The sequence below is a fragment of the Vibrio sp. 10N.286.45.E10 genome, assembly GCF_002874195.2.
In the GTDB taxonomy this organism is placed as follows: Bacteria; Pseudomonadota; Gammaproteobacteria; order Enterobacterales; family Vibrionaceae; genus Vibrio; species Vibrio crassostreae.
The window spans coordinates 230,686-346,028 of record NZ_MCWD02000003.1 but is presented as its reverse complement, the minus strand read 5'-3'; the positions used below and the strand labels follow the sequence as shown (position 1 = coordinate 346,028).

Sequence of the window (115,343 nt, the reverse complement as noted above, 5' to 3'; positions counted from 1 at the left end):
TCACCGTATGGCAGTATCTCAAGCACAACTGGGTGCGGATTTTGCTCAGAAGCAGATCATTGTTCCTCGTAAAGGTGTGCAAGAGCTAGTGAAGCTATTGGATGCACCTGAACAGCCAGTAACACTACAAATCGGTAACTCTAACGTGCGTGCGGAAGTGAACAACTATGTCTTCACTTCTAAGTTAGTAGATGGTCGTTTCCCTGATTATCGCCGCGTAATGCCGCAAAATACCACCAAGACACTTGAAGCTGGCTGTGATGAATTACGTTCAGCATTTTCTCGTGCTGCGATTCTATCGAATGAAAAATTCCGTGGTGTTCGCGTTAATCTTGCGGATAGCGAGATGCGTATTACCGCGAACAACCCAGAGCAAGAAGAAGCAGAAGAAGTACTCGATGTTAACTTCGACGGTGATGCTCTAGAGATTGGCTTTAACGTAAGCTACGTATTGGATGTTCTGAACACACTGCGTTGTGAACAGGTTCGTATCTCAATGTCAGACGCCAATGCGAGTGCTCTTATTGAGAACGCACAAGATGACAGCGCGATGTACGTTGTTATGCCAATTCGCTTATAAGCTGCCCCATGTTGACCTACCGAGTCGTGATTGAAGATTAATATGAAGACGTTATGCCTTTATCGCGCTTAATCGTTAAGCAGTTTAGAAATATTGAAGCCTGTGACATTCAACCGTCATCAGGCTTTAACTTTCTTATAGGGGCTAACGGAAGCGGCAAAACCAGCGTCCTTGAAGCGGTGTATCTGCTCGGACACGGTCGCTCATTCAAGAGTTCACTTACCGGTCGTATCATACAAAACGAGTGTAGTGAGCTGTTTGTACACGGCCGTTTTATGACCTCGGATCAATTTGAGCTGCCAATTGGCATTAATAAGCAGCGCGATGGCACGACAGAGGTTAAAATAAGCGGTCAAACTGGGCAAAAGTTGGCTCAGTTAGCTCAAGTCTTACCTTTGCAGTTGATTCACCCCGAAGGGTTTGATTTACTGACAGATGGACCTAAGCATCGCCGAGCATTCATTGATTGGGGAGTCTTCCACAGTGAGTCGGGCTTTTATGATGCGTGGGGTAGGGTAAAGCGCCTCAATAAGCAGCGAAACGCCTTATTGAAAACGGCAACCCACTATCGAGAGCTGAGCTATTGGGACCAAGAACTGGCCCGTTTAGCTGAAAGCATCAGTCAGTGGCGTGCCACCTACGTTGATCAGCTCAAAGAAGTCGCCGAAGAGATCTGTGCGACCTTCCTTCCTGAGTTTGAGATAAAGATTAACTATTATCGTGGCTGGGACAAAGACACCCCATACGCCGAGATATTAGAAAAGAATTTTGAAAGGGATCAGCAACTTGGTTACACCTTTAGTGGACCCAACAAAGCGGATCTGAAGATAAAAGTGAACGGCACTCCAGTGGAAGATGTCTTGTCACGAGGTCAATTGAAGTTGATGGTGTGCGCGCTACGAGTAGCACAAGGGCAACACCTCACTCAAATGACAGGTAAGCAGTGCATCTATTTAATAGATGACTTCGCTTCCGAATTAGATAGCCAACGCCGAGCACGTCTTGCTGAGTGTTTGAAGGCGACCCAGGCTCAAGTTTTTGTAAGCTCTATTACCGCTGATCAGATTGCAGATATGCATGACGAAAATAGCAGGATGTTTCATGTGGAACATGGCAAAATAGAGCAAGGATAATTAGTCAGAGAGTAACTATGTCAGATAATTACGATTCATCGAGTATTAAAGTACTGAAGGGTCTGGATGCGGTACGTAAGCGTCCTGGAATGTACATTGGCGACACGGATGATGGTACCGGTCTGCACCACATGGTTTTTGAGGTGGTAGATAACTCTATTGATGAAGCGCTAGCTGGTCACTGTAATGACATCATTGTAACTATCCATGAAGATAGTTCTGTGTCTGTAAGCGATGACGGCCGTGGTATTCCAACAGAATTGCATCCAGAAGAAAACGTATCAGCAGCAGAAGTAATCATGACGGTTCTTCACGCTGGTGGTAAGTTCGATGATAACTCGTACAAGGTATCTGGTGGTCTGCACGGTGTTGGTGTTTCAGTAGTTAACGCACTTTCTAAGCAAGTTACTCTTACTATCCACCGTGGTGGCAAAATCCACACTCAAACCTACAGCCACGGTGAGCCTCAAGCGCCACTAGCGGTTATCGGTGACACGGATAAAACAGGTACAGAGATTCGTTTCTGGCCGAGTGAAGAAACCTTCACTAACATCGAGTTCCATTACGACATTTTAGCTAAGCGTCTACGTGAGCTATCATTCTTGAACTCAGGTGTATCAATTAAGCTAATTGATGAGCGCGAAGAAGACAAAATGGATCACTTCGAATACGAAGGCGGTATCCAAGCGTTTGTTGAACACCTTAATACCAACAAAACGCCAATCATCCAAAAAATCTTCCACTTCAACTCTGAGCGTGAAGACGGTATTACCGTTGAAGTTGCGATGCAGTGGAATGACGGCTACCAAGAAAATATCTACTGTTTCACTAACAACATCCCTCAACGCGATGGTGGTGCTCACTTAGCTGGTTTCCGTGCGGCGCTAACGCGTACTCTGAACAGCTTCATGGACAAGGAAGGTTTCTCTAAGAAAGCGAAGACTGCGACCTCTGGTGATGATGCTCGTGAAGGTTTGACAGCGATTGTTTCTGTTAAAGTGCCTGATCCTAAGTTCTCAAGCCAAACTAAAGATAAGCTGGTTTCTTCAGAAGTGAAGTCTGCCGTTGAATCTACAATGGGTGAGAAGTTGTCTGAGTTCCTGATTGAGAACCCAGGTGAAGCGAAAACAGTTTGTTCTAAAATTATTGATGCAGCACGTGCTCGTGATGCAGCGCGTAAAGCTCGTGAAATGACTCGTCGTAAAGGCGCATTAGATTTAGCGGGTCTTCCAGGTAAGCTTGCTGACTGTCAGGAAAAAGATCCTGCACTGTCTGAACTATATATTGTGGAAGGAGACTCTGCTGGCGGTTCAGCTAAGCAGGGTCGTAACCGTAAGAACCAAGCAATCCTACCGCTGAAAGGTAAAATCCTTAACGTAGAGAAAGCACGTTTCGATAAAATGCTGTCTTCTCAAGAAGTAGCAACGCTAATCACAGCTCTTGGTTGTGGTATTGGCCGTGACGAATACAACCCAGATAAACTGCGTTACCACAACATCATCATCATGACCGATGCCGATGTCGATGGTTCTCACATCCGTACTCTGCTACTGACGTTCTTCTACCGTCAAATGCCAGAGCTGATTGAACGTGGCTACATCTACATTGCTCAACCGCCACTTTACAAGGTGAAGAAGGGTAAGCAAGAGCAGTATATTAAAGATGAAGATGCAATGAACCAGTATCAAGTATCTTTGGCTCTAGACAATGCAGAACTGCACGTTAACCCTGAAGCGCCAGCATTTGCAGGTGAAGGTTTAGAGAAGCTTGTTCAGCAATACAATGCAGGCATCAAGCTTGTTGATCGTATGAGCCGCCGTTACCCACGTGCATTGGTTCACGAACTGATTTACGTTCCTCGTCTAACGGCTGAGCAGTGTCATGATGATGCGGCAGTTGAAGCTTGGGGTAAGCAGCTTGTTGAGCAGCTAAACGCGAAAGAAGTAGGTGCGAGCCAATACAGCCTTGAAGTTGAAAAACACGAAGAGCTAGGCTTAAGCGTTCCTAAGATTGTGGTTCGTACTCATGGTGTGACTCATGAACACCTACTGAGCATCGATCTTATTAACTCTAAAGAGTTTGGTAAGCTAGCGGATCTTTCTGAAGCACTTGATGGCTTGATTGAAGAAGGCGCTTACATTAAGCGTGGTGAGCGTACTCAAGAAGTTTCTAGCTTCGTTGATGCTCTGAACTGGTTAGTGAAAGAGTCTCGTCGTGGTCTAAGCCTACAGCGATACAAAGGTCTAGGTGAGATGAACCCGGATCAGCTTTGGGAAACGACAATGGATCCTGAAACTCGTCGTATGATGCAAGTAACGATTGAAGATGCTGTTGGTGCTGATCTGTTGTTTACAACGTTGATGGGCGACCAAGTAGAACCGCGTCGTAACTTCATCGAAGAGAATGCGCTTAAAGTTGCCAATTTGGATGTGTAGTCCAAATCTAAATGATTAAAATTATGAAAAGCACTGCCTATTGGCGGTGCTTTTTTGTGTCTGTAAGGTATTGAAAAGTATTAAATTGGAAAAATTATTGAAAATAATCCCTTGAAACTATTTTGTTCAATCCATATATCTATTTATGAAGAGGATGACTGTCTTGCTCAAAAGAGAAGAAACAGAACCTTCATTACCGCTGACGAAGTATCGCTCAACAGAGGATAACTTTAGCAGCACACAACTTAAAAATTGATTCATTGTCATGTCCCAGCGTTGTTGCCAATAGAGGTGAAACCCGAGGAATGCGAATTGAATCTCTTAGCTGTTTACTGGGTCACACAGAGGTTCGATCTCAGTAAAATTCGCAGCTAAGACTATTGCTTACTAAAAGGATAGCATTATGAGAACTGTAGATTTCACTCCACTTTACCGCAACGCAATCGGCTTCGATCGTCTATTCAACATGATGGAAGCGAACACATCGAAGAACTCTTCTGGCGGTTACCCTCCATACAACATCGAGCAAAAAGACGAGAACAACTACCGTATTACTATGGCCGTTGCTGGTTTTGCTGATGATCAATTAGATCTGACTCAGAAAGAGAACATGCTAATTGTGAAAGGTGAGCGTAAAGCAGAAGCAGAGAAAACCTTCGTATATCAAGGTATTGCAGAGCGCGATTTTGAGCGTAAATTCCAACTGGCTGACTACGTAAAAGTGGTAGGTGCAAGCATGGAAAATGGTCTTCTTCACATCGACCTAGAACGCGAAATCCCAGAAGCGATGCAACCACGTAAGATTGCTATTAATGGTAATAGCCTACTAGAAGGTTAATTACTGTTAGCTCCTTAGAGCTAAAAAATATCGGGAAGTAAAAGTGAAAGAGCACCTCATGAGGTGCTCTTTTTGTATTTGGCCTACAGTAAGCTAAAAGCTCTTATTACTGCTCTGAGTAAGCCTTTTTCACTTCTTCAGCAATGATCGCAATACCTTTCTGCATCGCTTCATCATCTTGTACGTAGTTCATGCGTAAGCACTGGTGAGCATGATCCCACTCATCTTCTTGGCCGATAAAGAAGTATTCGCCCGGAACAATCAATACGCCGCGAGCTTTAAGGCGGTCGTACAGTTCCATTGTGGTGATTGGTAGCTCATCAAACCATAACCATAAGAAGATAGCGCCTTCAGGTTTATGGATACGGAAGCGTGGGTCATCGATAGCGTCTTGTAGTAGTTTTACTGCACGTAAAGATTTCTCTTTATAGAAAGGCTTAATCACTTCACTGCTCAAGCGCAGCAGGTCACCGTTCTCAATCATGTGGTTGGCGATAGCGGGCCCAACACTGCTTGGTGCTAAGCTGATGATGCCATTCATGTTGGTTAGTGCTTGGGTTACTTCTTCACTCGCAATCACGATACCGCAACGCACACCCGGCAAACCAAGCTTAGATAAACTCATGCACAGAATCGTATTTTCATTCCAGAACGGTTCGACATCTTCAAAGATGATGTTTGGAAACGGCAGGCCGTAAGCATTGTCGATCAGTAGCGGGATATTGTTTTCACGCGCGAGCTTATCCAGTTTACGTACTTCATCGTCGGTCAGTACGTTGCCTGTTGGATTGGTTGGACGAGATGCACAGATAGCCGCGACTGAGTCATCAACCTTTAGTTGTTCAAAATCGACGTGGTATTTGAACTGCCGGTTTTCTAGCAGCTCGATCTCTGGGTGGTAAGAGATAAATATATCGTCATCAATACCCGCGTCGCCGTAGCCGATGTATTCCGGTGCGATCGGCAGTAGGATTTTCTTATGTGAGCCGTCAGGCTGTTGACCTGCTAAAAGGTTGAATAGGTAAAAGAAGCCACTTTGACTGCCGTTAGTCAGGCTGATGTTCTTTTCGCTGATGTCCCAACCATAGGTCTCTTTCAGCATTGCCGCTAACGACTTGATGAAGCTGTCTTTGCCCTGCGGACCATCGTAGTTGGCGAGGGCGGCGATGAGTTCTCCATTGGCGAGCATGTCGGCACTGGCTTGGTTAAAGTAATCGAGCATGGCTGGGATAGCGGCTGGGTTACCACCACCGAGCATTATTGCGCCTGGAGTGCGCAGGCCATCATTCAAATCATCCATTAAACGAGTGATTCCAGAGTATCGATTAAACTTTTCACCAAACTTAGAGAACTGCATTACTTATTTTACCTAATTCATTGTGATTGCTTGTTATGTGTCAGTAAGGCAGACCTTATGCCTGCCATCAGTGTATTCCTTGAACATACCGCAATGTTTTTGCGACGCATAGCGCCAAATGCTCTAACACGAAAAAAACTTCTATAAAGTTTGGCTAATGAGTGACAGCTTGCTTATTGAACGCGCTTTTAGTGATCAAAAAAGGGAAGCCGAAGTTTCCCTTTGATTAAATTCGTTTGAGAACCGTGCGTGTTTACTTCGAACCTGTATACACAACCAACACCTTGTCATCTTGGTATTGGCGTTCGAAGGCGTAATAACCCTTGCTGTTACGGATGATGTGCTTACCTTGCGCGACAGCTGGGTGGCGTTGGCGGAATTGGCCAAGCGCTTGCCAATGTTCTAGCAACTCTGCACGTTCGCCGGAGATTTGATCCCAAGGCATGTCTGAACGGGTGCCTTGCATTGGATCGGAACCTGTTGGGCCAAAGTCACGGGCTATCTCATCACCGTAATAGATCTGTACCGCGCCCGGAGCAAGCATCAGTGCATTCGCGGCTTTGGTCTGCTTGGCAAAGTCGCTGCCGTGCTGTGTCCAGAATAGTGAGGTGTCGTGAGACGAGAGATAACTCAACACATTGAACTCGCTGTCACTGTTGATCTTGTCTGCGTAGCGAAGGTAATCAGCATCAAGATCGGATAGACACTTCAGCGCCTTAGGGGCGATGTCGCTCTGGAATTCAAAGTTGATGATCGAATCAAAGCCGTTAGCAAAGTAATCTGATTTGACTACACTGTGTGCCCACACTTCGCCAGTCATCCAGAAAGGTAAATCATCTAAGGCTTTGTCTGGGTTGTTCTGTTTCCACTCAGCTAGTGCTTGGTTAGTGCTCTCTTTAAGCTCTGCCCAGGCGTCCAGTTCAACGTGCTTGGCAGTATCGACCCTAAATCCATCAACACCATATTCGCGCACCCAGTCAGACAACCAAGTGATCAGATGTTCACGAGGTGTTTTGAGTTCATCAGTCGCGCTGGTGGGTTTATTGCGATAGAAGTTAGGCAGCCCGGTTGTCTCTGTCGATTCTGTTTTGAAATCGGGCAGGTGCGCCAAAGACATGGTGAGGTTGTTGTAACCTGGAGAGTCATAAGCGCCAATATCGCTGCGCAGCCAAGCTTTGCCCCACCACTTTTCCCACGCTTCTTTGTCGCTGTAAGATATGTAGTTGTTGAAGTAGTGCCAGTTCTGGCCAGCTTCTGGTTGCCAGTCCGTCCAGTTTTCGCCAAGCGTTTGTTTGGCTTCTTCATCAGTTAGGTTGAGTTTGCCAAAGTCGAACTCTTGCATGTCGGCAAGCGTCGCGTATCCCGTGTGGTTCATTACCACGTCCCAAACAACACGAATGCCTTTGCTGTGCGCGGTATCGATGAAGGTTTTCAGCTCGTCTTCGGTACCCATGTTGTCATCAAGCTTGGTCCAATCTTGGTGGTAGTAACCATGGTAGCCATAGTGTTTGAAATCACCGCGATCACCGCCGCCAACCCAGCCGTGAATTTGCTCTAACGGAGACGTTATCCAGATAGCATTAGCACCGAGTGATTCTATGTAATCGAGTTTTTCGGTTAAGCCTGCCAAGTCACCACCGTGGAAGGTGCCGATTTCGTCTTGTCCGTCTTGGCTGCGACCATAGCTGTTGTCGTTATCAGGGTTGCCGTTGTGGAAACGGTCGGTCATGACGAAGTAGACCGTAGCGTTGTCCCAACTAAAGTCAGCCTTGGTTTCTGGTTCTACTCTCTCCAGCAGCAGAACACCTTGGCTGTTTTCTGCAGGTTGCATGGTGACGCTGCCATTAGTCACTGTGACTTGTTTGCCTGAAAGAGCGTCTCTTACCACGGTGCCATCATCAAAGGTTTGAGTAACATCTATGGTGGTTGGTTGGTCACTGGGTACTGGACAGGCAAAGCTTTGTACTTGCTTCTGCTTTGGCTTTACCTGAACCGTGAGTTCATTGGTCTGTGGGTTGAGCGTAAATTGATAGGTGTTAGCGCGAAAGACTTTAATAGCGATTTCAGATTTATCGGTGCAGTCGTCTAGGCGAAGGGGTTTATTGAACTTGATACGACTCTCTTCGGCCAGCGCATAGTTAGTGCCACAGGTATTTTGAGTATCGCTGATAGAGAAGGTATAGCTACCTTTAGCGAGTTCCTGTTCAGCGATAACAGTGCCTTTTCCTGTCGATTCAAATACGACAGTGTTGTTATCGATCGTCAGCAATAAGCTGTCATCACTGGTTTGGCTGCATGCGCTGAGTGCGAGTATTGAAAGCGCGAGTACTGTTTTTTTCATTGTTCCCTTCCCCTGAATAAACAGGTCAGTTATAGCAAACAATGCCCTCTACAGTCTGAGCGCTGATTCATTCAGATAATCAATAACACCTCTACAAACAAATGCTTGGTTCACAAAAACAAAAAGGGAAGCTTTCGCTTCCCTTTGGGTATTTACCTTTGGTTGCTCAGAGTATGACTGAGAGCAACTGTCTCACTCGTGCTTATTTTTGCAGTAGAGAGATGTCAGCAATCTGTAGGAACAGGTTACGTAGGTTGTTCAGTAGCGTTAGACGGTTCTTCTTAAGCGCTTCGTCATCAGCCATAACCATTACGTTATCGAAGAATGCATCAACCGGTTCACGTAGATCAGCAAGCTTACTTAGGGCTTCTTGGTAGTTGCCTGTCGCGAATGCTGGTTCTAGTGCTTCCGTCATTACTTCAACGTTTTCAGCCAGTGCTTTCTCTGCGTCTTCTTGAAGAAGCGTTAGGTCGATTTCAGCTGGTAGCTCGCCATCGAATTTCGCAAGGATGTTACCTACACGCTTGTTCGCTGCTGCTAGTGCTTCTGCTGCTTCCAGTTCACGGAAGTGAGAAACCGCTTTAACACGTTGGTCAAAGTCAGCTGGCTTAGTTGGACGACGTGCTAGTACCGCTTGGATGATATCAACGCTGAAACCAGCATCTTGGTACCATGCGCGGAAACGACCTAGCATGAAGTCGATAACGTCAGCTTCTACGTTTTCGTTAGTAAGCTTGTCGCCTAGTAATTCTTTCGCTTTACCGATCAGATCCGTTAGGTCTAGGTTGTAGCCGTTTTCAACGATGATACGTAGCACACCTAGTGATGCACGACGTAGAGCGAATGGGTCAGAACCTTTTGGTGCTTGGCCAATACCGAAGATACCTACGATAGTGTCTAGCTTGTCTGCCATTGCAACTGCTGAAGAGATACCCGTGCTTGGTAGGTCGTCACCAGCGAAACGAGGCATGTACTGCTCGTAAAGTGCTAGTGCAACTTGCTCGTCTTCACCATCGTGAGTCGCGTAGTGCATACCCATTACACCTTGTGTATCCGTGAATTCGAATACCATAGATGTCATTAGGTCACACTTAGCCAGTAGGCCTGCGCGCTTAGATTTCTCAACGTCAGCATCGATTTGCTCAGCGATGTAGCCAGCAAGTTCTGTGATGCGGTCTGTTTTGTCTTTGATAGTACCAAGCTGCTTCTGGAAGATAGCTTGGTCTAACTCAGCAAGACGGTCGATAAGCGGACGCTTACGGTCTGTGTTGAAGAAGAATTCAGCATCAGCAAGACGTGGACGTACAACTTTTTCGTTACCTTCGATAACGTGGCGAGGCTCTTTAGACTCGATGTTTGATACGAAGATAAAGTTAGGAAGTAGCTTCTTGTTTTCGTCGTAAACAGGGAAGTACTTTTGGTCACCCTTCATGGTGTAAACCAAAGCTTCAGAAGGTACTTTTAGGAACTCTTCTTCAAACTTCGCTGTAAGTACTACTGGCCATTCAACCAGAGACGTTACTTCTTCAACAAGGTCATCTTCTAGGTCAGCTGTACCGCCAACCGCAGCTGCCGCTTTTTGCGAATCAGCAAGGATGATCGCTTTACGCGCTTCGTAATCTGCCATTACTTTACCGCGCTCTTCTAGGATCGCAGGGTATTGGTCAGCAGAGTCAATTGTGAATTCTTGTTCGCCCATGAAACGGTGGCCACGGATAGTACGAGCAGATGCTACGCCTAGGATTTCGCCTTCAACAAGCTCATCACCTAGTAGTACTGTCAATGTTTTTACTGGACGGATAAATTGAATGTCTGAGTTACCCCAGCGCATTGCTTTAGGGATTGGTAGGCCAGCCAGTGCTTTCGCAGCAATGTCCATCACCAATTCTTGAACAGGTTTGCCAGCCACTTCTTGTTTGAAAAGAAGCCACTCGCCTTTGTCTGTTTTCAGGCGGTCAGCTTGCTCAACAGTAATACCGTTACCACGAGCCCAGCCTTGTGCCGCTTTGGTCGCGTTGCCTTCAGCATCGAATGCCACAGAAACAGCAGGACCACGTTTCTCAACCACTTTGTCCGCTTGGCCTTCAGCCAGTGCAGTTACTTTAAGTGCTAGACGACGAGGCGCTGCGTACCACTTGATGCCTTCGTGAGAAAGCTCAGCCGTTTTAAGACCTGCTTCAAAGTTAGAAGCAAAGGCTTCTGCTAGAGAACGAAGTGCTGTTGGTGGAAGCTCTTCCGTACCCAGTTCAATTAGAAAATTCTTCGCCATGATTATTTGTCCTTCTTACACATTGGGAAGCCAAGCGCTTCACGTGACGCGTAGTACGCCTCAGCAACTGATTTAGTCAGGTTGCGGATACGAAGGATGTAACGTTGACGCTCTGTTACAGAGATAGCTTTGCGCGCATCAAGGATGTTGAATGCGTGACCTGCTTTTAGAATGCGCTCGTAAGCTGGAAGCGGAAGTGGCTTCTCAAGCTCAAGTAGCTCTTTACACTCTTTCTCGCACTGATCGAAGAAAGTGAATAAGAAATCTACGTCTGCGTGCTCGAAGTTGTATGTTGATTGCTCAACTTCGTTTTGGTGGAAGATGTCACCGTAAGTCACGTTAGAACCGTCTGGTGCTACGTTCCATACTAGGTCGTAAACAGAATCTACTTCCTGGATGTACATTGCTAGACGCTCGATACCGTAAGTGATCTCACCTGTTACAGGCTTACACTCAAGGCCGCCAACCTGTTGGAAGTAAGTAAACTGTGTTACTTCCATGCCGTTTAGCCATACTTCCCAACCAAGGCCCCATGCGCCTAGTGTTGGGTTTTCCCAGTTATCTTCAACGAAGCGAATGTCGTGAACAAGTGGGTCAACACCAAGAACCTCTAGGGAGCCTAGGTACAACTCTTGGATATTGTCTGGCGATGGTTTTAGCGCTACTTGGAATTGGTAGTAGTGCTGCAGACGGTTAGGGTTTTCACCGTAACGGCCATCGGTCGGACGACGAGAAGGTTGAACGTAAGCTGTAGACATTGGCTCTGGGCCAAGTGCTCGTAGACATGTCATTGGGTGAGAGGTGCCTGCACCTACCTCCATATCTAGAGGTTGAACAATGGTACAACCGTTTTGAGCCCAGTAATCCTGCAGCGCGAGGATCATTCCCTGGAAGGTTTTGATATCGTATTTTTGCATAGTCAGGTTCGCGCGATTCTTTTAAATGAATGAGAAAAATAACCTCTGAGTATACCGAGATATTCGTAAAGCGAGTAGGGGTAATCTTGTTTAATTAGTGGTCTAAAATGTCGTTTAGTGGATTTTTTTGCCTTTAATGTTTGTTTTTCGGCACAAGTGGATATTTTGATAAGTTTGACACTTGTGTTTGAAAGCGTGGGTGATTAAAATCTCGCGGTCTTTGGGGAGTAGCTTACTTATTCATATCCTATTGAATGAGTTCGTCCGTCAACATAATTGATGCAAAATCATCATGGCGTTCGAGGCAACCACCACCTTGGTGGCGCTTAGCAAGACCTTAGACAAGCATCGTGAACCGGGATGGGGCGCGAGGTTTGTCTATGGTTAAATATAATAATCTCCATCCCAAATGAGCATGTCGTGAGCGTTTTAGCAATTTCAATTACAACTGTCGCCTTAGCCGAGATCGGTGATAAGACTCAGTTGCTATCTCTTTTATTAGCCAGTCGATATCGCAAGCCGATACCTATCATCGCGGCTATCTTCTTTGCCACCATTGCCAATCATGCCCTTGCAGCATGGCTCGGGGTTGTGGTCGCAGATTACTTATCTCCTGAAGTCTTAAAGTGGGTGCTGGTGGTCAGTTTCATTGCGATGGCGGGGTGGATTCTGATTCCGGATAAGTTAGATGACGATGAACAGATCTCAAACCGAGGCCCGTTTGTCGCCAGTTTTATCGCTTTCTTTATTGCAGAGATCGGTGATAAAACCCAGATTGCGACCTCTATCCTAGGGGCTCAATATGCGGATGCATTAGCGTGGGTGATTTTGGGTACTACCATTGGTATGTTATTGGCGAATGTGCCTGTGGTGATCATCGGTAAATTGTCGGCAGACAAGATGCCGCTTGACCTGATTCGTAAGATCACGGCCTTGTTGTTCGTTGGTTTGGCTATTGCTGCGGCTTTCTATTAATAGGTGGTATTGAGGCTAATCATACTCAATTAGTAGAGTAATGTGTTGTAGGTCATACTCTTACAGTATTGTGGGGTTTATCGAGCGAACGGACATATAACTGTCATACTTGTCATGATATTTTAATCTTGTGAGTTAAGAACACGAGGGCATGATTATGTTGACGCGTTATATGGGTATTACTCCACAAAGCCAAAGTTATCTATTTACCTTTGGTCTTGCACTTACACTATTAGGCATGGTGTTGACGGACATGTGGCTACCAATGGTCGCGGGTGCCATCATCATGACTGCGCTTGCGGTAGAGGCTTGGATTCGGGTCGCGCATATTATTCCGATGCGCAAAGATATCCGAGAAATTCAGCATCAGCTGGAGCATCTGCAAAACAAGTCTAGAAGCGAATAAACAAAAAGCCGCTGGTACTCTGAGTTCTATTTAAGAACATAAGGTACCAGCGGCTTTTTTGATACTTGATAGTCGGTGGGGCGCTACGCCTCCAATCCCTTTCTGATCAAATACTGGTAAGGCAACGTTTCTGTTGCTTGGCCTACCAACTGGTGATCCATGAATCGGCAAAAGCTCGGAATATCTCGAGTTGTCGAAGGATCGTCAGCTTTTACCAGTAACACATCGCCATCCTGCATGTTTCTAATTGTCTTCCTGACCATCATTACTGGTTCTGGGCAACGCAGGCCTTCAGCTTCTAAAGTATGGGTTGCCAGTTCAGGTTTGAATGTCATGGTTTGTATCTCTATATCTATCTAACGAGTGAATAATACGTCTGCAGAAAAAATATGCAATAAGTGCTTGGCAAACAGAATCATTTCCTATAACTTAGTTAACAAGTTGATAACAACTCGAAACAAAGGCAACTAGCTAAGGAGTGGCGATGTTGACAGGATTAGATAGATTAACAATTTATTCGGTTCTCTGTTTTATTTCTTTTTGTGCGTTAGTACTACGTTCATCGACAGAGACCTCACTGATGCCTATTTTTGGCATAGTAGCAACGATTATTGGTATTTGGGTGGAGATGCGCCGTTGGCAAGGTATAGCCGAAGAGCGAGAGCACTAACCCGAATACAACAAGCAAATTCCGATACGACAACATTCCGACACTATCCCCAGATTTTCTTGGGCTTCCCCGCGTAATTGCGGGATTTTTTTTATCTAAAGCATGCTATAAACAACTTAGTGATCAATGACAATCGTATACAGCTAGGTAAGTGGTGTGGAATTAGAAGATATCTATCGTAGAGACCTGAATTTATTGGTCGCTTTAAAGGTATTGATTGAAGAGGGCAGTGTTAGCCAGGCCGCGATTCGTCTTAACTTAAGTCAGTCGGCAACCAGCCGAGTATTAGGGCGCTTAAGAGAGTTACTCAACGATCCCTTGTTTACGCGACAAGGTCAGCACCTTATCCCCACCAAAAAAGCACTTGAGATCAGCCAACGCATTGATCAGCCTTTAGAATCATTCCGCCAATTACTTAGCCCGAGTGATTTTGACCCCTACTACTGCAGTGAGCGCTTCCTGATTGCGACCACTGACTACGCGATGCAAACCATCTTACCTTATGCACTACCGAAGATTTATGAGCAAGCGCCGAACATCTCTTTGGAGTTTGCACCGCTGCAGCATGAACATTTGTTTAAGCAACTCAGCACCGAACGCGTTGATATGGCGATCTGTCGTCCGAGTGGCAGCATTGCACCACTTCATCAAGAGGTCTTGGGGCCGGTTGGTGTGTCGTGTCTGTTATCTAAAAACCACCCATTGGCGGACCAGCCTTTAAGCCTTGAAGACTATGTATCACTCCCGCATGCGATGATTGCGATCAGTGATGGTGTTAAGGCTTTATTAGACAACGCGTTAGCTAATCAACAGCCTCGAAAAATGGTGTTGCGTGCTTATCATCTTGAAGCCGCATTGGCGATTGTTGATAGAATGCCGTTGGTGATCACTGTACCTGCTGATTTGGCTTATTTGGTCGCTGAGCGTTATGACTTAGTCGTCAAGCCGCTGCCATTCGAGTTTATGCCGTTTGATTACTCACTGATCTGGCACTCGCGCTGCGATTCCTCTGCTTCACAACAATGGTTGAGAAGAGTGGTCAAAGAGGAATGTGGTGAGTTGATTCAAAAACGGATTGCGGATGTCGGCTTGGGTTAACTAGGACTGAGTCTGGGTTTACTCGACCCTAATGACAAAAAAGCAAAAGGGCTGATACAAATCAGCCCTTTGTTGTTTTGGGTTATCCAAGCCTAAAGCTGGCGTTTAAGGTTTGATAACTTTGTGATTGAGAATCTATAGTTTAATGACTACGCGACCAGTGATTTGACCGTTAGTGATGTCTTCTGCAGCTTGAATAGCACCGTCTAAAGACACTTCTTTGGTTGCTTGAGCGTAGAAAGATTCTGGTAGTAGCTCAGCCAGTTGCTCCCACGCTTTAATACGTTTTTCACGAGGGCACATTACTGAATCCACACCTTGTAGGCGAACGTTACGCAGAATGAATGGCATTACCGTTGTTGGTAAGTCAAAACCGCCTGCTAGACCACACATCGCAACTGCACCGTTGTAATCAATTTGCGCCAATACTTTCGCAAGCACTTTGCTGCCTACGGTATCAATAGCGCCAGCCCACAGTTGTTTCTCTAGTGGTTTCGCTGGTTCTTCTAGTTCAGCACGCTCTACAATACGTGTCGCGCCTAATGATTTAAGTAGTTCACCGTTTACAGAAGCACGGCCAGTAACTGCTGCGACTTTGTAACCCAGTTGGTTTAGTAGAGTGATAGATACACTGCCTACACCGCCACTTGCACCTGTTACTAGGATTTCACCGTCTTCAGGTTTGATACCTGCATCTACGATAGCTTGCACACAAAGCATCGCAGTGAAGCCAGCTGTGCCAATCGCCATTACTTTCTTAGTGTCAAGACCTGCAGGCATTGGTACTAACCAATCACCGTTTAGGCTTGCTTTCTCAGCCATGCCGCCCCAGTGACCTTCACCAACACCCCAACCAGTTAGAACAACTTCGTCGCCCGCTTTGTAGCGTGGGTCATCAGATTGTGAAACCACACCAGAAAGGTCGATACCAGGAACCATAGGGAAGTTGCGAACAATGCGCCCTTTACCTGTAATCGCCAAACCATCTTTGTAGTTCAAAGAAGAGTAGCTAACATCAATCTTCACGTTACCTTCTGGTAATTGAGACTCTTCAATTTGAGAAACTGACGCGATAGTTTTTTTGTCTTCTTGGTTTAGTACAAGTGCTTTAAACATGATCTGCTCCGTGGAGGAATATTAGGAAACTGAAGTAACTTTAGTTGAATCATCCGAGAAAAAATAATGAAACATCAACATTGAATCTATGCGTTTTGCGCATAGATGTAAGTAGTGATTTTCTTTCGCTAAGTTCGCTGAACGAATCTATGTATTATTGGATGTCGAGTAATAAAAAGTGCAGCTATATAAATATAGCTGCACAAAAGATTACCCTTCAAGTATTACCGTCAGTGATCGCTATGGGCGTTCAAATACCGTTGCAATACCTTGGCCTAAACCAATACACATGGTCGCTAAGCCGTATTTCACATCTTGTGCTTCCATCAGGTTGATTAGGGTCGTCGAGATACGAGAACCAGAACAGCCTAGTGGGTGACCAAGAGCAATCGCACCGCCGTTAAGGTTTACTTTCTCATCAACCACATCCAGTAGACCTAGGTCTTTCGCACATGGAAGAGATTGAGCGGCAAACGCTTCGTTTAGCTCAATTACACCCATATCTTCAATGGTTAGGCCCGCACGTTTTAGTGCTTTTTGGGTTGCTGGTACTGGGCCGTAACCCATGATTGAAGGATCGCAGCCTGCGATAGCCATCGACTTCACGCGAGCACGAATCTTAAGGCCAAGTGCGTTGGCTTTCTCTTCGCTCATGATAAGCATTGCAGAAGCACCATCAGACAGTGCTGATGAAGTACCTGCTGTTACTGTACCGTTTGCTGGGTCAAATACCGGGCGAAGCTGAGATAAGCCTTCAACCGTAGTTTCTGGGCGAATGACTTCATCGTAATCCAGAGTGAACAGTGAACCGTCTGCTGCGTGAGCTTCGGTTGGCAGGATTTCATTTTTGAAACGACCTTCAACTGTTGCTGCTTGAGCGCGAGCATGTGAGCGTGCTGCGAATGCATCTTGGTCTTCACGGCTAATACCGTGCATTTTACCTAGCATCTCAGCGGTTAGGCCCATCATACCGGCAGCTTTCGCTACGTGTTTCGACATGCCAGGGTGAAAATCAACACCGTGGTTCATTGGTACGTGGCCCATGTGCTCCACACCACCGATCAGGCAGATTTCAGCATCACCAACCATGATAGAGCGAGTTGCATCATGCAGAGCTTGCATAGATGAACCACATAAACGGTTGACCGTCACCGCACCAATCTCAATCGGTAGACCAGCAAGCAAGGCAGCGTTACGTGCAACGTTGAAGCCTTGCTCTAGCGTTTGTTGTACACAACCCCAGTAAATATCTTCAATTTCGACAGGGTTTACTTCTGGGTTGCGCTCTAAAATGCCTTTCATCAAATGTGCCGACAGATCTTCAGCACGAGTGTGACGGAAAGCTCCACCTTTGGAACGTCCCATTGGGGTACGAAGGCAATCAACAACAACTACATTTTTCATTTTGCTATTCCTTTTCCAAATGTGGGTTACAGAGAACTGGCTTGTTGGCTGTCGTAAAAGCTTTCGCCCTTCGCTGCCATATCAAGCAATAGCTGAGGAACTTGGTACATTGCACCTAAGTCTTGGTAGCCTTTCGCCATTTCAACGAAGTTACCAATGCCCACACTGTCTAAGTAGCGGAATACGCCGCCTCTGAATGGAGGGAAGCCTAAACCGTAAACCAGTGCCATATCCGCTTCTTGCGGTGTCGCGATAATGCCTTCTTCTAGACAAAGCACCACTTCGTTGATCATTGGAATCATCACGCGCTGGATAATTGTTTGGTCATCAAAGTCTTGCGGCTGTTGGCATACGTCAGCCAAGATAGGAAGAATGTCTTCAGAGAAGGTCTTCTTAGGACGACCGCGTTTGTCTACGCTGTATGTGTAGAAACCGCTGCCGTTCTTCTGACCGTATTTTTCAGCAACGTAAAGTGCGTCGATCGCATCACGACCTTCTTTACCCATACGCTCAGGGAAACCTTGTGCCATTACAGCTTGTGCGTGGTGTGCTGTGTCTAGACCCACAACGTCTAGCAAGTAAGCTGGGCCCATTGGCCAACCGAACTTACGCTCCATCACTTTATCGATCTTAGTGAAATCAGCACCGTCACGTAGCAACATGCTGAAACCGCCAAAGTAAGGGAAAAGTACACGGTTTACGAAGAAGCCTGGGCAGTCGTTAACAACTATAGGGGATTTGCCCATCTTCGCTGCGTAAGCGACTACGCGATTAATGGTTTCTTCTGAAGTATGCTCGCCACGGATGATCTCAACCAAAGGCATGCGATGCACTGGGTTAAAGAAGTGCATGCCACAGAAGTTTTCTGGGCGCTTCAAAGATTTCGCTAACAGGTTGATCGGAATCGTTGAGGTGTTTGATGTAAGAACGGTGTCTTCACCCACGAGACCTTCAACTTCACTCAGCACTGCTGCTTTTACTTTAGGATTTTCTACAACCGCTTCCACAATCACATCTGATTGTTCAACACCTGCATAATGCAGACTTGGAGTAATAGAAGACAGAATGTCTGCCATCTTGAATCCATCTAGGCGACCGCGTGATAAGCGTTTATTCAACAGCTTAGAAGCTTCGTTCATACCAAGGTCAAGAGACGCCTGTGCGATGTCTTTCATCATCACTGGCACGCCTTTTAACGCTGATTGGTAAGCAATACCGCCGCCCATGATGCCTGCGCCAAGTACCGCAGCACGTTCAGTTGCTTTGTTTGCTGACTTACCCGCTTGCTTCGCTAGGCCTTTGATGTATTGGTCATTTAGGAATAAGCCGACTAGTGCTTTAGCTTCTTCTGATTTCGCTAGCTTGACGAAGTGCTTACGTTCGATATCGAGTGCAGCATCACGATCGCTTCGTGCCGCTTCTTCAATTGCAATCACAGAAGTGATTGGCGCTGGATAATGAGGTCCGGCTTTTTGAGCGACTAAGCCCTTAGCCATGGTAAAGCTCATCATCGCTTCTAGTTTGCTAAGCGACAATGCTGATGTTTTCTGTTTACGGCGTAACTGCCAGTCTAGTTTTTCATTGGCAGCCAGAGATACGGTGTTGATTGCCGACTCTAGCAGCTGGTCTGTTTCTACAATCGCATCTAACAAGCCAACTTTTAGTGCTTCATCAGCACGGCATGCTTTGCCTTGAGTGATAATTTCCATTGCGCTGTCAGCACCGATAACACGAGGCAGGCGTACACAACCACCAAAGCCAGGCATAATGCCAAGTTTGGTTTCAGGTAGACCTATGCTGGTGGTCTTGTCACCGATACGGAAGTCGGTAGCGAGTACACATTCACAGCCGCCGCCAAGGGCATGGCCACGCATCATTGAAAGAGTTGGGACAGGAAGGTCTTCTAGCTTGCTGAAGATTGAATTAGCGAATCTTAACCATTCATCAAGTTCTGCTTCTGGCTTAGCAAATAAGCCAAGGAATTCCGTGATGTCTGCGCCTACAATGAACGCGTCTTTGTTTGAAGTTAAGATTAAACCACGTAATCCTGCGTGAGCATTAAGAGCATCTAACGCTTTGTCTAGTGATTCTAAAGTAGCAAGGTCGAGTTTGTTTACAGAGGCTGGAGCACAGAAGCTTAATTCCGCAATACCATCTTGTAATTCCTTTACCTGTAGGGTGTTAGCTTGGTAAATCATTGTCTATCTCCATGACATACAATCCACGATTGTTTGAGAGAATCTTGTTATCTTTCTATTATTGTAGAATACCTGGTAAGACCAGTTATCTTAGTCTGTACCTCTGCTAGATTAATTTCAATACATTTTTTAAACAATTGTTTAACATTGTGCGATGGCACAGATCCTCTAACCCTTATTATTCACGCGTGATACACTTCTCCGCTCTTATTTACTAAGTTAACGATATGAATGAACAGCCCTATTTAATACCGTCAGCGTCAGCTCTGTTTGAAGAAGAGATAAAAAAGAGCGTCTTTATTACGCATCTTGCTCATACTCCAAGTGTAGAAACTGCTAAACAGTTCGTAGAGCAGGTAAAAAAAGAGCATTCTTCAGCACGACATAACTGTTGGGGTTTTGTGGCTGGGCGACCTGAAGATTCAATGCGATGGGGCTTTAGTGACGATGGTGAACCCTCTGGGACTGCTGGTAAGCCCATATTGGCACAACTGTCTGGGTCTGGTGTTGGAGAGTTAACGGCTGTCGTCACTCGTTATTCTGGTGGAATCAAGCTTGGTACCGGTGGTTTAGTCAAGGCTTACGGTGGTGGAGTGCAACAAGCTCTCAAGCTGCTTCAAACTATCGAGAAAAAAATAACCACAAAATTACGGCTAGAGTTAGACTATGGCTTTGTGCCAATAGCACAATCCATCATGGCTCAGCATCAGGCTGTTGAAGTCCAAGCGGATTATGGTGTTCAAGTTGAGCTTATTATTGAAATAGAGCTCCTGCAGGTAGATTCGTTTACCCAAACCATGATCAATAAAAGCGGTGCTAAGGCACTGGTAACGAAAGTCAAAGACAACTAGGAAGTGTGAAGCATTTCGCTTCGTTCAATAGCTCATGCAATTTCGCTCAATTATTCGAATCGTCGGATTATTATTAGCACTTTTTAGTGTATCAATGCTTGCTCCTGCGCTCGTCGCACTGATCTATCGAGACGGTGCGGGTGTGCCATTTGTGACGACTTTCTTCGTTCTCTTATTCTGTGGAGCAACTTGCTGGTTTCCCAACCGACGTTATAAGCATGAATTGAAAGCGCGTGATGGCTTTTTGATTGTTGTTTTGTTCTGGACGGTAATCGGCAGTGCGGGTGCTTTACCGTTTTTGATCGCTGATAACCCGAGCGTTTCGGTAACAGACGCTTTCTTCGAATCTTTCTCTGCATTAACCACTACAGGTGCGACGGTGATCGTTGGCCTTGATGATTTACCTAAAGCGATCTTGTTTTATCGCCAGTTTCTGCAGTGGTTTGGTGGTATGGGTATCATCGTATTGGCAGTAGCCATTCTTCCTGTACTGGGCATCGGTGGCATGCAGCTGTACCGTGCTGAAATTCCAGGTCCAGTAAAAGACAGTAAGATGACTCCGCGTATTGCTGAAACGGCAAAAGCACTGTGGTACATCTATTTGAGTCTAACGATTGCTTGTGCAGTGGCGTTCTGGCTAGCAGGGATGAGTTTCTTTGATGCGATCAGCCATAGCTTCTCTACTATTGCGATTGGTGGTTTCTCGACTCACGATGCGAGTATGGGTTATTTCAATAGCCCGGCGATCAACATGATTACCGTCGTGTTCCTGCTTATATCAGCATGTAACTTCTCTCTTCACTTTGCCGCTTTTGCTTCAGGTGGTGTGCACCCTAAATACTATTGGAAAGATCCTGAGTTCCGCGCCTTTATCTTTATTCAAGCGCTACTGTTTTTAGTATGCTTCTTATTGCTGCTTAACCATCACTCTTATGACTCGTATTACGATGCCTTTGACCAAGCATTGTTCCAAACTGTATCTATATCTACGACAGCAGGCTTCACTACTACTGGTTTCTCCGAGTGGCCGCTATTTTTACCTGTTCTGCTTTTGTTCTCTTCTTTTATAGGGGGATGTGCAGGTTCAACCGGTGGCGGTATGAAAGTCATCCGAATATTACTCCTTACGCTGCAAGGTGCTCGTGAAATGAAGCGTCTTGTTCACCCGCGCGCTGTCTATACCATTAAGGTTGGCGGTTCTGCATTACCACAACGTGTCGTGGATGCGGTTTGGGGATTCTTTTCTGCATACGCATTGGTGTTTGTGGTTTGTATGTTGGCGCTTATTGCAACCGGTATGGATGAGCTGAGCGCCTTCTCTGCCGTAGCCGCAACATTGAATAACCTTGGCCCGGGCTTAGGTGAAGTGGCAATGCACTTCGGCGATGTGAATGACAAGGCTAAGTGGGTGTTGATCGTATCTATGCTGTTTGGTCGTTTAGAGATATTCACCTTATTAATTTTATTGACCCCTACGTTTTGGCGTAGCTAAGGACAACATTGTGGCAAAAGCTCTATTTTTGTATTCAAGCCGTGAAGGGCAGACCAAGAAAATCTTGAACTATATAAAAGAAGAAATGAATGAGTTCGAATGTGAGCTTCAAGATCTGCACACTATTACTAGTGTCGATTTTGCTCAATACGACAGAGTATTGATTGGCGCATCTATTCGCTATGGCCACCTTAATAAGAAGCTATATCAGTTCATTGATGCCAACCTTACTCAGTTACAATCAAACAAGGTCGCTTTCTTCTGCGTTAACTTAACGGCTCGTAAAGAAGACCAAGGTAAAGATACCCCTGAAGGTAGCGCTTATATTAAGAAGTTTCTTCTTAAGTCACCGTGGCAGCCAACTTTGATCGGTGTATTCGCGGGTGCCCTCTATTACCCACGTTATAACTGGTTCGATAGAACAATGATTCGCTTCATTATGAATATGACAGGCGGAGAAACGGATACAACCAAGGAAGTTGAGTACACAAACTGGGAAAAAGTCTCTTTATTCTCTAAGAAACTGCAAGAGATGTAAGAGAAAAGCCTACTTTTGAGGCGTTTTGAGTTCTTTTTAATCGAACGAATAAAAAAACGAGAAAAACTTCAAAAAGGGCTTGCCAGTGTGATCGAAATCTCTATAATGCGACCTCGTTGAAACGGGAAGGCTTCGTAAGAAACCAAAACGAATCAGCAGGTCAAATTAGCCAAGCTAAGCGCTTGAAAAAAGTTTTGAAAATAGTGGTTGACACTAAAACTTAAATCGCTAAAATGGCCGTCCGATTTGAGCGAAGCTCAAAAAGGAAAAGCTCTTTAACAATTTAAACCTATCAATCTGTGTGGGCACTCGTTGATGAATATCAAAACGTTATTACTTAGGTAATAGCAGTTACTTCGGTAACAAAATTGATTTCAATGAACTGAGTGACCAATACAAATAACCTCGGTTATTTGGCACAGTCAATTCATTATCATTCTGTTGGAATGGTAATAGCTTTAAAATTACATAGTAGTTTTGAAGTCAGTATTCGTTGAGTCACAAAATATTAAATTGAAGAGTTTGATCATGGCTCAGATTGAACGCTGGCGGCAGGCCTAACACATGCAAGTCGAGCGGAAACGACACTAACAATCCTTCGGGTGCGTTAATGGGCGTCGAGCGGCGGACGGGTGAGTAATGCCTAGGAAATTGCCTTGATGTGGGGGATAACCATTGGAAACGATGGCTAATACCGCATAATGCCTACGGGCCAAAGAGGGGGACCTTCGGGCCTCTCGCGTCAAGATATGCCTAGGTGGGATTAGCTAGTTGGTGAGGTAATGGCTCACCAAGGCGACGATCCCTAGCTGGTCTGAGAGGATGATCAGCCACACTGGAACTGAGACACGGTCCAGACTCCTACGGGAGGCAGCAGTGGGGAATATTGCACAATGGGCGAAAGCCTGATGCAGCCATGCCGCGTGTATGAAGAAGGCCTTCGGGTTGTAAAGTACTTTCAGTTGTGAGGAAGGGGGTAGTGTTAATAGCGCTATCTCTTGACGTTAGCAACAGAAGAAGCACCGGCTAACTCCGTGCCAGCAGCCGCGGTAATACGGAGGGTGCGAGCGTTAATCGGAATTACTGGGCGTAAAGCGCATGCAGGTGGTTCATTAAGTCAGATGTGAAAGCCCGGGGCTCAACCTCGGAACTGCATTTGAAACTGGTGAACTAGAGTACTGTAGAGGGGGGTAGAATTTCAGGTGTAGCGGTGAAATGCGTAGAGATCTGAAGGAATACCAGTGGCGAAGGCGGCCCCCTGGACAGATACTGACACTCAGATGCGAAAGCGTGGGGAGCAAACAGGATTAGATACCCTGGTAGTCCACGCCGTAAACGATGTCTACTTGGAGGTTGTGGCCTTGAGCCGTGGCTTTCGGAGCTAACGCGTTAAGTAGACCGCCTGGGGAGTACGGTCGCAAGATTAAAACTCAAATGAATTGACGGGGGCCCGCACAAGCGGTGGAGCATGTGGTTTAATTCGATGCAACGCGAAGAACCTTACCTACTCTTGACATCCAGAGAAGCCAGCGGAGACGCAGGTGTGCCTTCGGGAGCTCTGAGACAGGTGCTGCATGGCTGTCGTCAGCTCGTGTTGTGAAATGTTGGGTTAAGTCCCGCAACGAGCGCAACCCTTATCCTTGTTTGCCAGCGAGTAATGTCGGGAACTCCAGGGAGACTGCCGGTGATAAACCGGAGGAAGGTGGGGACGACGTCAAGTCATCATGGCCCTTACGAGTAGGGCTACACACGTGCTACAATGGCGCATACAGAGGGCAGCAAGCTAGCGATAGTGAGCGAATCCCAAAAAGTGCGTCGTAGTCCGGATTGGAGTCTGCAACTCGACTCCATGAAGTCGGAATCGCTAGTAATCGTAGATCAGAATGCTACGGTGAATACGTTCCCGGGCCTTGTACACACCGCCCGTCACACCATGGGAGTGGGCTGCAAAAGAAGTGGGTAGTTTAACCTTTCGGGGAGGACGCTCACCACTTTGTGGTTCATGACTGGGGTGAAGTCGTAACAAGGTAGCCCTAGGGGAACCTGGGGCTGGATCACCTCCTTATACGAAGATATTCACGATAAGTGTCCACACAGATTGATTAGGTTTAGAAAGTAAAAGAGACGAAGAACTCCCAAGTTCTTCAATCCAGTGTCCCGTTCGTCTAGAGGCCTAGGACACCGCCCTTTCACGGCGGTAACAGGGGTTCGACTCCCCTACGGGATACCATTGGGTCGTTAGCTCAGTTGGTAGAGCAGTTGACTTTTAATCAATTGGTCGCAGGTTCGAATCCTGCACGACCCACCATTTCCTCCCAAGGAAATAAAATATGGGGCTATAGCTCAGCTGGGAGAGCGCCTGCCTTGCACGCAGGAGGTCTGCGGTTCGATCCCGCATAGCTCCACCATTCCTTCCATAAGAATGGCTTTTATTTTCACTTTTAAAAAGTGAAGACAAAAGGAAACTTTATGGGCGATTAGCTCAGTTGGGAGAGCACCTGCCTTACAAGCAGGGGGTCACTGGTTCGAGCCCGGTATCGCCCACCATCTTTAAGCATTCTCGTAAGAGAGTATTTAAAAATGGTTTTGAAAGTTTAAAACTTGAAAAACTCTTGCTCTTTAACAATTTGGAAAGCTGACTGATTGATTTACTTACGAGTAATTCAATCAAATTTAAAAGTTCTCAATGTTTATCTTTCATTAGATAAACACAACAAACACATTCAAGTGTCTTGTATTCGAATCAAACTTAGTTTGATTCACAATTGAGTCCGGCAAACAGTCATTGAGAATTAACCCTTCTTAATGACAACCAAAAACCTTGGTTAGTTGCCATACGCTAAGACCCTTTCGGGTTGTATGGTTAAGTGACTAAGCGTACACGGTGGATGCCTTGGCAGTCAGAGGCGATGAAAGGCGTAATAACTTGCGATAAGCCCAGATTAGGTAGTAATAACCTTTTGAGTCTGGGATTCCTGAATGGGGAAACCCACTTACATAAGTAAGTATCCTGTTGTGAATACATAGCAGCAGGAGGCAAACCGGGGGAACTGAAACATCTAAGTACCCCGAGGAAGAGAAATCAACCGAGATTCCGAAAGTAGCGGCGAGCGAAATTGGATTAGCCCTTAAGCTTTTAATGATGCAGGTGAAGAGTCTGGAAAGTCTCGCAATAAAGGGTGATAGCCCCGTAACCGACACATCATAATCAGTGAAAACGAGTAGGGCGGGACACGTGATATCCTGTCTGAATATGGGGGGACCATCCTCCAAGGCTAAATACTACTGACTGACCGATAGTGAACCAGTACCGTGAGGGAAAGGCGAAAAGAACCCCTGTGAGGGGAGTGAAATAGAACCTGAAACCGTGTACGTACAAGCAGTAGGAGCACCTTCGTGGTGTGACTGCGTACCTTTTGTATAATGGGTCAGCGACTTAATTTTAGTAGCAAGGTTAACCGTTTAGGGGAGCCGTAGGGAAACCGAGTCTTAACTGGGCGTACAGTTGCTAGGATTAGACCCGAAACCAGGTGATCTAGCCATGGGCAGGTTGAAGGTTGAGTAACATCAACTGGAGGACCGAACCGACTAATGTTGAAAAATTAGCGGATGACTTGTGGCTAGGGGTGAAAGGCCAATCAAACCTGGAGATAGCTGGTTCTCCCCGAAAGCTATTTAGGTAGCGCCTCGGACGAATACTACTGGGGGTAGAGCACTGTTAAGGCTAGGGGGTCATCCCGACTTACCAACCCTTTGCAAACTCCGAATACCAGTAAGTACTATCCGGGAGACACACGGCGGGTGCTAACGTCCGTCGTGGAGAGGGAAACAACCCAGACCGCCAGCTAAGGTCCCAAAGTATAGCTAAGTGGGAAACGATGTGGGAAGGCTCAGACAGCCAGGATGTTGGCTTAGAAGCAGCCATCATTTAAAGAAAGCGTAATAGCTCACTGGTCGAGTCGGCCTGCGCGGAAGATGTAACGGGGCTAAGCTATACACCGAAGTTGCGGCTACGTACCTTAGGGTATGTGGGGTAGGGGAGCGTTCTGTAAGCCGTTGAAGGTGGTCTGTAAGGGCTGCTGGAGGTATCAGAAGTGCGAATGCTGACATGAGTAACGATAAAGGGAGTGAAAAACTCCCTCGCCGGAAGACCAAGGGTTCCTGTCCAACGTTAATCGGGGCAGGGTAAGTCGACTCCTAAGGCGAGGCCGAAAGGCGTAGTCGATGGGAAACAGGTTAATATTCCTGTACTTCTTACAATTGCGATGGGGGGACGGAGAAGGCTAGGTGGGCCTGGCGACGGTTGTCCAGGTTCAAGTACGTAGGCGGGTGGTTTAGGTAAATCCGGACCGCTACTAACGCTGAGATACGATGTCGAGCTACTACGGTAGTGAAGTCATTGATGCCATGCTTCCAGGAAAAGCCTCTAAGCTTCAGATTGTAAGGAATCGTACCCCAAACCGACACAGGTGGTCGGGTAGAGAATACCAAGGCGCTTGAGAGAACTCGGGTGAAGGAACTAGGCAAAATGGTACCGTAACTTCGGGAGAAGGTACGCTCTTATCAGTGAAGTCCCTTGCGGATGGAGCAGACGAGAGTCGCAGATACCAGGTGGCTGCAACTGTTTATTAAAAACACAGCACTGTGCAAAATCGTAAGATGACGTATACGGTGTGACGCCTGCCCGGTGCCGGAAGGTTAATTGATGGGGTTAGACTTCGGTCGAAGCTCTTGATCGAAGCCCCGGTAAACGGCGGCCGTAACTATAACGGTCCTAAGGTAGCGAAATTCCTTGTCGGGTAAGTTCCGACCTGCACGAATGGCGTAATGATGGCCACGCTGTCTCCACCCGAGACTCAGTGAAATTGAAATCGCTGTGAAGATGCAGTGTACCCGCGGCTAGACGGAAAGACCCCGTGAACCTTTACTACAGCTTGGCACTGAACATTGAACCTACATGTGTAGGATAGGTGGGAGACTTTGAAACCGCGTCGCTAGATGTGGTGGAGTCGTCCTTGAAATACCACCCTTGTAGTTTTGATGTTCTAACGTTGGTCCCTGAATCGGGATTACGGACAGTGCCTGGTGGGTAGTTTGACTGGGGCGGTCTCCTCCCAAAGAGTAACGGAGGAGCACGAAGGTGGGCTAAACACGGTTGGACATCGTGTGGTTAGTGCAATGGCATAAGCCCGCTTGACTGCGAGAATGACAATTCGAGCAGGTGCGAAAGCAGGTCATAGTGATCCGGTGGTTCTGAATGGAAGGGCCATCGCTCAACGGATAAAAGGTACTCCGGGGATAACAGGCTGATACCGCCCAAGAGTTCATATCGACGGCGGTGTTTGGCACCTCGATGTCGGCTCATCACATCCTGGGGCTGAAGTCGGTCCCAAGGGTATGGCTGTTCGCCATTTAAAGTGGTACGCGAGCTGGGTTTAGAACGTCGTGAGACAGTTCGGTCCCTATCTGCCGTGGGCGTTGGAAAATTGAAAGGGGCTGCTCCTAGTACGAGAGGACCGGAGTGGACGAACCTCTGGTGTTCGGGTTGTCATGCCAATGGCATTGCCCGGTAGCTAAGTTCGGAATCGATAACCGCTGAAAGCATCTAAGCGGGAAGCGAGCCTTGAGATGAGTTTTCCCTGGCGCTATAAGCGTCCTAAAGGGTTGTCGTAGACTACGACGTTGATAGGCAGGGTGTGTAAGTGCTGCGAGGCATTGAGCTAACCTGTACTAATTGCCCGTGAGGCTTAACCATACAACACCCAAGGGGTTTTGTGGACTCAAAGAAATACCAAACGCTTGAATGAGTTTGAAGAGAAACTTTTAAAGCTCTATTAAATAGAGAAGCAGCTTTCCGAATTTTAAAATTTGCTTGGCGACCATAGCATTGTGGACCCACCTGATTCCATGCCGAACTCAGAAGTGAAACACAATAGCGCCGATGGTAGTGTGGGGCTTCCCCATGTGAGAGTAGGACATCGCCAGGCTTTAATTTCGTTATTTGCATAGCAAGTAACAACCTCAACAGTGCACAAATCTGTTGATGACAATTTGTTGGAGGGATGGCTGAGTGGTCGAAAGCACCGGTCTTGAAAACCGGCAACCGTTAATAGCGGTTCTAGGGTTCAAATCCCTATCCCTCCACCACCATTGAAAAGCCCGCTGAGAAATCAGCGGGCTTTTTTCATATCTGTCGTTTAGAAAAACAAAAAGAGCACTAACGTGCTCTTTATCTGTGACTCTATCCCCGTTTGTTACCACTTATATATTCTTTAGTCTTGCAGATATTTTCCTTCGGCGACCTGCCAAAATGCTCTAATTAATGGGTTTTCTAACTGTGCTCTCTTGCAGCAAACACCCAACTCAAAGGGTTTGATGGGTTCTATCTTTAAGCGGTCGACTTTATCTCTTACAGGGCTATTGTTAATCACCACGTCAGGTGCAATTCCTACCCCACAACCTAGCGCCACCATACTCACTATCGCCTCATGGCCTGAAACTTGCGCGTATATGTTGGGTTTTATCTTCATCTTTTTGAACCATGCATTGGCACGTTCACGCGCCGTACCTGCTTCAGGGATGATAAAGGGCACTTCATTCCAGTTTGGCTTGTCAGACTGAAGTTGCTGGCTAAAGCTGCTGACACCTGATGGAATTATGACGGATAGTGGAATATCGCTGATGGTCTCGAATTCTAATCTTGAAGGAAGAATGTCTGGCTTTGCTGAAATCGCGATATCCGCCTCATCGTTTAAAATCTTGTCGATGGATTGAGCTGGATCGCCAGTAGAGAGCTTAAATTCAATATACGGATGAATAGCCCTAAATTCGGTTATGAGTTCAGGTAAGTGACTGTAGCTAGCTGTTACTGAACAAAATATACGGATCTCACCTTTAAGCTCTTGCTCTCCACCTTTCAAATGAAGATTGTATTGCTGCCACTCTCCAACGATGCTTAGTGCTACAGGCAATAGGTGTTTTCCTGCTGGGGTGAGATCAACACTGCGGTTGTCTCTGATAAGCAGTTCTTGTCCTGTTTCCTCTTCAAGCTTTTGTATCTGACGGCTCAGCGCTGAAGGACTGACATGCATAGCAGCAGCGGTTTTGCTGAAACTCTTGCTATTACATAAATGTATAAATAATTGTAGAGATTTTATGTTCATGTTCTGCGATCGTTTCCATGTTGCATTTATTGCAATAACTAATTGTGAATATATCACTTTCAGCAACGGAGTGTCTGTTTTAGTATGAAGTCATTCGATAGAGAGATATCGACCTTACGGACTTATTTTTAAAGGAGTGCCCTAGAATGGCTAACTATTTCAATACATTAAACCTTCGTGAACAACTAGACCAACTAGGTCGTTGCCGCTTTATGGATCGTGAGGAATTCGCGACAGAAGCTGAATTTCTTGAAGGTAAGAAAATCGTAATTGTTGGTTGTGGTGCTCAAGGCCTAAACCAAGGTCTAAACATGCGTGATTCTGGTCTAGACGTATCTTACGCTCTACGCCAAGCAGCAATTGATGAAAAGCGTCAATCATTCAAAAATGCTGATGAAAATGGCTTTGTTGTGGGTAGCTACGAAACACTAATCCCTCAAGCAGACCTAGTAATCAACCTTACTCCAGATAAGCAACACACAAATGTTGTTGAAACTGTAATGCCTCTAATGAAAGAAGGTGCTGCACTTGGTTACTCTCACGGCTTTAACGTTGTTGAAGAAGGCATGCAGTTACGTTCTGACCTTACGGTTGTAATGGTTGCTCCTAAGTGTCCTGGTTCTGAAGTTCGCGAAGAGTACAAGCGTGGTTTCGGTGTACCAACACTGATTGCTGTTCACCCAGAGAATGACCCTAAAGGTGATGGCTGGGATATCGCTAAAGCTTGGGCTGCAGGTACTGGTGGTCACCGTGCAGGTTGCCTAGAGTCTTCTTTCGTAGCGGAAGTTAAGTCTGACCTTATGGGTGAGCAAACTATCCTTTGTGGCATGCTACAAGCGGGTTCTATCGTATCTTACGAGAAGATGATTGCTGACGGTATCGAACCTGGCTACGCAGGCAAACTTCTACAATACGGTTGGGAAACGATCACTGAAGCACTTAAGTTTGGTGGCGTAACTCACATGATGGATCGTTTATCTAACCCAGCTAAAGTTAAAGCGTTTGAGCTTTCTGAAGAGCTTAAAGACCTAATGCGTCCGCTTTACAACAAGCACATGGATGACATCATCTCTGGGCACTTCTCTAGCACAATGATGGCTGACTGGGCGAACGATGACGTGAACCTACTAGGCTGGCGTGAAGAGACAGGCGAAACGGCATTCGAAAACTACCCAGCTTCTGACGTAGAAATCTCAGAGCAAGAGTACTTCGACAACGGTATCCTAATGGTTGCTATGGTTCGTGCAGGTGTTGAGCTAGCATTCGAAGCTATGACTGCATCAGGCATCATCGACGAGTCTGCTTACTACGAATCTCTACATGAGCTTCCACTAATCGCAAACACAGTTGCTCGTAAGCGTCTTTACGAAATGAACGTTGTAATCTCAGATACTGCTGAGTACGGTAACTACCTATTCGCTAACGTAGCAACACCGTTACTACGTGAGAAGTTCATGCCTTCAGTAGCAACTGACGTAATCGGCCGCGGTCTAGGTGAAGCATCTAACCAAGTTGATAACGCTAAGCTAATTGAAGTAAACGAAGCTATCCGTAACCACCCTGTAGAGTACATTGGTGAAGAGCTACGTAGCTACATGAGTGACATGAAGCGTATCGCTGTAGGCGGTTAATTAGTCGCTTAGATACTGATAAATTTGCAGAAAAAGCGAAGCAGTATCACTAACTCCTTACAGGTTGGAGTTATAAGTAAGCAACACAACATCTAATAAAAAGGCTTGGTCGCCGTTGACCAAGCCTTTTTGCTTTTAGTAACAAAGTCTTAAAAATCAATCAAATGAACATTGCTTGATCAGTCTTCGTCGACTTTCAGGTCTTGATTGATCCTCAGAAATACAAAAGGGTTGGCGTTTTCACACCAACCCTTTCAGTTTTCTTGCTTTGCGCTTACTTATCGGCAATCTTTGCTTCTAAGTCAGCTAGCTTTTGTTCCATTTCAGTTAGCTTTTGGCGAGTGCGAAGCAGTACTTGTGTTTGAACATCAAACTCTTCACGGCTCACAACGTCTAGCTTGTTTAGTTGGCCTTGGATAACTTGGCGAACTTTTTGATCTACGTCTGAACCAAGCTCTTTTACTGGTTGAGGCATAGAATCGTGGATCTGCTTAGCAATCTGCTCTAGTTTTTTTGGATCAAACATATCAATTAAAACTCCTGAATATTTACCACTATTCTATTTAATCACACTTGAGATGTCGCCTATGGCGTATAAAAAAAGGCCACCGAAGTAGCCTTTTTATTGTTAATACGACTTAGCGATTACTTATTATCAGCTAATTCTCTGTGTGCCGCTTTTGCTTCATCGATGCGAGCTAGCTTTTCTAGGTCTTTGTCTTCTACAAATACAGGTAGAGGTTTGTGTTTTTCAGCCAAGTAGCTGTAAATCACTGGCAGTACAAATAGCGTGAAGATAGTACCAATCGCTAGACCAGCAACGATTACGATACCAATACTAAAGCGCTGAGCTGCACCCGCACCACTTGCGTACATCAGTGGGATTAGACCCGCGATCATCGCAGCTGTTGTCATCAGGATTGGACGAAGACGAACCTTCGCAGCTTCCATTACCGCTTCGATACGAGTCTTGTGATGATGCAACTGTTCTTCTTTTGCAACTTCACAGATCAAGATACCGTGCTTGGTAATTAGGCCGACTAAGGTGATCAAACCTACTTGCGAGTAGATGTTCATTGTTGCCGCACCCCAAGCCAGAGCTATTAGGGCACCACAGATCGCCAGTGGTACAGATACCATGATAACCAATGGATCTTTCAGAGATTCGAATTGAATCGCTAGTACCAAGAAGATGATAGCCAGTGCTAGACCAAAGGTCGCGTAAAGTGCGCTACCTTCAGTTACGTATTGACGTGCTTCACCCATGTAATCGTGGTTGTAGCCACTTGGAAGCTTATTCGCCGCCGTGTCTTCAAACCATGCAATTGCATCACCCATTGCAGCGCCTGGAGCAGGTACTGCACCAATCGTAGCTGAGTTCAATTGGTTGAAGTGAGGAAGAGAGCGAGGCTCTGCCACAACATCAATCGTAATCAAACTGCCTAATGGGACAGCATTACCGTCCGCAGCACGTACGTAGTAGTTATTCATCGATTCTGGGTTCAAACGGAATTTACGTTCAACCTGAGGGATAACCTCGTAAGAACGACCATTCAAGTCGATACGGTTTACGTAGCCATCTGACATCATGGTACCTAGCGTGATACCGATATCTTGCATGGTTACGCCGTATGCGCCCGCTTTATCCTTGTCGATGTGTACTTTCATCGTTGCTGAGTCGTAGTTCAGATCGAGATCCGAGTATACGAATAGTGGGTTTGTCGCTACATCAGTCAAAATGTCAGTGGTGATTTGGAACAAGCTTTCAAAACTGTTTGGCGTTGTAATAACAAACTGAATTGGAAGGCCAGAACCTGCACCTGGTAGTTCTGGCATTTGGAAGGCTGTTACTGCCATTCCTGGAACATCTTTCACCAAACCACCAACGCGGTTTGCTACCTCAGATTGGCTTGCTTCACGCTCACTCCAAGGAACCATAGATGCAATACCAAACGCTTGGTTTGCATTAGGAACTCCTGTGAACACCTGCGCGTAAGCGACTTCTGGCTGGTCAGACAGAATCTTGTTTACGTCGTTCATGGTATTTTGCATGAAGTCTAAGTTCGCATTAGATGGTGCAGTACCCATTAGCATGATTACACCTTTATCTTCTGAAGGTGCTAATTCACTAGGGATGAACTTGAACAACATCGGCAAACTTGCAAATACGATGATAGCAAAGCCAATAAATACTGGACGATGTTGCATTACCGCGCCAAGCATACGCTCGTAACGGTTAGTCATACCATCCAAAACGCTATGAACCTTCTGTTCAAACTTGCTCGGCTCAGCGTGAGCTTTCAGCATTTTTGAACACATCATTGGCGACAGCGTTAGTGCCACGATACCTGATACAAATACAGAACCGGCTAGGGTTAATGCGAACTCTTTAAATAGTGAGCCCGTGATACCGCCCATCATTGCGATTGGAGCGTATACCGCACCTAGCGTGAGTGTCATTGCGATAACAGGGACCGCAATTTCACGAGTACCGATGATCGCAGCGCGGAAAGGGGACTCTCCGAGCTTGATATGCCTGTCGACGTTCTCAAGTACCACGATCGCATCATCTACCACCAGACCGATGGCGAGTACCATTGCCAGTAGTGTCATCAGGTTCCAAGAGAAGCCCATCGCCTGCATTACCATTGCCACACCAATCAGAGATAGTGGGATAGTAACGATAGGGATCAGTACCGCTCGGAATGAACCTAAGAACAATGTGATTACGATTAATACGATTAATGCCGCTTCAAGAATTGTCTTGATAACTTCTTGAATTGACTCGTTAATCGCAATGGTTGAATCGTACATTACGTTCATTGAGATGTTGCTTGGAAGGTTCTTCTCTAGCTGAGGAAGAAGCTCAAGTACATCTGCAGCGATGTTGATTGGGTTCGCACTTGGTGCCGCATTAATTGCTGCAACAACCGCCTCCTGACCGTTCGCACTTGCACGATAAACGTCGTGGCTTTTCTCTAGAGAAACCTTAGCGATGTCAGACAGACGGATAATCTCACCTTCACCACTTCTAACGACTAAGTTCTCTAACTCTTCAGTGTTTGATACTTGTGTATCGGCACTGCCGTTATAAAGAACGAATTCGCCAGTAGCTTGACCTGTCGCTGACTGGTAGTTGTTGGCATTCAATACCGACATAACATCAGTAGCAGTTAGGTTAACAGCTGCCATTTTTGATGGATCTAGCCATACGCGCAGTGCGTATTTCATACCACCATAAAGGTCGACTTTAGATACACCATTTACCGTGAATAGTTGCGGGTTGATTACACGCTCTAGGTAGTCGGTAATTTGGCTCGACACCAACTCATCACTGGTAAAACCAATGTAGAGTACAGCTGTCGTTGAACCGGTAGACATGGTTACGGTTGGATCTTCTGCTTCTTTAGGAAGCTGAGAACGCACCGAGTTAGTCTTGGCCAGTATGTCAGACAGCGCCGCATTCGGGTCGGTGTTCAACTTCATGTTCACGGTAATAGTAGAACTACCGAGCACAGAAGAAGAAGTCATATAGTCGATGTTATCCGCTTGAGCCACAGCCTGTTCGAGGGGCTGGGTGATAAAGCCTTGGATAAGATCGGCACTTGCACCGTAGTAACTCGTGGTTACGGTTACGACGGTATTCGTCATTTCAGGGTATTCACGCACCTGCATTTTGAAGATTGCTTGTAAGCCAAGCAGCGCAATCAAAAAGCTGATGGATACCGCTAGAACTGGACGTTTAATAAAAACATCAGTAAAGCGCATTGTGCCTCCAGTTACAGCTTAGGTGTTTCAGATGGTGGAGTGATTGCATCACTTTCAACAACCTTAACTTTGGCACCGTTACTTAGACGTACTTGGCCAGAAGTTACAACCGTATCGCCGGCTTTAACGCCTTCAAGGATGTGTGCAATATCAGCTGTACGCTCACCTACTTTTACAACATGTTGAGCAACACGTTGAACGCCGTCTTCTTCAGTCAGGATGTAAACATTGTCACCGTATAGAGTGAAAGTAATCGCCGTTTGAGGCAGAGTTACTTGGTTCTCTAGTTTAGGCAGAATGATGTTAGCGCGAGCGAACATACCGCTACGAAGCTTGCCATCATTGTTTGGAATGTCTGCTTGAACTTGGATAAGACCACTTTGGATGCTTACAGCTGGTTCAATTGCACTGATAGAGCCTTCAAACGGTGTCTCTGGGTAAGCATCAACAAAGATGTCGATAGCCTGACCAACATTGATACGAGAGATATCTGTTTGAGAAACTGTGAAGCGCAGACGCATGACACTGGTATCTTCTAAACGAACGATATCGGTACCCGATTGTAGGTATTGGCCTAGGTATACGTTACGAATACCAACAGTACCGTCGAATGGCGCGCGAATTTCACGACGCTCGATCGATGCTTTTAGGCTTTCAATGTCAGCAGATAGAGAGAAGTAGTTCGCTTCTGCTTCATCGTACGCTTCTTTAGAGATAGAACCTTTCTTGAATAGACCTTGGTAACGCTTGTATTTTGCTTTCGCAGCAGGCAAACGAGCTTCAGAACTCTTTAGGTTTGCTTTCTCTACGTCAGAATCAAGACGCACCAGTTGCTGACCACTCTTAACATCAGTACCTGACTCGAAAGAGATCTGGTCAATAACACCGCTGGTCTCGTTCGCTAGTGTCACACCTTGGTTAGGTTCGATGAAGCCGATAGCTTCAATCACTGGAACCCAGTCGATCGGCTGAACTTCAGTTACCGTTACTGGAAACTCTGGTTCAGGGCGGTTGGCCATATACTCAGCAATTTTTTGTTGTTTGAACATGTTAAACCCAATAACGCTGCCGAAAAGTAGTACAGCGATGAGTAACATGAAGAAAGTCCACTTTTTCATTATGGTCAAAACTCCGATCTAGTGTTTAATTATTGCGTCCCAACTGGCTTCGATTGCAGATTCTAGTTCTGCCTCATCAAGTTGGTAAAATCCTAAAGAATGCTTGCGTGCTAGAGAAACACTAGCCGCCAAGCTCAATCCACCTAATACTTCATTGTTAAGTGGTTTAAACAATCCTTGTTCCTTCCCCTCATTAAATAGCAGCTCAACTTGGGCAAACATTTTACGTTCTAGTTCCCTGAAGTTTAGGCTATTTGTGATGGGTAGAGAGTCATACTGAACTCGATTTTTTATTGCGGCTAAATTCGTTCCTGCTAAGTTCCATATGTTCAACCACATAGTACGGTAGCGTTGTTTAATTGGATCCGAATCATTAACCCCTTCTTGAACAGCATCAGCTACTCTTTGAGTCACGAGCATTCGAACATCTTCTATCAAGTGCTCTTTATCATCGAAGTAGCGATAGATAGTGCCTGCAGCCACTCCCGCTTCTTTGGCTAATTTTTGCATTGAAAGGCCTTGGAAACCGACCTCTGCAATTAGCTTTTCAGCTGCAGAAAGTATTTGCTGGCGTTTATCCCGAGGTGCATGAGTTGTCATTATTCCATCACCAGTGAATGAACGTTCATTCATTATAGCCTAAGAACCACACACATGTGCAACAAAGTTTTACACAAGCAGCGTAAAAATCTTGTATAAGAGAACGTAGCATTCGAGGTGTTGCAGCATTATTATAAGCGCGCAATTTAATTCGCTCCTCTAGACCAAATTGAGAACCAAATGAAACTGAACCCAAGACAAGATGAAGCCGTGAAATATGTTTCGGGCCCCTGCCTAGTATTAGCGGGTGCTGGATCCGGTAAAACACGTGTTATCACGAATAAGATTGCTTACTTGGTTCAAGAGTGTGGCTATAAGGCTCGTAATATTGCAGCGGTAACCTTTACCAATAAAGCAGCACGTGAGATGAAAGAGCGTGTGGGGCAAACTCTGGGTAAAGGTGAATCGAAAGGCCTGATCGTTTCGACTTTTCATACCATGGGCTTAACTATCATTCGTCGTGAATACAAAGCGCTGGGTCTGAAAGCGGGTTTCTCTCTATTTGATGACCAAGACCAGTTGGCGCTATTAAAAGAGCTAACTGAGAGGCAGATCGATGGTGATAAGGATTTACTGCGCGCTTTAATGAGCACCATTTCTAATTGGAAGAATGACATGCTGACGCCAGAACAGGCGAAAGCACGTGCTCAAGGCGAACAAGAACAACTGTTTGCATTCTGTTTTGAGATGTACCAAAAACAGATGAAAGCATACAACGCGCTCGATTTTGATGACCTAATCGCGATGCCAGTATTACTCCTGAAAACCAATCAAGAAGTGCGTGAGCGCTGGCAGTCTCGTATTCGCTATTTACTGGTCGATGAGTACCAAGATACCAACACCAGTCAATATGAATTGGTGCGTCTTCTTGTGGGAGAGCGTGGTCGTTTGACGGTCGTAGGTGACGATGACCAATCTATTTACTCATGGCGTGGTGCAAAACCGCAAAACTTGGTGCTGTTAGGTGAGGATTACCCGAACTTACGCTTGATCAAACTAGAGCAGAACTACCGCTCAACGAGTCGAATTTTGCGTGCAGCGAATATCTTGATCGCTAATAACCCACACGTTTATGAAAAGTCACTGTTCTCTGAGATCCCGGACGGTGAAAAGCTCAAGGTACTGAATGCTAAGAATGAAGAGCATGAAGCAGAGCGTATTACAGGTGAGATCATCGCTCACAAGTTTTTGAATCGTACAGAATATAAAGATTACGCAGTGCTGTACCGTGGTAATCACCAATCTCGTTTGATTGAAAAAGCCTTGATGCAGAACCGTGTGCCTTACAAAATTTCTGGCGGTACCTCTTTCTTCGCTAGAGCTGAAATTAAAGACATCATGGCTTACCTCCGCGTGTTGGTGAACCCTGATGATGACAACGCGTTTCTACGTATTGTAAACACACCACGTCGTGAGATTGGCCCGGTGACGCTTGAGAAGTTAGGCAGCTACGCCAATATGCGTGGCAAGAGCTTGTTTGAAGCCAGCTTTGAGATGGGTTTAGAGCAAACTTTGACTGGTCGTGGTTTAGAAAACCTGCGCCGTTTCAGCGATTGGATTGTTCGTATTTCTGATAATGCCGAACGTGGCAATACCGTTGAGGCTGTTCGCTCTTTGGTTCGTGATATTAACTATGAAGATTGGTTGTACGAAACCTCGGCAAGCCCGAAAGCTGCAGAGATGAGAATGAAGAACGTTTCTGATCTTTATAGTTGGATCGTTGCTGACCTTGAGGGTGACAACTACGACAAAGAAGAGAAGACCCTACGAGAAGTGGTTCAACGTTTAACGCTACGTGACATGATGGAGCGTGGTGAAGATGATGACGATGCAGACCAAGTTCAATTAATGACATTGCACGCATCGAAAGGCCTAGAGTTTCCGTATGTGTTCCTGATGGGAGCCGAAGAGGGTATCTTGCCACACCAAACCAGTGTCGATGAAGGTAACGTAGAAGAAGAACGCCGTCTTATGTATGTAGGGATTACTCGAGCGCAGAAAGAGCTGACCTTCACTAAATGTCGTGAACGTCGTCAGTATGGCGAATTGATAAAGCCAACACAAAGCCGATTCCTTGATGAACTGCCGCATGAAGATGTGGAGTGGGAAAGCGTGAAGAAGCCTCAATCTGCAGAAGAAAGAATGGAGAAAGGACAGGCACACATTGCCAACATTCGTGCGATGTTCAACAAGAAGTAATGCCTTGCTTTAATCGCGTTATATAAAAGCCAATAAAAAAGGTGACCATGAGGTCACCTTTTTTGAATCTGGCATTTTTAATTACAGATCGGTAAATTACAGACCGGCAATCATGTGCTCGATAGCATCTTTGATTTCGTCGTCTGAACAGTCCATACATGAACCTTTCGCTGGCATAGCATTGAAGCCGTTGATTGCGTGGTCAGCTAGGATGTCGCGACCTTGGGCAATACGAGGACCCCAGTCACCAGCATCACCTGTTTTAGGTGCGCCACTTACGCCAGATGCGTGACAAGCGATACAAAAGGTACCGTAAACTGCTGCGCCATCGCGAGGGCCTGTTGGTACTGCGGCTACTGGCTCGCTGCCGACTAGGTAAACTTGGCCAACTGGTTTGATGCGTTCAGCAATAGCATCTTGCTCTGCTTCGCTTAAGCCTGAAGCCATAGCGCCAGTTGAAAAGGTTAAAACTGCGATGACAACGCTTAAAATTCGACGAGACATATCCATTAAACTCACTTTACATTCCCAAGGTAAGTACATGCTTACCAATTTATAGTGTTGGAAGGGTGTTTTGGCTTCATCAGCAAATAGCAACTGTTAAACCAATGTAAATAATGGGTGATTATATCCCGATAAGTTGTTGCAATAAACAACAACTTATAAGCTGTGGTGGGTTGTAGTACTCAAATAAGGGGTTTATCACATATTAACTGTCGAAAAAGAGACCAAACAGAAAAAAAAGTTAAAAAAGTACTAGACGGCATAAGGTGATATACGTATTATTCCACTCCGCCGACAGGGCATGCGCCTGTAGCTCAGCTGGATAGAGCGTTGGCCTCCGGAGCCAAAGGCCGAAGGTTCGAATCCTTTCAGGCGCGCCATCCGGTCTCTTACTTAGGTAAGTGAGAATTGGCAAAAAGAAATAATGGTGGCTATAGCTCAGTTGGTAGAGCCCTGGATTGTGATTCCGGTGGTCGCGAGTTCGAATCTCGTTAGCCACCCCATTCTTTCTTTACAAATTATTGGTAGCTTAGGCTTCCAGTGTTGATTCATTCTTCCCAAGAATCGATACGAAACTAGTCGGTGAATAGCGCAGCTTGGTAGCGCATCTGGTTTGGGACCAGAGGGTCGGGGGTTCGAATCCCTCTTCACCGACCACTATTTCAATAATCGCTTTTAGCGGTTATATAAAAAATTAGTGGTGGCTATAGCTCAGTTGGTAGAGCCCTGGATTGTGATTCCGGTGGTCGCGAGTTCGAATCTCGTTAGCCACCCCATTAATTTTGGTAGCTTTTTTGAAGTTTCCAGTTTGAGAAATCAAACAAAATGTCTCGGTGAATAGCGCAGCTTGGTAGCGCATCTGGTTTGGGACCAGAGGGTCGGGGGTTCGAATCCCTCTTCACCGACCACCTTAAGAAAGCTCATCAGAAATGATGAGCTTTTTTTTCATCTGTAGATCACAGGTTGGAACCCAAGTGGGGTTCGCCTGATGTTCAAAGGATGTCTCTTCACTGACCGCCTTTATGAAAGCTCATCAGAAATGATGAGCTTTTTTTTCATCTGTAGATCACAGGTTGGAACCCAAGTGGGGTTCGCCTGATGTTCAAAGGATGTCTCTTCACTGACCGCCTTTATGAAAGCTCATCAGAAATGATGAGCTTTTTTTTCATCTGTAGATCACTAGATAGGAACCCAAATGGGTTCGCCTGATGTTCAAAGAATGTCTCTTCACCGATCACTTAAGAAAGCTCATCAGAAATGATGGGCTTTGTTGCATATGTCGTGTCAGTATTCTTCAATTATTGCTTCTCACAGTGTTGAATTGGTCCAGTTCGACTCGCTCCTCTTTAATAAACTCCTTTTAGAAGCAAGAATCCCACCTTCGATCTCCTCGATTATTACGTCTGTATGGAGGTAGTTCATTTATCAAACGGAAAGATCTATATCTAATTTTATATAAAATAACCACTCAATAATTCGACAAATTAATAGGTCTGGTCTAGAGATTTTTGTGAAAAGTTGAATTTGGCCCTTAATCTGCTCACTAACCCATGTATTTGACAGCTTTCTACGCATTTGGTCGTTCAAAACTCCTCAGATTTATTAAGCCTTTCGTTTCTCTGGTTTGTATTTATCAAAAAAATACAAACGGTTAAATGTATGGTTACTTGGCGTGTATCTAGTTGTTTTATTTGTTTAAATTAACAAAGTTAGCGTTTGTTTCTATAGTGTTAATTGTTTCTTGGAATAATTATTTGTTTTTATTGAATGGTAGTGAGATCTGCTTTGAAGCACAGGTTTAACTCTACAAGTAAGCAGTGGTAAGGAGTTTGTGAGTATTTCTTGCCGATAATATAATGTTGATTTTTCTTACTATATGCTCTCTGGGTGAATAGTTATGTGGCACTTTTGCTTGCTAAGCGTTTAATGTCGACTTTTTATCCTATTTTTGTTGCTTTTCTGTGAATTATTTGCCAAATTGTCAACCGTATAAAATATCAGAACAATATTCTGGTAAGAATGGATTCAATTTTGCAGACAGGGCAGAAAGCTGCCAAAGCAGTAGAGGTCTGGTAATGTCACTTTTAGAAGTAAAAAATCTTCGTATCGAATACCCATCTCGTCATGGAGTTCACGCCGCAGTTAAATCGCTTTCGTTCAACATCGAACGTGGTGAGATCGTTGGTGTTGTAGGCGAGTCTGGTGCAGGTAAATCAACAGTAGGTAATGCTGTGATCGATTTGCTGAGCCCTCCTGGCCGCATTGCTAGCGGCGAGGTATTTCTGGATGGCGAAAAAGTCTCTGGCTTATCTCCTGAACAGATGCGTTCTGTTCGCGGCTCAAAGATTGGTTTTATCTTCCAAGATCCAATGACGTCTCTTAACCCTCTATTCACAGTAGAACAGCAGTTAAAAGAGACGATTCATGCCAACATGAAGGTTTCGGATCAAGAAGCCTACCAGCGTTCATTAGACTTGATGAACCAAGTGGGTATCCCACAACCTGAAAACCGTTTAAAGCAGTACCCACACCAGTTCTCTGGCGGTATGCGTCAGCGTGTGGTTATCGCGATCGCATTGGCTGGTGAACCTGACCTTATCATCGCAGATGAACCAACGACGGCACTGGATGTGTCTATTCAAGATCAAATCTTAGGTTTGATTCGCGATCTATGTATTAAGAAAAACGTAGGTTGTATGTTGGTCACGCACGACATGGGCGTGGTATCAAACGTTACCGACCGCGTAGCCGTTATGTATCGTGGTGACTTAGTTGAGTTTGGCCCGACGGCGAAAGTCCTTGGTACTCCTGAACACCCATACACACACAGTCTTATCTCAGCGGTTCCACGTTCAGACCGTAAACTTGATCGTTTCCCTCTTGTGAGCTACATCGAAGAAGCGCACGAGATGGAGCCTCTAGATGTGAAAAACCACTGGTTAGGCCAAAGCCAAGATCACCGTGATTACACTGGCCCATTGTTGAATGTTGAAAACGTGCACTTACGCTTTACCACCAAAGATTCTTTCTTTGAGAGTCGTCGTGAGTACGTTCAAGCATCAAACAACGTGAGCTTTGAAGTGCATGAAGGTGAGACGTTTGGCTTGGTAGGTGAATCAGGTTCAGGTAAATCAACGATTGCTCGTGTGATTGCTGGCTTGTACGCACCGAATTCAGGCAAGGTAACGTTTGAAGGCGTTGATCTTACTGGTCTTAAATCTGAAAAAGAACGTCGCCCTATGCGTCGTCAAATGCAGATGGTTTTCCAAAACCCTTACACATCAATGAACCCTCGAATGAAGATATTCGACATCATTGCTGAACCTATCCGATTCCATAAACTTACGCGCAACGAGAATGAAACTCGTCAGATCGTGAACGACCTTCTAGAGCACGTTGGTTTAGGCGTAATGGCCGGGGTTAAGTACCCACACGAATTCTCAGGTGGCCAACGTCAGCGTATTTCTATCGCTCGCGCTTTGGCAACTCGCCCTCGTCTTTTGATTTGTGATGAACCTACCTCGGCACTGGATGTGTCGGTACAGGCTCAGATCCTTAACCTACTAAAAGACTTACAAGATGAGCTAAACCTAACCATGCTGTTCATCAGTCACGATTTACCGGTTATTCGCCAAATGTGTGACCGTGTTGGTGTGATGCAAATGGGAGAACTATTGGAAGTCGCGCCAACCGAGCAGCTATTCCAATCGCCTCAGCATGAGTACAGCAAACACCTAATTTCTTTAATGCCTGAATTTACAGGTTTAAGAGAAGAAAAAGCAGTGGCACAAGCCGCGGTATAAAAATCAGCAGGCTGGAGTTTAGCTTGCTAAAAACAATAAACAGACGCAAATACAACAACTAGGGATCTGGATTCCCGCATGAAGGAGTTATGCAATGAAAACCATGAAAAGCAAATTAGCAGTAGCTTTAATGGCAGCTGGCCTAAGCTTTAGTGCAGCAGCAGCAGATATTACCGTTGGCTACGCAGCTGACCCTGTATCACTTGACCCGCACGAGCAGCTGTCTGGTGGCACACTGCAAATGTCTCACATGGTGTTTGACCCTCTAGTACGTTTCACAAAAGAGATGGATTTTGAAGGCCGCCTAGCATCTAGCTGGGAGCGTGTTGATGAAACGACTTTCCGTTTCAACCTACGTAAAGGTGTGAAATTCCACTCTGGTAACGAACTGACTGCTGATGATGTTGTGTGGACTTTTGAACGTCTACAAGCTTCTCCAGACTTTAAGTCTATCTTCACGCCATACGAAAAAATGGTAAAAGTGGATGACTACACAGTTGAGCTAGTATCAAAATCGGCTTACCCACTAGTACTACAAACAGCAACTTACATCTTCCCAATGGACAGCAAGTTCTACTCTGGCCAAACAGCGGAAGGTAAAGACAAGTCTGAGCTAGTTAAGCACGGTAACTCGTTTGCTTCGACTAACGTTTCAGGTACTGGCCCTTTCATCGTAACGCAGCGTGAGCAAGGCGTTAAAGTAACGTTCGAACGTTTCAACGATTACTGGGATACAGAAACTGAAGGTAACGTAGACAAGCTAACACTTGTGCCAATCAAAGAAGACGCGACACGTGTTGCAGCACTTCTTTCTGGCGACGTTGATATGATTCACCCAGTAGCACCAAACGATCACAAGCGTGTTAAAAACGCTAAGAACATCGATCTAGTAACGCTACCTGGTACTCGTATCATCACGTTCCAAATGAACCAAAACAGCAACGAAGCTCTTAAAGATGTTCGCGTTCGTCAGGCGATTGTTCACGCAATCAACAACGAAGGTATCGTTAAGAAGATCATGAAAGGCTTCGCAACAGCTGCTGGTCAGCAAAGCCCAACAGGCTACGCGGGTCACAACGAAGACCTAGTTCCTCGTTACGATCTGAAAAAAGCGAAAGAGTTGATGAAAGAAGCGGGCTACGAAGATGGCTTTACGCTAACTATGATGGCTCCAAACAACCGTTACGTGAACGATGCGAAAGTAGCGCAAGCGTCTGCGGCAATGCTGTCTAAGATTGGTATCAAAGTTGATCTTAAGACTATGCCTAAAGCACAGTACTGGCCTGAGTTTGACCTATGTTCAGCAGACATGATGATGATCGGCTGGCACTCAGATACTGAAGATTCAGCTAACTTCAACGAGTTCCTAACTATGACTCGTAACGAAGAGACTGGTCGTGGTCAATACAACTGTTCTGGTTACTCAAACCCAGAAATGGATGCGATTGTAGAAGCTTCTAACACTGAAACTGACCCAGTTAAGCGTGCTGAAATGCTGAAAGGCGTTGAAGCAACACTGTACAACGACGCAGCATTTGTACCTCTACACTGGCAGAGTGAAGCGTGGGGCGCGAAGTCTAACGTAGGTGCAGCAGACGTAGTAAACCCAATGGTTATGCCTTACTTCGGCGACCTAGTTGTAAAATAATCTAGCTTGCTAGAATCGAGAGCCTGAAGTTTTTCAGGCTCTCAAATTATTAAGAAATAGATTTAAGTTTCGGTATTTGGTCTTCCTTCAGTCTGGCTAAATACCTTTTTTAAGACTGAATTTTGTTATCTAGTCGCGGATTTCGATTAGATAGTCATGGATAGATAAGGGGCAAGGAATGGTTACGTTTCTGGTCAAGCGCCTGTTTCAGGCACTGATAGTGATGTTTGTGATCAGTTTGGTGGCGTTTGCCATTCAGGATAACCTGGGCGACCCGTTGCGTGAGTTAGTCGGTCAATCTGTTTCAGAATCGGAGCGTCAAGCGCTGCGTGATGAACTCGGCTTAAATGATCCCTTCATTACAAAATACACTCGCTTTGTGGGCGCAGCTCTACAAGGTGATCTTGGTACTTCATATTTCTTTAAACGCCCAGCTGTGGACGTAATCTTAGATAAACTAGTAGCAACGCTTGAACTTGTGTTTGGCGCTTCTCTGATCATTGTTTGTCTGTCGATTCCACTTGGCGTTTATTCTGCAATACACCCAAAAAGCTTCTTCACTAAACTGGTGATGGCGGGCAGTAGTATCGGCATTTCTGTGCCTGTTTTCTTAACCGCAATCATGTTGATGTATGTATTCTCTATTGAATTAGGTTGGCTGCCGTCGTTTGGACGTGGTGAGACCGCAAACTGGTTTGGTTGGGAGTCTGGCTTCTTAACGATAGATGGCCTTGCGCACTTAGTACTGCCGAGTATTGCTCTAGCATCTATCATGCTGCCGCTATTCATTCGTCTAGTACGTTCTGAAATGCTAGAGGTTCTTAGCTCTGAATACATCAAGTTTGGTAAAGCAAAAGGCCTAGCGCTGAACAAGATTTACTACCAACACGCTTTGAAAAACACAATGCTGCCAGTATTAACGGTAGGTGGTGTTCAAATCGGTACTATGGTGGCTTACACCATTCTTACTGAAACTGTATTCCAGTGGCCAGGCACCGGCTTCCTATTCCTTGAAGCGATTAACCGAGTGGATACACCACTGATTACCGCATACGTTATCTTCGTAGGTCTTATCTTCGTAGTAACGAACACCATTGTTGACTTGCTATACGGCATCATTAACCCAACAGTGAACATCACAGGGAAAGGAGCATAATCATGGAACAAACAACAACAGCTCCATCTCGTTGGGAGCGATTCAAGCAGTCAGATATTCTGTACTACTTCTTACGCGACAAAGTGGCAATGGTCAGCTTTGCCATCTTTGCAGCCTTCTTAGTGATGGCACTCGCGGCACCGATTTTAGCGCCAACAGACCCGTATGATGTGACGTCTATCGACATCATGGATTCAGAGTTGCCACCATCTTGGATGGAAGACGGCGAAGAACGTTTCTTACTGGGCACTGATGAGCAAGGTCGTGACATCCTATCGACCATGCTTTACGGCTCTCGTCTTTCATTGACGATTGGTTTCTTGGCGGTTGGCCTTCAGCTGACTCTAGGTATCATCATTGGTCTGTCTGCGGGTTACTTCGGTGGTCGTATCGATAGCTTCCTGATGCGTTTTGCCGATGTTCAGCTTTCGTTTTCAACCATGATGGTAGCGATCATTGTTTCGGCTATCTTTAAGGCGAGTTTCGGTAGTGACTTCTACGCGCAATATGCCGTTGTTATGCTGGTGGTGATCATCGGTATTGCCGAATGGCCACAGTATGCTCGTACTATTCGTGCGTCGGTATTGGCAGAGAAAAAGAAAGAGTACGTAGAAGCGGCGCGTGTGATGGGCTTCAGAGCACCTCGCATCATGTTCCGTCATATTCTGCCTAACTGTTTATCGCCAATTTTGGTTATCTCAACGGTACAGGTGGCAAATGCCATCATGTCAGAGGCGGCACTTTCTTTCCTAGGTTTAGGTCTTCCGGTAGACCAACCGTCACTCGGTGCCCTGATCAGTACTGGTTTTAACTACATTTTCTCAGGAGCATGGTGGATCACGGCATTCCCAGGTGTGCTTTTGGTAACATTAGTTCTAGTTATTAACCTATTAGGCGACTGGTTACGTGACGTGTTTAACCCTAAAATTTATAAAGGGTGATAGCGCGGTTTGATTTTTAGAAAAAAAAGTCACTAAACTAAGAGCCGTAAGCAATTACGGCTCTTTTTTTGCTTAATGGATCTGGAACTTAGTATCATTGATACTGTCAATAATACTTAAAATGGAATTCATGTTTTATCGACATCTATTCGGTAATAATCAACCCGTAAGGGTTTAAGTGGTGGTTATGAAATTGACAATGAATGCTGTATGTCGTGCTGTGATGAGAAATTATCGTATGGGGCTTATCGCTGCATCCCTTTTGGTATCGAGCCAAGTTAGTGCAGAATCGGTTCTATGTGATGCTACTCAGGCAAGCACCAATCAATTACCACAGCTAGAGCAGTCATGTCCGATTGGTAAAGGAGTTTGGGGTAGCAAGGCACCTAAACGTCATTCAGATAACGAACTGTTCTGGGTTCAATGTGGCCTGCTGAACAAGCCTTTGTCACTGAGCCGTGCAAAACCTCTATATGAAAAGATCTCGACCAACGTTTGGATGAAGCCGGAAGGCGGAGATTACCGTTGCTTAATCGGACCTTACTCTACCTTCTCTGATGCGAGAAAAGACCTAACTCAGGTACGTAAGGTTCCTGGTTACGGTGAAGCCTTTATTCGCATGGTCGACAAGTCGAAAACCTCGTCACAACCTATTGTGGCAAAACCAGCAGAGCCAAAAATGGTTAAGCCCAAGGCTCCTGCAAAAGTAGAAGCTAAGCCTGCCCCGAAACCTGTGGCTGCTAAGCAAGCCGCGGCGGTAACGAGTACTGCAGCTATTCAGACTCTACCAAGCGGTAACGCGAGCTCAGACAATGATCTAGAGATCGAGATTCGCGTGAAAGCAGACGTTGCGGGTAGCCAATATGCGATACCTTACCTTCTAGATCATCAACAACAGTTCTACATGGAGCAAGGTAAGCCTTGGAGTCGCCTAGATTACGCCAGTGCTGAGTTAGTGTGTAAGCAGGTCAACATGAAGCTGATGACTGAAAAGCAATGGCAGAGCATCTTAGGTTCGAAGGTAATGGAGAAACAGAACTGGCCAATGCACCTACCTTACTGGGGCGCAGATAAGAAAGGTCTGTTTACCAACGGTAACGTAAACCAATTGAAAGGCTCTTCATTGCTCAATGTGATGTGTGTGAAATAACTCCGACATGCAGTAATACCAAACAAGCCTCAGCTAAAGCTGGGGCTTTGTTATTTTTAAATCTTTCTTTTTCAATGTTGGTCTAAGTTGTTGATGTTTATTTCTTCAAAACGAATTTGATTAAATATCGTTAAAAGTTGTTCAAATAGAGCCGTTGATGCGTAGAAAACCATAACTCAAGCAATAAGGTGATTGAGATTATGAGTTTGAAAAAACGATTAGAAGACGTGGCTCCGCGCTTCGAAGCGGGTGGTAAGTACGAAAAGCTTTACCCAGTGTATGAGGCTTTTGCGACCATCTTTTACACGCCCGGCAACGTAAACCGCGGCATAACCCATGTTCGAGACAGCATAGACCTCAAACGCATCATGATTCTGGTGTGGCTAGCAACTTTTCCCGCAATGTTCTGGGGTATGTACAACGTAGGTCAGCAAGCCGTGATGGGTTTGACTGCTACCTATTCTGGCGCCGAGCTAGCCTCTATCATTGACAGCAGTTGGCGCTTATCGTGGGCGTTTGGTAGTGCTGACGCTATAGTCTCCAGTGGATGGGGAAGCCAGATGTTTCTCGGTGCTCTCTATTTCTTACCCGTTTATGCCACGGTATTTGTGGTTGGTGGCTTTTGGGAGGTGTTGTTTGCTGTTGTTCGAAAACATGAAGTTAACGAGGGTTTCTTTGTTAGCTCGGTGCTGTTTGCACTAATCCTCCCGCCAACCATTCCGCTATGGCAAGCCGCATTAGGTATCACCTTTGGTATCGTTGTTGCCAAAGAGCTGTTCGGAGGGACTGGACGAAATTTCCTTAACCCTGCGCTCGCAGGTCGGGCTTTTCTCTACTTCGCTTATCCTGCCAACATGTCGGGTGGCTTAGTATGGGTTGCCGCTGACGGCTATTCAGGCGCGACACCGCTGAGCCAATGGTATGAAGGCGGTAGTTCGTCACTCATCAACAACATGACAGGTGAGGCGATCACTTGGATGGATGCCTTCATCGGTAATATTCCAGGTTCGATGGGCGAAGTGTCTTCATTGCTGATCATGCTAACGGGTGTGATTCTGATTGTGATGAAGATTGCTTCTTGGCGCATTGTAGCAGGTGTGATTGTTGGTCTGGTGGTGACGTCGAGCTTAATGAACTGGATTGGCTCAGAGACTAACTCGATGTTCTCGATGCCGTTCTACTGGCACTTCGTGTTGGGTGGTGTTGCATTTGGTACCTTCTTTATGGCAACGGATCCGGTTTCCGCGGCGTTCACTAATCAGAGTAAGTGGGCTTACGGGATCTTGATTGGTGTAATGACGGTCGGTATCCGAGTGCTCAATCCTGCTTATCCAGAGGGCATTATGCTCGCTATCTTGTTTGCTAACCTGTTTGCTCCGCTGTTCGACTTTGTCGTGAAAGAGCAAAACATTAAACGCAGACAAAAACGCACTGCACGATAATAAATATGACCCAAAAGAAAAAGGCTTGCATTAGTGCAAGCCTTTCTATTTTTATCACGACTGATTTGAAGTTGATTTAACTCCACTTCAAATCAATCTCGAACGGTTGTGTGCTACCACAGTGTTCACCACACATTTCGTCATAAGCACTGTTATGAATTAGAGTTGCCGACGCCACACCTTGATCACTAAAGTGGTCACGTGCTTGATTGACACTCAAAAATTTCATTGGGTGCTGGTGGTCGTCTTTAATTAACTGCTTTTGCTCACCAACGATTTGGTAAGCCAAGTAAATCCCGCCTTCAAATGATTCAATTAGTAGATTCATCACAAACTCCATTTTTCTAGTTAGGTGGATATTGGTGTTACGTCGAATCGAGAACCAAGGTTCAAAGCGGGCATAAAAAAAGCAGTCCCAAGGACTGCTTTTTTAAGGCTAGCGCATTTTAACCGCAGACTCTAAAAGCACTGAGCGGTATTCATCATTCAGTGCTGCATTCTTTTTCTTTCGAGCCATACTCATCTTTTGGGTTGTATCAAACTTAAACAAGTTGAGGGCTATTTTCCTTAACGCATTAAAAGCCAACGCGCCATTTCCTTTTCTAACTCGGCATTCATCTTCTCTGAAGGTCATGTCTAACATCCAGTGCATACTCTCTACTTGCCAATGACCACGGACAGCTTTAAGTGCTTGTTCTGCATCTAATTCCAGTGAACTGATATACCAACGAGTCTCTTTGCTAACCTTGCCTGTTATGGAGTGCTCGACCTCAGAAGTGATTTTAATAATGCTTCTAAGTCCCTCCCACTGATATTGTTTAGTCAGCCATTCTTTATCAACCACAAGGTGCTCACAGTGTCGCGTCTCGATTCGACCATGTCCTGCGTCTACATCCGTGTGTTGAGCATCGTTCTTCTCGGTGAATTGCTCTCGACACGCCTTATGCCACCAAGCTTCTAGCTCTGCCTGCATCGTTGAGTGATTCCCTTTTAGGGCCAAGACATAGTCCGCTTTGCTTTGAACTATTTGTTTGGCAATCTTGCGCTGACAACCCATCGCATCGAGTGTGATGATGCAGTTCTCTATATCAAGTAAGGTTAACAATTTAGGAATAGCGGTTATTTCATTGCTTTTATCGTCAACGGCGGCCTGACCTAAAACAAGTTGGTTGGAGCAACTCCACGCACTCACCGAATGAAGCGGATTTTTTCTTCCGCGAGTATCGAAAGAGTGGCGTGCTGTTTTGCCATCTACGGCAATGATATCAGTGCCTGTCGTTTGAACTAGCGTCTTCATCCACGACTGAAACGCTTGCTCAATCTCATCTGCTCTGAGTTTGGTGATAACTTTTGTAATTGTATCGTGACGAGGGATGCCATTGAGGAATGGACGGTATTTACGAAGCCAATCTAAACGATTATGGCCGAAATCTTCGATGTCCTCCCAGCCCTCCGCGCCAGAAATCACCGCACTAATAGCAAGTAAAAGAATATCTAAGAGTTGGTGTTTTTTACATCGTTCAATGCGAGGGTCAGCGATGTTTTCGAAATGCTCTAGAAACGAATCAGACATGGAAAAGGCTCTAAATGGATAATAGTTACCAGATCTGATCCCTTAAATTAGGAAAAGTTCAAATTTATAATGATCTTGCCTTAACTGCTTTTTAAAAGTATCAACTAAAGGTGTTGATTAACGCATAGTTACACTGTACCAACACAGGTGGCTTCTGAAATAAATCTGGAAAGGCAAAAAGGAAAAGGTATTGGTGCCTTTTCCAGAAAAACCGACTTTTGAATCAATTTTTCCTAAAAATATTAGATTCACTATATCACTTTCCAGAAATTTCACTATAGGTAACAATTCTATTTTTACCTGTCCTAAAATCATTTTTGCCCTCACCATTGCAAGTGGCAGCGTGAAGTCTAGATATAATTCCAATTTTAATCTGATAGAAACTCTACAAGTCACAGAATCCAATTTCACATATGATACGCTACTGAATGCGTTTGATTTGGTTTTAGTAAGGAAATTAATTGTCGATGATTACAACTAGAAAATATCAGAATGAAAAGCCTGTTGATACTGACTTATTTAATGGGCAGGGGCACAAGCAAGTTGCCAAAGCGATTGCCAGCGTACTGATATCTGATAGTAGCCAGCACATCATCGGCATAGAAGGTAACTTGGGTTCTGGCAAAAGTACTGTAATCAGTATTTTGCAGCAGCAGATTGAAGATAGAGGTTTCCACGTAGTAACGTTTGATGCTGACCAATATCATAATACGCTCAAACCAGCGTTAATACAGAGTATCGAAACTGAGCTTGAGGCTTTAATCGGAAAAAAAGACAAATATCAGCTAGCCAAGCTTGGAAGCGCTGTCGAGATAGCACTCGGAAAACGTCTTGAATACACGAAAAACACTACCAGCCATATATCTCTCTCGGCCATCATATTTGCTTTTTCCTTGGGTGTGTCTGCTTTACAAATAAAGTCCTCACTCAAGTTTTTGGCAGAGCTTGCTAAGGGTGTTCCTAGCTTAGACATGTTAAGTGGGTGGTTGTCTATCGCTTTATTCACTTCGCCTCTATTAGTCTATATAGCTTTAAGAGTTTTTGGATGTAAAACTCGTTTAGGTGACCTAGTGAAGCGAAATAGCACCGACACAATCAGTGAAACTGTCGATGTGAACCGAGAAGTTGGAGCAATTGAACTTAAAGAGGCTTTCGGGACGTTTTCCAACCTCATACCGAAAGGAAAAACTTTGTTGTTAGTGGTCGACAATATTGACCGTGTATCACCTGACACTGCTCGAGAGCTTTGGAGTGATATAGAGATATTGACCTCTCTTGGTAGCGAGCGATTTCGTATTTTGCTTCCATATTCAGAAGAACATTTAGCCAAAGCCCTTGAGAAAAGCGCTGTCGATGAGAGTCAATCTGGCAAAGAGTTTATAAGTAAACGTATTCCTGTTCCATTCTCAGCTCCTCCCATTGTTACTACAGGGTGGCGACGCCAGTTTGAGGTGTATTGGAACGAAACCCTTCCAGACATAAAAGGACAAGAAGGTGTTAAAGATCTAATCGAAGTATGGGCACAAAAAATTACTCCTCGCTATCTAAAAAGTATCGTGAATCGTATTGGAGCTAAGATAGATAGTTGCCCTGAGCCTAACGAGCAATTAAGTGGTGTTTCATGTGCTGCTTATCTTATGGCAGTAAGGGACAACAAAATTACGGTTAATAGGCTTCTAAGTGATCCAAAAAGTGGTAAGTATAACGATGAGAACCCATCTGATATTGAGCGAAAACTTAAAGCCACTCATAAGCTACTTCTTAAGTTCGGTGGAGAGAAGGGGGAGTGGACTAAGCAAGTAGCAGCACTCCACTTTCAGACATCATTTACGATTGCACAAAGTGAGTTGATAGCTGAGCCGATTCGGACAGCGCTAAAAACTTATGACGCAGAGATGTTGGTAGAGCTTAGCTCATTACTTGGGTTTGATGTGCTATTTAGACAGCAACTAGCGGTTAAAAATGCAAGTGATTTAGTCAAAATAACAGACTCTTTAATTCAGGTAGACAATGGTACTGAGATTGTTAAAAAATACCTCAATGACATCAATCATGAGATCAAACACTCTGTAATTGAAGATTATGATTTTGATGAGGATTTGATCGAGAGTTATCGAAGCCTTCAAAGTAATGGCGTCAGTATAGATCGTAAAATAATCAATGAACGTCAAAAGCAAATTACAAAATCCATTAGGAAAATATGGAGGGTCATGGACTCTTTAGAGTCTCCTTCGGACATAAATGACGCTGAATATCAGTGGGATGACCTCGAAAAGGCAATTAAACAATGCTTTGCATTCTATCTGGTTACAGGCATATCTCCATATTTTGTCAATAAACCAACTAGTTCCTTTGTTGTTAATGCGCTCTTCCCTATTAAAGAGCAAATTAAAGAATGGAATGTACTTAAACTTATACAATCGTTGGCTACAGGTGACCTTGTTATTGCTGCATCTAAGCGTCAGAAGCTACTGGAGAGTGAAGATGCTATCTTCTCGGTGCTATTGGAGAAAAAGCGTATTGGTGATCTTGAGGAATTGGGTTCTGAAGACTTTTTAGCTGATATCAACATAAATTCGACTGAAGAGGACGTACTGATAACCACGCTTCCTTTTACCAATCAGTGGAATGAACCTCAAAATAAGACTTGTTACCAGCAATTAGTTAGTGGACTTGAAAGCCATAAAGGTTCTGGCTCTTTAAATGAGGCTACATTAAACGCTTATACTGCTATGTGTGCAGCGTCTTTAGTCAACGAGCTAAATCCGACAGAAAATGTAACAGTTAGGCGACCGAATGGTCAAAATTACCATAAGCAGGCTGCTGTATGGCTGTCAGAAAAATTAAAAGATCAACCTGATTTTTCTCAACACTTAACGGATTACCTAAGCTTTTGTAGGTTCGACAAAATTATAACTTGGTGTAAAGATACTACTGTAGGCAGCTATCTACTACCTCATCTAGAGGAACTTATTGATAATCATCGCATCAATAGAATGAATGTTGGTTCTCTACTAACTGGTGATTATGTTTTTTTGAAAGAAAATACTGAGAATTTAACACCAAAAGAAATTTTGAAATGGATGGAAGGTTGGCATACCCGCGCTAAGGATCCTTTGAAATGGGATCAAACGGTTGTAGAAGATATTATCCAGTGTAAGTCATCCCCATTCTTATCTGTACTTAGTAAGTATTTTGATAATCCCAATGTTACGAAAGAAGATTGGGTGGAAAGAGCCAAAGAGAATCATCCGGTATTCAACAAAGTAGCTCATTACCTTCACAGTAATAGCTGTATTTTGGAGTGTCAAAAAACGCTTCAACAAGCCCTCAAAGTTTTTCCCGAAGGGCACCACAATTACAGTGTAGAGTTGGTACAAATACTGACTCACCTTATAGATGGAAATCAGAGAAACGGAATGCGAATAAGCCTGACGTCTACTTTCTTTAAGAGTGATACGGCTCTCGAAAAACGATATCGAATAATCAGATACTTTGGTTCGCTAATCAACATGCCGACTATCAACGATAGTGCGCTAGAAATTGAGGTAACAGCGTTACTCGATGACTCGATTAATAATGGTCACAAAGATGAAAGGGATTGGCTATTGGAACAGCCTGTTGATGGGGCTGGTTGGAATATAACCCAATGGTCGCTAGATGGCCTGAACGCACTTTATGATGTTTTGAATGATCATCCTGATATCAAGAAAGGTAAGCTAACAGCAGCTGTTGCTAATAGAGTTAATGAACTTAAAGACAATGATAAGGCTGATAGCGCGGCTTAGTAAAAGAGCCAGAAGTAGGTGCCTTGCTTAAGTGAATCTTATATCGATAGATTGGCATGTATTTCGCTTTTTTTTAAGCGAGGCCTACCCTTTAGAGTTATTCATATTTCAGTTTTCTCATAAAGAGCTAATCTTTGATTGTGCGAAACTCATTTTTCCAGAACCTTCCATAATTGGCACTTCGTAACCCTGAAGTGCTTCTTCCCGCATACAGCTTGTCTTTCCATGTGTTAATGACTCTATCGGAGGGTTAGCCTTTGAACGATGGCATCGACTGCTTCTGCACTGTACGCAATGATGAAAAATTGGATTGGCTTCTCCGTACATTACCTACTCGTGAAGAACCATGACTCAAATGCCCTTGATTACTGCGCACCTCGGATTGACTGTTAAGTTACGGGAGAAGTGTGCGTGGACAAATTTTTGATAATGTTAACTACTATATCCCGTTAGTCTAAAATGGCTTTGGTAAAAAGGTGCTTTGGGATTCGCGAACATCTTTAGTAGTGACGCTTTATTTGCGATGAATACTGACTGTGTATTGTTCCCTTGCCGTGTCGTCAATACGGTACGTAGAGAATAGGTCACATCAATATTTAAAGGAGCAAGTGAATCGCAGTTTACAAACCATAACAACGATTTTTTGCTTCCATTTTCGATAGCTTCAAGAAAACCTAAATTTTCTTTTGCGGATAATGCAGTCGCAGCATTGCTGTATTCAGAAAAGTCCAAATAGTGAACACTGATATCTTTCTTTTCGGCAATTAGGGTGGCAACTTTAATGAAATCTGGGTGGATTATTGACGAATCAGCGGTAGAGATTCTAAAGTCCATATCCCATGCATTATGCACAAAAGTTTCAGGAGTTATTTGATGTTCATGAAGGGTGCTTTTTTTGTTCTTATTCAATCTAAACTCTGGCTAGGTTGTATTGGTTACTTTAATAGAATAAATCATGAGCAGCCAATGTACCATCAGCTATACTGAGATCCGCATTTGTGGCGTTTACCTAGCATTGCTATGACTCAACCAGTACAGGTGGTTCCTGAAATTTAACTACTGCTGAGAATCTGACCTAGAGATAGAGCTTATTTTTAAGTGTGACTCTCGAGCCTGTCTCAGTCTCTAAATTCTACTTTCTTTGTTATTTGGCGTGGATGAGTAGTTAGTCAGCTCCGAAAGTAAGATCCAGTACTTCCCGAAAGTAAGATCCAGTACCCCCGAAAGTAAAGAACTTTCTACCCCAACAATATCATCTAGCTCTCGTTGTTTAATTTTTTTTAATGTTAATAATCAATTGTTTAAGCTTAATGTGTGCTATTTTTTAACTTGTGGTCTAACAATTGAACTAAAAGTTCATCTGTATCGAAAGTCAGATTTAGATAAGTTTACCTGTCAATCAGGTGGGTTATTGAACCTTTGAATAAGAAGGTTGATGAGGTGAGGTTAATATCATCTTATGATTTGGTCGAGTTTGAGTTCATATAAAATTGAGGAAGCATGTTGAGTCAAACGTTTAGCTATGGCGGTTAGTAAGTGTACAAATAAATGAATAAGTTGCTAGAGCGTATTAAGAGGCGCTCCAATTGGCTTTTTGATAGTTGTACAAGGCTAGCTATCAGCTTTGCTGTATTGATTTTGTATCGGGAAATTACCACTTTCGCATATATGCACTCTTTGCTTAAGGTTCACATTGCTGAAGATTTGTAACTTGTAGATGAAGCTCTTACAGACCGAATAGGAGAGTACGAGGGTGACTCTCCTAGTCATCTCATTTGAACTTTGATGCAAATATGTATAGAGATCGCTTACACTTGATAGGTTGCAAATAAGTGTGATATAGATCTTGTTTTTACTTTCCTCGTTAAAATTTATTTGGCTAACTAGGGATGCTCTATATGTGCCCTCTATGAGCCTCTACGTGGTTTTTCGTCAAAAATGAGCATACATTCATGTTTGACAAAACTTTTAAATGAGAGAGCTTTCAGCTGCCATATTGATGGATTTTGAGCATCATTGGTTGACACATTTAATAGCAAACGTATAATTCGCGTCCTCGTTTTTAAGCATTTGACCTAAACGTAAATTGGATTTAGATTAGTGCTGTACCAACATTGTTATAACAGTGGTTGTTGGAATTAGTTCCAATAAGGTACACAAATTTGGCCTTTGGCTTAGTAACCCAAAAGGCTATCTGAAGGGAGTGAGACCCCTGATGATGTAAAACAAGGTCTGTTTGATATTACACAATCAAAACGACTGAAAACAATGTAGCCTGCCAACCAAAAGTGGCGGGCTTTTTTCGTTTCTTCTATTTGGTGTTGCAGCTGTATATAAGCACATGTTATAATTAATAATGTTCAATAGATAATTCGGTTTTATATCTAATTTGAACACCCTGCCTACTAAGCAGGGATATAATTTGGGGTCGAATTCTCTCACTCGACTCGTGTAAATATAGGCCAACTTTTGGAGGGTATTTCCCTATGGCATTTGTAAACCAACCTAGTCTGAATCGAGTAGGACACACAATCGTTAAGCTAACAGATAAGCAATTCTCTAACTACAGTTCTCTTTGGAGAGCACGTAAGCTCGGAGAGCTATCTAAAACAGCTCAGTTGCTCAAAGCAATTTCTGATAACCCTCTCTCACAGACCAATGCACTGCGACATATAGTCGATTGTAGTAACGTCCCCGACCTAGTTGGCGCGATCAATAAGAAGTTAATGAATAAGGGGTACATGGTTATTCGGTTAGACCCAATTGGTGTAGCACCGAATGAGGACTTTCATTACTGGTGCTTAGTTGAAGCACCTATTGTGAAAATTCCTGTACAGATGTCTTCTAACGATCCACTACTGAACTAAAAAGTAACTTTAGATTTAAGCACTACATAGAGTAGTGCTTTTGTCATATCTAAAATTCTGCTTAACAATTGAGTAGATTTCACTCTTTGCCTCTTACTCTTGATTTAATTCACCTAGTACTATTTGCAAAGGTAGGTTCTACCTAGTTTCTTTGTGCCTCCGCTCGTTTCTCATCATGCTATACAAGTCCCCGTACGACAAACTATCTGTATTTCTCAGGTGTAGATTGAAGTCTGTTGTAGCTATAAGTGCATATCGGAAATGGTAGAAAACTTCTGGTACGTAAATATTACGTATAGGGTTGACATGGGGAGGGAGTAGCAGTACATTGAGATGGTACGTAAATAGTACGTAAATAATAAATGCGAATAATTAAACGATCGTAGTTTAAAAGTAGCAAAAACAAAAACAGAAAAAGAGGATATGTACATGGCAATAATTAACATTAGGAGCTTTATATGCGTAGAGTTGCAATAGATAAGGAGAACATATTACCCATTAATTTATAGAGATAGGCATATGACAACATTATGTAATGAAAGGGTTGAAAAACCCGCAAGATTAGATTTAAAGACAAACCAATATTTCAAAGCTCAACTCGAAGAAGCGGCTGCTTTATCTGGGGTTAATTTGACGGCATTTATACTATCGGCTGCTGCGGAAAAGATTAAAGAAGTAAAAGAGTTCCACTCTCATACTGTTCTAGAATCTAATGCATTTGAACGATTGTCTGAAATCCTAGAAAGACCACAGCAAGTAGTTACTCCTGAGATGACAGCTTTATTTGCTGAGGAGAAACTAAAATATGGTAAGCCAATGTAACCCTGAAAATGCAACAAACACTATTACAGCTCACCCTTACAAGGGTACAAAGAACCTGAATGGTTCTAAAAAGTTTAATAGTGGTCACAAATTGATTGATTCTTACGCCCAGAAGAATCTAAGAGCTCAAGCGAAGTCACCTGGCTCTGGAGTAACAGTGCTACTGGACAACGATGATGAAGAAAAACTGGCTGGATATTTCACAATTACAGCCCACTCTTTATGTCGCTCTAACTTTGCTAACAGCAATTCTGATGTTGGGAAGACTCCACTTATTCCTGTAGTACGCCTAGTCATGCTAGGGGTTGATAAAAAACATCAAGGAAAGGGTCTAGGTAAACGCCTTATGCGTCTTGCCCTAGAGAATACCAAGCGTGTTGCTTTAGAAATCAACTGCGTAGGTATGTATCTAGAAGCTGATTCCGATGCGGTAGATTTTTATTCAAAGCTAGGCTTTGAAGCCTTAACTGAGCCGCACGAAGATACTGGGAACGTACACATGTTCCTCCACTTAGACAAAATTCCAAACTAATACATAGAATATCGAGTGTTCGTTATTTCTCTTGGACTCCTTTTTAGGGAGTCCTTTTTGTTGTGCGCCGAGCATGGCGTTGATCTAGGAGGTGAAAGTCCTCTACGGGCTCAGTCGAGCGAGAACCGTTAGCCTATGCAAGGGTGTTCACCGTGAGGTGAAATCTGAAGGAAGCAAATGGCAAAACTTGGTTGTGACGAACAGAAATCTGATAGTAGGTCATTACAACTTGGGCAACCTAGCAATAGATAGAATAGCCCGATGCCTCGACGGGAAGTGTGTAGTGATAAATCAGGCACGGCCAAGGGAAAGAGCAACGTCTTACCTCGGGAGATCTTATTACTTGTCTCGATAGAGACTAATACAGCAGCGATGCGGTATGACGAGCAATAAGAAGTCAGCAGAAGGCATAGTACCTTAAGGAAGTACAACTTAAGGGAAGGCCCGAACTGAATATATCAAGAAGCAGTCACTAGACACTCAGTCATGTGGGGTCATAGCAAGATGAAAACCATCTCTACGTCCCAATGGGCGATACAGCAAGTAAAGCTCATGGTGATGAAGAATGACAAGCATGATTGGCGTAAACAGGAGGACGAGTCTTGGTGATCTCAACGTCGTTGATGGAGCAAATCTGCTCTTCAACCAACTTGAATCAAGCTCTACGAAGAGTGAAGAAGAACAAAGGATGTGCAGGTGTCGACAAACTCGACATAGATGCGACTATCTCAACACTTCGACAGGCTTCAAATGGGCAAGCGCTTCGCCAGAGTCTTCTGGAAGGAAGCTACCAACCTCAACCGGTACTTGGTGTAGAAATCCCTAAACCTAGTGGTGGCGTAAGGCAACTAGGTATCCCAACCGTGCTTGATAGAGTTGTCCAACAGGCAATGACCTCAGTACTGTCAGATATCTATGACCCCAAGTTCTCCAATAGCAGTTACGGATTTAGACCAAACCGCAGTGCGCACCATGCATTAACGGCAGCCAGTCATTACATCCGAGAAGGTCGAGGTTATGTTGTAGATATCGACCTAGCGAAATACTTCGACACAGTGAATCACGATAGACTGATGTACAGACTGTCACAGGACATCAGTGATAAACGAGTGTTGAAGCTCATCAGGTTATATCTACAGGCAGGCATAATGCGAAACGGGATGGTTGAACAGAGACAAAGAGGGACACCACAGGGTGGACCATTATCCCCGTTGCTATCCAATATCGTATTAGATGAACTGGATAAAGAGTTAGAGCGCAGAGGGCATAAGTTCTGTCGATATGCAGACGACTGCCAAATCTACGTTCATAGTGAAGAAGCCGCTTATCGAGTTAAAGAGTCGATAACGGAGTTCTTGGAGCAAAAGCTGAAGCTCACGGTAAATCGAGAGAAAAGTGGTGCGACAAGAGTGACAGAGCGGACTTACTTAAGCCACCGCTTCGGGATAGATGGAACAATCCATCTATCGAAGGCAGCACAAACTCAAATGAAGAAGCGAGTGCGGCAGATAACGAAGCGAAACCGAGGGCGAGAGTTGCAAGCAGTCATAGCGGAATTAACTCAATACCTAAGAGGTTGGCAACACTACTTCAAACTCGCCATAGGGAAAAGCAGCTTGCAGCGCTTAGACGAATGGATACGGCGACGGCTGCGATGTTACCGCTTAAAACAACGCAAACGCAGATACGGCATAGCGACATGGTTACAACAACAAGGTGTAACGGAGCGCAATGCGTGGAAGGTAGCGATGTCAGATAAAGGGTGGTGGCACTTGGCCTTAACGCCGCAGATAAATCACGCCATGCCAATAAAATGGTTCGAGGAGTTGGGCCTGTACTCATTGCGAGATGGGTATGAGTCACTGAAAATATATTCGGAACCGCCGTATGCGACCCACGCTTGTACGGTGGTGTGAGAGGACGGAGGCCGTGAGGCCTCCTCCTACTCGATTAATAACACGCTAGAGAGCGCGGATGGGTATATTTTTTTACTATTTGATGGCTATAACCTTACTGCGCTTAAGCTCCATAAGTTGCTCTTTTAGTTCTGTGTTTTCATATTCTAACTCACTAATGCGAGCTAATGCCTGAACTAGCTTGTCATTGAGGTGGTGTTGAGCTGCTGCGAATAAAGCCAGTTTTTCCTTTTCAGATTCAAACTTTTCTTTGAAGTTTTGCTTGATACGTTTTTGTTCGTTGAGCTTAATGCGCACGCTCTGAATCTCTGGTTGTACATAGTCACCCTTGTCTTCTGCTATGTCTGCCTTACATTGCTTTACCTTTTCAACAAACTCAGGGTAGTAGTAACCACTGCCATTCCCGAGATTAGCCTCCTCCTCCACAGCCCTGACACTGAGTTTACGAGAGGTAGGTATTCGATTGGGCTTACCTTGAATTATTCGCTGTAATGCCGTTTCTAAGGTGGTTAGAGTGCTTTCACTTTTCCCCATTACAAGTTCCCCGTGATTCTTAGCTCCGCTTCAAAAGGCGAAAACTCCATATCAAAATCAGACATTACATTCTCTGCCGCTCGTATTTGAGTGATGTAGTGGCTACGTTCGCTGACGGAAATATCATTACCTAATGCCATGTAAGCAACTAAACTACGGTGTTTTTTTTGCCACCACTTTGCTTGTTGCTCATCAATGATACTACTGCCAGAGCTGCAATCTACGCAGAATTGAGGGGTAACCACTCCGTCCATATCACAATCGTAGCCTGATTTACAATAGCTATGGGCTGTGCCATGGAGGGTCAACTTTCCATCTTTGACGGCTTTATAAATTATGTCCCAAGAGCTATAGATGTGTGGTGTATCACCTCGCATCTTTAAAATAGCTTTTCCATGTGAACCTGATAGTTTTTCGTCTGAGTGCCATTGCTGAAATATCTTATTGGCAATCATTCCGGCGTTAATATTATCTAGTGTTTGCTGAATATTTTTATCTGTCGTTAAATTCAATAAACTGGCTACTCGGCCTCCATTTGTATACCACTCAGTCATTGTTAGATAAAGGTGCTTAAACTGCTGCTTTAATGCCACCACAGTACTGAGTCTCTTCTGTATGCAGTAAAATGCCAATGTGCGTCTAAATTGGTGTGTAGTCATAGGCCAAGGTTGACCTACCTTGACTTCTTTATTCACTCTTGCAATCGAATTAGGATTTGATCTAATGCACTCTTGGTAGTCTTCATTGGTGACAATAAAGTTAAACTGTTTGCAGAAACGTTTTAACCGATGATTCCAATCGGTAATGAGCTTAGGGCGTTGTGAGCGAGCACCGTGATTTACCCAGAGAGAGTTAGTATATGCGTCATCGGGATATTTAGTATTCTTACGCCAATGTTTCGTCAGCTCTGACATCAATTCAATCGCCTGTTTAGATGAAGAGGCTGTAACCCATGTCTCTCGCTTTTCCCCTAATTTGAAAGTGTGAGACTGCAACATGTGAAATGTACGACCTTCAAATACATCCATGTAATAGCTATTGGGGGTGAGCTTATCTAACTCTGAATCGCGCATGCCACTAAAACCGCCGCAAATGACGTAGCACGATGTAATAAGTTGCCCTAGATAACGCTGAAATTCACTACCATTTCTCAGCGGAACCCCTTTAACTTTTTCCCTCAATGGGGCAATTATGTCTTTCGGATTTTGAGGTTGATTGTCTGTAATTGTTAAAGCTAATTTTTGGTGCTTAATTTCATCTCTTTCGTCCATAAAAGCGAAAGTGCGACCTTGTTGTATTTTTCGCTCAACTTTTGCCTTCCCTTTTAAATAATTGCTTTGAAGATCAGCTTCTACATCGGCAATTATTTGCTTATGTGGCAAAGCAGCATTTACTAAATCTATCGCTTTACCATAAATGGAATCACATAATTTCTCTGGGATGACAAGCGTTTGCTGCCCATCTCTATCGCTTATTGCCTTGGTTCGAATAGAGGATTGAACTAGCATTAGTCCTAAATTGAGTTGATGCCAAGGTTCTAGCCAGATGCTTGCATTGATGGCAATAAATGCTTTTCTAACAGTGCTTTGTGAGTAGTTTTTTGATTTCAAATAATCTTCAAAATTCGACCAGTTTACAGGGTCGGAAAGTGCTCCTAGTGACTCTAACTGGTTATTTCTCAAAAACTGACAAGCTATTTTCAGATCCGTTAAGCGAGAGTGGCATCCTGTGAAACTCAGAGCTTTTCGTCCTCGTGGGTTTTTATTAAATAGCCACCCAAAAGCGAGGAGTTTCATTTCCAGTTGTAGCTTTGGGTGGTTGTTCCAATGATTAAAGTCCAAGCTGTTTTTCTGTTTATTTCTTGAAAAAGGTATGCAATCCCAGCGATTATCTCCAAAGGTCGCAGTCACATTCCCGTAAGAGTCCTTACAAACAATCACTCGGTAGAGCTCTTCCAACTTACCACTATGGTAAAGATCGACAACATCTATATCCTCAATCTCATGCTCTTTGGGGAAGTCTAAAATGTAGAGTTTAGAAGTATCCATTATGCCTCCCTGCTTAATGGTTGTGGAATAAGCTCAAGAATTGATTCGCTATCATTCCACAAAGGGTGATAACCATCATTCAATTTGGATTCTGCTTGTTTCAATATGTTTGTTTTCAGGTGAGGAAGTATCTTTGTCTCAATAAATGTCACAACTGATTCGAAATTTTTCCGATAATGGTGGGCGTCTAGGTGAAGGTAAAGTGATTCTTCAATACATGCTTTAAAGGATAATAGGCACCAGATGTCATTCACTGCTTGGACAATAACTTGGTCAGGGCAACCAAAACAACCTAACAAATCTGCACATGCCAACTTCTCTCCTTTTTTGAGTAGACCTCGACTTTGTGCTTTTCTCGTATATTTCTCTGACTTCTTTCCAAATGGCGTGGCGCAGACACTCCCACTCGGTGTACGACTTAAATTAGGGATAGAGGTCTTATATTCTTCTTCAACTACCAATACATCGATTCCTAAGTTCGCTTGGGCATGCTTGGCATCGGTTTGGCTTTGTATTTGTTCCTGCCTGATGGATAGGGCGTCTTGCAACATTCCATTATTAGTATGTTTGTTGCCCTTACTGTAATGACGTTTGCGAATCTTTTGGGTGTTATTTATCATCATGTCATTAACGAACTCGCCTTGATGATAAGCGGTTAGTTGAGCCCCTGTTTCTCTGAATCGGCTAACTACAGGTCGCAACCTTCTCCCTGTTTGATCTGTGAAGGTGAAATATTTTTCAACCCAGTCTTTTAAAAAAGAATTGAGGGTTGTACTTTTTATCGGTTGTGTTTTATTTTTCACCACCGTTTTAAGTAGTAGGGCACCTTCATCATCGTTAAGAATTTTTGAAGCGTGTAGAAGTTTATCAAAGAAGCTCATCGCATATTTTGGTACTTCTAATATGTCATGTCCCCCCATTTCTACTTGAATAGTTTTAAACGCGCGACGCTTAAAAGCGGGCATGGTGTACCAAACTTCATCTAGAGATGTTGAGACATTTTTAGGTTGCTTTAACTTAAATAAATCCCCTGTATTGGTATAGGTGTAATACGCTAAAAGAAATGTGCCTGCGCACATCATTTTTGATACACCACCACATAATTGATAACTCTTCCCTTGCCAAGTAAAAGACATGGTTCGAGTACTATTTCCTACTTTTATATGCTTTTCAGGTTGATTAACAAATTGCTGATAAGTTTGGTTGAAAATACGTCTTAAAAACGGAAGTAGTTGGTTCAAATCACTACGAGTATAAGCTTGAAATGGCTCTGTATCTGCTCTCCCCATAATTGCAATGTTGTTAAAATAATCTCTTGGCAAATCAAGGTATCTTGTCGCTAAAATATTTAACTTTGAGCTAATCTGCGAGTAAGTGCTACGCTTTATTTCATGACACATAACGCGATTCTTCTGATATGTCATGTAACCTTCGATAGAAACTTTGGAGAAAGCTTCAACATCATTCTTGTCACACCACTGAAGAAAGTGTGACACAAATGAAAATAAAGCATAGAGTGTTAAGTGACTTTCACCCTCTTTGATTGCTTCATCGAACTGATGTTTTAATTTACGAACACATGTTTCACGATTGGCTATTTCAAAACTACCACTTTGTTGCAACTTACTAGTTGTTGCCCCCCCAATGACAAGTAGGCGGTTGAAGTCCGCAATTTGGTTGCATTCTGTTTCCAATTGAATGCATAGTTCTGGGTTCCAATTACTTAGGTAAGTCAGTTTACTCATTAACACCTCCAAGTGCTTCATGCATGATGGTGTCTAATATTCCAAACTTCACTTTAAATGCTTCTTTGCGTTGAAGGTAATGTACATACTTCCAAGTGGTGTAGTCGTTTCTGTGCCCCATCCAACCCATGAGTAGTCCTATACATTCTGAAGCAAGCAGTCCAACTTCAAGTAAGTCACTTAATCGGTACGTTGCATACGTTGAACGTAGATCATGAAAGCGATGAACGAATGAAGGGTTAATGTCTTTGATTGCAGTTCTTAATTCTGTCCATCTAGCTTCAATAGACTTAGCGGTAACAGGGTTGCCTTGCTCACTCACAAAAAGAGGCTCATGGCGCAGACACAGTTCAAGCCTTTCTATGACATCGTGTTTTAGGGTTAATGAGTTATCAGATAAGGACTCTAGCTTACGATTGAGTTTGTTTACTCGTTTAATTCTACGTTCAGAAGTCCGGTATTCATTAAGAGCGGTTAATAACTCTGATGATATTTCAATACGCCTTTGCTTTAGGTATTTCGTTTGCACACCTGTTGATTGTGGCGATAGAACTATTTCGTAACGATGCTCACTTTCAGCCAAGGGTATTGCTGTATCAAGGGCACTCAGAGAGAGCGTAGCCACCTCTTGAATTCGCATTCCCGTATCAATAGATATCAACACTTGAAAGCGTAATTCTTCTGATGCGCTAGGTAGGTGCTGTGTCAGGATATTTAGTGATTCACGAGTGAGTGGAGATAAAGGTCGAATGTTATTACTGCTGGCGTCCTTCGGTATTTTTATTCGCAAGTCGCTTGTTTCAACGGTGAACGTTGGTGATATGTGAGCCAGCATTCCAGTACTTTGGACGGATACAAACTCCATCTTAAACGGTGCTTCCTTTTCATCCTTTACGCGTAAGTAACCATCATGCATTAGCCACTTATAGTAATTGACGATTTGGTTCATACGAACACTGGCAGTGCTATGTGCCAATTCACCATTCTTAATTTTTTTTAATAAGTGAGATCGAAAAAGGTAAGTGGGCTTGAGCCTCTTGACTGGTGGAAATTGATCCCATGCCAAATCATTGTCTTCAAGGAATTGATAATAAGCGTGTAGAGCTTGAGCGCAAGGTGATAGGTCTCGTGCTGTTTTTACCGTTTTTAGATAGAAAAGGTAGCTATTAGCTTCATGGTTAAATATGCCTTCTTTTGTAAATAGAGTAGGCAAGGAACCAATATTGTTTTTGAGGGGAGAGCAGTGGAGGAGCCCATTGCTTGATGTGCGTAACTTTGTTTCTTTGAAAATATCGCTTGAATGTATGAGTGACGACATAAATATACCTAGAAAAGATCACTGGCTATGCATTGAGCATAGTCAGTGATTGGTTATTTTCCAGATTTACCTATGTGTGTAAGATACTTTTCCTACACTAACCTGTCATGGTAACGAATTCTTCGCTGCCCGTTGGGTGAATCGCCACAACAGAGTCGAAGTCTGCTTTGGTTGCGCCCATCTTCATTGCAACGCCGAAGCCTTGAATCATTTCATCAACAGTGAAACCGATGCCGTGCAGGCCAACTACAGTCTCTTCTTCGCCAGCACATACTAGCTTCATCTTACAAGGTTGACGGTGCTTGGTGACTGCTGTGTACATCGCAGTGAAGCCAGATGTGTAAACCTTGATGTTGTCTTTGCCGTATTGCTCTTCTGCTTCTTGAGTCGTTAGACCAATAGTGCCGATAGGTGGGTGGCTGAATACAACAGTAGGGACTAGGTTGTAGTCCATTTTCGCGTTAGTTTGACCGTTGAATAGACGCTCAGAAAGCTGACGACCTGCTTTAACTGCTACAGGTGTTAGCTCGATACCGCCTTCCATGATGTCACCAACACAGTAGATGCCAGGAACGTTAGTCGCTTGGAATTCGTCTACCTTGATGTAGCCACGGTCGTTTGTCTCAACGCCAGTTGATGCAAGGTTGATAGCATCAGTCGCTGGGTGACGGCCGATAGCCCAGATTAGGTGGTCAACGTTTTGAGTGTTGCCATTTTCTAGGTGTAGAGTCAGTGTGCCATCCGATTCTTTCACAACTTCTTTAGGCACTGAGTGCGTGTGAAGTGTTGGACCTTCAGCTTCCATTACTTCTACTAGCGTTTCGATGATCATTGGATCGAAGCTACGTAGTGGAGATTCTTTACGGCAGAATAGGTGTGTTTCTGTGCCAAGTGCGCTTAGAACGCCAGCGATCTCAACTGCGATGTAGCCTGCACCGATAACAGCAACGCGTTTTGGTTGCTCCATCAGGTCGAAGAAGCCATTTGAATCGATGCCGTATTCTGCACCTGGGATGTTTGGAATCGTTGGACGACCACCTACCGCGATCAGGATGTGATCTGCTGTGTAGTGTTCACCGTTAACTTCAACAGTCTTCTCATCAACGAACTTAGCAAAGCCTTTGATTACGTTTACTTTGTTGTTGCCTAGTACGCGGTCGTAAGATTGGTGGATACGACCAATGTACGCTTGGCGGTTTTCAACCAGTTTGCCCCAGTTGAAGCCTTTTACATCAACGTCGAAGCCGTAGTCTTCTGAGTATAGGTTGATAGCTTCAGCGACTTGAGCGCCGTGCCACATTACCTTTTTAGGAACACAACCAACGTTTACACAAGTACCACCAAGGTCTTGAGCTTCGATAAGTGCAACTTTTGCACCGTGCATAGCAGCGCGGTTTGCTGATGCGATGCCGCCTGAACCGCCACCGATACAGATGTAATCAAAATGAGTCGCCATTACTTTCTCCATTTATTGAAGGTTGTAGTCACAGTGAGAGCACTGGATACCTACGTCCTATAGATTCTTAAATTGTCTAATTATTATATTGAGGGCAGATCGGTTGAACTCAATCTCCCTGTTTAAAATTTATTCGTCCACATCACAGTCTGTCGAAGATTCTTCAGTCTATGATGTGGATTCGAGATTACTCGGGTACGATCCACTCTACTTTGAAGTGACCGGTTGCCGGTGCAATTGCTTCCTTCAAGAATGGAAGAATCTCGTTCATTTGGCTTTCTAGCTTCCAAGGCGGGTTGATAACAATCATGCCTGAGGCTGTCATGCCGCGCTCGTTGGTGTCTGGTGATACGCCAAGTTCGATTTGTAAAATCTTATTGATGCCTAAGCCTTCAAGGCCTTCGATCATATCTTCGATGTCACAACGGTTTACTACCGGGTACCAAATTGCGTAGATACCGGTTGCCCAGCGCTTATGGCTTTGAGCAATCGCTGTCACCACATCGCGGTACTCTCTTGCTAGCTCATAAGGCGGGTCGATAAGTACCAAACCACGACGCTCTTTTGGTGGCAGGCTGCCTTTTAAGCGTTGAAAACCATCTTCTTTGTAGATAGATACCTGACGATCGCGATGGAACTCTTGCTCAAGCAGCGGGTGATCGGCTGGGTGAAGCTCGGTCAGTACCATGCGGTCTTGGTCGCGCAGATGGGCACGTGCAACACGTGGTGAACCTGGGTAGTAGCGCAGTTTGTCGCCGTTGTTTAGTGTTGAGATAGACTCAAGGTAGCTTTGAATGTCTTCAGGAAGGTTCTGTTGTTCCCAAACGCGTGCAATACCTTGCTTGTATTCACCGGTTTTTTCAGACCATTCATGCGTTAAGTCGTAACGACCTACACCAGAGTGAGTGTCATGATAAACAAAAGGCTTATCCTTCTGTTTCAAAGAATTAAGAATAAGGCTCTGTACGATATGCTTTACTACGTCGGCATGGTTACCTGCGTGGAAGCTGTGGCGATAACTTAACAAATTAAACTCTCGTAACACTCTCGATTTAGAGTGTGGTTAGTGTAGGTGGGGTTAATCAGACCATTATAACCCTCAATGGACCATAAATTCTCGAACAATTCAGGAGCAGTCGTTCGCAATATGTGGTTAGTTATTGGTTCTACTATTGAAATTTGCCTTATTGGGCACTATTTAATAACTATTCGCAGGTGATTTTGTTAGGGCGAACCTGAGCCTGATGACTGTAAGACGACCTCATTATAAAAAAGACGAAAGTCTCTAAAGCCAAAGGAATGTTTATATGTCTAATCCGCTATTAACCTTCACGGACTTACCTCCGTTTTCACAAATCAAACCTGAGCACGTTAAGCCAGCGGTTGAGCAAGTGATTGAAGCGTGTCGCAACAAGATAGAACAAGTACTTGAAGGTAATACTTCGCCAAGCTGGGACAACCTCGTTGCTCCGATTGAAGAAGTGGATGATCGTTTAGGCCGTATTTGGTCACCAGTAAGCCACATGAACTCTGTTGTGAACAGCGACGAACTGCGTGAAGCGTATGAGAGCTGCCTACCAGTACTGTCTGAGTACGGCACTTGGGTTGGCCAACACAAAGGCTTGTTTGAAGCGTACAAAGCGATCAAGGCGAGCGAAGCATTCTCTGCACTGAACCGAGCTCAACAAAAAACCATTACCGATGCACTTCGTGACTTCGAGCTGTCAGGCATTGGCCTGCCAGCTGACGAACAGCACCGTTACGGTGAGATCAGCAAGCGTCAGTCTGAGCTAGGCTCTCAATTCTCAAACAACGTGCTTGATGCAACCATGGGTTGGAGCAAACAGATCACAGACGTAGCTGAACTGGCGGGTATGCCTGAATCGGCACTGGCGGCAGCTCAAGCGGCGGCCGAATCTAAAGAGCAAGAAGGTTACCTAATGACTCTAGATATCCCATCATACCTACCTGTGATGACTTACTGTGATAACCAAGCGTTACGTAAAGAGTTGTACGAAGCTTACGTAACTCGTGCTTCAGATCGCGGTCCAAATGCAGGCAAATGGGACAACACTGAGATCATCACAGAGCAGCTTAAACTGCGTCACGAGATCGCTCGTATGCTAGGTTTCAGCACTTACAGCGAAAAATCACTGTCGACCAAAATGGCTGAAACGCCAGACCAAGTACTTGGTTTCCTAAACGACCTAGCAGTAAAAGCAAAACCGCAAGGTGAACGCGAAGTTGAAGAACTGCGTCAGTTTGCTGAAAAAGAGTTTGGAGTTTCTGAACTAAATCTTTGGGACATCGCTTACTACAGCGAAAAGCAGAAGCAGAACCTGTTCGAGATCTCTGATGAAGAACTTCGTCCTTACTTCCCAGAATCTAATGTGGTTTCAGGCCTGTTTGAGGTACTGAATCGTGTGTTTGGTATGTCGGTAACAGAGCGTGAAGGCGTCGACACATGGCATGAGTCAGTGCGCTTCTTTGATATCTTTGATGCGACAGGAGCACTGCGCGGTAGCTTCTACCTAGACCTATACGCACGTGAGCACAAACGTGGCGGTGCTTGGATGGATGACTGTCGTGGTCGTCGTATTACTGAATCTGGCGAGCTACAAACACCTGTCGCTTACCTAACGTGTAACTTCAACAAGCCAGTTGGTGATAAGCCTGCGCTATTTACTCATGATGAAGTAGTGACTCTGTTCCACGAGTTTGGCCACGGTATCCACCACATGCTAACGCAAGTAGAAGCGGGTGCAGTTGCGGGTATCAATGGTGTGCCTTGGGATGCGGTTGAGTTACCGAGTCAGTTCCTAGAAAACTGGTGTTGGGAAGAAGAAGCGCTGTCGTTTATCTCTGGTCACTTCGAAACCGGTGAAGCATTACCAAAAGAGATGCTAGAGAAGATGCTAGCAGCGAAGAACTTCCAATCTGCGATGTTTATTCTGCGTCAGTTAGAGCTTGGCCTGTTTGACTTTACACTGCACACAGAATACGACCCAGAAGTGGGTGCTCGCGTACTAGAAACGCTAGCGGATGTGAAATCTAAGGTGTCGGTACTGCCAAGCCTTGATTGGAACCGTTTCTCACACAGCTTTGGTCATATCTTCGCTGGTGGTTACAGCGCAGGTTACTACAGCTACCTATGGGCAGAAGTGCTTTCAGCTGATGCGTTTTCGGCATTTGAAGAAGAGGGTATCTTCAACACTGAAACGGGCAATCGCTTCCTGAATAACATCCTTGAAATGGGTGGCAGTGAAGAGCCTATGGAGCTGTTTAAACGCTTCCGTGGTCGTGAGCCACAAATTGATGCGATGCTGCGCCATGCGGGTATCAGCGCTTAATATTGTGCTGATAAGAATGTAAAAAGAGCCTCCTTGTGAGGCTCTTTTTGTATCTATTTATCAACGATTATGGGTTAACGTTGCGGTTGATAGGGTTCTGTAATGAAATCAGTGTCTCTGTCGACTGAACTTCATCGATTGCTTGCAGCTTATCTATCAATACAAACTGCAGCTCTTCAATCGACTTACACATCAGCTTTACAAAGATATTGTAAGCACCAGTGGTGTAGTACGCCTCAACCACTTCATCTAAGGCATTCAGCTTGGCGATCGCTGAGTGGTAATCTTTGGCAGCATTGAGGTTGATACCAATAAAGCAACACACGTCGTAACCTAGCTTTTTCGTGTTTACCACAACCTCGGTACGCTCAATAATGTCGGCCGATCTCATCTTTTCGATACGAACGTGAATCGTCGCAGGGCTGACATCGAACTGCTTTGCCATTTCAGCATAAGGAGTACGTGCATCTTCCATCAAGGTTTTGAGGATGGCACGGTCTAGATCATCGAGACGAGCTGTGGTTGTGGACATGCATAATCCTTAGATTGAATGAAAAACATACCGGCCTGAGTACACATCATAGCCAAGGGTGATAATATTAGCAGTAACTATAGGGTTAGGGTGAATTCAGTGCGATTTTCGTTATTTTTTATTGTGATGTGTTGGAGTGTGTTTGCTTCAGCTCAGGCAAAGGATGTATTGGTGATCCACTCTTACCACCAAGGCTTTTTCTGGACAGATGATTTCCATAAAGGATTATCAGATGAGCTCGATCGTGACGGGCTGTCTTACCGTGTGGTTTATCTCGATAGTAAACGCACTCAAAACCCAGAATACCTAGAGCGCGTGTATCAGCTTTATCATACCAAGCTACTGCATGAAGAATTTGCAGCGATTGTCGTTAGTGATAATAACGCGCTCAACTTAATGAAGCGCCTTGCGCCCGATCTCAAAGATACGCCAGTCATCTTTGGTGGTATCAACAACTTCTCCCCTGAAATGATCGAAGGTTTGAACGCGACGGGCATCACCGAAGATATCGACTTAGTTGGCAATATTGAGTTGGTTAAGCGTCTTCAAGCGACCGTAAAGAAAATCTATATTGTTACTGATCACTCGGTCACGGGTGAGGCGATTCGCTCTCAAATCGATTTATTTATCAAAAACCATCCCGATATTTCTGATCTCGTTGAGCACTATGTGCCGGATTCCTACCAAGAGTTAATGGCCTTTTCTCAACGTGTTGACCTAGGAAAAAGCTTGCTGTTTTGGGCGTATTACCGCGATGCACAAGGCAGAGTGAGTAGTGATGAAGATTGGCGACAACTGAATATTAAGACCCAAATTCCATTGTACATGGTGCACGATCTAGGGCTAGGTTTTGGTGCGATTGGTGGTGTGATTCAAAGCGGAGAAACGCAAGGCCGAGACACCGGGCGCGTATTGTTGAGTGTACTGAAAAACCCCAAGGCACCATTGCCATTGGTGGTTGCTGGCGCGCCAGAAATCAAACTTGACTACCAACAGATCTCAAGATGGGATTTGGGTGCCGAGAATGAAGCCTCGGTGACCTTCCTCAACAAGCCAAAGTCATTTTTAGTACGCTACCGCGATGAAATTCGCACCGTAGGTTTGCTGTTTTTGGTTATGTCGTGTGTCATCGCGACATTGGTGTATTACCTCAATCGCCTAAAGAAAAGTGAACGTGCCAGCCGACAAAGCCAGCTGCTGCTTGAGTCGATATTCGACCAAAGCCTGCAGTTTATGGGGATCATTGATAAGGGCGGTGTGTTGTTGTCGAGTAACAGCAAGCTACATGAGCTGCTTTATAACCAAGGCTATAAACTGGGAACACCTCTGCAGCAACATCAACATTGGGAAGATTCTGCACGAGAAGTGCTAAGTGAATATTTCATCACTAAAAGTGAACACCCAGCCTTACGATTTGAAGCTGAGGTGTGGTGTCGTGATCGTGGTGCGATGGTGTTGGATATTTCATTGAAGCCGATGCCAGGCAATGAGAAGGAAGACACTCAGTTCCTGTTTGAAGCGCGTGACGTGACCTCTCGTAAGCTGGCTGAGAATAAACTGTTCCAGCGCGAAGCGAACCTCAAGTTATATTACGACAAACAACCGGTGATGATGATTACCCTCGATGGCAATAACCGCATCCAACAAGTGAACCAGTTTGCGGAGCAGTTACTAGGTTACCCGCTAGAACAACTATTAGGGCACCGCCCTCGAGAGTTCTATGTCGACGAGAATGCGATGATTCCACGTCATATTTTGCTGCAACCACAACATAAGATTCGTGGGGTATGGCGTCGTGATATCGAATATCGCCATGCGGACGGCAGCAAGATCTGGATTCGAGAAAATATCCGCCCGCTAGTGGAGTCTGATCAGCTGTTGATTGTGGGCGAAGACATCACTGAAACGCACGAGCTCTCTGAAAAGTTAGAGTATCAAGCTCGTTATGATCTGCTGACTGATACCTTCAACCGTAACCATTTTGAGCAAGAGCTGCAAAAAGCGCTCAAAGAGGTTGAGAGTCACATGCGAACTCACGCAATGTTGTTCTTAGACTTGGATCAGTTGAAGGTCCTGAACGACACCGCAGGGCATGAAGCGGGTGATGCCGCAATCATGTTTAGCGCCAAATTGCTGGAAGATGTACTGCCTTATAATGCGGTGTTAGCGCGAATGGGCGGTGACGAGTTTGCAGTATTAATGAAAGACTGTACTGAGCGAGATGCGGTGAATGTGTGTCGCAGTATTATCTCGATGATGAGCGAGAATCCGTTCTTGTGGGATGATATTCGACTCAACCTGACCTGCTCTATTGGCATTCGATTGATTGACCATACTGCGGCTTCACCGCAGATGGTGCATGCTCAGGCGGATGCGGCTTGTCATGCGGCTAAAGAAGAAGGCCGTAACCGTTATAACCTTTACCATCAAGATGATGAAGACCTGCGTCGTCGTCACTTAGAGATGGAGTGCGTCAACTTAGTGCATGAGGCTTTGGCGAATGACCGCTTAGAGTTGTTTGCTCAGCGCATTCTTGGTCTAGATGAAAATAGTGAAAAAATGCATTTTGAGATCTTGGTACGTATCAAGAATATCAAAGGTGAGTACATCTCTCCGGGGATCTTCATGCCAGCCTCTGAGCGCTACAACATCGCGCATTTGATTGACCGCCAAGTGGTGGGTCAAACCTTGAGTTGGTTGGAACAACGACCAGATATCATTGATGAGTTGGGGATGTGTTCAATTAACCTTTCCGGTCACTCGATGGGTAACCGTGAGTTTGTCGAGTTCTTGATAGATAGCCTGAGTGACTCATCGATACCGTGTCATAAGATTTGTTTAGAGATCACCGAAACGGCTGCGATGAGTAACATGAAGCAGGCGATCAAATTCTTCACTCGAATCAAAGAGCTCGGCTGCATGATTGCACTGGATGACTTTGGCTCAGGGCTATCGTCGTTTGGTTATCTGAAAAAACTGCCGGTCGATATTGTGAAGATCGATGGCTTGTTTGTACGTGATATTGATGTCAATGAGATGGACCATGTGATGGTTCGCTCGATCAATGATTTAGCTAAGCAGATGGGTAAACATACCGTGGCTGAGTTCGTTGAAAATACTCAAATCATAGATAAGTTGATCGAGCTTGGTGTGAACTACGCTCAGGGCTACATCATAGGGCGACCTAAGCCACTGGCGGAGCTCGTTGAAGAGTTAAGGCAAGAGCGCGAGATAGAACAATTGGTTTAGGTAAGCCGACTTTAGCTGTGAATACTTTTCACCGCTAATATGTATTGTTGAGGCAATCAGGTAAACTGGTTGCCTCTTTTGTTTTGAATACTACTGTCTGTTGGAGACGACCTTGCAACTACAACTGATTTGCGAAGATGCTACCCAAATCGATCATTTGAATGACTTAGCGACCCGCTGGAACTTATCTCATGATGAAAGCAGTGATTTTGCTTTGGTACTGACTAGTGAGCGACTTGAGCTACGTAAAGTCGATGAGCCTAAGCTTGGCGCTATCTTTGTTGATTTAGTGGGAGGCGCTGTCGGTCACCGACGTAAGTTTGGTGGTGGTAAAGGTCAGGCGATTGCCAAAGCCGCTGGTTTAAACAAAGGCGCAACGCCAACTATCCTCGATGGCACTGCAGGCTTAGGGCGCGATGCGTTTGTGTTGGCTTCTCTAGGTTGTAAGGTACAAATGGTCGAGCGTCACCCCGTTGTGGCAGCACTGCTCGATGATGGCTTGCAGCGAGCGCAACAAGACCCAGACATCGGTGGTTGGGTCAGCGAACGTATGAAGTTGATTCACGCTTCGAGTCACGATGCGCTAGATAAGCTCAGTAACGATCCTGATTTCGAACAACCAGACGTGGTGTATCTAGACCCAATGTACCCACATCCAGAGAACAAAAAGAAATCGGCTTTGGTTAAAAAAGAGATGCGCGTATTCCAATCTTTGGTGGGTGCCGATCTGGATGCTGATGGTCTATTTGAGCCGGCGATGAAATTGGCATCGAAGCGCGTTGTGGTCAAAAGACCGGATTACGCAGCTTGGTTAGACGAGCAAAAACCGAGTATGGCGATAGAAACCAAAAAGAACCGCTTTGACGTCTATGTGAAAGCATCAATGACTTAATTGATGCATCAATAACTTAGATACACGCTAAGAAAATTTCCCGTCATAAATACGATAAATTGCCATTTAACACTTGCGATAGTCGCGTTACGGATGTATATCTAACTAAGAATCATTATTATTCTTAGCTGGAGTTGTAGCATGGCTAAACGCTTTTGTAAGTTAAACCGTCGAGATATCACTGAACACTTGGGCGAGATCCACAGCTTGGTGACTGAACCTAAGTTCGTGTGTCGTTCTTGTGCGCGTTCTTCGGCGGATCAAGCGAATCTATGCAAACCAACCGCAATTCCACCTATTGGTTGTCAAAACAAACCCGTTGAAGAGAAAGTCGCATGCGGCCTGTTAGCGGAAACATTACCTGCACCAGAGCTATCGCTTGCAGAAATCAACGAGACAATTGAGCCTAGCGTGCAAATGTTCGATCCAGCCGCAACTGATATTGTTCCTGAGCTTGCAAAAAAAGAGGCAGCACAGAAAAAAGCCAAGTTGAAAAAACTGATGGCGAAGGCGAGTAGTGATGAGAAAGCTGAACTCAAACAAGCGAAGAAAGCAGCTAAGAAACAAGAGAAGTACAACAAAAAGCTCGCGAAGATGATTAAGAAACAGCAAAAGCTGTTTAAGAAAAGCCAGAAACTGGAAAGTGACCTTGAACGCATCAATCTACAATTTGATGATGTCGCCTTCACTGAAACCAAGACTCAGGTAGTGAGCCATAATCACATTCACTGAAGTTGATTCGAATGGTTTATTGCTACAGCGATGATTTAAAAAGAGCGACCTTAGGTCGCTCTTTTGCTTTTTGGGGTTATCCGAGCTAGCTTATGTATCTCGTTCAAATCAGCTAAGCGTTGCTTGCGGATCTTGCTACGCGCTTCTTCACCCAAGTCTCATTGACGAACAAAGAGAACAAGATAACGGCGCCACCAATAGACAATCGAACCAAATCGACATCTCTGTTCCAAATCAGGATATTCACCACAAGACCAGCAGGAACCAATGCATTGTTCATTACCGCCAGTGCACCGGCATTCACCATGCATGCACCTTTATTCCACATAAAGTAACCCAGCCCCGAAGCAATCAAGCCAAGGTAGATCAGGATTCCCCATTGAAGTGTGGTGGTGGGTAGTTTCTCTGGATTGCCCAGTAGCATGAAAGCAACCGAAGCGACACATAGCGCCCCTAAGTAGAAGTAACCAAATATGGTTCGCTGAGGTAACTCGGTCGATTCCTTCTCCATCACAACTTTGTAGCCCACCTGACCGATAGCAAAGCACAGGTTCGCGCCTTGCACGACGAGGAAGCCAACTAAAAAGTTTTCGTTGATGCCTGCGAATTTAATGAATACCGCGCCTAATACCGCAATTGCCGCAGTCACTAGGTACCACGGAGAGAATTGCCCTTTGAGAAAGTCATAAATCAGCGTGACGTAAATTGGCGTGAAAACGGTAAACAAAAGGACTTCAGGAACAGATAGCAGTAAGAAAGACTGATAGTAGAAGCAGTACATCAGGCCAAGCTGGATACCACCAATAGTCATCAATTTAGCGATCAGCTTACGTGATACGCCGCGAAACTTTAGGAAAGGAAGAAATACGACGCCAGCAAGGGCAACACGCATTAAAACAGAGAACCAAGAATCAACCTGACCCGCAAGGTAAACGCCGATCAGGCTAAAGGAGAAGGCCCATAGGAGGGTAACACCAGCTAAATAGCTCATAGTAAAACTTCGTTAATAAGATATGAGCTGTATGTTACCTAACCTTAAATCATTAGTCTTCTGAATCTCTTAGAGGCACGACCAGCATATCAACCGGAGAGGCGTTGATCAGTTGTCGTGTTGAAGAAAGCAGTTTGCTCCAAAAGTCTTGATGGTGACCGCAAACCACGAGATCAACATTGAACTCGTTGATGGTGTCACACAGCTCATGACTCAAATCGCCACTGCCCACCAGGGTATGGGTGATCGGGTATTGAGCGTGCTCCGCAAAATTTTGCAGCTGAATACGAGATGCTTCCATCGCGTTATGTTGCGTTTCGGCCATGTTGATATCAATCAGGCCAGTGTAGAGTTCCGCGTAGTTAATATCGATATGGATAAAAGAGACTTTGGCTTCCAATGGCTTTGCCAATGCTACCGCTTTATCCACAATTAATTTGCTGTCTTCTGATAAATCGACCGCGACCAAAATATGTTTGTAACTCATATCTCTACCTCCTTTATTCATTGTCTGTTTAAAGATTAGCACTATGCGGTGGCTTTTTTTGCTGAAGTGATCTCATATCCACTGTCTTGCGTAATGACAGCTCGAAATATTGGTTAACTAATGGCCTGCGAGATATTCATTAAAAAGTGATATAGTAGAGAAAATTGAGGATGTAATTAGGAGTCTTAAATGCTGTCAAAAACTATGGTTGAGCAACTGAATGATCAAATTAACCTAGAATTTTTCTCATCCAATCTATACTTACAAATGAGTGCTTGGTGTGAAGACAAAGGATTTGAAGGTGCAGCAGAGTTTCTGCGTGTTCATGCAGTAGAAGAAATGGAACATATGCAGCGCCTTTTCACTTACGTAAGCGAAACAGGTGCAATGCCAATTTTGGGTGCAATTGAAGCACCAAAACACGAATTCGAAAGCCTTGGCGCAGTGTTCCGTGAAACTTATGAACATGAGCAGATGATTACTGAAAAGATCAACAAACTGGCTCACGTTGCTTTCAGCACACAAGACTACTCAACCTTTAACTTCCTGCAATGGTACGTTGCAGAGCAACACGAAGAAGAGAAGTTGTTTAAAGGTGTATTGGATAAGCTAGAACTTGTTGGTGAAGACGGTAAGGCACTGTTCTTTATTGATAAAGACCTAGCGCAATTGGCAAAAGATGGTTCATCTTCAATTATGGAAGCTCCTGCCGTTTAGGTAGTACGAGAAAGACACTGATTATCTTTTTCTTTTGAGTTTTCTTATGAAGATGTAGGGAGGAAAGGATGATCAGCGGCGACACTATTCTATTTGCACTAATGGTTGTGACTTGCGTGAACTGGGCGCGTTATTTTACTGCGCTAAGAACGCTCATTTATATTATGCGAGAAGCGCATCCTCTACTTTATCAACAAGTAGACGGAGGCGGTTTTTTCACAACTCATGGCAATATGACCAAACAGGTTCGTCTGTTTAGTTACATCAAAAGCAAAGAGTATCACCATCACCATGATGAAGTGTTCACTTCCAAGTGTGATCGTGTGAGACAGTTATTCATACTCTCTTCCGCCCTTCTGGGTGTAACGTTGCTGGCTTCTTTCATCGTCTAAGTTATTTAGTGCGTGTGAAGTAGAACTTAGTTTTTGGTGTAAAGCTTTGGTTGTTGGTTTGCTAAGCCAAGTCGTGGTTTTGATGTTGTCTGCAAATTGTACAATTGAACATCAATTGCAAAGTTTAAAATTGCCGCTAAAATAGCGAGCAATTAGTAAGGATGTGCTGTTTATGCACATCCTTTTTTATTGATGGCATTTCGAGAACAGGGCGTACTCGGGCTGCAAAAGTGAAGAAAAGCAGAACCACATGAGTGAAAAATTTGATGTAATCGTAATTGGTGCGGGCGCCGCGGGCTTAATGTGTGCTGCGGAAGCTGGTAAACGCGGCCGACGAGTGCTGGTGGTTGATCATGCAAAGAAACCAGGCAGAAAAATTTTAATCTCAGGTGGCGGTCGTTGTAACTTCACTAACTATGATGTTTCAGCCAACAACTTCCTGTGTAATAACCCTCACTTCGTGAAGTCAGCTTTATCTCAATACACCAACTGGGATTTTATCTCAATGGTGAGCAAGTACGGTATTGAGTTCGAAGAGCGAGACCACGGCCAATTGTTCTGTGTGAATGACCATACCGCAAAAGACATCGTGAGTATGCTGCTTGACGAGTGTAAGCAGGCGAAAGTTGAGCAGCGTTATCGTTGTGATGTTCATTCTATCGAAAAGACCGATTCTGGCTTCAAGATGCATCTCAATACCGACCAAGTTGAGTGTGACTCACTGGTGGTAGCGACTGGTGGTTTGTCGATGCCTAAGCTGGGCGCAACGCCATTTGGTTACAAGATTGCAGAGCAATTTGGTTTGTCTGTGATGCCAACTACCGCAGGCTTGGTGCCATTCACTCTACATAAAGAAGATAAAGAAGCTTTCGCTGAGCTTTCTGGCATCGCAATTCCTGCCGAGATCACCGCGCAAGACGGAACCTTGTTCAAAGAAGCATTGTTGTTTACTCACCGCGGCCTATCGGGTCCTTCAGTACTGCAAATTTCTTCGTTCTGGAAAGCGGGTCAGTCGGTTTCGATTAATCTAGTTCCAGAAGTAGACGTTGCCGAGCTACTTGAAAATTCTCGCGAGAAACACCCAAATCAAAGCCTGAAAAATACCTTAGCGAAAGCATTACCAAAGCGTTTTGTTGAGGTGTTGATTGACCGTAAAGAGCTGGAAGACAAGCCGCTTAAACAGTTCAACGAAAAGCAGCTTAGTGGCATTGTTGAGCACCTAGAGAACTGGAAAATTGCGCCAAATGGCACTGAAGGCTACCGAACGGCCGAAGTAACTCTAGGTGGCGTGGACACCAATCACCTATCTTCAAAAACCATGGAATGTAAGAGCGTCTCTGGCCTCTACTTCATCGGTGAAGTGATGGACGTAACAGGCTGGCTTGGAGGTTATAACTTCCAGTGGTGCTGGAGTTCTGGCTTTGCAGCAGGTCAGTGGGTTTAAGCTTACCCATAGATTTAAAATTACATAAAAATGGCGAGTCATACGACTCGCCATTTTTGTATCTAGTTTAGCGTTAAAAGTAACTCAATTGATGACTTTCTCGATCAATCGAGTCTTTTCGCTCTTATTTACGCAGTTTTGTTTTTTGAAAATTTGATCTGTTGAACCACTAAACCAGCAATGATCAGTACCAAGCCAAACAGTGTCGCTGGGTGAATTTCTTCGCCGATAATCGTGGAAAGTAGCATCAACGAGATAAATGGTGATGCGAAAATCAGGTTGCTGATACGAGCTGTGTTGTTGGTTAGCTTGAGTGCTGATAACCACAATACAAAGGTAATTCCCATCTCGAATAGGCCAACGTAAGTCACCGCCATCCAGCCCTTCGCCGTGATTTGGCTAAAGCTTTCGCCCTCAAAAATGGTTAAACCGATCGCGAATGGCAATGCCACTAAGAAACCAAGCAGTACACCCACCACAGGATCTGCCTTGTTTTTGGTGTTGAGAATCCAGTATCCCGCCCAAAGCAAAGTTGAAAGCAGCGCTAGCGCCACACCGAGTGGGCTATCGAACTGCATTCCTAACACGTCGCCTTTGGTCGCAATAACTACCACACCCGCATAGCTGAAGGTACACGCAATCCAATCTTGTTTACGAATCTTTTGCCCTAGAAAAACCGCTGCCATTAAGGTTAGCGTGATCGCCCAGCTGTAGTTGATGGCTTGAGCTTGTGAAGCGGGAAGCAGGTCGTATGCTTTGAATAGAATCAGGTAATAGGCCAATGGGTTGACCAAGCCGAGCAGTAAGTAATACCAAGGGTTTGAAAGGAACGTAGTACTCAGCTGAGAAAGCTTGCCCTGAAAGGCGCAGACTGCGATCAGCGCAATCGACGACACAATGCTAGCGATAGTCAGCATTTGAATAGGTGAAAACTCAGCAAGGGTCAGCTTAAAAGCAGTAGCGACCGTTGACCACAGCAGTACTGCGGAAAGGCCAAAGCCTAAGGCACGACGTTCGTTCATGGCAACTCATTTTAATTTGATGGGACAGAATACGGAGCGCCTAGTCTATCTGTCGAATTTTAATACGGCAAACTGGACATTTATCCAGTATCAAAATACCATTTAATGAGTTATTTCCAATTAGGCTAAATCATTATCATGCAATGGATTATCGAACATCAGGCAACGCTTATTGCTGCAATTTCTGGCGCGCTCGTCAGCGGTGGCGTCGTGGGTTGGTGGATTAAACAGAAGCTCTCTTTTCAGCAGCGATTGCTCGAGCAGCAGCTAGAGTCCGATCGTTTGTTGCATGAATCTCAGCAAGCTCAGCTCAAATCATCACTCGCAGAGGCGCAACAAGAACTCAATGAGTTAGATGATGACCGAGACAAAGCGGCATTCGAGCTCAAGCAAGCACACGGTAAGGTGATGGCTGCGATGGAAAAGCTGCGCTACTTTGAGGCAGTAAAGCAAGAGCGCCAGCAGTACGCTGATGAGATCAATGTGCTGAAAGACCATAAATCTGAATTGGAAGCCGAACTGCGCGAACAAGAAGCAAGGCATGATCAAGAAAACCTCGCCAATAGCGAAAAGCTGCAGTTGCTAGAACAAGCTGAATCTCGACTTAAGCAGCAGTTTGAATTGTTAGCGAACCAACTTTTTGAGAGTAAAACCGCCAAGGTCGATCAGCAGAACAAGCAGAGCCTAGAAGGTTTGTTGTCTCCACTAAGAGAGCAGTTGGAAGGCTTTAAGAAGCAGGTTAACGATAGCTTTAGCCAAGAAGCCAAAGAGCGCCATACCTTAGTGCATGAGCTGAAAAACCTGCAGCGCCTTAATGAAAGCATGACGCGTGAAGCGGTTAACCTGACTCAAGCACTAAAGGGCGATAACAAACAACAAGGTAACTGGGGTGAAGTGGTACTGGCTCGCGTGCTTGCTGAATCAGGGCTGCGCGAAGGTCACGAATACCAAACGCAAGTGAACCTACAGAACGATGCAGGTAAGCGCTATCAGCCGGATGTGATTGTGCATTTGCCACAAGATAAGCAAGTAGTGGTGGATTCTAAAATGGCATTGGTCGCGTTTGAGCGTTACTTCAATGCCGAAACCGATCAACAGCGTGATGCCGCATTGCGTGATCATTTGGCTTCATTGCGAGCGCATATTAAAGGCTTGAGCCAGAAAGATTATCATCAGCTCAAAGGCATACAGAGCCTGGATTACGTGTTGATGTTTATCCCGGTTGAGCCAGCATTCCAAGTGGCGATTCAGGCTGATCCTAGCTTGGTGAAAGATGCGATGGAGCAAAACATCATCTTGGTCAGCCCAACCACCCTGCTGGTGGCACTGCGTACCATTGATAATCTTTGGCGCAACGACAGACAGAACCAAAATGCACAAGTTATCGCGGAACGTGCGAGCAAGCTTTACGACAAGCTGCGCCTGTTTGTTGATGATATGGAAGGCCTTGGCAGCTCACTTGATAGAGCCAACCAAAGTTATCAAGGGGCGATGAATAAGCTAGTGACAGGGCGAGGCAACGTGATTCGTCAGGCCGAAAGCTTCAAGCAATTGGGTGTTGAAGTGAAGAAACCGATCTCGATTGGTTTGGCTGAAATGGCGCAAAATGAGGCTTTTTCAGAAAATGCCTCCTTAGTAGAAAGACAACCTGCTGAGGATAAAGTAAACTAATCGGCCGCAGCGCCTCTAAATACAAAGAGCGCTGTCGATGAGAACTTACCATGGTAGATAACAGCATTATGGACACAAGCGTGCAGACAAATTCAGCAGTAGAGTCAGAAACCACACACTTTGGTTTCGAAACAGTCGCAAAAGACGAAAAAGTCGCGAAAGTAGCAGAGGTATTTCACTCTGTAGCCGCTAAATACGACATCATGAATGACTTAATGTCGGGTGGTGTTCACCGCTTGTGGAAGCGATTCACGATTGATTGTAGTGGCGTGCGCCCGGGTCAACGTATCCTAGACCTTGGTGGTGGTACCGGTGACCTGACTGCGAAGTTCTCGCGTATCGTTGGTGAAAAAGGCCACGTGGTTCTTGCTGATATCAACAACTCAATGCTGAATGTTGGCCGTGATAAGCTGCGTGATAGCGGCATTGTTGGCAACGTACACTATGTACAAGCGAACGCTGAAGAGTTGCCTTTCCCGGATAACTACTTCGATTGCATTACCATCAGCTTCTGTCTGCGTAATGTAACCGATAAAGACCAAGCGCTGCGTTCAATGTACCGCGTGCTTAAGCCGGGTGGTCGTCTGTTGGTTCTTGAGTTTTCTAAGCCAGTGCTTGAGCCACTATCAAAGGTTTACGACGCATACTCTTTCCACCTATTGCCAAAAATGGGTGAGCTGATTGCTAACGATGCAGATAGCTACCGTTACCTTGCAGAATCTATCCGCATGCACCCTAACCAAGAGACTTTGGAAGGCATGATGCAGGAAGCGGGTTTCGAGAATACTAAATATTTCAACCTAACGGGCGGCATTGTTGCGCTGCACCGCGGTTACAAGTTCTAGTCGAACTTGGTAGCAGGCTCGTTGAGCGTGCTAAACAATAAGAATAAAGACAGAACGGATAGGTTAAGGCTTATCCGTTTTCAAAGGTAAGGACAGTCATGCCATTTGATCCATTGGTAACCGCGGTTATTGAAACCTCTTTAAATACTTTCGTGAACGATGATCCAGCTTTGGTTCGTCGTTTGTCTCGTTTAAAGGGGCAGATCATTCAAGTTAATTTGAAAGAGTTGAATAAAACACTCACTTTCGTTTTCAGCCAACAAATTGATGTGTTGTCGGAATACGAAGGGCAGCCTGATTGCTACCTATCTTTGAATTTATCGGTGTTACCGGAACTGCGTGAGCAATCGAACATCACCAAGCTGATCAAGCAAGATAAGCTGATCTTAGAGGGTGATATTCAACTGGCTCAGAAATTTGCTCAACTGATGACAGACTGCAAGCCTGACTTGGAAGAGTGGTTATCGCGCGTAACAGGTGATGTGGTTGCTCATACCTTGGTCCAAGGCGTTAAAAACGTCGGTGGTTTTGTGGCAAAGCAAGCCAGCAAACATCAAAGCCATGTTGCTCAAGTTCTGACTGAAGAGTGGAAGATCGCACCAGCACCGTTAGAAGTCGCGCACTTTTGCGATCAAGTTGATGACGTGAAAAGCTCTGCAGCACGCCTTGAAGCTAAGTTGAACGCCTTGTTGGAGAAAGCATGACCCCAACAGAACTGAAACGTCTTTATCATATTATCAAGGTACAGTTGGAATATGGCCTTGATGAATTGATGCCAGAGCACCAATTGACCAAAGCCCCTTTATTGGCGCGAAAGTCACTGTTTTGGCTTAAAAATAAGCATCAAGATAAAGAGTTGGGTCATCGCTTACGTCTAGCGCTGCAAGAGCTTGGCCCTGTATGGATCAAGTTCGGACAGATGATGTCGACACGTCGCGATCTGTTCCCTCCTCATATCGCGGATCAGTTGGCATTGTTGCAAGACCAAGTTGCGCCATTCGATGGTCAATTGGCTAAACAAGATATGGAAAAGGCGCTCGGTGGCAGTTTAGATAACTGGTTTACCGACTTTGATATCGAGCCTCTGGCTTCTGCTTCTATCGCTCAGGTGCATACCGCAAAGCTTAAAGAGAGCGGTCGTGAGATTGTTCTCAAGGTAATTCGACCTGATATTCGCCCGGTGATTGACGCAGATCTAAAACTGATGCACCGAATGGCGCGTATAGTCGCTAAGTCGCTTCCTGAAGCACGTCGTTTGAAACCTGTTGAGGTGGTTCATGAGTACGAGAAAACTTTACTTGATGAACTAGACCTGCGCCGTGAGGCGGCCAATGCGATTCAACTGCGACGTAATTTTGAAGGCAGTGAAGAGCTGTATGTTCCAGAGGTTATCCCTGATTTAAGCAGTGAAACCTTGATGGTGTCAGAGCGAATCTATGGTATTCAGGTTTCGGATATTGAGACGTTAAACTCCAACGGCACCAACATGAAATTGCTCGCGGAACGTGGTGTGACCGTATTCTTCACCCAAGTATTTCGAGACAGCTTTTTCCATGCAGACATGCACCCGGGTAACGTATTCGTTAACCCAGAAAATCCAGATAACCCGCAGTGGATTGGTTTGGATTGTGGCATTGTCGGCACACTCAACAGTGAAGATAAGCGTTATTTAGCAGAAAACCTGCTGGCTTTCTTCAACCGAGATTATCGTAAAGTCGCTGAGCTGCACGTTGATTCGGGGTGGGTGCCACACAACACCAACGTTAACGACTTTGAGTTCGCGATTCGCATGGTGTGTGAGCCAATTTTTGCAAAACCACTTGGCGAGATCTCATTTGGCCATGTGTTGCTAAACTTATTTAATACAGCAAGACGTTTCAACATGGAGGTTCAACCTCAGTTGGTGCTTCTGCAGAAGACCTTGTTGTATGTGGAAGGCCTAGGCCGCCAGTTGTATCCGCAGCTTGATTTGTGGGCAACCGCCAAGCCTTTCCTTGAAACCTGGATGATGAATCAGGTGGGGCCGCAAGCTGTGATTAACGCAGTAAAAGAGCGCGCGCCATTCTGGGCAGAAAAACTGCCAGAGCTGCCAGAGCTACTTTATGACAGCTTGCGCCAAGGTAAAGCGATGAACCACAGAATGGATCAGCTTTATCAAGGTTACCGAGATAGTAAGCGTCAGCAAGCAACTGGAAAGTTTTTGTTTGGCGTTGGAGCCACTTTAGTCGTATGCTCCGCAATATTAGTTTCAAGCCCTTATGAGCAGCTATCTATGGGCTGTGGCATCGCAGGTGTCACATTTTGGTTGCTTAGTTGGCGAGCTTACCGTCGTTAGACAGTAGACTCTCTTAATATTTTTTATGTGTAGACAGACCCGAGGACAATGACAATGGGTGGTATCAGTATTTGGCAACTTCTAATCATTGCTGTAATTGTAATTTTGCTATTCGGAACAAAGAAACTGCGCGGTATGGGTGGTGACTTAGGTTCAGCGGTTAAGGGCTTCAAAAAAGCGATGAGCGATGAAGACAAGCCTGCAGATAAGAAAGATGCAGACTTCGAACCAAAGAATATTGAACAGCAGAAGACAGAAGCTCACGCTGAAACAACTGCTGAAACAAAGAAAGACAAAGAGCAGGCGTAAATCGTGTTTGATATCGGTTTTTGGGAACTGGTATTAATATCTGTCGTTGGGTTAGTGGTTTTAGGGCCTGAGCGTTTGCCCGTGGCGATTCGCAGTATTTCCAAGTTTGTTGGACAAGCGAAAAGCATGGCAAATAGTGTGAAAGATGAACTTTCTCATGAGCTTAAGGTGCAAGAGCTGCAAGAAAACCTACGCAAGGCGGAAAAAATGGGTATGGAAGATTTATCTCCAGACCTTAAAGCGTCAGTCGATGAACTCAAGCAGGCCGCTGCTGAGGTTCAACGTCCGTATGCTAAGCCTGAGTCTGATAAGCCAAGTGAGACTAAACCTAGTGTCACGGAAACTGTGGAATCTGAAACCATTCAGGTCAACAGCGAAGCTTCAGCACCGTCAGATAAGAAAACCGAATAGTCTCGCAAGGAGGAGTCGCCGGATACTTGAGTCGCTAGATGTTTAAATAGATAGCTATTCAAGTAAATAACTATTCAAGTGGATACCAATTCAACTGGATAGATACACGCGCGGCTCCTTTTCGATCTTCCTGTTTAAGAGGTTTGACATGTCTTCGACTGAGCAGACACAGCCTTTAATTAGCCACCTTCTAGAACTACGTAATCGTCTACTACGTGCGATTGTCGCGGTGCTAGTGATATTTGTCGGGCTAATTTATTTTGCTAATGATATTTATGAATTCGTATCAGCACCTTTGGTAGATCGTCTACCTGAAGGGGCGACGATGATCGCAACCGATGTTGCATCGCCATTTTTCACACCACTGAAATTAACCTTGATCGCGTCTATATTCCTCGCGGTTCCGTTTATTTTGTATCAGGTGTGGGCTTTTGTTGCTCCGGGTTTATACAAGCATGAAAAACGCTTGATCATGCCGCTATTGGCTTCAAGTTCATTGCTGTTTTACTGTGGTGTGGCGTTCGCTTACTTCATTGTATTCCCGTTGGTATTTGGCTTTTTTACGGCCATATCATTAGGGGGGGTAGAGTTCGCAACCGACATCTCAAGCTATCTTGATTTTGTACTCGCGCTGTTCTTTGCTTTTGGTATTGCCTTTGAAGTGCCCGTTGCGATTATCTTGCTATGTTGGACGGGGGCAACAACGCCTCAATCTCTATCTGAAAAGCGTCCTTACATCGTTGTAGGTGCTTTCATCATCGGTATGATGCTGACACCACCAGATATGATCTCACAAACACTGTTGGCGATTCCAATGTGTATTCTGTTTGAGATTGGTCTGTTCTTCGCACGTTTTTATACGCGTAAGCCAGATGCGGATGAAGAGGAAGAAGCTGAGTCTTAATTCGGAATGCTTCAGTAAGAATCACATAATAAAAAAGCGGCCTAGGGCCGCTTTTTTATTATGTCTGTTTATCGAATCTTTAACTGATAGCCACAGTTCTGACATATATAGAGCTCTTTGATGCCCAAAATCTTATGCCATAGGGTTCGATGTTGACGTTGTAAGTGTTGTGAATGGTCACACATAATCAACTACCTCCATATGCAGGTGGTTGATACTATACATATCACTTAGCTTTCTCAAATAAATTCAGGATAAATCCGTAATAATTACTTATTAATAGATTCATCATAGATTAAACAATGCCTTAGCATTTGTGCTGGTTATGTTTTCGACTTCTTCAAGGGTAATTCCGCGCAATTCGGCGATGCGTTTTGCCACCAATTCTGTATAGGCTGGCTCATTACGTTTACCGCGATTCGGTGTTGGTGCCAAGTATGGGCAATCTGTCTCTAGAATGACGTAATCCATATCAAGATGTGGGATTACCTTGTCCATCCCTGAGTTCTTAAAGGTCGAAACGCCGCCTAAACCTAAGTGAAAACCTAACGCATTGATCGCTTGAGCTTCCTCTAAGCTGCTGCCAAAACAGTGGAATACCCCGCGTAAGCTGCCATCTTGTTCTTTACGAAGTAGGGCAAGTGTCTCTTCAATGGAATCACGGGTGTGGATCACCACCGGTAGATCGAGCTCTTTTGCCCACTGCAGTTGAGTCACGAAAGCCATCTCTTGTTCAGCCTTGAAGGTTTTATCCCAGTACAAGTCGATACCAATCTCACCCACGGCGATAAAGTCATGCTTATCAAACCAAGCTCGAATGGTTTTGAGGGTTTGCTCGATATTCGCATCGACATAGCAAGGGTGTAAGCCCATCATTGAACGGCACACACCAGGAAACTGCGCTTCCGTTGCTAACATTGGCTCGATAGATTCTAAATCGATGTTCGGCAATAGAATGGTATCAATCCCTTGAGCCAGTGCGCGCTGTACGACTTGCTCGCGGTCTTCATCAAATTCGCTCGCGTAAATATGAGCATGGGTGTCGATCATTGTTTTGTCCTGAAAGCGGTCTTTACTGAGTTGTCATGAGTATACGGCAGTGTGAGGAGAAGGTCATTTTTTGCCATTTATCCCTGTTTTTGAGTGGGTTTCATATTTTACTGCTAGCGTCCTGAGCCATCAGTGATATGCTTTTGCCTGTATTTAGCACTTTTCATATCTAAGTATTTCGGTGCTTAGACTAGGCAAGGAGAATCTAGTGTCTGTTTCAATTCAAGGTCAATTCCCAGGTCGCCGTATGCGCCGTATGCGTAAGCACGACTTTAGCCGTCGCCTAATGGCAGAAAATCAATTGTCTGTGGATGATCTAATCTACCCAATGTTTATCCTGATGGGTAAAGACCGCCGCGAGCCTGTCGAGTCAATGCCAGGTGTTGAACGCTTGTCTATCGACTACATGCTTGAGGAAGCAGATTACCTGTCAAAGCTGGGTGTTCCTGCGATTGCTCTATTTCCAGTCGTGAACCAAGATGCTAAAAGTTTATGCGCAGCTGAAGCTCATAACTCAGAAGGTTTAGTGCAGCGCGCTGTACGTTTACTAAAAGAGCATGTGCCAAACATTGGCGTTATTACTGACGTAGCACTAGACCCATTCACCACTCACGGCCAAGACGGCATCATCGATGAAGATGGTTACGTGATGAATGATGAGACGACTGAAGTCTTGATCAAGCAGGCACTATCACACGCTGAAGCGGGTGCTGACGTGGTTGCACCATCGGACATGATGGACGGTCGTATTGGTAAAATCCGTGAGGCGCTAGAAGAAGCGGGCCATATTCACACTCAGATTATGGCGTACTCTGCGAAATACGCATCGTGCTATTACGGTCCATTCCGCGACGCAGTCGGCAGTGCTTCGAACCTGAAAGGTGGTAACAAGAAGAACTACCAGATGGATCCTGCGAACAGCGATGAAGCGATTCACGAAGTCGCGATGGATCTTAATGAAGGTGCGGACATGGTGATGGTTAAGCCTGGCATGCCTTACCTAGATATCGTGCGCCGTGTGAAGCATGAACTTCAAGCGCCGACATTTGCATATCAAGTGTCTGGTGAGTATGCGATGCACAAAGCGGCGATTCAAAACGGTTGGCTGAAAGAGCGTGAAACCGTCATGGAATCACTGCTGTGCTTTAAGCGCGCTGGTGCTGATGGCATTCTTACTTACTTCGCTAAAGATGTGGCTGAATGGCTTGCAGAAGACAATGCACAAGCCGCAGAGCACTTAAAAGAAAAGTAATCGTGTAGAGTTCACTTAAGTGATCAGTAAAGGGTTGGCCATTGTGCCAGCCCTTTCGTTTATAAGGATGAATAAGATGTCAGTTGTCGTGCGTGAAGGTTCGTTAGAAGAAGTGGTGTCTGTGATCGAGCAGATCTCTGAGTTCGCTAAAAAAGAGAGTGTCGCTTCTCTTTCAGAGCGGCTGGTAGGGAAAAAGAACCTTATCTTAGTGGCTGAAGAGGCTGGGGTGCTGCTTGGTTTTAAGATCGGCTATGAATTGGATCAGCAGACTTTTTACAGTTGGTTTGGTGGGGTGTCACCGCTCGCGAGGAACAAAGGCGTTGCACAGGCGCAATTAGACGCTCAGGAACAGTGGGCGAAAGAGCAGGGCTACAGACAGTTAAAGGTTAAGTCTCGTAACCAGTTCTCAGCCATGCTGCGCCTGTTATTAAGAAACGGTTACCTAATCGAAAAATTTGAAGAAAAAGAAGACATTAATGACCATAGAATCCATTTTTTGAAGCAAATTTGAACACTGTCGTTAACAGCATATAAATTAAATGAGATTTATTATCATTTAATTGTTGACTATCAAATGAGAATCATTATTATTAACTTCGTCTTAGGGAATGAGGAAATGTTCACAAGGATGTTAAGTACTCAAGTATCTACTTGGTTACCCAACAGAATTCTCGCGAACTTGTACTAAGTTCTTTTTGACACGACATTGCTCACATTGCTTCCAGTGTAATTTATAGCTTTTAGGTAAAGCTGTGGTATTCAATTTGAATGGCTTTACCGGTTTTTGCTAGGCGACATCTTCGGGTGTCGCTTTTTTTATACCTACCATTTCAACAAGATGCATATTTAGTGGCACGTATTTTTATGAATAAAACGCCATCAGCATTCTTTTCCACAACGCAAGATCGAGAAAAGATCGTTGATCATCTGTTCGATCTGTAAAATTATCCTTTATTTTCAGTTGCTTATTGGTGTTTTTTGAGTTGTTTACCTTAGTTCTCAACAGGGTGGATAAATAATATAAACAGAGTTATCCACAGAACGCTTGCGTCTAAGAACAAAAAATAACAACAAATCGATTATAACGAACACAACCGAGTGAACGGATACAGATCGACAACGTGGAATCCAACCAACAGACGTGGCATTCTTAACAGATAATTTCTGTACTTACTGGATACACAAACATTATGGCTCGTATTCCTGATAACCCATTGATTCTGATCGATGGCTCTTCTTACCTATATCGCGCGTTCCATGCTTACCCTGGCACAATGAGCAATGGTGATATCCCAACTAACGCCGTTTACGGTGTAGTTAACATGCTGCGCAGCATGATGCGTCAATTTGCTTCTGATCGTATTGCGGTAATTTTTGATGCGAAAGGAAAGACGTTCCGTGATGACATGTACCCAGAGTACAAGGCAAATCGTCCACCTATGCCTGATGATCTTCGTTGTCAGATTGAGCCTTTACACAATGTGATTCGTGCAATGGGTTTGCCACTTATCTCTATTCCCGGCGTTGAAGCGGATGATGTGATCGGTACACTTGCTTCTCAAGCTTCTGCGATGGGTATGCCTGTGCTTATTAGTACTGGCGATAAAGATATGGCGCAGCTGGTCGATGACAACGTTACTCTGATCAACACCATGACCAACGTGGTCATGGATCGTGAAGGCGTGATTGAGAAGTTTGGTATTCCACCAGAGCTTATCATCGACTACCTTGCACTGATGGGCGATAAAGTCGATAACATCCCAGGTGTTCCAGGTGTTGGTGACAAGACAGCGACTGCTTTGCTGCAAGGCATCGGTAGCATCGAGAAGTTGTACCAAAATCTTGATGATATTGCGGCGCTTGGTTTCCGTGGTTCAAAGACCATGGCTAAGAAGCTGATTGATAATAAAGACAACGCTGAGATGTCTTACGAGCTTGCTACGATCAAATTGGACGTCGAGTTAGAAGAGACACCTGAGTCGCTTGTAAAAGCACAACCAAACACGGATGAGCTGATTAAGCTATACGGTCAACTGGTCTTCAAGTCTTGGTTGAACGAGCTACTTGAAGGTGGCAGCGGTGTGGTTGAGGCGGATGAAAAGTCGGGCGCAGTGCGTAGCAATACGGCATCAACCACTTCTACCGTAGAAATGAACACCTCTGCCGTGACCATTGATCGCAGCAACTACGAAACCATCCTCGATGAAGCGTCATTCAATGTTTGGCTAGAGAAACTGAAAGCGGCTGAAGTGTTTGCCTTTGATACTGAAACAGACAGCCTAGATTACATGGTGGCGAACCTCGTTGGCCTGTCATTCGCGACTGAAGAAGGCGTTGCCGCTTACGTGCCAGTTGCTCATGATTACCTAGATGCACCGCAGCAGCTGGATCGTGATTGGGTACTTGAACAGCTTAAGCCGATTCTTGAAGATGATGCACAAGCAAAAGTAGGTCAGAACCTTAAGTATGATATGAGTGTGCTAGCGCGCTACGGTATCGAGATGAAAGGCATCAAACACGACACCATGTTGGCGTCTTACGTTTTCAATAGCGTAGGTGGCAAGCATGATATGGACAGCCTAGCGCTACGTTTCCTACAGCACAGCTGTATCTCATTTGAGCAGATCGCAGGTAAAGGTAAGAAACAGCTTACTTTCAACCAGATTGAGCTGGGTGAAGCCTCTCCATACGCTGCAGAAGATGCTGACGTGACACTACGTCTTCATAATCGTTTGATGGAAAACATTGAGCAAGATGAAAAGCTAAAAGCCATCTATGAAGAAATTGAAGTACCACTGATCCCTGTGATGTCTCGCATTGAACGCACTGGCGTATTCATCGATGACATGTTGCTAGGCGCTCAATCGCAAGAGATTGCGGTTCGTCTGGATGAGCTAGAACAGAAAGCCTACGAGATTGCTGAGCAAGAGTTCAACATGAACTCGCCAAAACAGCTGCAAGCGATCCTGTTTGAGAAAATGGGCCTGCCTGTTATCAAGAAAACGCCATCAGGTGCACCTTCAACCAATGAAGAAGTGCTGCAAGAACTGGCTCTTGATTACCCGCTACCTAAGCTGATCATTGAGTATCGTGGTCTTGCGAAGCTGAAGTCTACCTATACAGATAAGCTGCCAAAGATGATCAACGCTGAAACCGGCCGTGTTCATACGTCTTACCACCAAGCGGTAACGGCGACGGGTCGTTTGTCTTCGACGGATCCAAACCTACAGAACATCCCAATTCGTAATGAAGAAGGTCGTCGTATCCGCCAAGCATTCGTTGCACAACATGGTTGGAAGATTCTAGCGGTCGATTACTCTCAAATTGAATTGCGTATCATGGCGCACCTTTCGGGTGATAAAGCGCTTCTGGAAGCATTCCAACAAGGTAAAGATATCCACGCGGCAACCGCGGCTGAGATCATTGGGGTTGATATTGAGCAGGTAACGACGGAACAACGTCGTCGCGCTAAAGCGGTTAACTTCGGTCTTATCTACGGCATGAGTGCTTTTGGCTTGGCTAAGCAACTGGGTATTCCACGTGGCGAAGCACAACATTACATGGATACTTACTTCGAGCGTTACCCTGGCGTGATGCAGTATATGGAAGACACGCGCAGTGCGGCTTCAGAGCAAGGTTTCGTAGAAACCATTTACGGTCGTCGTCTGCACCTTCCTGAAATCCAATCTCGTAATGGTATGCGTCGTAAGGCGGCTGAGCGTGCGGCGATCAACGCACCAATGCAAGGCACAGCGGCAGACATCATTAAGAAAGCGATGCTATTGGTTGATGAATGGATCCAAGCGGAAGGCGATGGTCGTGTGAAATTGCTTATGCAAGTACACGATGAATTGGTATTTGAAGTAGAAGAGTCATCTTTAGCCGAAATTGAAAGTAAAGTACAAGAATTGATGGAATCCGCTGCAGAGCTAGAAGTGCCGCTTGTCGCGGAAGCTGGCCACGGTGACAACTGGGATCAAGCCCACTAATCAGTTTTTGACCTTAATAAGTAAATTAGTATGAGCCAGTGCACAAACACTGGCTTTTTTTTGTCTCAAATAAAGTCAGGTCGTAGTAAGAATTTAGGTGTTTTAATAAAACATTAATGAAAAAAAACTACAAAAGTTGTTTTCATTTCTGAGCAATTGTTGTACATTAAATCTCGTAGGGTACAGAGGTAAGATGTTCTATCTTTCAGACCTTTTGTTTCACGTTATTGGATTAGGCTGATTCAGCCGCCCCAGTCAGTATTTGACTGGGGCGTTTTTTCTTGTGCGAAAGAAAAATATTTCCAACCTGCTATCCCCCCAAAAACCTCTCGTTTTTAGTGTCTTTCATTACACTTTCTCAAGCACAGTGATAAACCCCCTGATTTGCCTTAGATCTGGAATTCGACCAGCTTTTGGTAATTTAAATCCGTCTCTAAGTTGATTGTTTTATCGCTTGAAATAACTTTTATTTTACAAGTGATCGATAAAGGATTGATGGCTCACGCCTTATTTATCAGTGTATTGAGTCGGTGAATGCTCAATGTAATCCATGATTTTCTGTTGTTTCTCGGTGCTGTATTTCAGTGCTTCGGCGGTGATCTGGATGGATTGCGCCATCGAAGAGATATTGTTGGTCGCTTTTACCAAGGTTTGCTGCATTGGTTTCAGGATAAGCAGATAGATAGCGGTCAAAGCGATAATAATGACGGCGATAACGGCCGCCAGCGCAATGATGATCTTGGTCTGAATATCATCCAACAGCATTTGACTGGTTTGTTTAAAGGCGAGTCGAGATTGGTCTAAGGCTTGTGGCAGTTGATTGAGGGATGTCTTGGTGGAGCTCGCAAGCTTATTGATGCTTTCAACGGTTTGGTTCAAGGCTTGTTGCTGGTCTTCGCTTAGGTTGGGGTTGTTGACTATCGCCTGCAAAGATTGCGATATCACCTCAAGAGACTCACTCGCATCTTGGGCGTACTTTTCCATGCCATCGAGGTCTAAGGTCATATCGACATTGATCAGTGGGGCTTGTTCTTGTTCTTGTTCTGCTTCAGAGGCAAACCCTGTCAGTGAGACCAACATAAGTGCAATGATGGCCAATGGTGTTTTCCACATGAGTATTCCTTTCTCATTGTTCTGATTATTTAGATGTGTCTTTTAGTATGGTTCACTTCTATTGGTTTTAGTGGCTAAATCCGATTTTTAACACTAAAAACTTATGCTTAACTCACTCATTTTTGGGCAAAAAAATACCCCACCTATATAAGGAGGGGCATTGATAAGGCTAAATCACGTGTTGTAAGTGCTCTAACCTATAGCGATAAGTAGAGGAACTACTCTGAGTCGTTGTGCTCTTCGTCTGCTAACTCATCAATGATTTGATCAGCAAGCGCAGGCGCAAACCACTCATCCATCTTGGCACGCAGTTGGTCAACGCCGATGCCCTTCATTGAAGAGAAGACATCAACCGCAACATCACCACCGAAAGATTTTGCATCGTTACGGATTTTCAGTAGCTGTGCTTTACGCGCACCACTTTTCAGTTTGTCTGCTTTTGTTAACAAAACCTGTACTGGGATGCGGCTATCGATAGCCCAGTAGATCATTTGTTGGTCAAGGTCTTTCATTGGGTGACGGATATCCATCAATACCACTAAACCTTTCAGGCTTTCACGTCGTTGTAGGTATTCACCTAGCGACTTCTGCCATTTTTTCTTCATCTCAAGTGGTACTTGAGCAAAGCCATATCCAGGTAAATCGACGATATGACAACCGTCCGTTACCTTAAATAGGTTGATTAGCTGAGTTCGACCGGGTGTTTTACTGGTTTTCGCCAAGCTTTTTTGGTTTGTAACGCGATTTAGCGCGCTAGATTTACCAGCATTGGAGCGTCCTGCAAACGCAATTTCGATCCCTTCGTCTTCTGGTAAATGACGAATATCAGGTGCACTGGTAATGAAATGCGTGTTTTGATAATGAATTTTTACGCTCACTGTTAACTCCATCTCGACTTTGTGTAGTCGATTGATTACTTTTTTGTGAATTTGTGTAAAATAACCGTGCTCGGCATAAGGTCGCCTATTGTACCATGAGTGGCAACATAGAGTGGTACTGGAAGCTTGATAATTATAATGGAATGTCATGAAGAAATTAGCGCTAATTTTGAGTCTTTTAGCCAGCTGCTCAGTATGGGCTCAAGGTAGTATTGAAGCTGGTAAAGCCAAATCACAAACATGTGTTGCCTGCCACGGTGCTGACGGCAACAGTCTGATCACTCAGTACCCTAAGCTGGCTGGTCAACATGAGAAGTATCTAGAAAAGCAGTTAAAAGAGCTTAAACTAGGTATGACAAGTGGTGGTAAGCAAGGTCGTTACGAACCTGTAATGGGTGCAATGGCGATGCCTTTATCTGAAGAAGATATGGCTGACCTAGCGGCATACTACGCCTCTCTACCTATCTCTAGTAACTCTACTCCTGAAAATGTAGTAGATGAAGGTAAGGTTCTTTACACTGCGGGTAATGCAGAACGCGGCGTAACGGCGTGTATTGCTTGTCACGGCCCTCGTGGTAATGGTACCGAACTTTCTGGTTTCCCTAAGATTTCAGGTCAGCACGCAGATTACATCAAGGCTCAACTTGAAAAATTCCGCGATGGTGACCGTAATAACGACATGAATGCGATGATGCGTGATGTAGCTAAAAAGTTAACAGACGCTGATATTGATACCTTATCGAAGTACGTTGGTGGTTTACACTAATTTGTCGGTTTCTTGCTCTTAGCCAGAGTATAGGAATGTACGTTCGAGCGAGTTTGAAGAGACGCCCTGATCAGTAATGGTCGGGGCGTTTTCTTTTGCATTGGTTTTATTAATGCATTTTGCATTTATGTCTGATTTATCAATGTGTGATCGATTTGTGTACAAAAGTGTGAAGTCGCACTCTTGTAGTCTTTTTGTAACACGGTAAAGTAACCGCCATCAGCTAGGAGCTGACTTAGATATGGATGATCATCTAGTCTAACGGTATAGACAGAAATGGATCAGGCTAGGACAGCCCAGCAACAAGGTGTTAGAAAAGGATAGCCAAAACTCATCAGGACGATGAACAACAAACAAATTTGGCATGGAAAGCACCAATAACAAATGGAGATTTGTGTACCAAGTTGAGTATGCAAATTTTGGCCGATATAGGCAGATTTAGAGAGCGATAGGTTTTCCTATCGCTTTTTTTATTGATTTGATGAAAAAACACCCAATACCTCTCCACTATAAACTCAGTTTCTGGTATGTTTCGCATCCCTGTTTAAGGATGTGCTATGTATACTTGTCCCTTATGCCATCACCAAGGCGTGAATCACTATTTTGAAGACAAACGCAGAGCCTATCTGCAGTGTCAGCAATGTGAACTGGTATTTGTTAAACCTGAACAAAGGTTAGAAGCAAAAGAAGAAAAAGCACACTATGATCTCCATGAGAACGATCCTAGTGATGCAGGCTATCGCCGCTTTTTATCTCGCATCGCGGATCCACTAACAGACAAAATTTCATCTAACTCACAAGGGTTGGATTTTGGTTGTGGCCCAGGCCCTACGCTATCTATTATGTTAGAAGAAGCCGGACACACCATGGAGTTGTACGATATCTATTACCACCCAGATACCTCTGTGTTGGAAAAAACGTATGACTTTATGACTGCCACGGAGGTGATAGAGCATCTTTATCACCCAGACAAAGTGTGGCAGCAATGGTTGAATTTAGTTAAACCCAAGGGCTGGATTGGTCTTATGACTAAACTAGTAATAGACGTAGACGCGTTTGCTGGTTGGCACTACAAGAATGACCCGACACATGTCGTCTTCTTTAGTCGTCAAACATTCCAGTTTTTGGCAGAGCGGGATAAGCTCGAACTAGAATTTTTTGGAAATGATGTAATTTTACTGAGGAAAGTGCAGTAATGGGTCGTAGTAAGAAATCAAGAAAGCCGGGAGCACTTGGCGCTCCGGAGCCTATGGTTACTCGTAACCGTAGTGAATCTGATGTTGAAGGTCGTGAACGTAAGCGTGTTAAAAAGCGTAAAGGCCTTAAGTCTGGCAGCCGCCACTCAGATGGTAGCGAAGCAAAACAGCGTAAAGCTGCACAAGCTCGTGATCCACGTTTAGGCAGCAAGAAAAAAATCCCGCTGATCGTTGAACCAGCGAAGAAGCCGACTAAACAAGAGCGCAAGCTGTCTAACGAACAAGAGTTAGAAATGCTTGAGAATGATGCTCAACTGAACACATTGCTAGATCGTATCGAAAATGGTGAGAACCTAGGTGCTGGTCTGCAGAAGTTTGTTGATGAGAAACTTGATCGTATCGAACACCTAATGGGCCGCTTAGGTCTACTAGAGCCAGAAGACGATGAAGAAGAGATCTTCGAAGAAGCACCGGTTGCATCTAAGAAGAAAGCGAGCTCTGACGAAGACTTGCTATCTCAATTCGAAGATTTCGATTTAGACAGCTTTAAAGGTTAATAGCCAATGAACGTAACCTTATTAGCAATTGCTGGTGGAATTATCATTCTCGGCTTGGGCTCTTACGCAGGTTACCTTCTACTTCAAGTGAAGAAGCAGACGGAGTTGCAAAAGCAGCATCAAGCACTTGCCATTGAAAAACGTAACGCGACGATTTACGAAAACGTAAATACTTTGTGCTTAGCGGGCATTCAAGGGCAATGTGACTTACCTGAGATCAGTATCCGAGTGTGTATCATTATGGATAATGTTCAGGGTGATGAGCGTGTCGATTTTGATTCTGAGTATCCTGCTCTTTCTGAGCTGTACCATATCGTAAAAGATATGGCTCGCGGAGATGCAAGACAGGAACTGACGAAGAAAGAACGCATGCAGCAGAATCTCACACGCCATAAGGCAGAGACTCGCTTGAATGATGCGGTCATTGAAGATCTGAAAAGGTTGCAAGAGAAGGTTAAGCCTCTCAACAACCAAATCAACATTCAGATGATCTAGTCGCTAAGACTTTTAAAATAGAGGCTTGTTTAATACAGAGTGTTCTTGAGTTGTGCGGTTGTTGAGACATATAGTTTTGTTGAGACATATAGTTTTAATACGCCTTGTTCTTAAGACAGCTTATCTTTATAGATAGTGTTAAATGAGCCTTCTTACCTTTTGCGTCTCGTTAATCCCGACGCTTTGTTAGTGATCAAGCTAGCAGTTCTGAGTTTTTGTCTGAAAAATTGATTTTGTCTTAGAACGACCTTACTGGTCGTGTGGCAAAATAACCCGTCTATATTTTAATGTATGTAAAATGATTTGAGAGACCTTAGGTTCTCGCGGATCTAAATTGGAAATACCGCTATGTCGAGCAAGCCAGTAACAACGAATCAGCAAATCGTTTGGGATCAAGAGATCTTAAACAAGTACAACTATTCGGGACCTCGTTACACCTCATACCCAACTGCGTTGGAGTTTCATGAAGCGTTTACCGTCGCTGATTACGACATGGCGTGTACTCAATATCCTGAGCGTCCACTCTCTCTTTACGTGCATATCCCATTCTGTCACAAGCTTTGTTATTACTGTGGTTGTAATAAAGTCATTACTCGTCACTCGCATAAAGCGGATGAGTACCTTGATGTGATCGAACATGAAATCCGCCAACGCGCCTCTTTATTGAATAGTCGTGAAGTGACTCAATTGCACTTCGGTGGTGGCACGCCAACGTTTTTGACCAAAACACAAATCACTCGCTTGATGATGATTTTACGTGAGGAATTTAACTTCACCGCTGACGCTGAGATCAGTATTGAAGTTGACCCGCGTGAGATTGAGTTAGACGTACTTGATCACCTGCGTAATGAAGGTTTCAACCGTCTGAGTATTGGTGTGCAAGACTTCAATAAAGAAGTGCAGAAGCTGGTTAACCGTGAGCAAGATGAAGAGTTCATCATTGCGATGGTTCAACGTGCGAAAGAATTAGGTTTCCGCTCAACTAACCTTGATTTGATTTACGGCCTACCGAAGCAGACTCAAGCTTTGTTCGCTGAAACATTGAAGCAAGTGCTGGAGATGAAACCGGGTCGTCTATCGGTATTTAACTACGCACACATGCCTCAGTTGTTTGCTGCTCAGCGTAAGATTAAAGACGAAGACCTACCGGAAGCGAAAGAGAAAATGGCTATCTTACAAGATACCATCGAGACGCTAACGGGTGCGGGTTACCAGTTCATCGGTATGGACCACTTTGCTCTACCTGAAGATGAGCTAGCGGTTGCCCAGCGTGAAGGTATTCTGCATCGTAACTTCCAAGGCTACACCACTCAAGGTGAAGCTGACCTAATTGGTTTCGGTGTTTCTGCGATCTCTATGGTGGGTGATGCTTACGCGCAAAACCAAAAAGAGTTGAAGAAGTACTACGCTCAGGTGAATGATTTGCGTCATGCACTTTGGAAAGGTGTGGCACTAGACAGTGATGACCTTCTACGCCGTGAAGTGATCAAGCAGCTTATCTGTAACTTCAAGCTTGATAAAACCATGATCGAGTCTGAATTCTCGGTTAACTTTAATCGCTACTTCAAAGAAGATTTAGAGCTTCTACAAACCTTCATCAACGATGATTTGGTTGAAGTCGATGACAAAGAAATCCGCGTAACTCTGCGTGGCCGTTTGCTGATCCGTAACATCTGTATGTGTTTTGATAAATACCTACGTGCAAAGGCTCGCCAGCAGCAATTCTCTCGCGTTATCTAATCGCTCGATTGAGAATAGAAACATAAAAAATGCCAGCATCATGCTGGCATTTTTGTATCTGACTCATTCGATTTCTGCCTGACTAGGTGAGGCTCTCAGTGGTATTTTGTTTGACCTTGGCACTTTGTTTGGAGTTGCTGAGGTCGGTAGGCCATTGGTCAAACGGAACTGGACGGCTGTATAAGAATCCTTGAGCAAGCGGGCATTGTAGTTGCTTGAGTAATTCTGCCTGTTGCTGTGTTTCAACGCCTTCGGCCACCAAGCTCACTTTGAAACCCTTAGTGATGTTAACGATGGCCGCGACGATGGAGCTATCTAGGTTCTCTTTTTCTAGCTTGCTAACGAAGCTACGATCGATTTTCAGGCAATCAAATGGCAGCTTTTGCAGATAGGCTAGGGAAGAGTAGCCAGTACCAAAATCATCAATTGCGATTGAGACCCCTAATGCTTTTAGTGTCAGCATGTTATCGATGATGGTCGGGTCGTTGTCGACGATGCGTGATTCGGTGATCTCTAGTGTCAGGTTGCTTGCTGGCAGCTTTGTGTCTCGCAACGTGCCTTTTACTTGTTCAACAAAGCCACTTTCGCTTAGCTGATCGACCGATAGATTTACGTGAATCGAGAAATCTTTGCTCCACTTTCCTGACTCAATCGCGATGGCTGTATCTCGACACGACTTATGCAGAATTTGTTTTCCGATATCGTAAATGAGCCCGCTCTCTTCCGCGAGAGGAATGAACTCGAGTGGCGAGATCACCCCTTCATCGGTTATCCAGCGAGCTAAAGCTTCAGCTCCAATAGTTGACCCGGATTCCAGATCAATAATAGGCTGGTAAAACGGTTCGAACTGCTGAAGCTCAATCGCTCGATTCATCCGCGCTAGCATCTTGGTTCGATGTCTTGATGCTTTGCCCATTTCAGGGCTATAAATACTGACATTGGTTTTGTCTTGTTTCGCATTGCTCAATGCAATACTGCTGCTGCGTAACAGTAGTGTGATGTCGTGGAGATTCGAGACCTTCACTATCCCCATCGATACCTTAATCACCACGCTCTCCGATTCCATTGAAAATGGGGAAGCGAAGGTTTGAAGTAAGCGATTAGTCAGGAGCTGAACATCATCGCTTTGCGTAACGTTTGGCGCATAGATGGCAAACTCATCACCACCAGTACGAGCCAGCAGGTATTCGGATGGCAGTGTGCCTCTTAAGCGTGCGGCCGAAATGATAAGCAGCTGATCACCATTGTAATGACCTAGGCTGTCATTGATGTCTCGGAAGCGATCAATACCAATCAAATACAGCGTGCCTTTTTCGTTGTCAGGATGTTTCTTGGCAGCGTCAATAAAGCCTTCACGACTGTATAGCTTAGTTAATGAGTCATAGGTAACTTGAGACTGTAACGCGTGAAACGAGGCCTTTAAGTTGTTGGTCATTTCATTGAATGACTCCACCAACATGCTAGTTTCATAGATATGACCCATCTTTGGCATGCTCGTGTCCCAATCGCCCTTAGCAAGGCGTTTTGCTGCATCCGCTGTCGAGGTTATCGGTTGGGTTACACGATTAAAGGCAATTAATCCTGCAATGACCCCAAGGCAACTCAGTGCCAGCCCGAGCAACCAACTGTTTCTTTGATTTTCTGGCAATTCACCGAGCAGATTACTTTCAGGGATCGACACCCCAATAAACCACGTGAGGCCGTGCTCATCTTCGTAAGGGGTGATTTGGTTGAAGTAGCGTTCGTTGTCTAGGCGGAAGCTAAAGCGCTGCTCGCCCAAATTATCGATTAGGTGGAATTGGTCTACGTAACTGGCGCTTTCACGTATGACGGGGTTAGCACTCTCTGTTGCGAGGAGACGTTGGCCCTTGTGGGTTTTTCCTGTGCCCCATGAAACGACACTGCCTCCGCCTGAATGCGCGACTAAGCGTTGCTGTTTATCGATGATGTAAACAGAGGCATCCGTTCTATCTTTGAGCTTTCGGAGAAATGCATTGAAGGTATTGATCTTGATGTCGCTGACTACGACGGCTTTGAATTCGTTATCATCATAGATAGGTGCGAGAGCAGATAAGGTGATTTCTTGGCGCTCGTCAGCATTGGCATAAATTGGTGACCATAACGGTTTTTTCTGTGTCGCAACGGGTGTGTACCAAGGACGGATTCTTGGATCGTAACCTGAAATTACCGAGCGAATGTCTTCACTGATCTTACTGCCACGGTAAATGACCAACTGATCATTGGTGCGTTCGTCTTGCACCATCAAGGTGTAGCCTTTATTGGCTTCTTTGCGGAAACCGACGTAGTTACCATCTTCAGAACCAAAGCCGATAACATCGAGTTGAGGTACAGCAGTGTAATGGTCTGAAAACGTATAAAAAATATAGTCTTGGACCTTGCTGAGATTACCCGCTTGATAAAGGTGGTGGTAGCCGATGTTATGGCTGAGCGAGAGGTTCGCATGAAATGGCTTTTCTAAAAAATTAGACAGGCTTTGATGAACATTATCAGTCAGTGATGTTAGTTGGCGTGCACTAACATCACTCACCATCTCTTTGTAGCTTAGCTTTTGAGTGAAAACCATTACGCCCATAGTGAACAGAAAAATCATCACGAATGGCAGAACCACTGCGGTTCTCAAAGTAATTTGTGTTTTCAAAGACATCTTTAGCTACAACTTTGGTGAATAGTGTACCGTAATTGTACCGACACTATTCAAACCAAGCGACACTTTTTTGGTTAAAAAGTAGCTGCATCGAAAATAATATAAGGTCTAGTACAGTTCTTTGAGTTTACGAGTTAGGGTATTTCTTCCCCATCCCAAAACCTTAGCTGCATCCTGTTTATGACCATTAGTATGGGTGAGTGCAGCCTCTAGCAGTATACGTTCAAACTCTGGCAGAGCATAAGTCAGCAGCTCTTTTTCTCCTGAATCAAGCGCACACTTTGCCCAATTAGCGAGCAGTTGTTGCCAGTTATCTCCAGCTCCTGAGGTTGTCACCACTTTTTCTTCCAACAGCTCTGGTGGCAGGTCTGAAGGGAGAATTTCGCTGCCGCTCGCCATCACGGTGAGCCAACGACAAATGTTCTCAAGCTGACGCACGTTACCCGGCCAATTGAGTTGGTTGAGTTTCAAAATGGTCTCAGGATGCAGTGTCTTCACTTCAACACCGAGCTCTTCGGCGGCGGATGCTAGGAAGTGGTGAGTTAGCTTTTCAATGTCTTGTTTACGTTCGCGCAGCGCTGGGATATGGATTCGGATAACGTTGAGGCGGTGGAAAAGGTCTTCACGGAAGTCACCTTCATGTACCAAGCGCTCAAGATCTTGGTGGGTTGCCGCAACGATACGCACGTCAACCTTAACCGCAGAGTGTCCACCTACACGATAGAATTGACCATCAGAAAGTACACGTAACAAGCGAGTCTGAATATCGAGTGGCATGTCGCCGATCTCATCAAGAAATAGTGTGCCGCCGTTGGCTTGTTCGAAACGTCCTTGGCGAACGCTGTTGGCTCCGGTAAAGGCGCCTTTCTCGTGGCCAAACAGTTCAGACTCGATCAGATCTTTGGGGATCGCTGCCATGTTCAAAGCAATGAAGGGTTTCTTGGCTCTTGGGCTATGACGATGCAGCGCGTGGGCAACCAGCTCTTTACCCGTACCCGATTCACCATTGATCAGCACGGATATCGATGAGCGAGACAAACGGCCAATAGCTCGGAAAACCTCCTGCATCGCAGGTGCTTCGCCGATGATTTCTGGCGCATTGGTGTCTTCAGCGACTTCATTGGCTTGCTCGCGTTTCTGTTCTTGGCTGTGCGCAATCGCTCGTTCTACGAGAGTCAGTGTCTCATCAATGTCGAACGGCTTTGGTAGATACTCAAAGGCGCCTTTTTGATAAGCATTCACCGCAGCATCGAGGTCTGAGTGCGCGGTCATGATGATTACGGGCAGGTCGGGAGAGCGTTGATGAACCTGATGCAACAGCTCAATCCCGTCAATGCCGGGCATACGAATATCAGACACCAATACGTCAGGAGTCTCGCGTTCAAGCGCAAGTAATACGCTCTCAGCATCAGCAAATGTTTCACACTTTATATCCGCAGATGAAAGTGTTTTCTCTACTACCCAGCGGATAGAACTGTCGTCATCGACGACCCAAACGTATCCCTTACTCATAATTCAATTCCTTTGCAGCCAAATCTATTGTGATAATCATTGTTGTTTTTATGATGTCTTAATCTTTGTGTTACCGAGTTGAGTCTTCATCTCGCTGTTTAATCGCGAGGTTCTTGTGACCTAAATCGGTAGATAAATCGTGAATGTGGTGTTACCTGGCCAACTTTCAACATCAATTTTTCCGTTGTGCTGATCGATCAGGTTTTGAGATATCGATAACCCTAAGCCTGTGCCACCCTCTCGTCCGCTAACCATTGGGTAAAAAAGCGTGTCTTTTAAATCATCGGGGATGCCTGGGCCGTTATCGCTGATCTCAATGCGTGCAGCGAGTTTGTGTCGCTGACCATGAATGTTGGCTTGATGCACCGTTCTGGTGCGAATGGTAATTTTGCCCGAATCTTGTGCCTTTAAAATCTGCGCCGCATTGCTCACGATATTGAGCATCGCCTGTTCAACCTGCGCTGAGTCCATCACTATTGGTGGCAGGCTTGGATCGTAGTCTCGCTCAATCGCCAGTGTGGATCCGGATTCGAGCTCGACCAACTGCCTTACTTTTTCAAGTATCTGGTGAAGGTTTTCTTCTGACTTGGTTCCCGGCTTCTGTGGACCAAGCAGACGGTCGACCAAGGCTCTTAAGCGGTCGGCTTGTTCAATAATGATCTGGGTGTATTCATTCAAAGATTGATCAGGGAGCATCTTGCCAAGTAATTGCGCCGCTCCTCTTAAGCCACCTAGTGGGTTCTTTATCTCATGAGCTAATCCACGCACCAGCAGCTTAGCTGCTTGCTGTTGTGCGTGTTGGTTAAGCTCTTGGCTGAGGCGTCTTTGCTGGTCTATTTTTCGCATCTCAACCAATAACAGCGTCTCTCGCTGCCAAGAGATTGGGCTAACTGTTACCTCAAGCATCAGTGGGCGGTTATCAACCACAAAGGTCACGTCACTGTCGGTAATGCTCTGGCCACTTTGTAGCGGTTGCGTTAGCAGTGCCAAATCCAATGAGGCGTGTTGGATAAGTTGGCTTAGTGGATGATCAACGATGCGTCGTGCGCTCTGCGAAAAGAGCTGTTCAGCTGCCGGATTGGCGTATCGCACATACAATTGCTCATCGAGCATCAATGTCGAAGTCACCATATTGTCGAGAATGGCGCTGGAAAGATGATGTGTATCTATGCTGTCGCTTTTGGCTGATCGATTCACTATTTCGTCCTTGAACTGGTGTTTTTCTCACTGCACCAAAATGGTGCGTAGCTAAGTTCAAGTATGGCGCATATCAACCAGAAGCTAAAGATAATTCATTAGAGTCGCTGAAAGCTGCTTCGATTAGGTGAAAAGTAGAGGTTATTTGGTCTCTTTTAACACATTGGCCTACTTGAGCGTCGCTCGATGTAAATACACGGTGACTGGACTAGTAGATGCAATAAGCTTGCCGCTTCTATGTGCTTGAATTGCAATGGTGTGAGTACCTCGATCGATACCTTTTAATTCCCAGTTAGGTTGGGTTTGAGGAGCGCCATAACGACGGCCATCGAGCATTAATTGTAACTGCTCTCCAATACCAAGTTTTCGGTTGAGCTCTATCTGAATCGGGATTAACCCACGGTTGCTACGAATAGTTTGGTCATGAACTGGAGTCAACATGGTGAGTACTAATTGAGTGGGAACCTCGCGCTCTGTGGTTTCTGTTTCTGCCTGAGTTTTAGCTGGCGTTGCCGTTTTAGTTGTAGATGAAGCCGCGGCGTCAACCGGAGTCGAGGCCTCAAATTTAGGAGCGGGTGCTGCAGCTTGCACATCTGGCAGGCGAAGGGCTTCGGCATCTTGAGCGCTAGGGTTATCACTAAAGTGGAGCACGCCTTCTTCATCTACCCAGGTATACACTGTTTGAGCTGAGCATGAGAGTGCGACTGTTAACCCGATCAGGAACAGTATATTTTTCATATCGTTAGCCTCTTTTTCACCGTTAGATGATTTCACGTTTGGCGTTGGTTTTATTGTATTTCGCGCGACAGCCTCTGAGGGCTTTTGTCTAAGGTATGTTACGAGGAGGGGAGCGTCGAGAGAATATAAAAAAGGCCCGCCTGCGAGGCGAGCCTAATATTTAGTCAGCGATTCTTACAAGGTTGCAGTAAGAAATAGCTTATCTCTACTGGAGATTAAACTGAGTAGTACAGTTCAAACTCAAGTGGGTGTGTAGCCATGTTCACGCGTTGTACGTCGTCAGATTTCAGAGTGATGTAAGAATCAATGAAGTCGTCAGAGAATACGCCGCCAGCTGTTAGGAACTCACGGTCTTCGCTAAGCGCTGCTAGAGCTTCTTGTAGAGATTCTGCAACTGTTGGGATTTCAGCAGCTTCTTCTGCAGGAAGGTCGTATAGATCTTTATCCATAGCTTCGCCTGGGTGAATCTTGTTCTTGATGCCGTCAAGGCCAGCCATAAGCATTGCTGAGTAGCATAGGTATGGGTTAGCTGCTGGGTCACCAAAACGTAGCTCGATACGACGTGCTTTAGGGCTTGGTACTACTGGGATACGGATAGAAGCAGAACGGTTACGTGCTGAGTAAGCAAGCATTACAGGTGCTTCGAAACCAGGTACAAGACGCTTGTACGAGTTAGTTGATGGGTTAGCAAACGCGTTGATTGCACGAGCGTGCTTGATTACACCACCGATGTAGTAAAGAGCCATTTCAGATAGGCCGCCGTACTTATCACCAGCAAACAGGTTAACACCGTCTTTTGCTAGAGATTGGTGAACGTGCATACCAGAACCGTTATCACCAACTAGTGGCTTAGGCATGAATGTCGCTGTTTTACCAAATGCGTGAGCAACGTTGTGTACAACGTACTTGTAGATTTGAGTTTCATCAGCTTTCGCTGTTAGCGTGTTGAAGCGAGTAGCGATTTCGTTTTGACCCGCAGTTGCTACTTCGTGGTGGTGAGCTTCAACTACTAGGCCCATCTCTTCCATTACTAGACACATTGCTGAACGGATGTCTTGAGATGAATCTACAGGAGCTACTGGGAAGTAACCGCCTTTAACGCCAGGACGGTGACCTTTGTTACCACCTTCGAATTCAGTACCTGTGTTCCAAGCTGCTTCTACGTCGTCGATCTTGAAGAAAGAACCAGACATGTCGTTTGAGAACTTAACGTCATCAAATAGGAAGAACTCTGGCTCTGGACCAACTAGAACTGTGTCTGCGATACCTGTAGAACGTAGGTACTCTTCAGAACGTTTAGCGATAGAGCGTGGGTCACGGTCGTAGCCTTGCATTGTTGCAGGCTCAAGAATGTCACAACGGATGTTTAGTGTTGCGTCTTCTGTGAATGGGTCCAGTACAGCAGATGCTGCGTCTGGCATCATTACCATGTCAGATTCGTTAATGCCTTTCCAACCAGCTACTGAAGAGCCGTCAAACATTTTGCCTTCTTCGAAGAAGTCTGCATCAACTTGGTGAGAAGGAATAGAGATATGCTGCTCTTTACCTTTTGTATCAGTAAAACGTAAGTCGATAAATTTAACTTCGTTCTCTTGGATCAGGGATAGTACATTTTCTACTGACATCTTGGATAACCTCCAGTGTTATTAATTCGGTATTAGCTCGATTCGGTTGAAACTAGCATTGATTAATGTCTCTAAGTGCATTAATCGATGCTGATTTATCTATAGCCAAAAACGTGCCAAAAAAATTATTCCATTAATTTCAATGATTTACTTGTTTTTTGATTTTGCTTAATCTGGTTTTTGCACCAAAATGATCTTTAGTTGCACCTTGTTGGTGCAGTGGTTTATCTGTGCACCAATATGAGACATAAGCGAGCACCATTCAGCAATGAATTGCCTAAGTTGTCAATCCACTTTTTTTATTTTGCGGGAGATTTGGCTCGCCACTCGCAGGTGATGCTTTTTTAGAGTCCTACGAATTTGGCTGTTCAATACTGTACTGAATCAAAGTTAAGCGGATATGAATCGCTAATAAAGAAAAAAGCCCCGGTTCAGATCACATATTTCTGGGTTTTTGTCTAGAATCTGGTATATTATTGACCGTTTTTTAAATCAAGCTAGCGGTTATTATCCAAACTTTTGAGATAAGTGACGGCTACTTTTATGAGTGAATCGAGAATCCATGTCTACTCCACAGATTGATAAGTTAAGAAATATCGCGATCATCGCGCACGTTGACCACGGTAAAACGACTTTGGTTGATAAACTGCTACAACAGTCAGGCACTCTTGAGTCTCGTGGTGAAGCTGAAGAGCGTGTCATGGATTCGAATGACATCGAAAAAGAGCGTGGCATTACCATTCTTGCTAAGAACACAGCAATCAACTGGAATGATTACCGCATCAACATCGTAGATACTCCGGGACACGCGGACTTCGGTGGTGAAGTTGAGCGTATCATGTCTATGGTTGACTCTGTTCTGCTTATCGTTGACGCAGTTGATGGCCCAATGCCTCAAACTCGTTTCGTAACGCAAAAAGCATTCGCACACGGTCTTAAGCCAATCGTTGTAATCAACAAGATTGACCGCCCAGGCGCTCGTCCTGATTGGGTTATGGATCAAGTATTCGACCTTTTCGACAACCTAGGTGCTACTGATGAGCAACTAGACTTTACAGTTGTTTACGCTTCAGCTCTAAACGGTTGGGCAACAATGACTGAAGGCGAAACTGGCGAGAACATGGAACCATTGTTCCAAGCTGTTGTTGATACAGTAGACGCGCCTGCAGTTGACCTTGACGGTCCACTACAAATGCAAATTTCGCAACTTGATTACAGCTCTTACGTAGGTGTTATCGGTGTTGCTCGTGTTACTCGTGGTTCTGTTAAGCCAAACCAACAAGTAACTATCGTAAATGCAGAAGGCAAAAAACGTAACGGTAAAGTAGGTACAGTTCTTGGTTACCTAGGTCTTGACCGTCACGAAGTTGAGCAAGCTAACGCTGGCGACATCATTGCAATCACTGGTCTTGGTGAGCTGAAAATTTCAGACACTATCTGTGACGTAAACAATGTTGAAGCAATGACTCCGCTTTCTGTTGATGAACCAACAGTAACAATGACGTTCCAAGTAAACACTTCTCCGTTCGCGGGTAAAGAAGGTAAGTTCGTTACTTCACGTAACATCCTTGAGCGTCTAGAGAAAGAACTAGTACACAACGTTGCACTACGTGTTGAAGAAACTGATAACCCAGATCGTTTCCGTGTTTCAGGTCGTGGTGAACTTCACCTATCTATCCTGATCGAAAACATGCGTCGTGAAGGTTTCGAGCTAGCTGTATCTCGTCCAGAAGTTATCATCAAGAAAGACGAAGATGGCAACCTAACTGAACCGTTTGAAACTGTGACTATCGACGTGCTTGAAGAGCACCAAGGTGGCATCATGGAAAACATCGGTCTACGTAAAGGTGAGCTAACTGATATGTCTCCAGATGGCAAAGGCCGTGTTCGCATGGACTTCATGATGCCTTCTCGTGGTCTTATCGGTTTCCAAACTGAGTTCCTAACGCTAACGTCTGGTTCTGGTCTTCTTTACCACTCATTTGATCACTACGGTCCTCACAAAGGCGGCGTAATTGGTCAACGTAACAACGGTGTTCTAATCTCGAACGCGACTGGTAAAGCTCTGACTTACGCACTATTCAACCTACAAGAACGTGGTCGTCTATTTGCTGAGCACGCGGATGAAGTATACGAAGGTCAAATCATCGGTATTCATAACCGTTCAAACGACCTAACAGTAAACTGTCTGAAAGGTAAGCAGCTAACGAACGTTCGTGCATCAGGTACTGATGAAGCACAGGTTCTTTCGCCACCTATCCGTCACACTCTAGAGCAAGCTCTTGAGTTCATCGACGAAGACGAACTAGTAGAAGTAACGCCAGTAAGCATTCGTATCCGTAAGAAGCTTCTTACTGAAAACGAACGTAAGCGTGCAGCACGTCCAGCTAAGGCTTAATTGCCAGCTGACTAGCTTCTAGCTAATTAAGAAAGCCCTGAGTAGCCTAGCTGCTCGGGGCTTTTGTTTTATATGGCATTAGGATAGATACGGGTAAACGAGATGCGGGATACGAAGAGCGTGTTCCATACCTATTCATCGAATCGTCATTCCAGAATCGAGGGACGAGATATCTGGAATCTAGCTTTTGATTCCTAGGTGGCTTTCAACGAATTGAACTCGCTCAGCTACCGACATAAATGGCACTTCAACGATCTCATAACCTAGCTCTTGATAGACGTTGACCAGCGCGTGGTGAATCTCTAATGCTTCTTCAAAGGGGTAAAGGCGCACTTCATCTTGAACATAAATCGAAGCCTCTGGTCGGCAGAACAAGACTTGTGAGTGATAACCCTTGCTTGCTTCTCGGTAAGTCGCATCTATATCTAGTTTAGCCTGAGCCAAATAGCCACCGATATCTGGAATAGCGCGATCGAGAAATGCAGTTGGGTGCTGCCTCGCTTGCTCTTTCTGCTTGCTCATTACACCTAAACATAGCTCAGCAAAGCCCGGAAGGTCTAGCCAAGGCAAGATACCGTTTTCAATCTGACTTTGTTCTTCGATCAGCTGGCGAGAGGACTCTGCGAAGGTTGGGTAACCCGCATCTCCCAAGGCATTAATTAGTGTGGTCTTTCCGGCGCCAGGGCCGCCAGTAATAATGATTGGGTTCATACGGGCTTATCTTGATTCGTTTCTACTGATGTTATTTTTGGTTCAGCTGAGCTAGGAACTTATCCGATTCTGCTATTGCAGCATTCATCTGTTTGATCGCGTAAGCGATGTCTTTTTCTAAGCTCATAAATTCGCCTTGCAGTGAACCCACAGCACTTGCATTGAGGTTGTGCTTTAGATAAAGCGTGTTGTCACGAAGAGTGTTAAGTACAGGGTCCATTTTCTTCTCAGCACGCTTCATTGCTGACAACATGGTCTTAGAAGAGGATTGAGTCTCGCGCAGCTTTTGCTCACTCGAGCGGCGCAGTGAATCACTGGTGTAGAGGTCTAACTCACTCCGCCACTCTTCAAACAATGCATCCGACACATCCTCAATTGCAGCAATACGATCGCTGACATTTTGAGCGGCTTTTTCGCTGTCTTGGTATTTGTCGTTGATTTGGTTGTACATGTCTTCTAGGTCGCCACCACTGAAGTTAGTTAGGCTACTAAGTGCTTCAAGTGCGCTGGTAAACTCTTCCTGAGCATCCTGCTGTGACTCTTTCGCGTCTTCTACTCTGTCGACCATAATGTCACGTTTGTGGTAACCCACTTGCTCCATTGCGGAGTAATAAGCTGACTGGCATCCAGTAAGAGTAAAAATAGAGAGGACTATAACTATTAAATAAGGCATCCTAGTTTCCTATAGTTAAGTAACGGAATATTAATTAGGACTATGAACGAGTTACCAGGGAGTTACAAGTTGAAGATAAAAAAGGTCGGCACACTCAGCATTCAGTTTTCCCGCTATCTTTTGGCGCGCATGACGCATGATAGAGTCAACGTGAATGCGGGGTACTTGGCGTACATTACCTTGCTCTCAATTGTGCCGATGTTGACGGTTTTGCTCTCTATCTTGTCGTCATTCTCAGTCTTTGCTGATGTTGGCGTGGTGATTCAAAATTTCGTCATTACCAACTTTGTTCCAGCATCAGGAGATGCGGTGCACGGTGCTTTGTTAGAGTTCGTTGCCAATACCGGCAAGATGACGGCGGTAGGTAGTGTGTTCTTATTCATTGCAGCGCTGATGCTGATCTCGAATATTGATAAGAACCTAAACTACATCTGGCGAGTAACGGAAAAGCGACGTGCGGTGCTGTCTTTTTCTATGTACTGGATGGTGCTCACGCTTGGACCTATCTTGGTCGGTGCGAGTATTGCTGCAACGTCTTATGTGACATCATTGAGCTTATTGCAAAATGAGGTGGTGTCTGGTGCCTTTAATACAGTGATTCGCAAACTTCCTTTGATTCTCTCTTTCTTTGCGTTCTTCGGTCTGTACCTGCTGGTTCCCAATAAAAAGATACACTTTTCTCATGCAGCAGCGGGCTCTCTGGTTGCGGCTCTGTTGTTCGAACTCAGTAAGAAAGGCTTTGCAGCCTACATTACGCAATTCCCTTCTTACCAGTTGATTTATGGCGCATTAGCGGCAATTCCTATTCTGTTTGTTTGGGTGTATTTGTGCTGGTTGATCGTGCTGGTGGGGGCTGAGGTGACGGCCGCATTGGGTGAGCAGGAACAGTGGAGTGACTCGAAAGAAATGGTACACTCGTCGGATAAAGACAAAATCACAGAGCAAGGAAACAACAGTGATAGCACTGATCCAGAGAGTAAGTGAAGCTGCCGTCCGTGTTGATGGCGAAGTAGTTGGTGAGATTGAGCAAGGCTTATTGGTTTTGTTAGGCGTAGAAAAAGGTGATGACGAAGCCAAAGCCAAGCGTTTGATGGAACGAGTAACTACTTATCGTGTCTTTGGAGATGAAGACGATAAAATGAACCTCAACGTGAAACAGGTAGAAGGTAAGGTATTAGTGGTGTCTCAATTCACTCTGCCAGCCGATACCAAGAAAGGGACACGAGCAGGGTTTTCTCGTGGTGCTCACCCAGAAGATGCAGAGCGTCTTTACAACTATTTCTCTGACCAATGTGAATCAGTGTTGCCAACGGAACGTGGCCGCTTCGCAGCCGACATGAAAGTGTCTTTGGTTAATGATGGCCCAGTAACATTCTGGCTGCAGGTTTAGGCTTAAAGGAATAAGCATGTTTAAACTCATAACACCGACCACCGAAAATCAGCTAAACAAGTATTACCATTTTCGTTGGCAGATGCTCCGTGAACCTTGGCGAATGCCGGTAGGTTCAGAGCGTGATGAATATGACCCAATGAGTCACCATCGTATGATTGTTGATGGCCGTGGTCGCCCGATGGCGATTGGTCGTCTGTATATCACCCCAGATCTAGAAGGTCAGATCCGCTACATGGCGGTGAAGAACTCTCGCCGAAGCAAAGGCATGGGCTCACTGATCTTGGTTGCGCTAGAGTCATTAGCGCGTCAAGAGGGCGCTAAGCGCTTGGTGTGTAATGCACGTGAAGATGCGATCTCATTCTATGAGAAGAATGAATTTGAACGTCGCGGTGAGATTAACGACCAACGTGGCCCAGTGCGTCACCAACAAATGGTTAAGCACCTTGACCCAATGGCGGATGTACTGCGCAAACCTGAATGGTGTAATGAGCTGCAGCAGCGCTGGGAGCATCAGATCCCGATCAGTGACAAGATGGGCATCAAGATTAACCAATATACAGGTTACCAATTTGAGTGTAGTGCTCAACTGAATCCTAATTTGAACCCGCATAACACCATGTTTGCAGGCTCCGCCTTTACGCTTGCGACTTTAACGGGTTGGGGTATGACGTGGTTACTGATGAAAGAGCGTGGCCTGACCGGTGATATCGTATTGGCAGACAGTAATATTCGTTATCGTCATCCGGTTGAGCAAAACCCTGTTGCCTCTACT

General features: G+C 44.8%; 87 protein-coding genes, 10 tRNA genes and 3 rRNA genes (2 of these 100 only partly in view). 63 read left to right on the top strand and 37 right to left on the bottom strand.

Annotated features, from left to right (window positions below; translation table 11 throughout):
* The 4 genes from dnaN to BCU34_RS22800 form a co-directional block, all read left to right on the top strand.
* Window positions 1-580 carry the 3' portion of a DNA polymerase III subunit beta gene (gene dnaN / locus BCU34_RS22815; RefSeq protein ID WP_017058809.1) on the top strand. Its footprint begins 521 nt before the window's first position, so 580 of the gene's 1,101 nt are visible here — the last part of the coding sequence; the start codon falls outside the window, past its left edge; it ends in the stop codon at window positions 578-580.
* Window positions 581-633: 53 nt separating this feature from the next.
* Window positions 634-1,713 (top strand): DNA replication/repair protein RecF, encoded by a 1,080-nt coding sequence (gene recF / locus BCU34_RS22810; RefSeq protein ID WP_019825571.1) that lies wholly within the window; start codon window positions 634-636, stop codon window positions 1,711-1,713.
* Between the two features lie 17 nt (window positions 1,714-1,730).
* The gene (gyrB, locus tag BCU34_RS22805) at window positions 1,731-4,148 is read left to right on the top strand and encodes a DNA topoisomerase (ATP-hydrolyzing) subunit B (protein ID WP_017058811.1); all 2,418 of its coding nucleotides are present in this window, start codon (window positions 1,731-1,733) and stop codon (window positions 4,146-4,148) included.
* A 403-nt stretch (window positions 4,149-4,551) separates the two neighbouring features.
* Complete coding sequence (locus tag BCU34_RS22800) at window positions 4,552-4,986, top strand: Hsp20 family protein (RefSeq protein WP_009848140.1); 435 nt, start codon at window positions 4,552-4,554, stop codon at window positions 4,984-4,986.
* 106 nt (window positions 4,987-5,092) lie between these two features.
* Here the strand turns inward: BCU34_RS22800 and BCU34_RS22795 are convergent, their stop codons facing one another.
* From BCU34_RS22795 to glyQ, 4 genes are all read right to left on the bottom strand, one after another.
* Window positions 5,093-6,343 (bottom strand): valine--pyruvate transaminase, encoded by a 1,251-nt coding sequence (locus tag BCU34_RS22795; protein ID WP_102432942.1) that lies wholly within the window; start codon window positions 6,341-6,343, stop codon window positions 5,093-5,095.
* A gap of 253 nt (window positions 6,344-6,596) precedes the next feature.
* Window positions 6,597-8,684, bottom strand: a complete 2,088-nt coding sequence (locus BCU34_RS22790) for an alpha-amylase (RefSeq protein WP_102432943.1) — start codon at window positions 8,682-8,684, stop codon at window positions 6,597-6,599.
* Window positions 8,685-8,886: 202 nt separating this feature from the next.
* Window positions 8,887-10,953 (bottom strand): glycine--tRNA ligase subunit beta, encoded by a 2,067-nt coding sequence (gene glyS, locus BCU34_RS22785; protein ID WP_102432944.1) that lies wholly within the window; start codon window positions 10,951-10,953, stop codon window positions 8,887-8,889.
* Window positions 10,954-10,955: 2 nt separating this feature from the next.
* On the bottom strand, window positions 10,956-11,870 hold the full coding sequence (gene glyQ / locus BCU34_RS22780) for a glycine--tRNA ligase subunit alpha (RefSeq protein ID WP_017632669.1): 915 nt from the start codon (window positions 11,868-11,870) through the stop codon (window positions 10,956-10,958).
* Window positions 11,871-12,290: 420 nt separating this feature from the next.
* Between glyQ and BCU34_RS22775 the strand changes: the two genes are divergently transcribed.
* The gene (locus tag BCU34_RS22775; protein ID WP_017058817.1) at window positions 12,291-12,845 is read left to right on the top strand and encodes a TMEM165/GDT1 family protein; all 555 of its coding nucleotides are present in this window, start codon (window positions 12,291-12,293) and stop codon (window positions 12,843-12,845) included.
* A 151-nt stretch (window positions 12,846-12,996) separates the two neighbouring features.
* Complete coding sequence (locus tag BCU34_RS22770; protein WP_017058818.1) at window positions 12,997-13,251, top strand: hypothetical protein; 255 nt, start codon at window positions 12,997-12,999, stop codon at window positions 13,249-13,251.
* An 83-nt stretch (window positions 13,252-13,334) separates the two neighbouring features.
* Here BCU34_RS22770 and tusA read toward each other — a convergent pair whose 3' ends face one another.
* Complete coding sequence (tusA, locus tag BCU34_RS22765; RefSeq protein ID WP_004736675.1) at window positions 13,335-13,586, bottom strand: sulfurtransferase TusA; 252 nt, start codon at window positions 13,584-13,586, stop codon at window positions 13,335-13,337.
* Window positions 13,587-13,735: 149 nt separating this feature from the next.
* On the opposite strand from tusA, the gene BCU34_RS22760 reads away from it, so the two are divergent.
* The gene (locus BCU34_RS22760; RefSeq protein WP_048657791.1) at window positions 13,736-13,921 is read left to right on the top strand and encodes a hypothetical protein; all 186 of its coding nucleotides are present in this window, start codon (window positions 13,736-13,738) and stop codon (window positions 13,919-13,921) included.
* A gap of 156 nt (window positions 13,922-14,077) precedes the next feature.
* A complete protein-coding gene (locus tag BCU34_RS22755) occupies window positions 14,078-15,019 on the top strand; it encodes a LysR family transcriptional regulator (RefSeq protein ID WP_048657790.1) in 942 nt (313 codons plus the stop codon).
* 135 nt (window positions 15,020-15,154) lie between these two features.
* Here the strand turns inward: BCU34_RS22755 and BCU34_RS22750 are convergent, their stop codons facing one another.
* From BCU34_RS22750 to fadB, 3 genes are all read right to left on the bottom strand, one after another.
* Window positions 15,155-16,135 (bottom strand): MDR family oxidoreductase, encoded by a 981-nt coding sequence (locus BCU34_RS22750; RefSeq protein ID WP_102480823.1) that lies wholly within the window; start codon window positions 16,133-16,135, stop codon window positions 15,155-15,157.
* A 240-nt stretch (window positions 16,136-16,375) separates the two neighbouring features.
* Window positions 16,376-17,539: an acetyl-CoA C-acyltransferase FadA gene (gene fadA / locus BCU34_RS22745; RefSeq protein WP_017058821.1), complete on the bottom strand. Its 1,164-nt coding sequence runs from the start codon at window positions 17,537-17,539 to the stop codon at window positions 16,376-16,378.
* A 26-nt stretch (window positions 17,540-17,565) separates the two neighbouring features.
* Window positions 17,566-19,737: a fatty acid oxidation complex subunit alpha FadB gene (fadB, locus tag BCU34_RS22740; protein ID WP_102480822.1), complete on the bottom strand. Its 2,172-nt coding sequence runs from the start codon at window positions 19,735-19,737 to the stop codon at window positions 17,566-17,568.
* Window positions 19,738-19,964: 227 nt separating this feature from the next.
* On the opposite strand from fadB, the gene BCU34_RS22735 reads away from it, so the two are divergent.
* The 11 genes from BCU34_RS22735 (at window position 19,965) to BCU34_RS22685 (ending at window position 28,765) form a co-directional block, all read left to right on the top strand.
* Window positions 19,965-20,588 carry a YigZ family protein gene (locus BCU34_RS22735; RefSeq protein WP_102480821.1) on the top strand — a complete coding sequence of 208 codons (624 nt, stop codon included), beginning with the start codon at window positions 19,965-19,967 and terminating at the stop codon, window positions 20,586-20,588.
* A 34-nt stretch (window positions 20,589-20,622) separates the two neighbouring features.
* Window positions 20,623-22,080 (top strand): TrkH family potassium uptake protein, encoded by a 1,458-nt coding sequence (locus BCU34_RS22730; protein WP_048657784.1) that lies wholly within the window; start codon window positions 20,623-20,625, stop codon window positions 22,078-22,080.
* A gap of 10 nt (window positions 22,081-22,090) precedes the next feature.
* Window positions 22,091-22,618 (top strand): menaquinone-dependent protoporphyrinogen IX dehydrogenase, encoded by a 528-nt coding sequence (hemG, locus tag BCU34_RS22725; protein WP_048657781.1) that lies wholly within the window; start codon window positions 22,091-22,093, stop codon window positions 22,616-22,618.
* A gap of 510 nt (window positions 22,619-23,128) precedes the next feature.
* Window positions 23,129-24,683: ribosomal RNA gene (locus BCU34_RS22720) — 16S ribosomal RNA — on the top strand.
* 89 nt (window positions 24,684-24,772) lie between these two features.
* Window positions 24,773-24,848 (top strand) — tRNA-Glu (locus BCU34_RS22715).
* Between the two features lie 2 nt (window positions 24,849-24,850).
* Window positions 24,851-24,926: transfer RNA gene (locus tag BCU34_RS22710), tRNA-Lys, on the top strand.
* Window positions 24,927-24,950: 24 nt separating this feature from the next.
* Window positions 24,951-25,026: transfer RNA gene (locus tag BCU34_RS22705), tRNA-Ala, on the top strand.
* 63 nt (window positions 25,027-25,089) lie between these two features.
* Window positions 25,090-25,165 (top strand) — tRNA-Val (locus BCU34_RS22700).
* Window positions 25,166-25,479: 314 nt separating this feature from the next.
* Window positions 25,480-28,373, top strand: a 23S ribosomal RNA gene (locus BCU34_RS22695).
* Window positions 28,374-28,489: 116 nt separating this feature from the next.
* Window positions 28,490-28,605, top strand: a 5S ribosomal RNA gene (rrf, locus tag BCU34_RS22690).
* The 16S, 23S and 5S rRNA genes sit together here with 5 tRNA genes alongside, the layout of an rRNA operon.
* Window positions 28,606-28,674: 69 nt before the next feature.
* Window positions 28,675-28,765: transfer RNA gene (locus tag BCU34_RS22685), tRNA-Ser, on the top strand.
* 125 nt (window positions 28,766-28,890) lie between these two features.
* Here BCU34_RS22685 and ilvY read toward each other — a convergent pair.
* Window positions 28,891-29,781 carry an HTH-type transcriptional activator IlvY gene (gene ilvY, locus BCU34_RS22680; RefSeq protein WP_102479086.1) on the bottom strand — a complete coding sequence of 297 codons (891 nt, stop codon included), beginning with the start codon at window positions 29,779-29,781 and terminating at the stop codon, window positions 28,891-28,893.
* Between the two features lie 146 nt (window positions 29,782-29,927).
* Between ilvY and ilvC the strand changes: the two genes are divergently transcribed.
* Window positions 29,928-31,412, top strand: a complete 1,485-nt coding sequence (gene ilvC, locus BCU34_RS22675) for a ketol-acid reductoisomerase (protein WP_102479087.1) — start codon at window positions 29,928-29,930, stop codon at window positions 31,410-31,412.
* A 274-nt stretch (window positions 31,413-31,686) separates the two neighbouring features.
* Here ilvC and ubiK read toward each other — a convergent pair whose 3' ends face one another.
* The 4 genes from ubiK to BCU34_RS22655 form a co-directional block, all read right to left on the bottom strand.
* Window positions 31,687-31,938, bottom strand: coding sequence for a ubiquinone biosynthesis accessory factor UbiK (gene ubiK / locus BCU34_RS22670; RefSeq protein WP_009848085.1), 252 nt, complete (start codon window positions 31,936-31,938; stop codon window positions 31,687-31,689).
* Between the two features lie 119 nt (window positions 31,939-32,057).
* Entirely contained in the window at window positions 32,058-35,180 is a 3,123-nt protein-coding gene (locus BCU34_RS22665; protein ID WP_102479088.1) for a multidrug efflux RND transporter permease subunit, read from the bottom strand.
* An 11-nt stretch (window positions 35,181-35,191) separates the two neighbouring features.
* A complete protein-coding gene (locus BCU34_RS22660; RefSeq protein ID WP_065677334.1) occupies window positions 35,192-36,298 on the bottom strand; it encodes an efflux RND transporter periplasmic adaptor subunit in 1,107 nt (368 codons plus the stop codon).
* Window positions 36,299-36,316: 18 nt separating this feature from the next.
* Window positions 36,317-36,898, bottom strand: coding sequence for a TetR/AcrR family transcriptional regulator (locus BCU34_RS22655; protein ID WP_017629442.1), 582 nt, complete (start codon window positions 36,896-36,898; stop codon window positions 36,317-36,319).
* Window positions 36,899-37,078: 180 nt separating this feature from the next.
* Here BCU34_RS22655 and rep point away from each other — a divergent pair, with 180 nt between their 5' ends.
* Window positions 37,079-39,097 carry a DNA helicase Rep gene (gene rep / locus BCU34_RS22650; protein WP_102479089.1) on the top strand — a complete coding sequence of 673 codons (2,019 nt, stop codon included), beginning with the start codon at window positions 37,079-37,081 and terminating at the stop codon, window positions 39,095-39,097.
* A gap of 96 nt (window positions 39,098-39,193) precedes the next feature.
* Here rep and BCU34_RS22645 read toward each other — a convergent pair whose 3' ends face one another.
* Window positions 39,194-39,607: a c-type cytochrome gene (locus tag BCU34_RS22645; RefSeq protein ID WP_102479090.1), complete on the bottom strand. Its 414-nt coding sequence runs from the start codon at window positions 39,605-39,607 to the stop codon at window positions 39,194-39,196.
* Window positions 39,608-39,904: 297 nt separating this feature from the next.
* Between BCU34_RS22645 and BCU34_RS22640 the strand changes: the two genes are divergently transcribed.
* From BCU34_RS22640 to BCU34_RS22590, 11 genes are all read left to right on the top strand, one after another.
* Window positions 39,905-39,981 (top strand) — tRNA-Arg (locus tag BCU34_RS22640).
* Window positions 39,982-40,028: 47 nt separating this feature from the next.
* A tRNA-His gene (locus tag BCU34_RS22635) sits at window positions 40,029-40,104 on the top strand.
* A 77-nt stretch (window positions 40,105-40,181) separates the two neighbouring features.
* Window positions 40,182-40,258: transfer RNA gene (locus BCU34_RS22630), tRNA-Pro, on the top strand.
* Between the two features lie 43 nt (window positions 40,259-40,301).
* Window positions 40,302-40,377: transfer RNA gene (locus tag BCU34_RS22625), tRNA-His, on the top strand.
* 55 nt (window positions 40,378-40,432) lie between these two features.
* A tRNA-Pro gene (locus tag BCU34_RS22620) sits at window positions 40,433-40,509 on the top strand.
* 1,167 nt (window positions 40,510-41,676) lie between these two features.
* The gene (locus BCU34_RS22615) at window positions 41,677-43,404 is read left to right on the top strand and encodes a dipeptide ABC transporter ATP-binding protein (RefSeq protein WP_019826573.1); all 1,728 of its coding nucleotides are present in this window, start codon (window positions 41,677-41,679) and stop codon (window positions 43,402-43,404) included.
* Window positions 43,405-43,498: 94 nt separating this feature from the next.
* The gene (locus BCU34_RS22610; protein ID WP_102479792.1) at window positions 43,499-45,052 is read left to right on the top strand and encodes an ABC transporter substrate-binding protein; all 1,554 of its coding nucleotides are present in this window, start codon (window positions 43,499-43,501) and stop codon (window positions 45,050-45,052) included.
* Window positions 45,053-45,230: 178 nt separating this feature from the next.
* On the top strand, window positions 45,231-46,208 hold the full coding sequence (locus BCU34_RS22605) for an ABC transporter permease (protein ID WP_008218600.1): 978 nt from the start codon (window positions 45,231-45,233) through the stop codon (window positions 46,206-46,208).
* 2 nt (window positions 46,209-46,210) lie between these two features.
* Window positions 46,211-47,149, top strand: a complete 939-nt coding sequence (locus BCU34_RS22600; RefSeq protein ID WP_017060135.1) for an ABC transporter permease — start codon at window positions 46,211-46,213, stop codon at window positions 47,147-47,149.
* Window positions 47,150-47,336: 187 nt separating this feature from the next.
* Complete coding sequence (locus BCU34_RS22595; protein WP_102479793.1) at window positions 47,337-48,299, top strand: SPOR domain-containing protein; 963 nt, start codon at window positions 47,337-47,339, stop codon at window positions 48,297-48,299.
* 200 nt (window positions 48,300-48,499) lie between these two features.
* On the top strand, window positions 48,500-49,741 hold the full coding sequence (locus BCU34_RS22590; protein WP_102432226.1) for an NADH:ubiquinone reductase (Na(+)-transporting) subunit B: 1,242 nt from the start codon (window positions 48,500-48,502) through the stop codon (window positions 49,739-49,741).
* Between the two features lie 76 nt (window positions 49,742-49,817).
* Here the strand turns inward: BCU34_RS22590 and BCU34_RS22585 are convergent, their stop codons facing one another.
* Together BCU34_RS22585 and BCU34_RS22580 are read right to left on the bottom strand one after the other, a co-directional pair.
* Complete coding sequence (locus tag BCU34_RS22585; protein ID WP_333918956.1) at window positions 49,818-50,081, bottom strand: DUF6482 family protein; 264 nt, start codon at window positions 50,079-50,081, stop codon at window positions 49,818-49,820.
* A gap of 96 nt (window positions 50,082-50,177) precedes the next feature.
* On the bottom strand, window positions 50,178-51,314 hold the full coding sequence (locus BCU34_RS22580) for an ISAs1 family transposase (RefSeq protein ID WP_108145208.1): 1,137 nt from the start codon (window positions 51,312-51,314) through the stop codon (window positions 50,178-50,180).
* 467 nt (window positions 51,315-51,781) lie between these two features.
* Here BCU34_RS22580 and BCU34_RS22575 point away from each other — a divergent pair, with 467 nt between their 5' ends.
* Window positions 51,782-55,102: a P-loop NTPase fold protein gene (locus BCU34_RS22575; protein ID WP_102479628.1), complete on the top strand. Its 3,321-nt coding sequence runs from the start codon at window positions 51,782-51,784 to the stop codon at window positions 55,100-55,102.
* 432 nt (window positions 55,103-55,534) lie between these two features.
* Here the strand turns inward: BCU34_RS22575 and BCU34_RS22570 are convergent, their stop codons facing one another.
* Window positions 55,535-56,011, bottom strand: coding sequence for a hypothetical protein (locus tag BCU34_RS22570; RefSeq protein ID WP_240698070.1), 477 nt, complete (start codon window positions 56,009-56,011; stop codon window positions 55,535-55,537).
* Between the two features lie 1,577 nt (window positions 56,012-57,588).
* Between BCU34_RS22570 and BCU34_RS22565 the strand changes: the two genes are divergently transcribed.
* The 4 genes from BCU34_RS22565 (at window position 57,589) to ltrA (ending at window position 61,239) form a co-directional block, all read left to right on the top strand.
* A complete protein-coding gene (locus BCU34_RS22565; RefSeq protein WP_102479627.1) occupies window positions 57,589-57,969 on the top strand; it encodes a hypothetical protein in 381 nt (126 codons plus the stop codon).
* Between the two features lie 519 nt (window positions 57,970-58,488).
* The gene (locus BCU34_RS22560) at window positions 58,489-58,791 is read left to right on the top strand and encodes a DUF1778 domain-containing protein (RefSeq protein WP_102479626.1); all 303 of its coding nucleotides are present in this window, start codon (window positions 58,489-58,491) and stop codon (window positions 58,789-58,791) included.
* Window positions 58,775-59,323 carry a GNAT family N-acetyltransferase gene (locus BCU34_RS22555; RefSeq protein ID WP_102479625.1) on the top strand — a complete coding sequence of 183 codons (549 nt, stop codon included), beginning with the start codon at window positions 58,775-58,777 and terminating at the stop codon, window positions 59,321-59,323. Before BCU34_RS22560 ends, BCU34_RS22555 begins: the two co-directional genes overlap by 17 nt.
* A 623-nt stretch (window positions 59,324-59,946) precedes the next feature.
* The gene (ltrA, locus tag BCU34_RS22550; protein ID WP_170961338.1) at window positions 59,947-61,239 is read left to right on the top strand and encodes a group II intron reverse transcriptase/maturase; all 1,293 of its coding nucleotides are present in this window, start codon (window positions 59,947-59,949) and stop codon (window positions 61,237-61,239) included.
* 75 nt (window positions 61,240-61,314) lie between these two features.
* Here ltrA and BCU34_RS22545 read toward each other — a convergent pair whose 3' ends face one another.
* From BCU34_RS22545 to BCU34_RS22520, 6 genes are all read right to left on the bottom strand, one after another.
* Window positions 61,315-61,773, bottom strand: a complete 459-nt coding sequence (locus tag BCU34_RS22545) for a hypothetical protein (protein ID WP_102479122.1) — start codon at window positions 61,771-61,773, stop codon at window positions 61,315-61,317.
* Entirely contained in the window at window positions 61,773-63,821 is a 2,049-nt protein-coding gene (locus tag BCU34_RS22540; protein WP_102479123.1) for a hypothetical protein, read from the bottom strand. Before BCU34_RS22540 ends, BCU34_RS22545 begins: the two co-directional genes overlap by 1 nt.
* Complete coding sequence (locus BCU34_RS22535) at window positions 63,821-65,566, bottom strand: hypothetical protein (protein WP_102479124.1); 1,746 nt, start codon at window positions 65,564-65,566, stop codon at window positions 63,821-63,823. The genes BCU34_RS22540 and BCU34_RS22535 overlap by 1 nt, the downstream gene beginning before the upstream one ends.
* Complete coding sequence (locus tag BCU34_RS22530; protein WP_102479125.1) at window positions 65,559-66,884, bottom strand: tyrosine-type recombinase/integrase; 1,326 nt, start codon at window positions 66,882-66,884, stop codon at window positions 65,559-65,561. The genes BCU34_RS22535 and BCU34_RS22530 overlap by 8 nt, the downstream gene beginning before the upstream one ends.
* A 97-nt stretch (window positions 66,885-66,981) precedes the next feature.
* Complete coding sequence (gene gorA, locus BCU34_RS22525; protein ID WP_102479126.1) at window positions 66,982-68,340, bottom strand: glutathione-disulfide reductase; 1,359 nt, start codon at window positions 68,338-68,340, stop codon at window positions 66,982-66,984.
* A 187-nt stretch (window positions 68,341-68,527) separates the two neighbouring features.
* Window positions 68,528-69,367 carry a 23S rRNA (adenine(2030)-N(6))-methyltransferase RlmJ gene (locus tag BCU34_RS22520; RefSeq protein ID WP_102479127.1) on the bottom strand — a complete coding sequence of 280 codons (840 nt, stop codon included), beginning with the start codon at window positions 69,365-69,367 and terminating at the stop codon, window positions 68,528-68,530.
* 280 nt (window positions 69,368-69,647) lie between these two features.
* Here BCU34_RS22520 and prlC point away from each other — a divergent pair, with 280 nt between their 5' ends.
* Window positions 69,648-71,690, top strand: a complete 2,043-nt coding sequence (gene prlC, locus BCU34_RS22515) for an oligopeptidase A (protein WP_102479128.1) — start codon at window positions 69,648-69,650, stop codon at window positions 71,688-71,690.
* A 67-nt stretch (window positions 71,691-71,757) separates the two neighbouring features.
* Here prlC and asnC read toward each other — a convergent pair whose 3' ends face one another.
* On the bottom strand, window positions 71,758-72,222 hold the full coding sequence (gene asnC / locus BCU34_RS22510; RefSeq protein WP_008218581.1) for a transcriptional regulator AsnC: 465 nt from the start codon (window positions 72,220-72,222) through the stop codon (window positions 71,758-71,760).
* 126 nt (window positions 72,223-72,348) lie between these two features.
* Here asnC and BCU34_RS22505 point away from each other — a divergent pair, with 126 nt between their 5' ends.
* The 3 genes from BCU34_RS22505 (at window position 72,349) to BCU34_RS22495 (ending at window position 77,095) form a co-directional block, all read left to right on the top strand.
* Entirely contained in the window at window positions 72,349-75,471 is a 3,123-nt protein-coding gene (locus BCU34_RS22505) for an EAL domain-containing protein (RefSeq protein WP_102479129.1), read from the top strand.
* 112 nt (window positions 75,472-75,583) lie between these two features.
* On the top strand, window positions 75,584-76,363 hold the full coding sequence (locus BCU34_RS22500; protein WP_017060146.1) for a class I SAM-dependent methyltransferase: 780 nt from the start codon (window positions 75,584-75,586) through the stop codon (window positions 76,361-76,363).
* A gap of 141 nt (window positions 76,364-76,504) precedes the next feature.
* Entirely contained in the window at window positions 76,505-77,095 is a 591-nt protein-coding gene (locus tag BCU34_RS22495; protein WP_102479130.1) for a hypothetical protein, read from the top strand.
* 112 nt (window positions 77,096-77,207) lie between these two features.
* On the opposite strand, the gene BCU34_RS22490 is transcribed toward BCU34_RS22495, so the two are convergent.
* Entirely contained in the window at window positions 77,208-78,086 is an 879-nt protein-coding gene (locus BCU34_RS22490) for a carboxylate/amino acid/amine transporter (protein WP_102479131.1), read from the bottom strand.
* Window positions 78,087-78,138: 52 nt separating this feature from the next.
* Window positions 78,139-78,573, bottom strand: a complete 435-nt coding sequence (gene uspA, locus BCU34_RS22485) for a universal stress protein UspA (RefSeq protein ID WP_017060149.1) — start codon at window positions 78,571-78,573, stop codon at window positions 78,139-78,141.
* Between the two features lie 189 nt (window positions 78,574-78,762).
* Here uspA and ftnA point away from each other — a divergent pair, with 189 nt between their 5' ends.
* The 3 genes from ftnA (at window position 78,763) to BCU34_RS22470 (ending at window position 81,126) form a co-directional block, all read left to right on the top strand.
* Complete coding sequence (ftnA, locus tag BCU34_RS22480) at window positions 78,763-79,290, top strand: non-heme ferritin (RefSeq protein WP_017066029.1); 528 nt, start codon at window positions 78,763-78,765, stop codon at window positions 79,288-79,290.
* A gap of 68 nt (window positions 79,291-79,358) precedes the next feature.
* Window positions 79,359-79,682, top strand: a complete 324-nt coding sequence (gene uspB, locus BCU34_RS22475; protein WP_048661272.1) for a universal stress protein UspB — start codon at window positions 79,359-79,361, stop codon at window positions 79,680-79,682.
* A 250-nt stretch (window positions 79,683-79,932) separates the two neighbouring features.
* Window positions 79,933-81,126, top strand: coding sequence for an NAD(P)/FAD-dependent oxidoreductase (locus tag BCU34_RS22470; RefSeq protein ID WP_102432217.1), 1,194 nt, complete (start codon window positions 79,933-79,935; stop codon window positions 81,124-81,126).
* A 128-nt stretch (window positions 81,127-81,254) separates the two neighbouring features.
* Here BCU34_RS22470 and BCU34_RS22465 read toward each other — a convergent pair whose 3' ends face one another.
* A complete protein-coding gene (locus tag BCU34_RS22465; protein WP_102432216.1) occupies window positions 81,255-82,148 on the bottom strand; it encodes a DMT family transporter in 894 nt (297 codons plus the stop codon).
* A 138-nt stretch (window positions 82,149-82,286) separates the two neighbouring features.
* Here BCU34_RS22465 and rmuC point away from each other — a divergent pair, with 138 nt between their 5' ends.
* The 7 genes from rmuC to tatC all read left to right on the top strand — a co-directional run bounded on the left by rmuC (window position 82,287) and on the right by tatC (window position 88,623).
* Window positions 82,287-83,819 carry a DNA recombination protein RmuC gene (rmuC, locus tag BCU34_RS22460; protein WP_102432215.1) on the top strand — a complete coding sequence of 511 codons (1,533 nt, stop codon included), beginning with the start codon at window positions 82,287-82,289 and terminating at the stop codon, window positions 83,817-83,819.
* Between the two features lie 65 nt (window positions 83,820-83,884).
* On the top strand, window positions 83,885-84,664 hold the full coding sequence (gene ubiE / locus BCU34_RS22455) for a bifunctional demethylmenaquinone methyltransferase/2-methoxy-6-polyprenyl-1,4-benzoquinol methylase UbiE (protein WP_026012235.1): 780 nt from the start codon (window positions 83,885-83,887) through the stop codon (window positions 84,662-84,664).
* A 98-nt stretch (window positions 84,665-84,762) separates the two neighbouring features.
* Window positions 84,763-85,368 carry an SCP2 domain-containing protein gene (locus BCU34_RS22450; protein WP_102432214.1) on the top strand — a complete coding sequence of 202 codons (606 nt, stop codon included), beginning with the start codon at window positions 84,763-84,765 and terminating at the stop codon, window positions 85,366-85,368.
* On the top strand, window positions 85,365-86,999 hold the full coding sequence (gene ubiB / locus BCU34_RS22445) for a ubiquinone biosynthesis regulatory protein kinase UbiB (RefSeq protein ID WP_102432213.1): 1,635 nt from the start codon (window positions 85,365-85,367) through the stop codon (window positions 86,997-86,999). The genes BCU34_RS22450 and ubiB overlap by 4 nt, the downstream gene beginning before the upstream one ends.
* 54 nt (window positions 87,000-87,053) lie before the next feature.
* The gene (gene tatA / locus BCU34_RS22440) at window positions 87,054-87,308 is read left to right on the top strand and encodes a Sec-independent protein translocase subunit TatA (RefSeq protein ID WP_017060154.1); all 255 of its coding nucleotides are present in this window, start codon (window positions 87,054-87,056) and stop codon (window positions 87,306-87,308) included.
* Between the two features lie 3 nt (window positions 87,309-87,311).
* Window positions 87,312-87,719 carry a Sec-independent protein translocase protein TatB gene (gene tatB / locus BCU34_RS22435; protein WP_102432212.1) on the top strand — a complete coding sequence of 136 codons (408 nt, stop codon included), beginning with the start codon at window positions 87,312-87,314 and terminating at the stop codon, window positions 87,717-87,719.
* Window positions 87,720-87,867: 148 nt separating this feature from the next.
* The gene (tatC, locus tag BCU34_RS22430) at window positions 87,868-88,623 is read left to right on the top strand and encodes a twin-arginine translocase subunit TatC (RefSeq protein ID WP_017060156.1); all 756 of its coding nucleotides are present in this window, start codon (window positions 87,868-87,870) and stop codon (window positions 88,621-88,623) included.
* A gap of 288 nt (window positions 88,624-88,911) precedes the next feature.
* On the opposite strand, the gene BCU34_RS22425 is transcribed toward tatC, so the two are convergent.
* The gene (locus tag BCU34_RS22425) at window positions 88,912-89,673 is read right to left on the bottom strand and encodes a TatD family hydrolase (protein WP_102432211.1); all 762 of its coding nucleotides are present in this window, start codon (window positions 89,671-89,673) and stop codon (window positions 88,912-88,914) included.
* Window positions 89,674-89,881: 208 nt separating this feature from the next.
* Between BCU34_RS22425 and hemB the strand changes: the two genes are divergently transcribed.
* From hemB to polA, 3 genes are all read left to right on the top strand, one after another.
* Entirely contained in the window at window positions 89,882-90,925 is a 1,044-nt protein-coding gene (hemB, locus tag BCU34_RS22420) for a porphobilinogen synthase (protein WP_017060158.1), read from the top strand.
* A gap of 76 nt (window positions 90,926-91,001) precedes the next feature.
* Window positions 91,002-91,436 carry a GNAT family N-acetyltransferase gene (locus BCU34_RS22415; RefSeq protein WP_102478221.1) on the top strand — a complete coding sequence of 145 codons (435 nt, stop codon included), beginning with the start codon at window positions 91,002-91,004 and terminating at the stop codon, window positions 91,434-91,436.
* A 679-nt stretch (window positions 91,437-92,115) separates the two neighbouring features.
* Entirely contained in the window at window positions 92,116-94,914 is a 2,799-nt protein-coding gene (gene polA / locus BCU34_RS22410) for a DNA polymerase I (RefSeq protein ID WP_057621837.1), read from the top strand.
* A gap of 507 nt (window positions 94,915-95,421) precedes the next feature.
* Here polA and BCU34_RS22405 read toward each other — a convergent pair.
* Together BCU34_RS22405 and yihA are read right to left on the bottom strand one after the other, a co-directional pair.
* Complete coding sequence (locus tag BCU34_RS22405) at window positions 95,422-96,027, bottom strand: GTP-binding protein (protein WP_102478222.1); 606 nt, start codon at window positions 96,025-96,027, stop codon at window positions 95,422-95,424.
* A 218-nt stretch (window positions 96,028-96,245) separates the two neighbouring features.
* Window positions 96,246-96,905 (bottom strand): ribosome biogenesis GTP-binding protein YihA/YsxC, encoded by a 660-nt coding sequence (yihA, locus tag BCU34_RS22400; protein WP_017060162.1) that lies wholly within the window; start codon window positions 96,903-96,905, stop codon window positions 96,246-96,248.
* Between the two features lie 148 nt (window positions 96,906-97,053).
* Between yihA and BCU34_RS22395 the strand changes: the two genes are divergently transcribed.
* The 5 genes from BCU34_RS22395 (at window position 97,054) to hemN (ending at window position 101,659) form a co-directional block, all read left to right on the top strand.
* Complete coding sequence (locus tag BCU34_RS22395; protein ID WP_012602993.1) at window positions 97,054-97,671, top strand: c-type cytochrome; 618 nt, start codon at window positions 97,054-97,056, stop codon at window positions 97,669-97,671.
* 557 nt (window positions 97,672-98,228) lie between these two features.
* Window positions 98,229-98,867: a class I SAM-dependent methyltransferase gene (locus tag BCU34_RS22390; protein ID WP_048612436.1), complete on the top strand. Its 639-nt coding sequence runs from the start codon at window positions 98,229-98,231 to the stop codon at window positions 98,865-98,867.
* The gene (gene yihI, locus BCU34_RS22385; RefSeq protein ID WP_017060163.1) at window positions 98,867-99,424 is read left to right on the top strand and encodes a Der GTPase-activating protein YihI; all 558 of its coding nucleotides are present in this window, start codon (window positions 98,867-98,869) and stop codon (window positions 99,422-99,424) included. Before BCU34_RS22390 ends, yihI begins: the two co-directional genes overlap by 1 nt.
* 6 nt (window positions 99,425-99,430) lie before the next feature.
* Window positions 99,431-99,919, top strand: a complete 489-nt coding sequence (locus tag BCU34_RS22380) for a DUF2489 domain-containing protein (RefSeq protein WP_048661282.1) — start codon at window positions 99,431-99,433, stop codon at window positions 99,917-99,919.
* 348 nt (window positions 99,920-100,267) lie between these two features.
* Window positions 100,268-101,659, top strand: coding sequence for an oxygen-independent coproporphyrinogen III oxidase (hemN, locus tag BCU34_RS22375; protein WP_102478223.1), 1,392 nt, complete (start codon window positions 100,268-100,270; stop codon window positions 101,657-101,659).
* Between the two features lie 82 nt (window positions 101,660-101,741).
* Here hemN and BCU34_RS22370 read toward each other — a convergent pair whose 3' ends face one another.
* The 5 genes from BCU34_RS22370 to glnA form a co-directional block, all read right to left on the bottom strand.
* Window positions 101,742-104,324, bottom strand: coding sequence for a GGDEF and EAL domain-containing protein (locus BCU34_RS22370; RefSeq protein WP_102478224.1), 2,583 nt, complete (start codon window positions 104,322-104,324; stop codon window positions 101,742-101,744).
* 108 nt (window positions 104,325-104,432) lie between these two features.
* Window positions 104,433-105,836: a nitrogen regulation protein NR(I) gene (gene glnG / locus BCU34_RS22365; RefSeq protein ID WP_102478225.1), complete on the bottom strand. Its 1,404-nt coding sequence runs from the start codon at window positions 105,834-105,836 to the stop codon at window positions 104,433-104,435.
* 120 nt (window positions 105,837-105,956) lie between these two features.
* Window positions 105,957-107,033 carry a nitrogen regulation protein NR(II) gene (gene glnL / locus BCU34_RS22360; RefSeq protein WP_048663049.1) on the bottom strand — a complete coding sequence of 359 codons (1,077 nt, stop codon included), beginning with the start codon at window positions 107,031-107,033 and terminating at the stop codon, window positions 105,957-105,959.
* A gap of 168 nt (window positions 107,034-107,201) precedes the next feature.
* Window positions 107,202-107,771: a DUF4124 domain-containing protein gene (locus tag BCU34_RS22355; RefSeq protein WP_102478226.1), complete on the bottom strand. Its 570-nt coding sequence runs from the start codon at window positions 107,769-107,771 to the stop codon at window positions 107,202-107,204.
* 215 nt (window positions 107,772-107,986) lie between these two features.
* Window positions 107,987-109,396, bottom strand: coding sequence for a glutamate--ammonia ligase (gene glnA, locus BCU34_RS22350; protein WP_048661288.1), 1,410 nt, complete (start codon window positions 109,394-109,396; stop codon window positions 107,987-107,989).
* Between the two features lie 562 nt (window positions 109,397-109,958).
* On the opposite strand from glnA, the gene typA reads away from it, so the two are divergent.
* Window positions 109,959-111,794 carry a translational GTPase TypA gene (typA, locus tag BCU34_RS22345; RefSeq protein ID WP_017059220.1) on the top strand — a complete coding sequence of 612 codons (1,836 nt, stop codon included), beginning with the start codon at window positions 109,959-109,961 and terminating at the stop codon, window positions 111,792-111,794.
* A 180-nt stretch (window positions 111,795-111,974) separates the two neighbouring features.
* Here the strand turns inward: typA and BCU34_RS22340 are convergent, their stop codons facing one another.
* On the bottom strand, window positions 111,975-112,505 hold the full coding sequence (locus tag BCU34_RS22340) for an AAA family ATPase (protein ID WP_102478227.1): 531 nt from the start codon (window positions 112,503-112,505) through the stop codon (window positions 111,975-111,977).
* 31 nt (window positions 112,506-112,536) lie between these two features.
* On the bottom strand, window positions 112,537-113,178 hold the full coding sequence (locus BCU34_RS22335; RefSeq protein ID WP_102478228.1) for a DUF2959 domain-containing protein: 642 nt from the start codon (window positions 113,176-113,178) through the stop codon (window positions 112,537-112,539).
* A 42-nt stretch (window positions 113,179-113,220) separates the two neighbouring features.
* Between BCU34_RS22335 and BCU34_RS22330 the strand changes: the two genes are divergently transcribed.
* The 3 genes in view from BCU34_RS22330 to BCU34_RS22320 are tightly spaced (at most 16 nt apart) and all read left to right on the top strand, a layout consistent with a single transcriptional unit that may run on beyond the window.
* Window positions 113,221-114,162, top strand: coding sequence for a virulence factor BrkB family protein (locus tag BCU34_RS22330; protein ID WP_061019418.1), 942 nt, complete (start codon window positions 113,221-113,223; stop codon window positions 114,160-114,162).
* Window positions 114,134-114,568, top strand: coding sequence for a D-aminoacyl-tRNA deacylase (dtd, locus tag BCU34_RS22325; RefSeq protein WP_004735590.1), 435 nt, complete (start codon window positions 114,134-114,136; stop codon window positions 114,566-114,568). Before BCU34_RS22330 ends, dtd begins: the two co-directional genes overlap by 29 nt.
* Before the next feature lie 16 nt (window positions 114,569-114,584).
* Window positions 114,585-115,343 carry the 5' portion of a bifunctional GNAT family N-acetyltransferase/hotdog fold thioesterase gene (locus BCU34_RS22320; protein WP_048661291.1) on the top strand. 177 nt of this gene lie beyond the right edge of the window, so only the first 759 of its 936 coding nucleotides appear in the window; the start codon lies at window positions 114,585-114,587; the stop codon falls past the right edge of the window.

Excerpts from the sequence above, each read along its gene's own strand:
- recF (WP_019825571.1), top strand. The coding sequence starts at position 634 with ATGCCTTTATCGCGCTTAATCGTTAAGCAGTTTAGAAATATTGAAGCC.
- gyrB (WP_017058811.1), top strand. The coding sequence starts at position 1,731 with ATGTCAGATAATTACGATTCATCGAGTATTAAAGTACTGAAGGGTCTG.
- BCU34_RS22800 (WP_009848140.1), top strand. The coding sequence starts at position 4,552 with ATGAGAACTGTAGATTTCACTCCACTTTACCGCAACGCAATCGGCTTC.
- BCU34_RS22795 (WP_102432942.1), bottom strand. The coding sequence starts at position 6,343 with ATGCAGTTCTCTAAGTTTGGTGAAAAGTTTAATCGATACTCTGGAATC.
- BCU34_RS22790 (WP_102432943.1), bottom strand. The coding sequence starts at position 8,684 with ATGAAAAAAACAGTACTCGCGCTTTCAATACTCGCACTCAGCGCATGC.
- glyS (WP_102432944.1), bottom strand. The coding sequence starts at position 10,953 with ATGGCGAAGAATTTTCTAATTGAACTGGGTACGGAAGAGCTTCCACCA.
- glyQ (WP_017632669.1), bottom strand. The coding sequence starts at position 11,870 with ATGCAAAAATACGATATCAAAACCTTCCAGGGAATGATCCTCGCGCTG.
- BCU34_RS22770 (WP_017058818.1), top strand. The coding sequence starts at position 12,997 with ATGATTATGTTGACGCGTTATATGGGTATTACTCCACAAAGCCAAAGT.
- tusA (WP_004736675.1), bottom strand. The coding sequence starts at position 13,586 with ATGACATTCAAACCTGAACTGGCAACCCATACTTTAGAAGCTGAAGGC.
- BCU34_RS22760 (WP_048657791.1), top strand. The coding sequence starts at position 13,736 with ATGTTGACAGGATTAGATAGATTAACAATTTATTCGGTTCTCTGTTTT.
- BCU34_RS22750 (WP_102480823.1), bottom strand. The coding sequence starts at position 16,135 with ATGTTTAAAGCACTTGTACTAAACCAAGAAGACAAAAAAACTATCGCG.
- fadA (WP_017058821.1), bottom strand. The coding sequence starts at position 17,539 with ATGAAAAATGTAGTTGTTGTTGATTGCCTTCGTACCCCAATGGGACGT.
- fadB (WP_102480822.1), bottom strand. The coding sequence starts at position 19,737 with ATGATTTACCAAGCTAACACCCTACAGGTAAAGGAATTACAAGATGGT.
- BCU34_RS22735 (WP_102480821.1), top strand. The coding sequence starts at position 19,965 with ATGAATGAACAGCCCTATTTAATACCGTCAGCGTCAGCTCTGTTTGAA.
- BCU34_RS22730 (WP_048657784.1), top strand. The coding sequence starts at position 20,623 with ATGCAATTTCGCTCAATTATTCGAATCGTCGGATTATTATTAGCACTT.
- ilvY (WP_102479086.1), bottom strand. The coding sequence starts at position 29,781 with ATGAACATAAAATCTCTACAATTATTTATACATTTATGTAATAGCAAG.
- ilvC (WP_102479087.1), top strand. The coding sequence starts at position 29,928 with ATGGCTAACTATTTCAATACATTAAACCTTCGTGAACAACTAGACCAA.
- ubiK (WP_009848085.1), bottom strand. The coding sequence starts at position 31,938 with ATGTTTGATCCAAAAAAACTAGAGCAGATTGCTAAGCAGATCCACGAT.
- BCU34_RS22665 (WP_102479088.1), bottom strand. The coding sequence starts at position 35,180 with ATGCGCTTTACTGATGTTTTTATTAAACGTCCAGTTCTAGCGGTATCC.
- BCU34_RS22660 (WP_065677334.1), bottom strand. The coding sequence starts at position 36,298 with ATGAAAAAGTGGACTTTCTTCATGTTACTCATCGCTGTACTACTTTTC.
- BCU34_RS22655 (WP_017629442.1), bottom strand. The coding sequence starts at position 36,898 with ATGACAACTCATGCACCTCGGGATAAACGCCAGCAAATACTTTCTGCA.
- rep (WP_102479089.1), top strand. The coding sequence starts at position 37,079 with ATGAAACTGAACCCAAGACAAGATGAAGCCGTGAAATATGTTTCGGGC.
- BCU34_RS22645 (WP_102479090.1), bottom strand. The coding sequence starts at position 39,607 with ATGGATATGTCTCGTCGAATTTTAAGCGTTGTCATCGCAGTTTTAACC.
- BCU34_RS22615 (WP_019826573.1), top strand. The coding sequence starts at position 41,677 with ATGTCACTTTTAGAAGTAAAAAATCTTCGTATCGAATACCCATCTCGT.
- BCU34_RS22610 (WP_102479792.1), top strand. The coding sequence starts at position 43,499 with ATGAAAACCATGAAAAGCAAATTAGCAGTAGCTTTAATGGCAGCTGGC.
- BCU34_RS22605 (WP_008218600.1), top strand. The coding sequence starts at position 45,231 with ATGGTTACGTTTCTGGTCAAGCGCCTGTTTCAGGCACTGATAGTGATG.
- BCU34_RS22600 (WP_017060135.1), top strand. The coding sequence starts at position 46,211 with ATGGAACAAACAACAACAGCTCCATCTCGTTGGGAGCGATTCAAGCAG.
- BCU34_RS22595 (WP_102479793.1), top strand. The coding sequence starts at position 47,337 with ATGAAATTGACAATGAATGCTGTATGTCGTGCTGTGATGAGAAATTAT.
- BCU34_RS22590 (WP_102432226.1), top strand. The coding sequence starts at position 48,500 with ATGAGTTTGAAAAAACGATTAGAAGACGTGGCTCCGCGCTTCGAAGCG.
- BCU34_RS22585 (WP_333918956.1), bottom strand. The coding sequence starts at position 50,081 with ATGGAGTTTGTGATGAATCTACTAATTGAATCATTTGAAGGCGGGATT.
- BCU34_RS22580 (WP_108145208.1), bottom strand. The coding sequence starts at position 51,314 with ATGTCTGATTCGTTTCTAGAGCATTTCGAAAACATCGCTGACCCTCGC.
- BCU34_RS22575 (WP_102479628.1), top strand. The coding sequence starts at position 51,782 with ATGATTACAACTAGAAAATATCAGAATGAAAAGCCTGTTGATACTGAC.
- BCU34_RS22565 (WP_102479627.1), top strand. The coding sequence starts at position 57,589 with ATGGCATTTGTAAACCAACCTAGTCTGAATCGAGTAGGACACACAATC.
- BCU34_RS22560 (WP_102479626.1), top strand. The coding sequence starts at position 58,489 with ATGACAACATTATGTAATGAAAGGGTTGAAAAACCCGCAAGATTAGAT.
- BCU34_RS22555 (WP_102479625.1), top strand. The coding sequence starts at position 58,775 with ATGGTAAGCCAATGTAACCCTGAAAATGCAACAAACACTATTACAGCT.
- ltrA (WP_170961338.1), top strand. The coding sequence starts at position 59,947 with ATGGAGCAAATCTGCTCTTCAACCAACTTGAATCAAGCTCTACGAAGA.
- BCU34_RS22545 (WP_102479122.1), bottom strand. The coding sequence starts at position 61,773 with ATGGGGAAAAGTGAAAGCACTCTAACCACCTTAGAAACGGCATTACAG.
- BCU34_RS22540 (WP_102479123.1), bottom strand. The coding sequence starts at position 63,821 with ATGGATACTTCTAAACTCTACATTTTAGACTTCCCCAAAGAGCATGAG.
- BCU34_RS22535 (WP_102479124.1), bottom strand. The coding sequence starts at position 65,566 with ATGAGTAAACTGACTTACCTAAGTAATTGGAACCCAGAACTATGCATT.
- BCU34_RS22530 (WP_102479125.1), bottom strand. The coding sequence starts at position 66,884 with ATGTCGTCACTCATACATTCAAGCGATATTTTCAAAGAAACAAAGTTA.
- gorA (WP_102479126.1), bottom strand. The coding sequence starts at position 68,340 with ATGGCGACTCATTTTGATTACATCTGTATCGGTGGCGGTTCAGGCGGC.
- prlC (WP_102479128.1), top strand. The coding sequence starts at position 69,648 with ATGTCTAATCCGCTATTAACCTTCACGGACTTACCTCCGTTTTCACAA.
- asnC (WP_008218581.1), bottom strand. The coding sequence starts at position 72,222 with ATGTCCACAACCACAGCTCGTCTCGATGATCTAGACCGTGCCATCCTC.
- BCU34_RS22505 (WP_102479129.1), top strand. The coding sequence starts at position 72,349 with ATGTGTTGGAGTGTGTTTGCTTCAGCTCAGGCAAAGGATGTATTGGTG.
- BCU34_RS22495 (WP_102479130.1), top strand. The coding sequence starts at position 76,505 with ATGGCTAAACGCTTTTGTAAGTTAAACCGTCGAGATATCACTGAACAC.
- BCU34_RS22490 (WP_102479131.1), bottom strand. The coding sequence starts at position 78,086 with ATGAGCTATTTAGCTGGTGTTACCCTCCTATGGGCCTTCTCCTTTAGC.
- uspA (WP_017060149.1), bottom strand. The coding sequence starts at position 78,573 with ATGAGTTACAAACATATTTTGGTCGCGGTCGATTTATCAGAAGACAGC.
- ftnA (WP_017066029.1), top strand. The coding sequence starts at position 78,763 with ATGCTGTCAAAAACTATGGTTGAGCAACTGAATGATCAAATTAACCTA.
- uspB (WP_048661272.1), top strand. The coding sequence starts at position 79,359 with ATGATCAGCGGCGACACTATTCTATTTGCACTAATGGTTGTGACTTGC.
- BCU34_RS22470 (WP_102432217.1), top strand. The coding sequence starts at position 79,933 with ATGAGTGAAAAATTTGATGTAATCGTAATTGGTGCGGGCGCCGCGGGC.
- BCU34_RS22465 (WP_102432216.1), bottom strand. The coding sequence starts at position 82,148 with ATGAACGAACGTCGTGCCTTAGGCTTTGGCCTTTCCGCAGTACTGCTG.
- rmuC (WP_102432215.1), top strand. The coding sequence starts at position 82,287 with ATGCAATGGATTATCGAACATCAGGCAACGCTTATTGCTGCAATTTCT.
- BCU34_RS22450 (WP_102432214.1), top strand. The coding sequence starts at position 84,763 with ATGCCATTTGATCCATTGGTAACCGCGGTTATTGAAACCTCTTTAAAT.
- ubiB (WP_102432213.1), top strand. The coding sequence starts at position 85,365 with ATGACCCCAACAGAACTGAAACGTCTTTATCATATTATCAAGGTACAG.
- tatA (WP_017060154.1), top strand. The coding sequence starts at position 87,054 with ATGGGTGGTATCAGTATTTGGCAACTTCTAATCATTGCTGTAATTGTA.
- tatC (WP_017060156.1), top strand. The coding sequence starts at position 87,868 with ATGTCTTCGACTGAGCAGACACAGCCTTTAATTAGCCACCTTCTAGAA.
- BCU34_RS22425 (WP_102432211.1), bottom strand. The coding sequence starts at position 89,673 with ATGATCGACACCCATGCTCATATTTACGCGAGCGAATTTGATGAAGAC.
- BCU34_RS22415 (WP_102478221.1), top strand. The coding sequence starts at position 91,002 with ATGTCAGTTGTCGTGCGTGAAGGTTCGTTAGAAGAAGTGGTGTCTGTG.
- polA (WP_057621837.1), top strand. The coding sequence starts at position 92,116 with ATGGCTCGTATTCCTGATAACCCATTGATTCTGATCGATGGCTCTTCT.
- BCU34_RS22405 (WP_102478222.1), bottom strand. The coding sequence starts at position 96,027 with ATGTGGAAAACACCATTGGCCATCATTGCACTTATGTTGGTCTCACTG.
- BCU34_RS22395 (WP_012602993.1), top strand. The coding sequence starts at position 97,054 with ATGAAGAAATTAGCGCTAATTTTGAGTCTTTTAGCCAGCTGCTCAGTA.
- BCU34_RS22390 (WP_048612436.1), top strand. The coding sequence starts at position 98,229 with ATGTATACTTGTCCCTTATGCCATCACCAAGGCGTGAATCACTATTTT.
- yihI (WP_017060163.1), top strand. The coding sequence starts at position 98,867 with ATGGGTCGTAGTAAGAAATCAAGAAAGCCGGGAGCACTTGGCGCTCCG.
- BCU34_RS22380 (WP_048661282.1), top strand. The coding sequence starts at position 99,431 with ATGAACGTAACCTTATTAGCAATTGCTGGTGGAATTATCATTCTCGGC.
- hemN (WP_102478223.1), top strand. The coding sequence starts at position 100,268 with ATGTCGAGCAAGCCAGTAACAACGAATCAGCAAATCGTTTGGGATCAA.
- BCU34_RS22370 (WP_102478224.1), bottom strand. The coding sequence starts at position 104,324 with ATGTCTTTGAAAACACAAATTACTTTGAGAACCGCAGTGGTTCTGCCA.
- glnG (WP_102478225.1), bottom strand. The coding sequence starts at position 105,836 with ATGAGTAAGGGATACGTTTGGGTCGTCGATGACGACAGTTCTATCCGC.
- BCU34_RS22355 (WP_102478226.1), bottom strand. The coding sequence starts at position 107,771 with ATGAAAAATATACTGTTCCTGATCGGGTTAACAGTCGCACTCTCATGC.
- glnA (WP_048661288.1), bottom strand. The coding sequence starts at position 109,396 with ATGTCAGTAGAAAATGTACTATCCCTGATCCAAGAGAACGAAGTTAAA.
- typA (WP_017059220.1), top strand. The coding sequence starts at position 109,959 with ATGTCTACTCCACAGATTGATAAGTTAAGAAATATCGCGATCATCGCG.
- BCU34_RS22340 (WP_102478227.1), bottom strand. The coding sequence starts at position 112,505 with ATGAACCCAATCATTATTACTGGCGGCCCTGGCGCCGGAAAGACCACA.
- BCU34_RS22335 (WP_102478228.1), bottom strand. The coding sequence starts at position 113,178 with ATGCCTTATTTAATAGTTATAGTCCTCTCTATTTTTACTCTTACTGGA.
- BCU34_RS22330 (WP_061019418.1), top strand. The coding sequence starts at position 113,221 with ATGAACGAGTTACCAGGGAGTTACAAGTTGAAGATAAAAAAGGTCGGC.